General features: G+C 39.4%; 117 protein-coding genes and 1 pseudogene (1 of these 118 running past the window's edge). 37 read left to right on the top strand and 81 right to left on the bottom strand.

Annotated elements, in window-relative coordinates; translation table 11 throughout:
* A protein-coding gene (locus C7Y70_RS10555; protein ID WP_099294420.1) for a type II toxin-antitoxin system RatA family toxin crosses the window boundary here: on the bottom strand, window positions 1–78 show its start. Its footprint begins 363 nt before the window's first position; only the first 78 of its 441 coding nucleotides appear in the window; the start codon lies at window positions 76–78; its stop codon lies off the left edge, out of view.
* Between the two features lie 144 nt (window positions 79–222).
* Between C7Y70_RS10555 and smpB the strand changes: the two genes are divergently transcribed.
* The gene (gene smpB / locus C7Y70_RS10550) at window positions 223–702 is read left to right on the top strand and encodes an SsrA-binding protein SmpB (protein WP_099294418.1); all 480 of its coding nucleotides are present in this window, start codon (window positions 223–225) and stop codon (window positions 700–702) included.
* A 173-nt stretch (window positions 703–875) separates the two neighbouring features.
* A complete protein-coding gene (locus tag C7Y70_RS10545; RefSeq protein ID WP_135474901.1) occupies window positions 876–3,470 on the top strand; it encodes a TonB-dependent receptor in 2,595 nt (864 codons plus the stop codon).
* Window positions 3,471–3,534: 64 nt separating this feature from the next.
* Here the strand turns inward: C7Y70_RS10545 and C7Y70_RS10540 are convergent, their stop codons facing one another.
* Window positions 3,535–4,140: a peroxiredoxin C gene (locus C7Y70_RS10540; RefSeq protein WP_058559809.1), complete on the bottom strand. Its 606-nt coding sequence runs from the start codon at window positions 4,138–4,140 to the stop codon at window positions 3,535–3,537.
* A gap of 241 nt (window positions 4,141–4,381) precedes the next feature.
* On the bottom strand, window positions 4,382–5,095 hold the full coding sequence (gene fadR, locus C7Y70_RS10535; protein ID WP_099294414.1) for a fatty acid metabolism transcriptional regulator FadR: 714 nt from the start codon (window positions 5,093–5,095) through the stop codon (window positions 4,382–4,384).
* Window positions 5,096–5,287: 192 nt separating this feature from the next.
* On the opposite strand from fadR, the gene C7Y70_RS20510 reads away from it, so the two are divergent.
* The 3 genes from C7Y70_RS20510 (at window position 5,288) to C7Y70_RS10525 (ending at window position 6,554) form a co-directional block, all read left to right on the top strand.
* On the top strand, window positions 5,288–5,452 hold the full coding sequence (locus C7Y70_RS20510) for a hypothetical protein (RefSeq protein ID WP_167850809.1): 165 nt from the start codon (window positions 5,288–5,290) through the stop codon (window positions 5,450–5,452).
* Window positions 5,453–5,730: 278 nt separating this feature from the next.
* Window positions 5,731–6,243: a disulfide bond formation protein DsbB gene (gene dsbB, locus C7Y70_RS10530; protein ID WP_135474900.1), complete on the top strand. Its 513-nt coding sequence runs from the start codon at window positions 5,731–5,733 to the stop codon at window positions 6,241–6,243.
* Window positions 6,243–6,554 (top strand): DUF6170 family protein, encoded by a 312-nt coding sequence (locus C7Y70_RS10525; RefSeq protein ID WP_135474917.1) that lies wholly within the window; start codon window positions 6,243–6,245, stop codon window positions 6,552–6,554. Before dsbB ends, C7Y70_RS10525 begins: the two co-directional genes overlap by 1 nt.
* A 48-nt stretch (window positions 6,555–6,602) precedes the next feature.
* On the opposite strand, the gene C7Y70_RS10520 is transcribed toward C7Y70_RS10525, so the two are convergent.
* Window positions 6,603–6,899 (bottom strand): helix-hairpin-helix domain-containing protein, encoded by a 297-nt coding sequence (locus tag C7Y70_RS10520; RefSeq protein WP_135474899.1) that lies wholly within the window; start codon window positions 6,897–6,899, stop codon window positions 6,603–6,605.
* A gap of 263 nt (window positions 6,900–7,162) precedes the next feature.
* Here C7Y70_RS10520 and C7Y70_RS10515 point away from each other — a divergent pair, with 263 nt between their 5' ends.
* Window positions 7,163–7,483 (top strand): YebG family protein, encoded by a 321-nt coding sequence (locus tag C7Y70_RS10515; protein ID WP_135474898.1) that lies wholly within the window; start codon window positions 7,163–7,165, stop codon window positions 7,481–7,483.
* Between the two features lie 62 nt (window positions 7,484–7,545).
* Here the strand turns inward: C7Y70_RS10515 and putP are convergent, their stop codons facing one another.
* Window positions 7,546–9,024 carry a sodium/proline symporter PutP gene (gene putP, locus C7Y70_RS10510; protein ID WP_135474897.1) on the bottom strand — a complete coding sequence of 493 codons (1,479 nt, stop codon included), beginning with the start codon at window positions 9,022–9,024 and terminating at the stop codon, window positions 7,546–7,548.
* A gap of 365 nt (window positions 9,025–9,389) precedes the next feature.
* Between putP and C7Y70_RS10505 the strand changes: the two genes are divergently transcribed.
* Complete coding sequence (locus tag C7Y70_RS10505) at window positions 9,390–10,616, top strand: HDOD domain-containing protein (RefSeq protein WP_135474896.1); 1,227 nt, start codon at window positions 9,390–9,392, stop codon at window positions 10,614–10,616.
* Window positions 10,617–10,668: 52 nt separating this feature from the next.
* Here the strand turns inward: C7Y70_RS10505 and C7Y70_RS10500 are convergent, their stop codons facing one another.
* Genes C7Y70_RS10500 through ccmA form a run of 10 tightly spaced genes read right to left on the bottom strand, consistent with a single transcriptional unit; the run spans window position 10,669 to window position 18,418 of the window.
* Window positions 10,669–11,400 carry a VacJ family lipoprotein gene (locus C7Y70_RS10500; RefSeq protein WP_099294398.1) on the bottom strand — a complete coding sequence of 244 codons (732 nt, stop codon included), beginning with the start codon at window positions 11,398–11,400 and terminating at the stop codon, window positions 10,669–10,671.
* Window positions 11,401–11,410: 10 nt separating this feature from the next.
* Window positions 11,411–12,694 (bottom strand): c-type cytochrome biogenesis protein CcmI, encoded by a 1,284-nt coding sequence (ccmI, locus tag C7Y70_RS10495; protein WP_135474895.1) that lies wholly within the window; start codon window positions 12,692–12,694, stop codon window positions 11,411–11,413.
* Window positions 12,695–13,156, bottom strand: coding sequence for a cytochrome c-type biogenesis protein (locus tag C7Y70_RS10490; protein ID WP_135474894.1), 462 nt, complete (start codon window positions 13,154–13,156; stop codon window positions 12,695–12,697).
* Complete coding sequence (locus tag C7Y70_RS10485) at window positions 13,153–13,725, bottom strand: redoxin family protein (RefSeq protein WP_135474893.1); 573 nt, start codon at window positions 13,723–13,725, stop codon at window positions 13,153–13,155. The genes C7Y70_RS10490 and C7Y70_RS10485 overlap by 4 nt, the downstream gene beginning before the upstream one ends.
* Entirely contained in the window at window positions 13,722–15,689 is a 1,968-nt protein-coding gene (locus tag C7Y70_RS10480) for a heme lyase CcmF/NrfE family subunit (RefSeq protein ID WP_135474892.1), read from the bottom strand. The genes C7Y70_RS10485 and C7Y70_RS10480 overlap by 4 nt, the downstream gene beginning before the upstream one ends.
* Before the next feature lies 1 nt (window position 15,690).
* Window positions 15,691–16,170 carry a cytochrome c maturation protein CcmE gene (ccmE, locus tag C7Y70_RS10475; protein ID WP_099294390.1) on the bottom strand — a complete coding sequence of 160 codons (480 nt, stop codon included), beginning with the start codon at window positions 16,168–16,170 and terminating at the stop codon, window positions 15,691–15,693.
* Window positions 16,167–16,370: a heme exporter protein CcmD gene (gene ccmD, locus C7Y70_RS10470; protein ID WP_099294388.1), complete on the bottom strand. Its 204-nt coding sequence runs from the start codon at window positions 16,368–16,370 to the stop codon at window positions 16,167–16,169. The genes ccmE and ccmD overlap by 4 nt, the downstream gene beginning before the upstream one ends.
* Window positions 16,371–16,372: 2 nt before the next feature.
* Window positions 16,373–17,110 (bottom strand): heme ABC transporter permease, encoded by a 738-nt coding sequence (locus tag C7Y70_RS10465; RefSeq protein WP_099294386.1) that lies wholly within the window; start codon window positions 17,108–17,110, stop codon window positions 16,373–16,375.
* Window position 17,111: 1 nt separating this feature from the next.
* Complete coding sequence (gene ccmB / locus C7Y70_RS10460) at window positions 17,112–17,798, bottom strand: heme exporter protein CcmB (protein ID WP_099294384.1); 687 nt, start codon at window positions 17,796–17,798, stop codon at window positions 17,112–17,114.
* Window positions 17,798–18,418 (bottom strand): cytochrome c biogenesis heme-transporting ATPase CcmA, encoded by a 621-nt coding sequence (gene ccmA, locus C7Y70_RS10455; protein WP_135474891.1) that lies wholly within the window; start codon window positions 18,416–18,418, stop codon window positions 17,798–17,800. The genes ccmB and ccmA overlap by 1 nt, the downstream gene beginning before the upstream one ends.
* A gap of 103 nt (window positions 18,419–18,521) precedes the next feature.
* On the opposite strand from ccmA, the gene C7Y70_RS20650 reads away from it, so the two are divergent.
* Window positions 18,522–21,290 carry a flagellar hook-length control protein FliK gene (locus C7Y70_RS20650; RefSeq protein ID WP_245321475.1) on the top strand — a complete coding sequence of 923 codons (2,769 nt, stop codon included), beginning with the start codon at window positions 18,522–18,524 and terminating at the stop codon, window positions 21,288–21,290.
* 2 nt (window positions 21,291–21,292) lie between these two features.
* Window positions 21,293–21,598 (top strand): EscU/YscU/HrcU family type III secretion system export apparatus switch protein, encoded by a 306-nt coding sequence (locus C7Y70_RS10445; RefSeq protein ID WP_099294380.1) that lies wholly within the window; start codon window positions 21,293–21,295, stop codon window positions 21,596–21,598.
* A gap of 30 nt (window positions 21,599–21,628) precedes the next feature.
* On the opposite strand, the gene C7Y70_RS10440 is transcribed toward C7Y70_RS10445, so the two are convergent.
* The 31 genes from C7Y70_RS10440 to C7Y70_RS10290 form a co-directional block, all read right to left on the bottom strand.
* On the bottom strand, window positions 21,629–22,033 hold the full coding sequence (locus tag C7Y70_RS10440; RefSeq protein ID WP_099296709.1) for a DUF2802 domain-containing protein: 405 nt from the start codon (window positions 22,031–22,033) through the stop codon (window positions 21,629–21,631).
* 16 nt (window positions 22,034–22,049) lie between these two features.
* The gene (locus C7Y70_RS10435; protein WP_058559788.1) at window positions 22,050–22,547 is read right to left on the bottom strand and encodes a chemotaxis protein CheW; all 498 of its coding nucleotides are present in this window, start codon (window positions 22,545–22,547) and stop codon (window positions 22,050–22,052) included.
* Window positions 22,548–22,566: 19 nt separating this feature from the next.
* The gene (locus C7Y70_RS10430; protein WP_135474890.1) at window positions 22,567–23,343 is read right to left on the bottom strand and encodes a CheW domain-containing protein; all 777 of its coding nucleotides are present in this window, start codon (window positions 23,341–23,343) and stop codon (window positions 22,567–22,569) included.
* 3 nt (window positions 23,344–23,346) lie between these two features.
* Window positions 23,347–24,117, bottom strand: a complete 771-nt coding sequence (locus C7Y70_RS10425; protein ID WP_099296711.1) for a ParA family protein — start codon at window positions 24,115–24,117, stop codon at window positions 23,347–23,349.
* A gap of 8 nt (window positions 24,118–24,125) precedes the next feature.
* Window positions 24,126–25,091: a flagellar motor protein MotB gene (locus C7Y70_RS10420; protein WP_135474889.1), complete on the bottom strand. Its 966-nt coding sequence runs from the start codon at window positions 25,089–25,091 to the stop codon at window positions 24,126–24,128.
* Between the two features lie 8 nt (window positions 25,092–25,099).
* A complete protein-coding gene (locus C7Y70_RS10415) occupies window positions 25,100–25,864 on the bottom strand; it encodes a flagellar motor protein (RefSeq protein WP_099296713.1) in 765 nt (254 codons plus the stop codon).
* Window positions 25,857–26,990, bottom strand: a complete 1,134-nt coding sequence (locus C7Y70_RS10410) for a chemotaxis response regulator protein-glutamate methylesterase (RefSeq protein ID WP_099296714.1) — start codon at window positions 26,988–26,990, stop codon at window positions 25,857–25,859. The genes C7Y70_RS10415 and C7Y70_RS10410 overlap by 8 nt, the downstream gene beginning before the upstream one ends.
* A gap of 64 nt (window positions 26,991–27,054) precedes the next feature.
* A complete protein-coding gene (locus C7Y70_RS10405) occupies window positions 27,055–29,283 on the bottom strand; it encodes a chemotaxis protein CheA (RefSeq protein WP_135474887.1) in 2,229 nt (742 codons plus the stop codon).
* Between the two features lie 14 nt (window positions 29,284–29,297).
* Entirely contained in the window at window positions 29,298–30,065 is a 768-nt protein-coding gene (locus C7Y70_RS10400) for a protein phosphatase CheZ (protein WP_135474885.1), read from the bottom strand.
* 17 nt (window positions 30,066–30,082) lie between these two features.
* Window positions 30,083–30,466, bottom strand: coding sequence for a chemotaxis response regulator CheY (cheY, locus tag C7Y70_RS10395; RefSeq protein ID WP_099296717.1), 384 nt, complete (start codon window positions 30,464–30,466; stop codon window positions 30,083–30,085).
* A gap of 40 nt (window positions 30,467–30,506) precedes the next feature.
* Complete coding sequence (locus tag C7Y70_RS10390) at window positions 30,507–31,217, bottom strand: RNA polymerase sigma factor FliA (protein ID WP_099296797.1); 711 nt, start codon at window positions 31,215–31,217, stop codon at window positions 30,507–30,509.
* A gap of 26 nt (window positions 31,218–31,243) precedes the next feature.
* Entirely contained in the window at window positions 31,244–32,104 is an 861-nt protein-coding gene (locus tag C7Y70_RS10385) for a MinD/ParA family protein (protein WP_099296718.1), read from the bottom strand.
* Window positions 32,097–33,602, bottom strand: a complete 1,506-nt coding sequence (gene flhF, locus C7Y70_RS10380; protein WP_135474883.1) for a flagellar biosynthesis protein FlhF — start codon at window positions 33,600–33,602, stop codon at window positions 32,097–32,099. The genes C7Y70_RS10385 and flhF overlap by 8 nt, the downstream gene beginning before the upstream one ends.
* 23 nt (window positions 33,603–33,625) lie before the next feature.
* A complete protein-coding gene (gene flhA, locus C7Y70_RS10375) occupies window positions 33,626–35,734 on the bottom strand; it encodes a flagellar biosynthesis protein FlhA (protein ID WP_099296720.1) in 2,109 nt (702 codons plus the stop codon).
* 83 nt (window positions 35,735–35,817) lie between these two features.
* Window positions 35,818–36,948, bottom strand: coding sequence for a flagellar biosynthesis protein FlhB (gene flhB / locus C7Y70_RS10370; protein ID WP_135474881.1), 1,131 nt, complete (start codon window positions 36,946–36,948; stop codon window positions 35,818–35,820).
* Window positions 36,949–36,957: 9 nt separating this feature from the next.
* Window positions 36,958–37,737, bottom strand: a complete 780-nt coding sequence (gene fliR, locus C7Y70_RS10365; protein WP_135474879.1) for a flagellar biosynthetic protein FliR — start codon at window positions 37,735–37,737, stop codon at window positions 36,958–36,960.
* A gap of 1 nt (window position 37,738) precedes the next feature.
* Window positions 37,739–38,008: a flagellar biosynthesis protein FliQ gene (gene fliQ, locus C7Y70_RS10360; protein WP_135474877.1), complete on the bottom strand. Its 270-nt coding sequence runs from the start codon at window positions 38,006–38,008 to the stop codon at window positions 37,739–37,741.
* A 44-nt stretch (window positions 38,009–38,052) separates the two neighbouring features.
* Window positions 38,053–38,793, bottom strand: coding sequence for a flagellar type III secretion system pore protein FliP (gene fliP / locus C7Y70_RS10355; protein WP_099296723.1), 741 nt, complete (start codon window positions 38,791–38,793; stop codon window positions 38,053–38,055).
* A 1-nt stretch (window position 38,794) separates the two neighbouring features.
* Complete coding sequence (gene fliO / locus C7Y70_RS10350) at window positions 38,795–39,175, bottom strand: flagellar biosynthetic protein FliO (RefSeq protein ID WP_099296724.1); 381 nt, start codon at window positions 39,173–39,175, stop codon at window positions 38,795–38,797.
* The gene (fliN, locus tag C7Y70_RS10345) at window positions 39,172–39,570 is read right to left on the bottom strand and encodes a flagellar motor switch protein FliN (RefSeq protein ID WP_135474875.1); all 399 of its coding nucleotides are present in this window, start codon (window positions 39,568–39,570) and stop codon (window positions 39,172–39,174) included. The genes fliO and fliN overlap by 4 nt, the downstream gene beginning before the upstream one ends.
* Window positions 39,571–39,587: 17 nt before the next feature.
* On the bottom strand, window positions 39,588–40,682 hold the full coding sequence (fliM, locus tag C7Y70_RS10340) for a flagellar motor switch protein FliM (protein ID WP_099296726.1): 1,095 nt from the start codon (window positions 40,680–40,682) through the stop codon (window positions 39,588–39,590).
* Between the two features lie 9 nt (window positions 40,683–40,691).
* Window positions 40,692–41,213: a flagellar basal body-associated protein FliL gene (gene fliL / locus C7Y70_RS10335; protein ID WP_099296727.1), complete on the bottom strand. Its 522-nt coding sequence runs from the start codon at window positions 41,211–41,213 to the stop codon at window positions 40,692–40,694.
* A 276-nt stretch (window positions 41,214–41,489) separates the two neighbouring features.
* Window positions 41,490–43,946 carry a flagellar hook-length control protein FliK gene (locus C7Y70_RS10330; protein ID WP_135474873.1) on the bottom strand — a complete coding sequence of 819 codons (2,457 nt, stop codon included), beginning with the start codon at window positions 43,944–43,946 and terminating at the stop codon, window positions 41,490–41,492.
* A gap of 104 nt (window positions 43,947–44,050) precedes the next feature.
* Entirely contained in the window at window positions 44,051–44,497 is a 447-nt protein-coding gene (gene fliJ, locus C7Y70_RS10325) for a flagellar export protein FliJ (RefSeq protein ID WP_099296729.1), read from the bottom strand.
* Entirely contained in the window at window positions 44,497–45,831 is a 1,335-nt protein-coding gene (fliI, locus tag C7Y70_RS10320) for a flagellar protein export ATPase FliI (protein ID WP_099296730.1), read from the bottom strand. The genes fliJ and fliI overlap by 1 nt, the downstream gene beginning before the upstream one ends.
* An 18-nt stretch (window positions 45,832–45,849) precedes the next feature.
* Window positions 45,850–46,662 carry a flagellar assembly protein FliH gene (gene fliH / locus C7Y70_RS10315; protein WP_135474871.1) on the bottom strand — a complete coding sequence of 271 codons (813 nt, stop codon included), beginning with the start codon at window positions 46,660–46,662 and terminating at the stop codon, window positions 45,850–45,852.
* A gap of 3 nt (window positions 46,663–46,665) precedes the next feature.
* Window positions 46,666–47,712: a flagellar motor switch protein FliG gene (gene fliG, locus C7Y70_RS10310; protein ID WP_099296732.1), complete on the bottom strand. Its 1,047-nt coding sequence runs from the start codon at window positions 47,710–47,712 to the stop codon at window positions 46,666–46,668.
* Window positions 47,705–49,423, bottom strand: coding sequence for a flagellar basal-body MS-ring/collar protein FliF (gene fliF, locus C7Y70_RS10305; protein ID WP_099296733.1), 1,719 nt, complete (start codon window positions 49,421–49,423; stop codon window positions 47,705–47,707). Before fliF ends, fliG begins: the two co-directional genes overlap by 8 nt.
* Before the next feature lie 21 nt (window positions 49,424–49,444).
* Window positions 49,445–49,777: a flagellar hook-basal body complex protein FliE gene (gene fliE / locus C7Y70_RS10300; RefSeq protein ID WP_099296734.1), complete on the bottom strand. Its 333-nt coding sequence runs from the start codon at window positions 49,775–49,777 to the stop codon at window positions 49,445–49,447.
* Window positions 49,778–49,945: 168 nt separating this feature from the next.
* Complete coding sequence (locus tag C7Y70_RS10295) at window positions 49,946–51,367, bottom strand: sigma-54 dependent transcriptional regulator (protein ID WP_099296735.1); 1,422 nt, start codon at window positions 51,365–51,367, stop codon at window positions 49,946–49,948.
* Window positions 51,364–52,476: an ATP-binding protein gene (locus C7Y70_RS10290; protein WP_099296736.1), complete on the bottom strand. Its 1,113-nt coding sequence runs from the start codon at window positions 52,474–52,476 to the stop codon at window positions 51,364–51,366. Before C7Y70_RS10290 ends, C7Y70_RS10295 begins: the two co-directional genes overlap by 4 nt.
* A gap of 126 nt (window positions 52,477–52,602) precedes the next feature.
* On the opposite strand from C7Y70_RS10290, the gene C7Y70_RS10285 reads away from it, so the two are divergent.
* Complete coding sequence (locus C7Y70_RS10285) at window positions 52,603–53,193, top strand: DNA-3-methyladenine glycosylase I (protein ID WP_135474869.1); 591 nt, start codon at window positions 52,603–52,605, stop codon at window positions 53,191–53,193.
* A 42-nt stretch (window positions 53,194–53,235) separates the two neighbouring features.
* On the opposite strand, the gene C7Y70_RS10280 is transcribed toward C7Y70_RS10285, so the two are convergent.
* Both C7Y70_RS10280 and C7Y70_RS10275 read right to left on the bottom strand, forming a co-directional pair.
* On the bottom strand, window positions 53,236–54,672 hold the full coding sequence (locus C7Y70_RS10280) for a sigma-54-dependent Fis family transcriptional regulator (protein WP_135474867.1): 1,437 nt from the start codon (window positions 54,670–54,672) through the stop codon (window positions 53,236–53,238).
* Between the two features lie 163 nt (window positions 54,673–54,835).
* Complete coding sequence (locus tag C7Y70_RS10275; RefSeq protein WP_135474865.1) at window positions 54,836–55,621, bottom strand: flagellin; 786 nt, start codon at window positions 55,619–55,621, stop codon at window positions 54,836–54,838.
* Between the two features lie 196 nt (window positions 55,622–55,817).
* Between C7Y70_RS10275 and pseB the strand changes: the two genes are divergently transcribed.
* The 3 genes from pseB to C7Y70_RS10260 are packed head-to-tail and all read left to right on the top strand — an operon-like array spanning window position 55,818 to window position 59,163.
* Window positions 55,818–56,819 (top strand): UDP-N-acetylglucosamine 4,6-dehydratase (inverting), encoded by a 1,002-nt coding sequence (gene pseB, locus C7Y70_RS10270; RefSeq protein WP_135474863.1) that lies wholly within the window; start codon window positions 55,818–55,820, stop codon window positions 56,817–56,819.
* Window positions 56,816–57,970: a UDP-4-amino-4,6-dideoxy-N-acetyl-beta-L-altrosamine transaminase gene (gene pseC, locus C7Y70_RS10265; RefSeq protein WP_135474861.1), complete on the top strand. Its 1,155-nt coding sequence runs from the start codon at window positions 56,816–56,818 to the stop codon at window positions 57,968–57,970. The genes pseB and pseC overlap by 4 nt, the downstream gene beginning before the upstream one ends.
* A 38-nt stretch (window positions 57,971–58,008) precedes the next feature.
* Entirely contained in the window at window positions 58,009–59,163 is a 1,155-nt protein-coding gene (locus tag C7Y70_RS10260) for a Gfo/Idh/MocA family oxidoreductase (protein WP_245321474.1), read from the top strand.
* A gap of 1 nt (window position 59,164) precedes the next feature.
* On the opposite strand, the gene C7Y70_RS10255 is transcribed toward C7Y70_RS10260, so the two are convergent.
* The 5 genes from C7Y70_RS10255 to pseI are packed head-to-tail and all read right to left on the bottom strand — an operon-like array spanning window position 59,165 to window position 64,640.
* Window positions 59,165–60,688, bottom strand: a complete 1,524-nt coding sequence (locus C7Y70_RS10255; protein ID WP_135474859.1) for a class I adenylate-forming enzyme family protein — start codon at window positions 60,686–60,688, stop codon at window positions 59,165–59,167.
* Window positions 60,678–62,261, bottom strand: coding sequence for a hypothetical protein (locus tag C7Y70_RS10250; RefSeq protein ID WP_135474857.1), 1,584 nt, complete (start codon window positions 62,259–62,261; stop codon window positions 60,678–60,680). Before C7Y70_RS10250 ends, C7Y70_RS10255 begins: the two co-directional genes overlap by 11 nt.
* A 2-nt stretch (window positions 62,262–62,263) precedes the next feature.
* Window positions 62,264–62,506 (bottom strand): acyl carrier protein, encoded by a 243-nt coding sequence (locus tag C7Y70_RS10245; RefSeq protein WP_058559755.1) that lies wholly within the window; start codon window positions 62,504–62,506, stop codon window positions 62,264–62,266.
* Window positions 62,506–63,594: an FkbM family methyltransferase gene (locus tag C7Y70_RS10240; protein WP_135474855.1), complete on the bottom strand. Its 1,089-nt coding sequence runs from the start codon at window positions 63,592–63,594 to the stop codon at window positions 62,506–62,508. Before C7Y70_RS10240 ends, C7Y70_RS10245 begins: the two co-directional genes overlap by 1 nt.
* A complete protein-coding gene (gene pseI / locus C7Y70_RS10235; RefSeq protein ID WP_099296744.1) occupies window positions 63,591–64,640 on the bottom strand; it encodes a pseudaminic acid synthase in 1,050 nt (349 codons plus the stop codon). The genes C7Y70_RS10240 and pseI overlap by 4 nt, the downstream gene beginning before the upstream one ends.
* 185 nt (window positions 64,641–64,825) lie before the next feature.
* On the opposite strand from pseI, the gene C7Y70_RS10230 reads away from it, so the two are divergent.
* The 15 genes from C7Y70_RS10230 (at window position 64,826) to C7Y70_RS10160 (ending at window position 78,246) form a co-directional block, all read left to right on the top strand.
* The gene (locus tag C7Y70_RS10230; protein WP_135474853.1) at window positions 64,826–65,548 is read left to right on the top strand and encodes a glycosyltransferase family protein; all 723 of its coding nucleotides are present in this window, start codon (window positions 64,826–64,828) and stop codon (window positions 65,546–65,548) included.
* A 96-nt stretch (window positions 65,549–65,644) separates the two neighbouring features.
* Window positions 65,645–66,253 (top strand): SIS domain-containing protein, encoded by a 609-nt coding sequence (locus C7Y70_RS10225; RefSeq protein WP_135474851.1) that lies wholly within the window; start codon window positions 65,645–65,647, stop codon window positions 66,251–66,253.
* Window positions 66,246–67,679, top strand: a complete 1,434-nt coding sequence (locus C7Y70_RS10220) for a hypothetical protein (protein ID WP_135474849.1) — start codon at window positions 66,246–66,248, stop codon at window positions 67,677–67,679. Before C7Y70_RS10225 ends, C7Y70_RS10220 begins: the two co-directional genes overlap by 8 nt.
* A complete protein-coding gene (locus C7Y70_RS10215; RefSeq protein WP_135474847.1) occupies window positions 67,672–68,772 on the top strand; it encodes a radical SAM protein in 1,101 nt (366 codons plus the stop codon). The genes C7Y70_RS10220 and C7Y70_RS10215 overlap by 8 nt, the downstream gene beginning before the upstream one ends.
* An 8-nt stretch (window positions 68,773–68,780) precedes the next feature.
* Complete coding sequence (locus C7Y70_RS10210; RefSeq protein ID WP_135474845.1) at window positions 68,781–69,767, top strand: SDR family oxidoreductase; 987 nt, start codon at window positions 68,781–68,783, stop codon at window positions 69,765–69,767.
* Window positions 69,764–70,564: a transketolase gene (locus C7Y70_RS10205; RefSeq protein ID WP_245321472.1), complete on the top strand. Its 801-nt coding sequence runs from the start codon at window positions 69,764–69,766 to the stop codon at window positions 70,562–70,564. Before C7Y70_RS10210 ends, C7Y70_RS10205 begins: the two co-directional genes overlap by 4 nt.
* Window positions 70,561–71,049: a transketolase gene (locus C7Y70_RS10200; protein ID WP_135474843.1), complete on the top strand. Its 489-nt coding sequence runs from the start codon at window positions 70,561–70,563 to the stop codon at window positions 71,047–71,049. The genes C7Y70_RS10205 and C7Y70_RS10200 overlap by 4 nt, the downstream gene beginning before the upstream one ends.
* Before the next feature lie 25 nt (window positions 71,050–71,074).
* The gene (locus C7Y70_RS10195) at window positions 71,075–71,665 is read left to right on the top strand and encodes a hypothetical protein (protein ID WP_135474841.1); all 591 of its coding nucleotides are present in this window, start codon (window positions 71,075–71,077) and stop codon (window positions 71,663–71,665) included.
* Entirely contained in the window at window positions 71,643–72,761 is a 1,119-nt protein-coding gene (locus C7Y70_RS10190) for a radical SAM protein (protein WP_135474839.1), read from the top strand. The genes C7Y70_RS10195 and C7Y70_RS10190 overlap by 23 nt, the downstream gene beginning before the upstream one ends.
* A 27-nt stretch (window positions 72,762–72,788) precedes the next feature.
* Window positions 72,789–74,231 (top strand): PfkB family carbohydrate kinase, encoded by a 1,443-nt coding sequence (locus C7Y70_RS10185; RefSeq protein WP_135474837.1) that lies wholly within the window; start codon window positions 72,789–72,791, stop codon window positions 74,229–74,231.
* A complete protein-coding gene (locus tag C7Y70_RS10180; RefSeq protein WP_135474835.1) occupies window positions 74,228–74,947 on the top strand; it encodes a nucleotidyltransferase family protein in 720 nt (239 codons plus the stop codon). Before C7Y70_RS10185 ends, C7Y70_RS10180 begins: the two co-directional genes overlap by 4 nt.
* 30 nt (window positions 74,948–74,977) lie before the next feature.
* Window positions 74,978–76,435: an AMP-binding protein gene (locus C7Y70_RS10175; RefSeq protein WP_135474833.1), complete on the top strand. Its 1,458-nt coding sequence runs from the start codon at window positions 74,978–74,980 to the stop codon at window positions 76,433–76,435.
* Entirely contained in the window at window positions 76,435–76,692 is a 258-nt protein-coding gene (locus C7Y70_RS10170) for a hypothetical protein (RefSeq protein WP_058559739.1), read from the top strand. The genes C7Y70_RS10175 and C7Y70_RS10170 overlap by 1 nt, the downstream gene beginning before the upstream one ends.
* Window positions 76,685–77,419, top strand: a complete 735-nt coding sequence (locus C7Y70_RS10165; protein ID WP_058559738.1) for a hypothetical protein — start codon at window positions 76,685–76,687, stop codon at window positions 77,417–77,419. Before C7Y70_RS10170 ends, C7Y70_RS10165 begins: the two co-directional genes overlap by 8 nt.
* Window positions 77,416–78,246 carry an AAC(3) family N-acetyltransferase gene (locus C7Y70_RS10160; RefSeq protein ID WP_135474831.1) on the top strand — a complete coding sequence of 277 codons (831 nt, stop codon included), beginning with the start codon at window positions 77,416–77,418 and terminating at the stop codon, window positions 78,244–78,246. The genes C7Y70_RS10165 and C7Y70_RS10160 overlap by 4 nt, the downstream gene beginning before the upstream one ends.
* On the opposite strand, the gene C7Y70_RS10155 is transcribed toward C7Y70_RS10160, so the two are convergent.
* From C7Y70_RS10155 to C7Y70_RS10040, 24 genes are all read right to left on the bottom strand, one after another.
* On the bottom strand, window positions 78,228–79,607 hold the full coding sequence (locus tag C7Y70_RS10155) for an NAD(P)-binding protein (RefSeq protein WP_099296765.1): 1,380 nt from the start codon (window positions 79,605–79,607) through the stop codon (window positions 78,228–78,230). The two genes, C7Y70_RS10160 and C7Y70_RS10155, sit on opposite strands and share 19 nt — an antisense overlap.
* 61 nt (window positions 79,608–79,668) lie before the next feature.
* Window positions 79,669–80,325: a class I SAM-dependent methyltransferase gene (locus C7Y70_RS10150; RefSeq protein WP_135474829.1), complete on the bottom strand. Its 657-nt coding sequence runs from the start codon at window positions 80,323–80,325 to the stop codon at window positions 79,669–79,671.
* A gap of 1 nt (window position 80,326) precedes the next feature.
* Window positions 80,327–81,634: a DUF4910 domain-containing protein gene (locus C7Y70_RS10145; protein WP_135474827.1), complete on the bottom strand. Its 1,308-nt coding sequence runs from the start codon at window positions 81,632–81,634 to the stop codon at window positions 80,327–80,329.
* A complete protein-coding gene (locus C7Y70_RS10140; RefSeq protein WP_135474825.1) occupies window positions 81,634–83,721 on the bottom strand; it encodes a 6-hydroxymethylpterin diphosphokinase MptE-like protein in 2,088 nt (695 codons plus the stop codon). Before C7Y70_RS10140 ends, C7Y70_RS10145 begins: the two co-directional genes overlap by 1 nt.
* 9 nt (window positions 83,722–83,730) lie before the next feature.
* Window positions 83,731–84,030 (bottom strand): hypothetical protein, encoded by a 300-nt coding sequence (locus C7Y70_RS10135; RefSeq protein WP_135474823.1) that lies wholly within the window; start codon window positions 84,028–84,030, stop codon window positions 83,731–83,733.
* Complete coding sequence (gene fliS / locus C7Y70_RS10130; protein WP_135474821.1) at window positions 84,020–84,448, bottom strand: flagellar export chaperone FliS; 429 nt, start codon at window positions 84,446–84,448, stop codon at window positions 84,020–84,022. Before fliS ends, C7Y70_RS10135 begins: the two co-directional genes overlap by 11 nt.
* 27 nt (window positions 84,449–84,475) lie before the next feature.
* Window positions 84,476–85,891: a flagellar filament capping protein FliD gene (gene fliD, locus C7Y70_RS10125; protein WP_135474819.1), complete on the bottom strand. Its 1,416-nt coding sequence runs from the start codon at window positions 85,889–85,891 to the stop codon at window positions 84,476–84,478.
* Between the two features lie 31 nt (window positions 85,892–85,922).
* Window positions 85,923–86,357 (bottom strand): flagellar protein FlaG, encoded by a 435-nt coding sequence (locus tag C7Y70_RS10120; RefSeq protein WP_135474818.1) that lies wholly within the window; start codon window positions 86,355–86,357, stop codon window positions 85,923–85,925.
* A gap of 77 nt (window positions 86,358–86,434) precedes the next feature.
* Window positions 86,435–87,397 carry a flagellin gene (locus C7Y70_RS10115; protein ID WP_135474816.1) on the bottom strand — a complete coding sequence of 321 codons (963 nt, stop codon included), beginning with the start codon at window positions 87,395–87,397 and terminating at the stop codon, window positions 86,435–86,437.
* A gap of 164 nt (window positions 87,398–87,561) precedes the next feature.
* Window positions 87,562–88,530, bottom strand: coding sequence for a flagellin (locus C7Y70_RS10110; protein ID WP_135474814.1), 969 nt, complete (start codon window positions 88,528–88,530; stop codon window positions 87,562–87,564).
* A 421-nt stretch (window positions 88,531–88,951) separates the two neighbouring features.
* Window positions 88,952–89,914 carry a flagellin gene (locus C7Y70_RS10105; RefSeq protein ID WP_135474812.1) on the bottom strand — a complete coding sequence of 321 codons (963 nt, stop codon included), beginning with the start codon at window positions 89,912–89,914 and terminating at the stop codon, window positions 88,952–88,954.
* A 346-nt stretch (window positions 89,915–90,260) separates the two neighbouring features.
* Window positions 90,261–91,493, bottom strand: a complete 1,233-nt coding sequence (flgL, locus tag C7Y70_RS10100) for a flagellar hook-associated protein FlgL (protein WP_135474810.1) — start codon at window positions 91,491–91,493, stop codon at window positions 90,261–90,263.
* 2 nt (window positions 91,494–91,495) lie between these two features.
* The gene (gene flgK / locus C7Y70_RS10095; protein WP_135474808.1) at window positions 91,496–93,502 is read right to left on the bottom strand and encodes a flagellar hook-associated protein FlgK; all 2,007 of its coding nucleotides are present in this window, start codon (window positions 93,500–93,502) and stop codon (window positions 91,496–91,498) included.
* 1 nt (window position 93,503) lies between these two features.
* Window positions 93,504–94,472: a flagellar assembly peptidoglycan hydrolase FlgJ gene (gene flgJ, locus C7Y70_RS10090; RefSeq protein ID WP_135474806.1), complete on the bottom strand. Its 969-nt coding sequence runs from the start codon at window positions 94,470–94,472 to the stop codon at window positions 93,504–93,506.
* A gap of 149 nt (window positions 94,473–94,621) precedes the next feature.
* Complete coding sequence (locus C7Y70_RS10085; protein WP_135474804.1) at window positions 94,622–95,716, bottom strand: flagellar basal body P-ring protein FlgI; 1,095 nt, start codon at window positions 95,714–95,716, stop codon at window positions 94,622–94,624.
* Window positions 95,717–95,728: 12 nt separating this feature from the next.
* Complete coding sequence (flgH, locus tag C7Y70_RS10080) at window positions 95,729–96,412, bottom strand: flagellar basal body L-ring protein FlgH (RefSeq protein WP_099296781.1); 684 nt, start codon at window positions 96,410–96,412, stop codon at window positions 95,729–95,731.
* Between the two features lie 18 nt (window positions 96,413–96,430).
* Window positions 96,431–97,219 carry a flagellar basal-body rod protein FlgG gene (gene flgG / locus C7Y70_RS10075; protein ID WP_099296782.1) on the bottom strand — a complete coding sequence of 263 codons (789 nt, stop codon included), beginning with the start codon at window positions 97,217–97,219 and terminating at the stop codon, window positions 96,431–96,433.
* Window positions 97,220–97,240: 21 nt separating this feature from the next.
* Window positions 97,241–98,005, bottom strand: coding sequence for a flagellar basal body rod protein FlgF (locus C7Y70_RS10070; RefSeq protein WP_099296783.1), 765 nt, complete (start codon window positions 98,003–98,005; stop codon window positions 97,241–97,243).
* A gap of 157 nt (window positions 98,006–98,162) precedes the next feature.
* On the bottom strand, window positions 98,163–99,530 hold the full coding sequence (gene flgE / locus C7Y70_RS10065; RefSeq protein ID WP_099296784.1) for a flagellar hook protein FlgE: 1,368 nt from the start codon (window positions 99,528–99,530) through the stop codon (window positions 98,163–98,165).
* Window positions 99,531–99,587: 57 nt separating this feature from the next.
* A complete protein-coding gene (locus C7Y70_RS10060; protein ID WP_099296785.1) occupies window positions 99,588–100,268 on the bottom strand; it encodes a flagellar hook assembly protein FlgD in 681 nt (226 codons plus the stop codon).
* Window positions 100,269–100,281: 13 nt separating this feature from the next.
* Window positions 100,282–100,713, bottom strand: a complete 432-nt coding sequence (flgC, locus tag C7Y70_RS10055) for a flagellar basal body rod protein FlgC (protein ID WP_058559716.1) — start codon at window positions 100,711–100,713, stop codon at window positions 100,282–100,284.
* 2 nt (window positions 100,714–100,715) lie between these two features.
* A complete protein-coding gene (gene flgB, locus C7Y70_RS10050; protein ID WP_058559715.1) occupies window positions 100,716–101,126 on the bottom strand; it encodes a flagellar basal body rod protein FlgB in 411 nt (136 codons plus the stop codon).
* 155 nt (window positions 101,127–101,281) lie between these two features.
* Complete coding sequence (locus tag C7Y70_RS10045) at window positions 101,282–102,112, bottom strand: protein-glutamate O-methyltransferase CheR (RefSeq protein ID WP_099296786.1); 831 nt, start codon at window positions 102,110–102,112, stop codon at window positions 101,282–101,284.
* A 20-nt stretch (window positions 102,113–102,132) separates the two neighbouring features.
* On the bottom strand, window positions 102,133–103,065 hold the full coding sequence (locus C7Y70_RS10040; protein ID WP_099296787.1) for a chemotaxis protein: 933 nt from the start codon (window positions 103,063–103,065) through the stop codon (window positions 102,133–102,135).
* Between the two features lie 142 nt (window positions 103,066–103,207).
* Between C7Y70_RS10040 and flgA the strand changes: the two genes are divergently transcribed.
* The 3 genes from flgA (at window position 103,208) to C7Y70_RS10025 (ending at window position 104,732) form a co-directional block, all read left to right on the top strand.
* On the top strand, window positions 103,208–103,915 hold the full coding sequence (gene flgA / locus C7Y70_RS10035; RefSeq protein ID WP_135474802.1) for a flagellar basal body P-ring formation chaperone FlgA: 708 nt from the start codon (window positions 103,208–103,210) through the stop codon (window positions 103,913–103,915).
* A gap of 78 nt (window positions 103,916–103,993) precedes the next feature.
* Entirely contained in the window at window positions 103,994–104,308 is a 315-nt protein-coding gene (flgM, locus tag C7Y70_RS10030; RefSeq protein WP_135474800.1) for a flagellar biosynthesis anti-sigma factor FlgM, read from the top strand.
* Complete coding sequence (locus C7Y70_RS10025; RefSeq protein ID WP_135474798.1) at window positions 104,301–104,732, top strand: flagellar protein FlgN; 432 nt, start codon at window positions 104,301–104,303, stop codon at window positions 104,730–104,732. The genes flgM and C7Y70_RS10025 overlap by 8 nt, the downstream gene beginning before the upstream one ends.
* A 73-nt stretch (window positions 104,733–104,805) precedes the next feature.
* Here C7Y70_RS10025 and C7Y70_RS10020 read toward each other — a convergent pair whose 3' ends face one another.
* Complete coding sequence (locus C7Y70_RS10020; RefSeq protein WP_135474797.1) at window positions 104,806–105,258, bottom strand: LPP20 family lipoprotein; 453 nt, start codon at window positions 105,256–105,258, stop codon at window positions 104,806–104,808.
* Between the two features lie 139 nt (window positions 105,259–105,397).
* On the opposite strand from C7Y70_RS10020, the gene C7Y70_RS10015 reads away from it, so the two are divergent.
* Window positions 105,398–106,588, top strand: coding sequence for a flagellar assembly protein T N-terminal domain-containing protein (locus tag C7Y70_RS10015; protein ID WP_135474795.1), 1,191 nt, complete (start codon window positions 105,398–105,400; stop codon window positions 106,586–106,588).
* On the opposite strand, the gene C7Y70_RS10010 is transcribed toward C7Y70_RS10015, so the two are convergent.
* On the bottom strand, window positions 106,572–107,474 hold the full coding sequence (locus C7Y70_RS10010; protein WP_135474793.1) for a LysR substrate-binding domain-containing protein: 903 nt from the start codon (window positions 107,472–107,474) through the stop codon (window positions 106,572–106,574). The genes C7Y70_RS10015 and C7Y70_RS10010 overlap by 17 nt on opposite strands.
* A 111-nt stretch (window positions 107,475–107,585) precedes the next feature.
* Here C7Y70_RS10010 and C7Y70_RS10005 point away from each other — a divergent pair, with 111 nt between their 5' ends.
* Both C7Y70_RS10005 and C7Y70_RS10000 read left to right on the top strand, forming a co-directional pair.
* The gene (locus C7Y70_RS10005; protein WP_099296794.1) at window positions 107,586–108,314 is read left to right on the top strand and encodes a glutathione peroxidase; all 729 of its coding nucleotides are present in this window, start codon (window positions 107,586–107,588) and stop codon (window positions 108,312–108,314) included.
* A 130-nt stretch (window positions 108,315–108,444) separates the two neighbouring features.
* Window positions 108,445–109,893 (top strand): dihydrolipoyl dehydrogenase, encoded by a 1,449-nt coding sequence (locus C7Y70_RS10000; protein WP_099296795.1) that lies wholly within the window; start codon window positions 108,445–108,447, stop codon window positions 109,891–109,893.
* Window positions 109,894–109,982: 89 nt separating this feature from the next.
* On the opposite strand, the gene C7Y70_RS09995 is transcribed toward C7Y70_RS10000, so the two are convergent.
* Entirely contained in the window at window positions 109,983–110,327 is a 345-nt protein-coding gene (locus tag C7Y70_RS09995; RefSeq protein WP_135474791.1) for a cupin domain-containing protein, read from the bottom strand.
* A gap of 239 nt (window positions 110,328–110,566) precedes the next feature.
* Window positions 110,567–110,911, bottom strand: a complete 345-nt coding sequence (locus C7Y70_RS09990; protein WP_135474789.1) for a cupin domain-containing protein — start codon at window positions 110,909–110,911, stop codon at window positions 110,567–110,569.
* Between the two features lie 292 nt (window positions 110,912–111,203).
* Between C7Y70_RS09990 and C7Y70_RS09985 the strand changes: the two genes are divergently transcribed.
* The 3 genes and pseudogenes from C7Y70_RS09985 to C7Y70_RS09975 form a co-directional block, all read left to right on the top strand.
* On the top strand, window positions 111,204–111,386 hold the full coding sequence (locus C7Y70_RS09985) for a hypothetical protein (protein WP_135474787.1): 183 nt from the start codon (window positions 111,204–111,206) through the stop codon (window positions 111,384–111,386).
* Window positions 111,387–111,778: 392 nt separating this feature from the next.
* Complete coding sequence (locus C7Y70_RS09980; RefSeq protein WP_135474785.1) at window positions 111,779–114,706, top strand: AAA family ATPase; 2,928 nt, start codon at window positions 111,779–111,781, stop codon at window positions 114,704–114,706.
* Window positions 114,707–115,343 (top strand): annotated as a pseudogene (locus tag C7Y70_RS09975) (hypothetical protein); the annotation flags it as partial. It lies immediately after the preceding gene.

Here is a 115,343-nt window from a genome sequence, read left to right as displayed (position 1 = left end):
TGCATCTACATCATTCACTAAATTAAACATCTCTTTACTGCTATACATAACTAGCGCACTTTTTTCTATTTGTGGCATACTCACTCCCAACTGTGTGGGCGAATTTTAGCAAGCTTTGCGTTTTTCCCCAAACATTACTGGCGCTTTATTTAAATCGACTTTTACATGTAAATTTAAAAAATCGATGTAAAAAGCAGAGCTTTACGTATAATATGGGCCACTATGGCTAAGAAAAAATCATCTAAATCGACAAACAATACCATCGCGTTAAATAAAAAAGCGCGCCATGAGTATTTTTTACACGACAAGTTTGAAGCAGGTATTGAACTACAAGGCTGGGAAGTTAAAAGTATCCGAGCAGGTAAAGTAAATATTTCTGAAACTTATATTCATCTTAAAAATGGCGAAGCTTTTTTGCTGGGCAGTCAAATACAGCCCCTTAACAGTGCTTCTACCCATGTTATTTGTGACCCTCTGCGTTATCGAAAACTGCTTTTGAGCAGGCGTGAGTTAGACCGTTTAGTAGGTGCAACCGAGCGCGATGGATATTCATTGATTGCCACAGCTATGTATTGGAAAAAATGCTGGGTAAAACTTGAATTTCAGTTAGGTAAAGGTAAAAAAATGCATGACAAACGCGAGGACGGCAAAAATAAAGACTGGTCCCGTGAAAAAGAACGGCTAATGAAGCACAAAGTCTAACCAATAAACGCCTAACTCTGTTAGGCGTTTTTATTTACTTATATCATTTTACCCATCAAGTAAAGTTCACATCGTATTAAACTTTAGTCTTATTTTATAACACCCTTGTTACATGATATTCCTATTACGGGCTCAAAGCCTAAAATATTTATTATGACAACAAGGACTTAAGGATGAAGCAATCACTTCCATTTACACCCTCAATTTTAGCAAGTATGACACTTGCAATCGCCGCAAGTGGCTATACAGCTAACACTTCAGCCGCTGAAGAAGTAAAAAAAGTAGAACGTATAGAAGTAACGGGTTCTCGAATAAAGCGCACCGACATTGAAGGCCCTTCCCCTGTGCAATCAATTAGTCGCGCTGATATAGATAATATGGGTTACGATAACCTGCAACAACTACTTGAAAGAATGCCTGTTGCAGGCAACGGCACCTTCTCAACCCGCGGGAACAATCAAGACTCTACTGCAAATGGCGCAGCAGCAGTTAGCCTAAGAGGATTGGGGGCGGATGCAACACTTGTTTTGATCAATGGTCGACGAGTCGCGATCAGTGCATTCGCTGAGAGTATTACAAACTCATTCGTTGATATAAATAGCATTCCTGTTTCTGCTATTGAACGAATCGACATATTAAAAGATGGCGCCTCTGCTATTTATGGCTCTGATGCAGTGGCAGGTGTTGTAAATGTTATTCTCAAAAAAGACATTGATGGCCTAGAAGTTAATTTAGGCTACGGTGGTACAGATGGCCCTAATTATGAAGAAACCTCTGCCAGCTTAGTGTGGGGTACCTCTAATGACAACAGTAGCGCCTCAGTCATTGTTGACTATTTTAAAAATACATCATTGTCATCAAATGAGATGGGCCGTTTAGGTACTGCAAATCAAAGTGCCTATGGCGGTCAAGATTTCCGCTCATCACGCGGGTTTCCAGGGTACTTTTATGTCGATGATGTAAAAACCATTGACCCCGACTGCCCTGCTGAAAATGCAACTTCAAGTGGCAGTTGCTTATTCGACTATGGTCCATTTGGTTACATCGCGCCTGCCTCTGAGCGTGTTGGTGCTATTTCACAATTTGAGTACAACTTTGACAGCGGCATTACCGCATTTATGGAAATGGCTGTTCAACATAATAGCTCAATTGCAGCTGGCGCCCCAACCCCCTTAGATGAAGATGCAGGGCTAACTGTTCCTGGTAGTCACCCTAACAATCCATTTGGACAAGATATTAAAATAGGACGTTACAGAACAGTAGATGCTGGACCTCGCCAATGGGATATTGAGTCTGATACTCTTCGCTTTGTAGCAGGTCTTAAAGGCGACATAAATGACTGGGGCTGGGAAGCTGCCGTACAAAAAGGTCGCAGTAAATCACTTCAAACAGGCAATCGTTCACAAGGTTGGGTGAGAACAGATTTCCTACAGCAAGAAATTGATGCTGGTAATTATAATCCATTTGGTGGCACCTATAATGACCCTGCTGTAGTTGATCGTATTACTACAAGCTTAGTCCGTCGTGGTGAGTCACACATGACCTCATTCGATGCAAATATTACCGGTGAAGCATTTGCATTTGGCGACAGCGTTGTAATGATGGCTGCTGGTATTGAATACCGAGAGGAGGATGTTAGCGATATTCCAGATGACCAATTTCAACGTGGTTTAATTTTTGGTACTGAATCGGTCTCAGCAGCGGCTGATCGTGAGCAATATGCAGCCTATGTTGAATTTTCTATCCCGCTTGCTGATAGCCTAGAGCTTCAACTTGCTGGTCGTTTTGATGATTACAGCGACTTTGGCACCACCACGAATCCTAAAGTGGCATTACGCTGGGCACCTACTGACGAAATCACAGTACGTGGTTCATGGGCACAAGGGTTTAGAGCTCCATCACTAGCCCAAATTGGCTTGGGACCATCAGAAGAAAGTCAGTTCTTTGTTGATTCGTACCGATGCGCGGACTCTGGAGAAGATTGTGGCGTACTGGATTATAATATTCAATTTGCTGGTAACCCTGATTTACAAGCTGAAGAGTCTGAGTCATGGAATGTCGGGTTTATTTGGGCACCGACAGCCGAAATTGGATTAAGTATTGATGTATGGAGCATAACGCAAGACAACAAAATTGATGAGCAAGCATTTGGTCCTATCTACGATGCCGAATGTGATAATCAAAACAGTTCTGTTTGTGTCCGCTTATCACCTCAAGCTGGACAACGACTAGGCGTTATTCAAAAGATCCACAGTACGTTTGAGAATGTATCATCACAAGAAGTATCTGGTATCGACTTCTCTGCAAACTATAACCACTCATTGGATGATTTAGGATTGCTTAAATTCAATTTAGAGTGGGCTTATCAAGATAAATTCGAAAAAGACGGTCGAGATTACACTGGCGAATACGGTTACCCGGAGCATCGTTGGATTTTCTCTACTAATTGGGAAATGGGTGAATTTAATACCAATGTAAACATCAGTTATGTTGGTGAGTTTGAGGATACGCCTGATATTGATTTTGATGGTACATTAGATTTTGATAGCAACACATCAAGAATGGTTGACTCTCAAGTCTTAGTCGATTTACAAACAGCTTATCGTATTACAGAATCAACAAAAGTCTCTATTGGTATCAATAATTTATTTGATGAAGAGCCTCCTTTTGCAATTGGTGATGGCGACAGTGATTTATATGGCTACGCATCTGGGGTTCATAACCCACGTGGACGTTATATTTACACTAAAGTGTCATTCGCTTTCTAACATTAACACAACAAAAAACCCGCTAGTAAGCGGGTTTTTTTAATTCTTATAACAAGGGCCTAAATTATAGGTCGCCTTCGTTTTCAGAAAGGAACTTTGCAACGCCTGCAGGGCTTGCATCCATCCCTTTTTTACCTTCAGTCCAACCAGCAGGGCATACTTCACCGTGCTCGCTGTGGAATGCTAATGCATCAACCATACGTAACATTTCATCGATGTTACGGCCAAGTGGTAAATCGTTAACTACTTGGTGACGTACGTTACCTTCTTCGTCGATTAAGAATGAACCACGAAATGCAACGCCAGCTTCTGGATGCTCAACGTCATATGCTTTACAGATTTCGTGCTTAACGTCTGCAACTAGTGCATATTTAACTTCACCGATACCGCCATCTGCAACAGCAGTTTTACGCCATGCGTTGTGCGAGAATTGTGAATCAATTGAAACACCAATTACTTCTACGCCACGCTTTTGGAACTCTTCATAACGCTTGTCAAAAGCAATTAGTTCAGAAGGACATACGAAAGTGAAATCTAGTGGGTAAAAGAAGATAACTGCTTTTTTACCTTTGATTGTTTCGTGAAGATTGTAGCTATCTACGATCTCGCCGTTACCTAGTACTGCTGCAGCGGTAAAGTCTGGTGCCTGGCGGCCTACTAATACACCCATTTTATTCTCCAAATATTTGAGTTTATTTCTAATTGCTTACGCAACGCTTGCTTTAATATGGGATCTAAAAAATAAATACCAAGGGCTAGCATGCATAATTGTCAAAATAGTTTAGAGATAATCAGTTTAAATAGATAATCGGATTTTTCGATTTATTCAATCGGATTTATAGAAGACAGTATTTATGTATTCATTGACATAAAAAAACCTGCAAAGCAGGTTTTTAATAAGTAGAAAATCTCTAATCCATTATATCTTCAGGCATATCGCCACGGATCTTTTGCCAAATTTCACCCGTTTGATGACCATATTTACGCATCATAAAGATAGCGCCATCATGCTCACCTTCTTGTGCTAACTTAGTAAGATCTTTATAGAATTGGCGAGCTAGTTGGCGGGTACCAGGATCTGAAAAATAATGACAGCCTATTTTAGAGTAAAAACCTCTAAACCCATTAAGAATAAGTACATATATGCGATTATTACCCGCAACAGCTAATTCGTGATGGACTTTATAATCGTAATCTGCAAACGCTTGTGCGCTGTCTTCAAGTTCATCGCTTTGTGAAAGAATCTCTATAACACGCTCTGGGGCTAACTTAATCGCAGCACGCGTATAAATTGCGCTAATATTGGTGCGCGCAGAAAGCAGTTGATCAGTAAGCTCTGGCATCTTGTCTTCATCAAGACGCGCGAGTGTTTCAAGAATATTTAAACCAGAGGTTTCCCAAAAATTATTTACACGAGTAGGTTTGCCGTGCTGTATTGTCAGCCAACCGTCACGGGCTAGACGTTGAAGAACTTCACGTAAGGTCGTGCGCGTTACACCGATTAATTCTGATAATTCGCGTTCAGCAGGAAGAATAGAACCAGGCGGAAAATCGCCATTCCAAATTGATTCAACAATGTACTCTTCTGCAAAGCCAGCTGGGCTTTTTGCTTTAAAAATTCTCATTCAATTCCCACTCGAGTTATCACATTACTTCACTTTCAAGATTAACTGACTGATTGTACCAGATGATTAAAAACTAACAAGCAAAGTAATTCCCCTGCGCTATTTTTTTAGATTTTGAATATAATAATGCTAAGAGGAATGTAGACTCAACGCCCCCTAATTGGGGAAAATAAAATAATAAACGGAGTTTATATGTTTAAACATACATCGATCGCACTTGCAATTTCCGCTAGTTTCCTAGTCACTGCCTGCCTTGAAGTAGAAGACAATAATGAACATTATGTTAGTTCTACATTTAATGAGCAAACAGGCACCTATTCAGTTGCGCGTGCGGTAGGCTTAAACAGACTACTTTAGTAGACTTAGATATTGATAACGATGCTATTGATGACTATGTACTGACTTGTCAGCCTAATCAAAATAATGCAATTTTTACCCTGAATTTAGATAATAAAAGCAGTGTTTAAATGTCTACAACCGCTCAGATGGAGACAGATTTATTATCCAGAGTTCTGGTTATTTAGCACATCCCTTTACCAAAATTCGGTTATTTAATTACTCCCTTCAGGTTTACACTTGCACCTTGATTGAATACTGGGTCATAATCTGAGACAAAGATTTAAATTGGAAACACGATGAATTGGTTAGCAAACTTAGCGCAAAAACGCACTCCTTGGGTTTTATTGGCATTAATAGCATTCACATTTGAAGTGACCGCTTTATTTTTTCAATATCAGATGGGCTTAGAGCCATGCATTATGTGTATATATCAACGAACAGCTATGCTCGGGTTATTAATCGCTGGGGTCATTGGGGCTATTAACCCTAATAATATGATTATACGTGTTACTGCTCTTTCAACTTGGGCTGTTGCAAGTATATGGGGATTTTTATTAGCCCGTGAACATATTGATATGCAAACAACCACTGACCCGTTTGCGTTTAGCTGTGAGTTTGAACCTAACTTCCCGCTTCCATTGCATGAGTGGATACCACACTTTTTTGCAGCAACTGGTGACTGTGGCAATATTGATTGGCAATTTTTAGGACTAAGTATGCCGGCATGGATGGAAGTGATCTTCGCTGCATTTACTGTGGTGTTTTTCGCTGTTATATTTAGCCGATTGTTGATCAAAAAGAGTTTATGATGATTGCATTTTTTTCTAGTCAAATTAAGCAGCTTAATCATCTTAAAGTACGTGAGCGGCAAGAGGTAATAGCAATCGCGTTATCAATGCTCTCACCGATACAAAAAATCAATTTACGCATTGTAAAACTGCTACTTTTAACACCTGTTTTTGCATCTCTTGTGTATATTGAAGGCTGGCTAATGCTCGTAGGATTACTTTTAGCAGGGCTTAGCTATCCCTTACTAACGACTCCTGTTGAGATTGCATTTGCAAAAACTTACTTATCTGAAGCTCTAAAACAACATAACAGTTTAAAAGGCGAGAATTAACTCGCCTTCAGCAAGAGTTTCATTCAAAGTGATTTATGAAACTCGTTGCTATAACACAATCTTTCCTTCTAATTTTGCCAATAATTTATTTCCAATCCCTTTAACCTGAGTCAATTCGGTTACTGATTTGAACGCTCCTTGATTCTCTCTATAATCAACTATTGCCTGCGCCTTAGATTTACCAATACCGGGTAAGGTAATCAATTGATCAATATTTGCTTTATTTATATTGATCATTGCAGCTTTGCTTAATTCACTTGCTGTTGCTGATTTAGTATCAACTGCGTAACTAGGGTTGGCTATCGCTAAGCCAAGTAAAATAACTATTAAACTTAAAAACTTCATGTTTATCCTCCATGCTGTCCATACTTGGACTAAATTAATAGTAAACAATATTGACCTCCCTTTTAACTAATCTCAGCTCTTTAAGTAAGATAAAGGTAGGACCTATTAAATAAAGTAAACTGTCATGAATTTGTCAAATGTACCGATAATAAAAAAATTAAAATGTTAACTTGCAAAAATGCACACAAACAATTACTGTACATAAAAACAGTAACCTAATTCAGTGTGTAATATTACACAAAAGTACGTTAGCAGGAGAGATCATGGCTGTTGTTGTTAAATATGTTGTAGAAAGAAGCGGAGTTGAGCGTATGACGTTTACTACTAAAAAAGAAGCTGATGCGTATGACAAAATGCTCGATATAGCAGAGTCATTAGAGGTTATGCTAGAAAAGGTAGACGTTCCTTTAAGCGAACAGCAAATTGAATCTCTTGCTTTAGAAATGGCTAAAAGCAAAGATGGCTTCATTAATGTGCTTAAAGGCGCAAAAGATGTAGTAAGTAAGCCTGCTCAAGCTAAAACAAAGAAAGACACTGATAAAGTTACTGACTTAAAGAGTCCATCTGAAAAAGCAGCCAGTTAAACCAAATATACAATAAAAAAGGAGCTTTTAAGCTCCTTTTTTATTGATTGAATTTCATCTCGTTACAATGACTTTTCAACCTCATCAAACAAATCAGTAATTTCATTGCTTGGTGCTGGTGTTGTTAAACTAACAGCAATAATGGCAATACTTGATAAGATAAAGCCCGGGATGATTTCGTAAACAATACTACTTAACTTTTCACCACCAACCGTGATTGGGGCATAAATCCAAATAAGCACTGTTACAGCACCAACAACCATACCCGCTAAAGCACCAGCAAAGTTCATTCGCTTCCAATAAAGGCTAAATAAAACCAAAGGACCAAAAGCTGCACCAAAACCAGCCCATGCGTTACTCACCAGATCTAAAATTGAGCTATCACGGTCATAGGCTAAGTATATAGCGCACATTGCAACTGCAGCAACGCTGATACGCCCAACGGTAACTAACTCAGTATCACTCGCTTCTTTTCTTAAAAATGTTTTGTAGAAGTCTTCTGTTAACGAACTGGAACTAACGAGCAGTTGCGACGAGATAGTACTCATTATGGCCGCCAAAATAGCTGCTAATAAAAAGCCTGCAATTAATGGGTGAAATAAAAGCTCTGAGAGTATTAAGAATATAGTTTCAGGGTCTTCAACAACAATGTTATTTTCATAGGTATAAGCAGCCCCGAATAAACCAGTACCTACCGCACCAATTGCTGCTGTAATCATCCAAGTCATGCCTATGCGACGTGCAGTGGGCATATCTTTAACACTGCGAACAGACATAAAGCGAACAATAATATGTGGTTGACCAAAATAACCTAAACCCCAAGCCATAGCAGATATAATGCCCAGCGCCGAACCTGCACCAATCCAGTTAAGCATCTGTGGGTTTACACTATTAAGCGTTGACTCTAGCGGCTGTTCTAGCAAAGAATATGCAACTGTTGGTACGAGTATTAACGCAACAAACATAATACAACCTTGCACGAAATCAGTAAGACTCACCGCTAAGAAACCGCCAAACAAAGTATAAAGTACTACTACACCTGTGGTGATATATAAACCCATTTCATAGGATAGGCCAAACGAGCTTTCAAATAACTTGCCACCTGCAACAACACCTGACGATGTATAAAGTGTAAAAAACACAATAATTACCACAGCGGACACGACGCGTAATAAGTTAGATTTATCAGTAAAGCGGTTAGAAAAGTAATCAGGAATAGTAATAGAGTCGTTTGCTTTTTCTGTATAGACTCGTAACCGTGGAGCAACTAATAAATAGTTTAACCATGCCCCTAACACCAAACCAATTGCAATCCAGGTGCTGCTAAAGCCAGTTACAAACATAGCACCAGGCAGTCCCATTAAAATCCAGCCACTCATATCGGATGCACCCGCTGATAATGCAGCTACAGAAGGTGACAAACTGCGCCCTCCTAGCATATACCCCGAAACATCACTAGTAGAGTGTTTATATGCATATAGGCCAATCCCGAGCATAACAATAAAGTATGCAGCTAAAGAAATAATCATTCCTGTTTCCAAATTTGCCTCCATTTGTGAAGTTTTTATCTGGCTTTTAATCCTAATAATGACTCTAGCTTAGATGTATAGAAAAGACATTATTGGTCTAAAAGCCAATTTAGATGATGACTATACCATGGCTAGGGTAAATAACTCTACCTCCAGCTTTTGTCGAATAAGTGACTGAGGTAAAACCTATTTTCATACTCCAAACAGTTTTTGTTCAGATAGATGGCAATAAACTATTATATGCCTTAGGATTAAATAAATATATTTTCAAAAATTCAATGCTTTAGTACTATCATTTAAAATATTGTTAATGCTATTTTTCATTATTTATCTTATATTGCCAATGCTATTGTTTAACTTAATCGGATTTGTTGTTTATGTACTTTTACGCTGCGCGCCAACCAATTTTAGATCGCGATAAAGAACTCATAGGTTATGAGCTGCTTTTCCGTGATGGCGTTGATAATGTTTTTCCAAACATCGATGGTGATGAAGCCACCTCAAGACTCATTGAGGGCAGTCAATTTAACTTTGGTTTAGAAGATTTAACAGACGACAAACCTGCTTACATTAACTTCACACTAGATACCTTACAAAAAGGATACCCAACATTACTAGCTAAAGATCAAATAGTTGTAGAAATACTGGAAACTATACAACCTGGTAAACGCTTGCTAGCAATAGTTAAAGATTTAAAAGAGAAAGGCTACACACTGGCTTTAGATGACTATATTCACCAGCCAGTATGGCGCCACTTTTACCCATACATTGATATTATTAAAATTGACTTTTTAAGCTGCGAACTTGATCAAATAAAGCAAATAATAGAAGAAATTAAACCTTTCCCACAAATTAAACTGCTTGCAGAAAAAGTAGAGACTCATGAAAAATATCAACTCGCTTTAGACCTTGGATTTAGCTATTTTCAAGGCTTCTTTTTTTCAAAGCCAGAAATGGTACAAAGCAAATCACTCCCGCCTTCACAAATCGCGCTAGCTGAACTGCTTTATGAAACGTCGTCAATAGACATAAACCTAAAGAAAATAACTGATGTATTTGAGCGGGATGTCACACTTTCTTACAAGCTATTACGTTACAGTAATTCTGCAGCATTTAAGCGACGCGCTGAAATAAGCACTATTAAGCAAGCGCTTATTGTGCTTGGTGTGCAGGAAATTAAAAAGTTTCTGTCGTTATTATTTGCAGCTCAAGTAGCCGCAAATAAGCCTGCCGAACTCATTCGATTATCACTCACTCGCGCTCGCTTCACTGAGTTATTGGCAATTGAGCACAATAAAGTTAAAGATACTGGCATGGCTTTTCTAACGGGGATGATGTCACTTATGGATGCTATTTTAGACGAAAGTATGCAAAGCGTTATGAAAAAGCTCCCCTTGTCGAATGATATCAAAGACGCACTTGTTGAAAATAAAGGTTTGCTTGCACAATATTTGGAGTTGGTAAAGTTATACGAACAAGCCGATTGGCAAAGCGCAAATACTATTATAGATGAATTGGCTTTAGCAGCTGATAAGGTACCTGATTTTTATCATGAGGCACTTTCATGGGCAAACACGCAAATGAAAGTATTGGGTGATGAATAAAACCTAGCTTTAAAAGTAATAAAAGTGCTGGTTTGAACCAGCACTTTTATAATTAAAGGCTTTCTAAGAAATCCTCATCAAAGTCTTCTGGTTCTTTTTCAATTGGCGGATTACCGTCATGTAGTTCATACAATTGACGTTGAAAGTAAATATCTTTCATAAATATATAAGGGTCGAGTGACTCATTAAGTAGACTCTCTTGAGCAATAAGCGAAGCCCTTGCCTCAACCGCTTTAAGTGCAAAAACCAACACCGTTTGTGGCGTCGTTAAAGTGATCTCAGGTAGAACAAAATTATCAACAACATCACCAGCTAGGTTACGCGTTGTTGATGGCCCCATACCTGGCAACATTAAGTATGCACCATCACCTATCCCCCAAACACCGAGCGTCTGACCAAAATCTTCATCAATGATATTGAGCCCTAATGAACTCGCTACATCAAATAGGCCAAAGATACCCACGGTAGAATTAACTAAAAAGCGTGCAATACTGACCCCGGCATTACCCGGCTTTCCCTGTAGTGTCGCATTGATAACATCCGTTGGTGCAGTTATGTTGTCAGTAAAATTAACGACACTGCGCCTTACCGGAGTCGGTGTGATAGCGACATACCCAACGGCTGTTGGGCGCAAAATATAGGCATCTAACACATCCATGTTAAAATCATAAACAGGGCGGTTAAAAGATTGAAGTGGATCTCGTTCATCAACTTTTTCGTCAGGTACTTGCGCACATCCTGCAACAACTAGTAACCCAATCAATAGTAAACTCTGTCTTAACATCTTTTATCCTTTAAGGAATTAACTCATTTATTAGTAATGTATGTTGCGTTACCTTGGCTCGCTCTAATACGGGGGAACTTCCTTCAAGCTCACCACTTGAAGGCATCACTGAAGCATCTTTTGAGATACGCGCTGTGATAACAATTTCTTGAGAACTTGAAAGAGTCAAACCCTCTACCATCGAATTCAAATCACTAAGTTGCACTTTAAGTGGAAAACTATAGTCGGTGAGCTTAACTACAGCCAACGGCATCGGTGACCCCTTGGCCGCTTTAGCAAATACAAATAAAGTGCCGTTTTCAGGAAGATTATCAACTAATGCAGAATCTAAGTTTACATCAACCGTAATCCCTTCATCACTTGTGGTTGAATTAGTAATATTCTCTAAAGAAGTCGCTGGGTAAATTTGGTTATTTTGCTCAGCCATTTTTTGCTCTATATCACTAATGCGCTGAGCTATCATGGCATAACGGCTGTCTTGAGTATCCATTGTACTGAGGAGCACCTCAAACGCAGATTTAGCTTGTGCCCAATCTTGACGTTCGTACGCAATCAAGGCAAGCAGTGATATAGCATCTACATTAGTCGGTTCGTCTTTTAAAACACGTGATAGCATGCTTGCTGCACGAGTCATATTAGTGTCGCTACCTTGCATTAAAAGCAACTGGCTATAGCTGACCATCACACCTAAATTATCAGGATTAAGACGTAACACTTTATCAAACGACTGCTGTGCCATATCATATTCATTCAGTGACATTGCAACGCGTCCAAGTAGCATCCATGCAACTTGATCATCACCATTTTGAGCAAGCTTAGTTCGTAAACCCAATGCAAAAGCTTGGAGTTCATTTTGTGTCAACGGCTCGCCTTTTTGCATTACTGCGCGCTCACCATATTCAGGCAATTTATCCATCGCGGTATACCAGTCTTGTAACTGTTTTTGCGAGCCTGTTGCCGTATAAAAAATCACCGTCAGTACAATTAAAAATGCACTGCCTGTTAATGCCAATATCGCATTGTTCCCTCGGCTAAATAACGACTTCTCGGGAGAGATCTCATTAAGTAAGCGACGTTTCAACTCAACCACTGACTCATCATAGCCTTGCTGCTCAATACGTTGTTCTTTTAAATCAAGTGCTAACTCTTCTAAACGTTGGTGGTAAATGCCTATCAACTCAGAATTTGCATTATGAGTCACACTTTTTATACGTTCTTTTGTCAAAAAAGGCAAAGCTACAAATACAACAGCTACTAAAGTTAGTAGTACAAAAGAAGCCCACATTAAAATCATTTACTTTTGCTCCTGACGTTGGTTTTGCGCAATTAGTTTTGCCAATAGCTCTTCATCTTGATCGTTCCAGTTTTGTTTTATTGCTGCTTTGCGCTGTCGAATAACAATGAACCCAAATCCAATGATGACGATTAAAATGGGTAATACCCACAATATTAATGTCGCTGGAGTAACAGGTGGCTCGTAGTGAACAAAATAGCCATATCGATCAATCATGTACTCAATGACTTCATCTTTGCTCTTGCCTTCTTTTACCAACACAATGACCTTGTCACGTAAGTCTTTCGCAACCACAGCATCAGAGTCTGCTATGTTTTGGTTCTGGCACTTCGGACAACGTAACTCTTTAGTGAGTTCGCCAAACCGCTTGGCTTGTTCGTCATTTGCAAATACATACCTATCTTGCTCAGCTGTCACTGCAAAGCTAAAAAGTAATACTAAACCAATAAATAAATACTTCATGGCGTTAACTCCTGCATAATAGGTGCAAACTTCGCACGCCAAACTCGTGGATTAATATCGCCAGTATGGTGTAACAAGATTGTCCCACTACTATCGACTAAAAACGTTTCAGGTGCACCTGACACTCCTAAATCAAGTGCTAATGTTCTTTCTAAATCAAGTATATTAAACTGATAAGGGTCCCCTGCCCTGCTAAGCATCGTACTCACTTCATCACGCAATGAGTCCATGTCAAATGGACCATCAAAATCGGAATCGTAGCTTTGCACATAATAAAGACCAATGATCTTTACTCCTTGCTCACGTAGCTGAGTTAAATAGCCCAATTCAGCTAAACATGTTGGGCACCAGGTACCCCACACATTGAGTAGATAGACTTCACCTTCAAGATCTGTTTGCTGCCAACGCTTATCGTCTTGCATTAGATCAGGTAAGTTAAAGCTAGGCATTGCCTGACCAATTCGTCCTGTTTGTAATTCTCGAGGGTTTGCAAAGAGCCCTTGGTACAAAAAAACACAGATTAGTACAAACGCCAATAACGGTAACAATGCTAAAAATTTACGGTTCATAAGGCCTCCGGCTGGCTTTTTGAATCACGTTTTTTGCTGCTACGGTAGCGTTTGTCACCTAAAATCATAAAGCCTGCTAATGAAATAAGTATGCCACCTAGCCACATCCAGCGAACATAAGGCTTATGATAAATGCGTAACGACCAACCACCGTTACTTAGCTGCTCGCCTAAAGCAAGATATAAATCACGAGTAAAGCCAGCATCTATCGCCGCCTCTGTCATAAATTGCATACCAATGTCATATTGACGCTTTTCAGCATATAGCCTTGCCACTTTATCACCGTCTTTAAGTACAGTTACAACACCTGCATGGCCGCTGTAGTTTGGTCCGCGGATGTCTTTAACACCTTCAAATCGATAGTCATATTGATTAAGCGAAACAACCTCTAACGGCTTCATTGACACATCACGCTCTACCGAATACGCCGAGGTTAAAGTCACGCCAGCAATTACAAAAGCAATACCGATATGGCCTAGTACCATTGCCCAGTAACTTACACTTAAACGTTTTAAACCATTTTTTAGGCTGCCATGAACTCGCGTTTTATCAACAATATCAAGCACAGTTGTAAAAACAATCCACACAGCTAAGGTGGTTGCTAACAAGGTTAGGGGGGCTACAACATCGTACCCTAAAAACAGCCAAGTAGAAGTGACCGCGATACTTGCAAGCGCGCACAGTAAAAGTTTATTCTGTAAAAATGCCCATTTGTTTTGTTTCCAACGAAGTAAAGGCCCTATCCCCATTAAAATCGCAAACGGGACAAGTAAAATCGCAAACATTTTGTTAAAAAACGGTTCGCCAATTGAGATACTGCCTAACCCCATCTCTTTGTGAACCATAGGTAATAATGTACCCAGTAAAACAATGAGCGTTGCAACAACTAAGAATATATTGTTTAACCAAAGTGCGACTTCTCGAGAGACAAGTTTATAACGCCCTTCACTTTTCACTTCTGAGACTCGTAATGCATAAAGAGTCAGACCTCCGCCAACTACAATCGCTAAGAATGCAAGAATAAATAAACCACGATCAGGGTCTGTAGCAAATGCATGTACAGAAACAATAATGCCAGAACGTACAATAAAAGTGCCAAGCAAACTAAATGAGAAAGCAGCTATTGCCAATAATACGGTCCATGATTTAAATACACCGCGTTTTTCTGTCACTGACAATGAATGCAATAAGGCTGTCGCAACTAACCATGGCATAAGAGATGCGTTTTCAACTGGATCCCAAAACCACCATCCGCCCCAGCCGAGTTCAGCGTAAGCCCACCAACTACCAATAGTGATACCAAGGGTTAAAAACCCCCATGCAGTCATTGTCCACGGACGTGACCATTTGGCCCACGTGTTATCAAGTTTACCGGTAAGTAGAGCTGCAATAGCAAATGAAAAAGAAACAGATAAACCAACATACCCCATATACAGTAATGGTGGATGAATAATCATGCCAGGGTCTTGCAATAATGGGTTTAAATCTCGCCCTTCAACGGGGTAGTAAGGTAATAAGAGTTCAAACGGGCTCGACATCAACAGTGTGTAGAGCATAAAGCCAACACCTAAAAAACCGAGCACACCCAATACGCGAGCTCTTAATATCCAAGGTAAAGACTGCGAGCGCATTGCTACAACAGCAGTCCAACCTGCTTGCATAACAAGCCATAATAAAATAGCGCCTTCGTGCCCACCCCATGTTGAGGTAATTTTATAATACCAAGGTAACGTACTGCTTGAATGATAGGCCACGTACGCTACGGTAAAGTCATCTGTTAAACTGGCATAAATTAGTGCAGCAAACGAAATTAAAACAAAAGCAAATTGCCCAACGGCCAAAGAAGGTGCAGCGCGCATTAAACGCAAGTTACCTGTATGCGCGCCCCACAAAGGAAAAATACACAATAAAACACTTAGCACCATGGCCAGTGTTAATGAAAAATAACCAATCTCAGGAATCATATTAATTGCCACTATCTAAGTTATATTTAGGTTTTTCGTGCTTAATTCCTTTTACAGCCTCTGCAACTTCAGCTGGCATATACTCTTCATCATGCTTAGCTAAAACCTCAAACGCCTCAATTACATCAGGCTCTATCAGCACGCCTTGTGCAACAATCCCCTGCCCTTCACGAAATAAATCAGGCAAAATACCTTGGTAACGAATAGTCACAATAGGCCCTGTGTCTATTAGCTTAAAGCTTACTTCTAAACTGCTTTCGTCACGCACAACAGACCCAGGTACAACCATCCCACCAATACGCAGTTTCTGGCCGATGAAAGGCTTCTCAAGGTTTGGCCCTTTACCTTCAATAAGCTCGCTTGGCGTGTAGAATAAATTGATATTTTCTTGCAGAGCATACAAAACTAAGCCCACTACTGCACCTAGTCCAAATATGACGGAGGTAACAGCAAGCAGGCGTTTTTTACGTCTTGGGTTCATGATTTTTGCTCCTGTTTGGCTTGCTTAATTCGCTGTTCGCGGTCAGCTTGTTGCTTAACAGATGCCAAAATACGTTTGGTATCATTTAATGAACTCAATAAAATACCGAGTAGAATAAGTGCGCATGTTCCAAAAGATAACCAAACGTAAAAGCCATACCCACCCATGGCTATAAAATCAGAAAAAGAATCAAACTGCATAACTAACCCCTTTTAATCAACTGACGAACCCAAGGACGATGCTTTTCACGTTGTAAAATTTCATTTTTAAGGCGAATTAATGTCACTGTGCCAACAAATGCTGCGAAAGCAACGATATTGACCATTAATGGCCAAAACATACTTGGGTCAATCGCTTCGGTATTAAACTTTGTGATAGATGCGCCTTGATGCAAGGTGTTCCACCACTCAACAGAGAAATGAATGATTGGTAGATTAATCACTCCAACAATAGCAAGAATAGAGGCCGCTCGACCCGCGGCTTTCTTATCTTCAAAGGCATGATATAAAGACAACACACCTAGGTATAAAAATAGTAAAATCAATTCAGAAGTTAAACGAGCGTCCCATACCCACCAAGCACCCCACATAGGTTTACCCCATGCTGCACCTGTGATCAACGCAATTGCAGTGGCACATGCACCCACAGGTGCAATCGCAATAACAGCAAGTTCAGCATTTCTTAACTGCCAAACCAAAGCAACAATTGCCGCTATGGCCATTGATGAATAGGCGCCCATAGATAAAATAGCTGAGGGAACATGAATAAAAATAATGCGATAGCTGTCTTTTTGCTGGTAGTCTGCTGGCGCATATGCCAACCCCCAAACCCAACCAACAACCATGCACACAACCGTAATAACGGCAAAATAGGGCAGTAACGTATTGCATAATTGATATGCACGATCTGCTTTAGCGTAGGGATGTAACCACTTCCACATATTAACTTACACTCACTTTTAATGCTGACGATATGGCGATTGGTGCGCTCATAACAGCGACGACGAGCATCGCACCAAGGATGGCAAGCTGCCCGCTATAATCCAGTGACATTGAACTGGTATCTATAGCGGACGTTGCAAAAATTAAAACTGGGATATACAAAGGCAAAACAAGTAAGCTCATTAAGATGCCGCCTTTTTGTAAGCCCACAGTAAGACCGGCGCCAATAGCACCAATAAAACTTAATAAGGGCGTACCCAATAAAAGAGTAAATACGGTTGCAACCAATGATTGGCTGTCTAAATTTAACAACAACGCAAATAAAGGGGTCATTAATACTAAGGGTAAGCCAGTGATAACCCAGTGCGCGCATACCTTAGCCAAAACCGTTAAAGGCAAAGGATATGACGACGCTATTAACTGCTCTAAGCTGCCATCATGAAAGTCATCACGAAAAATTTTATCTAACCCAAGCATGGTTGATAATAATGCGGCAACCCAAATTATACCCGGCGCCATTCGAGCTAGTAGTCCTGGTTCTGGACCTATTGCTAATGGAAATAATGTGATCACAATTAAAAAGAATAATAACGGATTCACTATTTCTGCACGCTGACGGAATGCCAGTTGTAGATCTTTTTTACAAACAGCTGTAAATAATTGTAAGTAAGAATGTTTACGTAGCATCAGTGACGGTACTCCAAAGTAACCGTTTGTAAATCATTAAAGTGAGTAGTTAAATCTTGGTGGGTGGTTAATAAAATAGCCCCGCCATTTTCCAAATGACTGGTAAACCTATCTTGTAAGAACGCAACTCCAGATTTATCGAGCGCAGTAAAGGGTTCATCAAGAATCCACAATTTTGCATCGTTTAGCCAAAGTCTAAGCAGTGCTACACGACGCTGCTGGCCAGCAGACAATGTTCGCACAGGCACATCTTCTAGCCCCACTAAGCCAATATTTGCCAGTAACGGATACAAGTCTTGATCATTGTTATAGCCTTGTATCTGTAACCAAAAGCGTACATTTTCTAAAGCCGTGAGCTGAGCGTTTACACCTGTTTTGTGGCCTATAAATAATAACTCACGGGCAAACTCATCATAGCTTTTTGTTATAGAGTTTTCTCGCCAAAAAATATCACCTTCATCTGGGGAAGCAAAACCCGCAATAATGCGCAATAATGATGTTTTACCAGCCCCATTTGGGCCAGCTAGCTGCATAATTTGTCCCGATTTCAAACTGAAATTAAGATCCTCAAACAAGCAGCGGTCTTGTTTGATGCAAGTAACGGACTTAATGTGTAGCAAGATGACGATTCTCTATACCCAAAATTAGGCGTTAGTCTACCATAATGATAGGGTAATACGAATAACGCAATGAAACCGATTAGTGAAAAATTGATTTAAAATAATGAATGAACCAACGCAAATATCTTTAGCTAACTCATTGACTGTAAAACAGTCAACAACCGATGCTGCTCAGCAAAACATTGACTTAAATGGGCAAACATTAAACGCTAAAAACATCGTGTTCGCTAAAGGTTCGTTGCAAATGGATATAATGGTAAATGATCACTGGCAAACCTTGCGTTTAGTAACAACCCAATCGCCAGCAAATGCACAAAAAATTCCTTCTGCTGAGGTTCAATTAAGTGCTGATGGTAAGCAACTCACTATTTTACCAACACAAATATCCTTGGCGCTTAATCAAGTTAAGCAACTACAGAATTTACTGAATTTTATTAGTTCCGGCAGTCAATTAGTCAATAAACCATTAACCACTACCGTTGTTACACATCCAACTGCAAAATTACAGCTCCCACAATTAAACGCAAGTTTGCCAATAAATAAGGAAGTAGCAAGCGTTTTACAAGGTGAACAACCGATTCAAGCAATCATCAATAGCGACCATAAAGGTACTAAGCTCACAGTTTTAAATAGATTTGCTGACAACTTACATCAACAACCTATTAGCCAAAACAAATTAGCGACTTGGCTTGCAAAGTTAACGCCTAACGGACAAATAAAGGCCATTAATAATGCTGTGGAATTGATTATACCGCAGCAAAAAAGCGCATTTAACGTGCCCGTTAAAACTGAACAAATACAACAATTGAATTCAACTTTACAGGCTGTAAAAATAACAGCGGTAAATGATAAGCTGCAGCTAAAAACTAATAACCCACAGGTTATAGTAACGTTGAAAAACTCATTAACTAATACATTTAATAGCTTACTTAAGGCACAGTCGGCAAAACTAAGCGCGCAACCACACACATCCCAACAGCCAATTGTTAGTCCTCTACTTAATGCTAGTAGCCCAATAAAATCTTGGATCCAAAGCAGTTTTTCGGACTTTAAAACACGTATATATGATGCTGTACGTTATTTTGAACAAAAACCTTTTAGCAAATCAGACCCCCTTATAAATAGCGCAGTTCAAAACACAAAATCAATAAATAAAACGGTAAATACTGTTCAAGCTACGCAACCAATACAGAGTCTAATTCCACAATCACTTACGCGTATAAACTTAGCGGCACTTGCAAACTCACATCCTTCGCCCTTTAAAGCTGATATCAGTAGTGGTACTGCACTACCAAAGCATTTTCATACCTCGCCACCTTTAGTACAGTTTTTTCAACAAATAAAAGCAGGTTTAAGCGCGCTGACTACATTGCCATTGAACCGCCACGCAGCAGAGCATGGCCTTTTAGTCAATCAACAACAAAATCAAACGAATACACAGAATAAAACAACATCAACACAAGCCACTTCAGCGAAAATTGTTAAGCAGACTGAAATAACGGTAGATACTGGGTTAACAAAAGAAGCAAAAATAATAAGCAAAAATACCGACACAGTCGCTTCTTCCCAATCTTTTGTAAATAAAAGTCCCACTGTGAAAGTTGAAAAGAATAAAAATCTAACACCTCCTGTATTGCCAGCCAAAGCTAAAAACTTAGCATCTGATTTAAGTAAAAGTGCAAAAGAAATAAAACTTGATGTCATTCAACTGGCTACAAAAATGCAGCAACAATCTACCCCGAACACCGCTTCACCTAAAGCTGCGTCATTTACAGTGCCTGCAAACGTTGATACTGCCAAAGCGATATTAGAAGCTAGCCATAACAAAGCTCAACAGCTTAATAATACCAATCCACCAGGGTTAGATACTAAACCAATTAATTTTGCTAGTATAAAAGCCCCCTTGAGTGCACCGATTGTTAGCAGTCAAGTAAGCCAACCTATTGAGGCAAAACTACTTGCGCCCTTACTGAACATTCCAAAAGATGTTTACAAACCGGAAAATGCTTTAATAAATGAGAGTAAACTACCTTTAGACAGGACATCTTTAACCCAAAAAATAGAACAACTTGCACAATCTAAAATTTCTGAAAATGCAGACCTTAATCGGTTAGTTAATCAAGCTTTTAACCGAATGATTAGCAGTCAAACTATTCAACCTCAAACCGTTCAGCGTGAGGTATTAAGCATTATATCGCCTAACAGCCTTTCTGCGCCTGCATATCAAAATAGTTTCAGTCAAGCTGTTGAAAATTTGAGTGTTGCTATCTTGGCCGGCCCTATTCTTAACACATCAAGTATTGGCAATTTCAATGGCCAAACTTCACTTGATGCTCTTTTGCAAGTATTAGTACCTAGTTTTAAAGCCGTTAATAGTGAAAAGCTTCAGGAGCAACTGCTCCAAGCAAGCAGCCAAGCATTGGCCAGTGAATTGAGTCAAATAAAAACAACAGTGAGTCAAGTAACCAGCACGCCCGTTAATCAACAAACAGATAGTAATGCTTTTGTACAATTTTTCTTACCAATGAGGTTGCCACCTGAGGCTTCACAGACTGAAATATCACTCGGAAAATATAAAAAACCGAGCAATGAAAAGCCTGAAGGTAAAGATGTATGGTTTGTACGATTAAATTTTGATTATGCAGAGCTTGGTCAGTTGCAAATAACTGCCGAGTTAATGGATAAAGCACTGGATTGTAAATTGCTTGCATCCAGTCAAGAGGTAACAGCGATAGCGCACCCTCACCTTGAAAGCTTACGCCACAAACTATCTGCACATGGGTTACAGGTAGGAGAACTTAATTTAAGTCAGGGTGCTGCAAAACACCAAGCATTTTACCAATCTCATGCCATTATTAATATTAAGGTTTGAATATGAGTGATATCGAGCAAAAATCAGCAATTGGATTATTATATGAAGCCGGCAAAGCGCCGACCGTTAGTAGTAAAGGGTTTGGCGAACTAGCTGAAGAAATAATTGCCGCCGCTGAAAAAAAGGGAATTTTGATACATCAGGACAAATCGCTCGCTAAAACCCTTTCTCATTTAGAGCTGGGTGAGGAGATCCCGAAAGAGCTTTATTATGTTATTGCAGAACTGATTGCTTTTTCATACGTTCTAAGAGGCAAGTTTCCACCTGGCTGGCAAGATTTTCAAGGAAAGTTAGATATAAAAGCGTAAACTTATTAGACCTTTTCAATACAAAAGGCGCTAACTAGCGCCTTTTTGTTGATGCAGTGATATAAGTAACTCGGCTTCCGCACGCGGTAATTCACACTCACGGATGATCTCTTCTATATCAGCTCCAAGCTCTACCATTTTTACTGCTCGTGAGTAGATTTTAGCATCTGGGTCGTCATATTTTTGCGCATCTTGTTGCTGTGCTAGTTCTTGACTCTTTTGCTCGGCATCAACCAAACGCTTGCCAATACTAAGCATTCCAGCGCGCATTTCAGCGACTTCACTACGTAAAATACTATTTTGTTGTAATGCATTAGCCAATTGCTTCTGGTTTGCTTGCTCAGAAGCCATTAACCGTTTATTTAAAATATATAAGAATACAAAGCACACTAATATTAAAAAAAGTGCGCTACACACTAAAGAGAGTAACAGCATAGTTTATCCGTAAGCATTAGATATTGCTTAACTCATCCCACTCTTCATCATTTAGTAATTTATTCAAATCAACCAAAATTAATAACTCGCCATCGCGGTTACTGACACCTTGAATAAACTTAGCACTTTCTTCTGTGCCAATGTTTGGTGCACTGTCAATTTCAGAACTACGTAAATATACAACTTCAGCCACACTATCGGCTAAAATACCGATTACTTGCTCTTCTGCTTCAATTATAAGAACACGAGAATTATCAGTTGCTTCAGCAGACATTAAACCAAAACGTGCACGCGTATCGATAACTGTTACAACATTACCACGTAAGTTAATTATACCAAGTACATAACTAGGGGCACCTGGAACTGGGGCTATTTCGGTATAACGCAATATCTCTTGTACTTGCATCACGTTCACACCGTAGGTCTCTGATTCAAGTTTAAACGTTACCCATTGCAATACCTCGTCATTGCTATCGGCATTCTTACTACTTGACACTAATCTTTCTTCGCTCATGCTATTACTCCGATTATCGTTACTGCTCACGGCTATCTAAGCCATGCTCCAGCAATTGATTTAAATACTCTACATCAATTAGGGCACACATTTTTTCTTTAATCACGCCTGCTAACCATGGACGTTTACCGCTATTAGTCCGCCATTTTACGTCTTCAGAGCGCAGGGTAATATTATTTACTAATTTTTCAGCTAATAATCCCCATTGACTATCACCTAAGGTAATTAAGTATTGATAGTCTAGTTTCTCTTCAAGCTCTTGGGTATATTTTTCTGGCATTACCCATCGTGCTGTATCAACCACATTTAAGTTTTCATCACGATTAAGCATTACACCTTTAAACCACTTAGGTTTTCCAAAAAGCTGAGTAACCTCACCTAACTGATGAATACCACCAAGTGCTTTTAATGGCACCGCTAACGTAAGCCCTGCCACTTCAAAAAATAGTGCCTGAAACTCGCCATCAAAATAATCTTCTTGGCGTTGAACAGGCGTTTTTCCAACCGCTTCATTTATCGCTAGCTCTGTTTCAGCTATATCTTTGATATTAGCTTGAATTTGTGGTTTCTCAAGCTTTGATGTTTGCTCAGCCTGTAAAATAGGCTCTTCTAAAGCATCAGGCTGCATTATTGCTTGAGTAGTGGTTTTGGGTGTTAACTCTTTTTCAGTTGCTGATGGTTTAACTTGCTCAAGTAATTTTGCCACTGGCTCAAGTGCTGAAGAGTCTTCATCGCACAGTAAAGCGTCCAAATATTGGGTCATTACTTTTTCATTAGCAAACAACTGCTTACTCATCAATTAACCTTGTTCAATCAAATAATCTAATAACGCACGATAAGCAAAAACGCCCCGCGAACGAGGACAAAATTGAATAGGCACTTGTTGCGCAAGGCTAGCATCTCGAAACTTTGTATCGACGGGAATTACCCCCGGCCAAACTTTATCTTTGTATGTCTGTTGAAGGGTTTTATATGCCTCCAAAGATGCATTCGTGCGCTTATCATACATAGTAGGGATAATGGTATATTGATACTGCTTTGATTGCGAGCTTTGCATTAATTCCATCGTGCGCATCATTCGATCTAACCCCTTTAGAGCGAGAAACTCAGTTTGTACTGGCACTAATATCCGCTCACTGGCAGCCAGTGCATTAACCATTAGCACGCCTAACACAGGTGGACAATCTAAAATAGCGTAATCGTAATGATCGCTAATTTTAAGTAATGCTTTTTTTAGAATAAGCCCCATGCCCGTTTTATTACCCATGCTACGGTCGAGTGTTGCGATAGCCATAGTTGCAGGTAATATATCAAGGTTAGCGATATTTGAAGGACATAAAGCTTGTAAGATCTCTTCGCTTTGCATTGTATTACCACGCGCAAAGATATCATAAACGCTAACTTCTAGATCTTCAGAATCGATGCCAAAATAATAGGTCAAAGAAGCATGAGGGTCAGTATCAATCAGCAATACCCGCTTCCCTTGCAACGCCAAAATGCCTGCAAGGCTAACTGCTGTTGTTGTCTTGCCAACACCGCCCTTTTGATTTGCTACTGTCCAAACTTTCACATTACACCTTATTGTTCTTCATTTCGCGTTGTAATACGAATCCCACCATGGGGTAATTGGATTACTTTAATGGAATTATCATTTGAGGGCAGTTCAACCTCTTCTGGCATCGAAGCTTCAATTTCTTCTGATGCATCATCACTGTCAACAGCCTTTTGTTCAGGCAACCCGTATTTCGATAAAGCTACAACTACTTTACGGTTTTGTGCTCGCCCTTGTGCAGTCGTATTATCGGCAAAAGGAGAATACTCCCCATATCCCTCTATAGCCATTCTAGCAGGGTTTATGCCCATTCTTTCCAACTCTATCAAAATAGAAGTAGCTCGGGCGACTGATAACTCCCAATTCGAACGAAAAATTTCATTACGAATAGTTTCATTATCAGTATAACCGCGCACTCGAATGTAATTATCCACCGGTGAAATGATATCTTTAACCATACCAATAACAGACTTCGCTCTACTGTGCGCTACAGCACTGCCACTTGAAAATAACATTCCCGAACTTAACTCAATGATTAGCCAGTCCTGATGTAACTCTAAACTTGCTTCACCATCACGTATTTCATCAATTAAAGCAGATTGTAATTTTGTGAGTAAGCTATCAAGAGGTTTACCTAAGTGCTTTTGTTTTACATTGCTTGTATCACTTTGCCCATCAAGTAACTCCGGCCCTACTTCTTGTTTTTGAATACTTTCGCCAAATAAAAGCTCTTTCTCTGGACTAACTCTATCTGTGAGTAGACCCGTGCCAGTAACACCCGTCCCCTCTTGGCTGTGTTGACGAGCAGATTTAACAAAAACTTGCTCTAATGAGTCAGATAATACTTGGAACTTTTCTTCTTTATTAATGGCCATCGCGTACATCACAACAAAAAACGCAAACATAATCGTCATGTAATCAGCATAAGAGACTAACCATCTCTCAGTGTGCTGATTATTGGCATTATTATTACGTAATTTACGACGCATCATCAGAAGTTTTACTCAGGTAGTAAGGTTGGTCTTTCAATACGATATGCTTCTAGTCTTAGCTCTATATTGACTGGGCTATCACCTTGGCTAATTGCCATAATCCCCTCTGCTAATAACTCATGATAAAGCATTTTTTGTTCCACTTGTTGTTTTAACTTATTAGCCATTGGCAAAAACAACAAATTAGCTAAACCAACACCATAAATGGTTGCAATAAATGCCGTTGCGACACCCGCACCTAATTTCTCTGGCTCGGTAATAAACGACATTGCTTGAATCAATCCTAAAACAGCCCCTAAGATACCAATCGTAGGACTGTAACCTCCAAATGCTTCATACACTCGGCTTGCTTCAAGCAAACGTTCACGTTCAAGTAACAGGTCTATTTCTAGCGTGTCACGTAGCGCCTTATCACTGACTCCATCAACTAATAAACTAAGCCCTTTTGCAGCATAGGGATCTGGATGACTCAGTGCCGTCTCTTCAAGCGCAAGGTAGCCTTCTTGGCGAGCTTTTATTGACCACTGCTTTACTTGCTCAATTGCTCCGTCAATATCATGACGCGGCGGAAAAAACACCCAATAGCTTATTTTCAAAGCTTTTAAAAATGTACTCGAAGGAGACTGCAACATCACAGCCCCTATTGTTCCACCTAAAACAATAAGGAGTGCTGGTCCACTGAATAAGGCGGATACAATACCGCCTTCTAGAGAATACCCAAATGTAATCGCACCTAGTGCAACAATTACACCTAAAAATGAGAGTTTATCCACACCCAATCTCACGGATAATTCGGTTCGCAACATCCTCTAATGCGATGTCTGCACTGGCTAAGCCTGCATTTGCAACGGCTTGAGGCATACCATATACCACGCAACTTTTTTCATCTTGTGCCCAAATAGTTGCACCAACTTGTTTGAGCATTCGAGAACCATCACGACCATCAGCCCCCATACCAGTCAACACAACCGCTAATACATCACCTTGGTAGGCTTTTGCTGTACTGGCAAATGTTACATCAACACTGGGTTTATAAGTTATTCTCGCACTGTCGTCTTCGAATACGCGTAATGTCCTATTTCCACCACGCCCTTCTACAAGCATTTGTTGACCGCCAGGTGCTAAATAAGCTGTGCCTGGCATTAATTTATCGCCTTGCTGAGCCTCTTTTACTTTTATTTTACACAACCCATTTAACCTTGCTGCAAATGCAGGAGTAAATGCGGCTGGCATGTGCTGAATTAACAAAATAGGATGCGGAAAATTAGCGGGTAATTTTGTTAAAATAGTTTGTAGGGCAACAGGCCCTCCTGTAGATGTCCCTATTGCGACTATTTGATATTTTTTACCCGATGCACGCACGTCCGATTTTGGGCTAGGCGAAGGCGTTGCCCGGCTAAAAGAACGATCCGGCTGAATAACTGCACTGCGAGTAGACGACTCTTTGCTTGATACTGAACGTGAAGAAATAGAAGGAGTTGGGCGGTTAAATCTGGATATTCGTCTACGCCCAATTTCTTTAACTTTATTTTGTAATAGCTTTATCGCATCTTCGTTATTTCGTGCTATGTCTTCAAATTTCTTTGGTAAGAAATCCAACGCACCCGCATCCAGAGCATCTAAGGTTGCCGTTGCACCATCGCGCGTCAATGACGAAAACATTAAGATAGGTGTTGGATTAGCAGCCATTATTTCTTTTACAGCGCTAATTCCATCAAGAACGGGCATCTCTACGTCCATGGTAATAACATCTGGACGTAATTGACTGGTTTTATCAACGGCTTCACGGCCGTTAACAGCAAAACCAATTACTTCGATATCCTTATCTTGTTCAAGAATTTCACTGACTCTACGGCGAAAAAAGCTTGAATCATCAACAACTAATACTTTAACTGCCATTGGTACACTCTTGTTAAATTTTACCTATGAGAGCCAAAGGCTCTCATAAAAGGATAAGTATGGGCTAGCCAGCATAAAACTTTAATAGACTTGGCACATCTAATATCAATGCAATTCCACCATCAGAGGTGATTGTAGCCCCCGCCATACCTGGCGTGCCTTGTAATAGAGCATCTAATGGTTTTATTACTACTTCTTCTTGGCCGATTAATGAATCAACAACAAAACCCACTTTCTGAGTACCTATTTGAACAATAACAACATGCCCTTGCGCTTTTCGTTGTGATCTATCTGCACCTTTAATCAACCAGTGTTCCAAGTAAAACAATGGAATTGCCTTCTTACGGACTATGATTGTTAACTGCCCATCAACGACATTAGTTTGTGTTAAGTCTAAATGAAATATTTCGCTTACACCTGCAAGCGGTAGGGCAAATGTTTGCTCACCAACAACAACCATTAAGGTCGGTAAGATTGCTAATGTAAGCGGTACTTTTATCTCAAGTATGGTACCTACACCCAGTTCAGACTGAATACTTACAGAGCCATTAAGCTGATTAATTTTAGTCTTAACAACATCCATACCGACACCGCGGCCTGAAATATCAGAAATCTCTTCTTTAGTTGAGAACCCTGGTGCAAAAATTAAGTTATATGCTTCGGTATCTGACAAGCGACTTGCTTGCTCATGGTCAAGTACGCCTTTACTGATTGCTATTTTCTTCAGTTTTTCAGCATCCATACCTGCACCATCATCACGAATAGTAAGCAGTATATGATCACCTTCTTGAGATGCTGATAATGTCACGCTACCTGTTCTTGATTTACCTGCTGCTTCACGAACATCAGGCATTTCGATACCGTGGTCAACCGAGTTTCTCACCAAGTGAACTAAAGGATCAGCCAATGCTTCCACTAAATTTTTATCTAAATCTGTGTCTTCACCAACTAGCAATAGATTGATGTCTTTTTTCAAGCTTCTTGCTAAGTCACGAACAACTCGAGGAAACCGACCGAAAACCTTTTTGATTGGCTGCATACGGGTTTTCATTACCGCGCCTTGCAGGTCAGCTGTGACAACATCTAAATTGGAAATTGCCTTTCCCATCACTTCGTTATTAGTATTTGTTGCTAAGCTAACCAAGCGATTTCTGACCAATACAAGTTCACCAACCATATTCATGATTTCGTCTAGGCGTTTTGTATCCACCCTAACGGTTGTTTCAGCTTGAGGTGGTGGTGGCTTTTTAGCAGCACTAGCTGTCGAAGCTGCTGGTGCAGCTGGCTTTTCAGCAGCTTTCGGAGCGGCTGGTGTGGCCGGCTTACTAACTGGTGCAGGCTTTTGAACAGCTTCTTTAGGGGGTTCTGGTTTTTTTGCTACAGGCTGTTCAACTGCATTTGCATTCTCTGCAACTGCTTTAGGTGCTGAACCTTTACCATGAAGTTCATCAAGTAAAGCCTCAAATTCATCATCGCTTATGTCGTCACCAGATTCATCACTAACTGAACTTTTTGATTCAGCTGGTTTAACTTGTTGCCCAGTTGCCGGGGCATTATCTACAGCAACTTCACCAAAGCTCCCTACACCATGTAATTCATCTAATAAATTATCAAATTCGTCATCTGTTATGTCATTACCAGATGAGCTCGGTTGAGTTGGAGCACTTTCAGTAATTGGGCTTTGACCTTTACCATGCAATTCGTCGAGTAAGCTTTCGAATTCATCTTCGGTAATTTCATCAATGTTGTCTTCTGTTGAGCTATTATCTACTTCACCATTAAATAGCTCATCAAAAGCAAACGGATCTTCATCATTAACACTGGGTTCTTCCGTAGCAGGTTCTTCTGCTGGTGCGGCTGCAACTGTATCTGGCACTGAGACAGGGTCGTTCTCATCATCACTTGGGGGCTGACTTAATTTATGTAATACAGCTAACAGTTCAGGGTCTGCTGGTGCAGGCTGTTCACGATTTTGAATAGTCGCAAACATTTCATTAATAGTATCAAGCGCCTGAAGTATAACATCCATGAGCTCTGAGTTGACTGTCCGTACACCTTGGCGCAGCAAATCAAATACGTTTTCAGCACCATGGCAAGCATCAACAAGTTCGGTCATGCTTAAAAAACCAGCACCGCCTTTAACTGTGTGAAAGCCGCGGAATATCGCATTCAGTAAATCGGTATCATCCGGATTATTTTCAAGCTCTACTAGCTGTTCTGATAAAAGCTCAAGGATTTCTCCAGCCTCAACTAGAAAATCCTGTAAAATGTCTTCATCGACTTCAAAGCTCATGCAGTGCTCTCCTCTTAGAAGCCCAAACTTGACAATAAATCGTCAACATCATCTTGCCCATTGACTACATCATCTCGCGATTCTTTGTCAATAATTGGTCCTTCAGGACCGGCAAGTGTATCTTGTGCAGGCGGTGTTACGGCTTCGGCAGGTGTTTTTATTTTTTCACCACTAAGCTCGTGGCTACCAAAAGCGGTAAGTAAATGAATTAGGCTATCTTCAACTTCTCTAACTAATTCAATAACCCTTCGTATAACTTGACCTGTTAAATCTTGAAAATCTTGTGCCATTAACACGTTTGTCATCAAGCCCTGTAACTCATCTGTTTTTGTATGAGAATGGCTCATAAATTTATCTAAACTATGACAAAGTGTTTTAAACTCACCAAGCTCAATTTCACGACTCATTAGACGATCCCAAGTTGGCTTGATGTGAGCAATCTCATCTGCTAATTCTTGCGCTATTGGTAAACTTGCTTCAACCGCGTCCATCGTTTTGTTGGCAGCATTTTCAGTCATTTCCATGACATAGTTTAAACGCTGTTTTGCATCTGGAAGTGCATCTGTCGTCAAATCCGATAAGCGCGTATCAAGTTCAAAGTTTTTTAACGCATCATGCAGTTGACGCGTTAACTTACCCACTTCAGCAAACAACTCAGATTGCTCTTGAGAAGCCGCATCAATAATTAGCTGGTCAGCTTTTTCTTGTTCGCCATTTTCAAGGTAAACAACAAGCTGACGGGCTTGTTCTAAACTGATCTGAGGCGCAGCAAGTGCTGACATAAGCCTCTCCTATTTATTTAGCCTAGGCGCTCGAACACTTTTTCCAATTTGGTTTTCAGTGTTGCGGCAGTAAATGGTTTTACAATGTAGCCGTTAACGCCGGCTTGAGCAGCAGCAACAATTTGTTCTTTTTTAGCTTCTGCTGTCACCATTAACACAGGGATATGTTTAAGCGTTCCATCAGCTCTGATAGCACGTAATAAATCAATACCTTGCATACCCGGCATATTCCAATCGGTTACAACAAAATCAAATTCTTGATTTTGTAACATGGGTAAAGCTGTTGAACCATCGTCAGCTTCTTGTACATTTGTAAAGCCTAAATCTCTTAAAAGATTTTTGATGATACGTCTCATCGTCGAAAAATCATCAACAACAAGAATTTTCATGTTTTTATCCAAAACATCCTCCGGTGAGGTCTGAACCTATATTTACTTACTTCTAGTTTATCCAGTCATTGATTTTTGCTTTTAGCTTAATCATCGCCTGACCATGTATCTGGCTCACACGCGATTCACTAACATCGAGTATGTGCCCAATTTCTTTTAAATTCATTTCATCATTGTAGTATAGCGAGAGCACAAGCCCATCCCGCTCTGGCAAAGACTTTATTGCAGCTAACAAGGATTCATTAAAACGTTCATTCTTAACGTTATTAAAGGGCTTGTCCAGTGCAAAATCTTGACCAACAGGAGTTATAACATCTTCATCAACTCCTAAATCCTCAATGCCTAGTACTTTACTCGAATTTACATCACTAAGGATATGATGGTACTCATCAAGCGTAATATCAAGTTTTTCAGCAACTTCAAAGTCTTTAGGTTCACGGTTTAGCTCGCTTTCTAACCCTGAAATTGCTTCTGCCACCATTCGACTGTTCCGATGAACCGAGCGTGGAGCCCAGTCACCACGGCGCATTTCATCAAGCATCGCACCACGAATTCTTATGCCAGCAAAGGTTTCAAAGCTGGCACCTTTTGAGGTATCGAAATTTTTTGACGCTTCAATCAATCCAATCATACCCGCTTGTATTAAATCATCTAGTTGCACGCTTGGAGGTAAACGCGCAATGAGATGACATGCCACTTTCTTAACTAATGAAGCATGTTTCTCAATAATTGCATTTAAGTTTACTGTTGATTGATATCCCATCGCTTTATTCACCGATGCAGTCATAGTTAGCCGTTTACTAATTTTTCTATGAAGAACTCTAAATGGCCTGATGGTTGATTAGGTATAGGCCATTTTACTGCTTTTGTCGCTAATGTTTTAAATGCAACCGCTGCTGGGGAGTTAGGAAATAACTCTACAATGACCTTTTGTCGACGAGTAGATTTACGCATATTCTCATCATATGGCACGGTTGCAACCAGCTCCATTGAAACATCTAAAAAGCGATCTGTTACTTTGGAAAGTTTGGCAAATAGTTCATGGCCTTCGCGCATGCTGCGCACCATATTGGCAACTATTTTAAATTTGTACACACCATGCTCACGACTGAGCACTTTGATTAGTGCGTAAGCATCTGTTATTGAAGTCGGTTCATCGCAAACAACAACCATGACGTCTTGCGCTGCGCGAGAAAAGCTCAGCACCATGTCAGAAATACCTGCGGCAGTATCAACAATTAAAATATCAAACTCAGTGCTCAACTCACTAAATGCACGAATTAATCCAGCATGCTCTGAAGGTGACAACTCGACCATGCTTTGGGAACCAGAAGTCGCAGGGACTATTTTAATACCTGCTGGCCCTTCAACTAAAATTTCGTCAAGCTCACACTCTCCAGAGAGAACATGAGACAAGTTCCGCTCTACGCGTAAACCAAGCATCACATCGCAATTAGCTAAGCCTAAATCGGCATCCAGTACTAAAACCCTATTACCTAATTGGCCTAAAGCTATTGCAGTATTAAGTGATACATTAGTTTTACCTACACCACCCTTACCACCAGTAACAGCGATAACCTTTACACTGTTATTATTGTTTTGACTCATCTTTCGCAGGCCACTTGCTTGATCTAATACTGTGTTAATCATACATCCCTACTGTGCTTGACGCTACTGCTTGACGTCTTGAATGTTGTACTTTTGTTCTTTTTAAATATAACTGTTCTGCTTTTTTAACCAATTTTTCAGCATTTGCGACACGAATATCTTCAGGAACTCGCTGACCATTAGTAAGATACCCTATTGGGAGGCGATTTTGAATCGCTATGCTAATAATCTCGCCTAAACTAAGCGATTCATCCAACTTTGTGAAAATACAGCCACTTAGCTGAACTTTTTTAAAGTGCCTTACGGTTTCTTGCAGTACGTTAATTTGTGCTGTAGCGCTTAATACTAAATAACTACGAATATCAACGCGCTGATTACGCATTAGCGTGTTTAGTTGCTCAGTTAACCGTAAGTCTCGTTGGCTCATTCCTGCTGTGTCTATTAATACTAGTCGCTTATTTCGTAAATGGTATAAAACTTCTGCTAATTCATTAGCATCTTTTACTTGTTTTACGCCACAACCAATAATTCGGCCATAAGTTGCAAGTTGCTCATATGCACCAATACGGTATGTATCTGTAGTAATTAACGCTACTTTATCTGCGCCATACTTTTGCGCGCCCAATGCAGCCAATTTGGCTACTGTCGTAGTTTTACCCACACCTGTAGGCCCAACTAAAGCATAAACACCGCCTTGACGTAAAATTTCATTATTTGTTGTGTGCATTTGGTTTTCAACCATTTGCAATAACGCTTTCCATGCCTCTTGACGAGACACATCATCAGGAATAAAACACGCCATTTGCTCTGCAACATCATGCTCGATACCCATGCCTACCAAGCGGTCAATCATACAAGCTCGTGTAGGGTCACGACGCGCCATATCTTGTTGCATTAAACCTGAAACTTGGTGTTCAAGTAGTTGTCGGATTGCATTCATTTCATCACGCATGGAAGTCATTTCATCACTTTGCGGATTTGCTACGCTTTTATGCGATTGCATAGGAGCGCCTAAATCATCAAAGTCACTTTCTAACTCATCATCAAAACCTAAGCTATGAGCCTGAGTACGAACCTTAGGGGTTGGCTCTCTACGGGCAAAATCTGGATGAGCCTGTGGTTCATTAACAGATCTAGTTGGCTCAGAGTATCTAGTCTGCTGATGCGTTTCTTGAGATTGAAACTGCGTCGAGGTATCAATACCCGATTGATTGAACATCGACGCAAGCTCAGGAGAACGAGGGCGAGGTGATTGACGCTCAAGCAATGCTTGTAAACTGTCAGCAACCGCAGCCTGTGGTTCTTGTGGAGCACGTTTAGGCGCTGGCTTTATAAAATTATTAGGGTTGCTTTGCGCTTGAGCCGCTGGCTGAGGAGTTGGCTCTTGTGGTGCAGCTTTGTCGTAATCAACAGCAGCAACAATCTCAACGCCATTAGCCAGCTTTTTATTTGACATAATAACCGCATCAACACCTAGTTCATCTTTAACTTCTTTTAGTGCGGTACGCATATCTTTAGCAAAAAAACGTTTTATTTTCATGGTTCACAACCCTTCTAAATCAATTATTGGCCTACTGAGCTGACAATCTTGATCTGTCTTTCGTCTGGTACCTCTTGATAAGACATTACCCGTAAACCTGGGATGGTGTACTTAACAAATCGAGATAACACAGTGCGTAACATTCCTGACGTTAGCAATATCGAAGGTTCACCGGCCATTTCTTGATTCTGATGCGCTTCAGTCAATGACTGTTGAAGTCGCTCTGCAAGTCCTGGTTCGATACCGGCACCCTCGTCGCCTGCATTTTGAAGTGACTGATGCAACATCTGTTCCAACTCAGGCGCCAAAGTTATGACTGGGATTTCTGAAGACATACCAACCGCGTCTTGCACGATTAATCGACGCAATGAAATACGTACTGCAGCCGTTAGTACATCTGGGTCTTGGCTTCGCGGGCCATACTCAACAAGAGTCTGAACAATTGAACGCATATCACGTATTGCAACTCCTTCGTTAAGTAAGTTTTGTAATACTTTAACCACTGTAGTTAGTGGTAGCACGTCTGGCACAAGGCCTTCAACTAAACGCGGATGGCTTTTAGCAAGCATATCTAATAAATTTTGAACTTCTTCATGACCAAGTAAAAGCGCAGCGCTGTTAGTTAATAACTGACTAATATGTGTTGCAACAACAGTGGCTGCATCAACAACCGTGTAGCCTAATGACTGTGCTTCATCTTTTTGATTCGCTTTGATCCATACTGCATCCAAACCGAAAGCGGGATCTTTTGTTTCTATGCCCTTGATCGGACCAAATACTTGACCTGGGTTGATTGCAAGCTCATCACCATGCTTAAGTTCACCTTCTCCACTTGATACGCCCATCATTGTTATTCTGTATGCATTAGGGTCTAACTCAAGATTATCGCGAATATGCACCGGCGGTACTAAAAAGCCAAGTTCTTGTGAAAGCTTTTTACGAACGCCTTTAATGCGATTCAACAGTTCACCGCCTTGCGATTGATCGACTAGCGGAATAAGGCGATAGCCTACTTCTAAACCAATAACATCGACTTGTTGAACATCATCCCAACCAAGCTCTTTTTGTTCTTGTTTATTCGCAACACCTGTTCCAGCAGGGCCACCGTTTGCAGCTTCTTCCTCTTTCGCCGCCGCTTCTTTAAGCTTATTTTGCTGCGTGTAATAAGCAAGGTAGCCTAGTAGTGCACCTAAACTTAAAAAGGCAAAATGTGGCATGCCAGGTACTAAGCCCATTACGATTAAAATGCCAGATGCAATAAACAACGATTTCTCGTTGCCAAGCTGGCTTTTGAACTGATCGCCCATATTTAGCGATTCATTTTGACGCGTTACAACTATTGCGGTACCGATTGATAAAAGTAAGGAAGGTAACTGAGCAACTAAACCATCACCAATGGTTAATAATGTGTACACTTCCATTGCTCGACCAAATGAAAGGTCGTGTTGGATCATGCCAACAAATAAGCCACCAATAATATTAATAATTAAAATAACAATACCGGCTATCGCATCACCTTTCACGAATTTACTCGCACCATCCATTGAGCCGTAAAAATCCGCTTCTCGCGTTACTTCCTCACGGCGGTCTCGTGCTTGCTCTGCACTGATAAAACCAGCATTCAAGTCAGCATCAATAGCCATTTGTTTACCTGGCATCGCATCGAGGGTAAAACGTGCTGATACTTCTGAAATACGTCCAGCGCCTTTGGTGATTACAACAAAGTTTATAATGATAAGAATTAAGAATACAACGAGACCAACAGCATAGTTACCACCGATAACCACAGAGCCAAAGGCTTCTATTACCTTACCAGCAGCATCGCCGCCATTATGCCCCTCAAGTAATACCACTCGAGTACTGGCAACATTAAGCGCCAAACGCATAATTGTTGCGATAAGTAATACCGCAGGGAACATACCAAAGTCGACCGGCTTCATGGTGTAAACAGTAACCAATAAAACCACTAAAGCGAGGGCTATATTAAACGAAAAAAGTATATCAAGTAAGAACGGGGGCAGTGGTAAAATAACCATACCTAGCGCAGCGAGCACTAATAAAGGCGTACCAACACCTTTTGCATACTCTTTCTTATCTTTATTAAGTTGTTGTAATACAGCTTTAAATTCCATAACCCTACAATTTCAAAAAATTGACACTGTACGGATTTTGCAATAACTATTCCAAGTTACTGTCTTATAGAAATAAAGCATACTTAGTATTTATAAGCATCTGGGATAGGTAGTGTTTTATTAAGCTCTGTAGGTCGCTTCCCACGCCCTTTTCGAAAGCGTTTTAACTGAAATACGTAAGCTAATACTTGTGCGACAGCGGTGAATAATTGATCGGGGATTTGCTCGCCAACCTCAGCAGTATGATAAAGAGCGCGGGTTAGCATAGGCGACTCCACAACGGGTACTTCATTGCCTTTAGCAATTTTACGTATTTGCATCGCAAGCTCATCTACTCCCTTGGCAACGACGATAGGTGCCCCTGCACGCTCTGTATCGTATTTTAATGCAACAGAGTAATGAGTTGGGTTGGTTACTACAACATCGGCATCTGGCACGTCTTGCATCATCCTACGCTGTGACATTTGCCTTTGCGTTTGCCTTATACGAGCTTTGATTTGAGGATCACCCTCTGAATTTTTATACTCATCTTTCACTTCTTGAAGGGTCATTTTAAGCTGTTTATGGTGGGTGTGGCTTTGGTAGGGTGCATCAATTGCTGCGATAATAGTTAAAGTACACGTTAAACCCAAAAACATCCACGCCAAAATCTCAAGTGCATGGATAATGTTACCTGGTGCACTTTCGATACTTAAATGCAAAATCTCATCAAAAAAGGTGTTGATCAGAAATATTGCAAAACCAGCTACAACAGCAAACTTTAAAATTGATTTAACCAATTCAACACCCGCTTGAGGGCCGAACATCCGTTTGATCCCCTTAGCTGGTGACATTTTACTTGCCTTGGGTGCCGCTGCTTGCCAACTAAAATTAAAGCCGCCTAATAGAGTGTTTCCGATAATACCCGCAAGAACAATAATAAATACAAACATGGCCATAGGAAAAATAAGCGCATCAGCAACTGCTCCCCATACGGAGAACATTTTTGTTGTATCGTAGGTTTCATTGCGGTTTAAGCTGAGCATACGGCCCATAATATTATAAAGCCCCTTGCCAATTTCAGGGCCATACATCAATAAAGAAATTGCAGAAAAAATCAATACAAACATAGTCCCGAGCTCTTTCGAGCGCGCTATTTGGCCCTTTTTCTTGGACTCTGAAATTTTCTTACCTGTGGGTTCTTCTGTTTTTTCTTGACCTGAATCTTCAGCCATAATGCGCTCCTAGGGTGAACAACCAACTAAAGTACACATTAACTCAACCATTTTTAACCACTGGAATTCATATTGAGTAATAAAGTTTCCTAATGTTGCCCATATAATCACAAGACCAGCAACAAGGGTGAATGGAAAACCGATAGAAAAAATATTTAATTGAGGTGCAGCACGTGTCATTACGCCAAAAGACATGTTGATAACTAACATAGCGGTCAATGGTGCTAACGAAAGTACCAAAGCAGTCGTGAACATCCATCCACCCCATGTGACAATATCCCAATAATGGTCAACCGCCCACCAACTGCCATCAATCGGGAGAACATTAAAGCTATGAACGACCATTTGAATCATCATTAAATGACCGTTAAAGACAAAGAATAACAAAGTAGCTAGAATTAAATAGAATTGGCCGACTGCCGGTACACTCATACCGTTAGAAGGGTCAACAACAGAGGCGAAACCTAAACCAGTTTGCATTGCTAATATTTGACCTGCAAGCACAAAGGTATTTAACATCAATAATGAAGCAAACCCAATTGCGATACCGATTAACATTTGTTGGATAACAACAAGCAGCATTTGAAATGAAAACAAATCATTAAAACTAGCGGGAGGTAGAACAGGCACAACTAAAAAAGTAATAACAACAGCAAGCCCCATTTTTATACGGGTTGGTACATTTTTAGCGCCGATACCTGCCATTACCATAATCATCGAACTAATTCGCACCAATGGTAATAAGAAATCACTTAGCCACTGAATTATAACTGAAAATGGGAAATCCATATCAGCCTGCGATTTCTGGAATAATCATTATTAAACGGGTAAAAAAGTCCATGAGCTCTTGAGTTAACCAGTGACCACCTACAATGAGGGCACTTATGGTAATTAACAAGCGTGGTAAAAAGCTCAATGTTTGCTCATTGATTGATGTTGCCGCCTGGAATACCGCAACAACTAAACCCACTAACAACCCAGGTACAACGATGGCTGAAACCAGTTTAATAACTAAAAATAGTGCGTCACTGAGAATATCAACAAAAACTTCCGGTTCCATGGGTTACTCCTTGCGCTGTGTTATTGCAAATGTAAAAACCATCGTTAGACCCCAAGGCCAAAACTTTTTGCTAACGTCCCCATTACAAGGCTCCAGCCATCAACTAAAACAAACAGCATAATTTTAAAGGGTAGTGATACGATCATTGGTGAAAGCATCATCATACCCATGGCCATCAAAACTGATGCAACAACTAAATCTACAATTAAAAAAGGAATAAAAAACATAAAGCCAATAATAAAAGCAGTTTGCAACTCACTGGTCACAAAAGCAGGGATTAGCACAATCATTGGCGTTGCTTCTGGCGAGTCCAGTTTGTCATACCCCGCTATTTTAGCAAACGTTTCGATGTCCTTTATACGAACTTGCGATAGCATAAATGCCTTCATTGGCTCTTTAGCAAGCTCTAATGCTTGTATTGAGGTAACTTGCTCATTCATATAAGGCTCAATGGCTTGCTCATTCACCTTTTGGTATACAGGCGCCATTATGAATATACTTAAAAATAAAGACATACCAAGTAGGATTTGATTCGAAGGTGTTTGCTGTAAACCGATTGCTTGACGTAAAATTGCTAATACCACGATGATACGTGTAAATGACGTCATCATTATTACTGCTGCTGGGATAAAGCTCAGCGCAGTCATGATAGCAAGCACTTGCAGTGTCACAGAGTAGTCTTGCGAGCCGTCTGGGTTTGTGGTGATATTTAGGGCTTCAATACCCTCAGCGTTAACAGTTGGTATAAATACGAGACTAATGAGTATTAGCAGCCACTTCATCATATTATGCGTTCTTTTTATTCTGATTAGAGTTTAGTAAATTACCAAATCGTTTGACCAAAGCAGGTAATTCTTTTTCTGTTAAGGGTGTTTCCAGCTTCAGTAGATAATTAATACTGTGCGGTGTGACGCCTAATAAGTGCTGGGCGTTATCAATCTCAACCACCATCAAACGTTCTCGTGTACTGAGTGGCAAACTGCGAACAACTTTAAATTCATCGCTATTGGTTAAATTAGGGTTTACCTTTTTTACCATGATTGCGAGTACGATAATCAACACTAACACCGTAATCAGTGACATAGCCATTGATACAATGTCCCCCATCGGGGTTGCCGATGGAGTAACGGTACTAACTGTGGAAGAGAGTATAATCCAACCACTCATCGTAATTTTTTGATCCGTTCTACTTGGCTGATAACGTCAGTAAGGCGAATACCAAACTTGTCATTTACCACAACAACTTCACCGTGCGCTATTAATGTGCCATTTACCAACACATCAAGCGGTTCACCCGCAACCCGATCAAGCTCAACCACTGACCCCTGATTTAATTGTAATAAGTTACGGATATTAATTTTAGAACGACCCACTTCCATAGAAATAGTCACTGGAATATCTAAAATAGTATCAAGCTTACGTTTTTCTTCCGTACTCATTTCGTGTTTAGCGTCACTAAGCTCATCAAGCTCTGCAACTTGTGCATCCGCACCGTCATCAGTGCCTTCTGCTTCTGCTAGGGCTGCCGCCCATTCATCCATAGTATCTTGGTCATCACTCATACTTTTAAACCTTTTCTTTACCAGTCTAAATCCACACCTTCAGAAAGGTGTAAATCGTCTTCTAGTTCTGCTAACTCTGCATCTGAATCAAGTTTTTTACCACCTTTTGTAAAGACGTGTAATTCTGATTTAACTGACTCAGGTCGTTTAATCTTTTCACTAATTTGTAATGCCACATTGTCACGAGAGCGACCCATTTTCGCTCTAAATGTTGGTAAATCCTCAACAAACACAGTGATATGTTCTGGCATTTCTACAGGGATAATATCACCCGCTTTAAATTCCATTATTTGTTCTAAATTTAGATCCACTTCAAGCAGTTGCGTAGAAAGCTCAACTTCAACATCCATAATTTCATCACGTAATGCTTTACTCCAACGAAGATCAGTATCCTCAGTGTCAGACTGTACACCAGCGTCAAGTAATTCACGAATAGGTTCAAGCATTGAATATGGCAGTGCGATATGGAAATCCCCACCACCGCCATCGAGCTCTATGTGAAAAGAACTAATTACGACAACTTCCGTTGGACTAACAATGTTTGCCATTGCTGGGTTTACTTCAGAATCGAGGTATTCAAAGGAAACATCCATAACCGGTGCCCATGCTTCTTTATAATCTTCAAAAATTATTTTTAGTAGCATTTGCACAATACGACGTTCTGTAGGCGTAAATTCACGCCCTTCTATTTTGGCATGATAACGGCCATCGCCACCGAAAAAGTTGTCTACCAAGATAAATACTAACCGCGCTTCCATAGTTATTAAGCCCGTCCCTTTTAGAGGTCGAAAGCGAACCATATTAAGGCTAGTAGGTACAAATAAAGTGTGAATATATTCACCGAATTTTATCATTTGTACGCCGTTGATTGACACTTCAGCGGTGCGGCGCATCATATTGAATAAGCTTATTCGCATATGTCGGGCAAAACGCTCGTTAACGATTTCGAGCGTTGGCATACGTCCACGAACGATACGGTCTTGGGAAGAAAAGTCGTATTGCAGTGTGTTACCACCGCCCCCTTCTTCACCATCTTCTATATCTTCCTCTTCGACTTCATCAACGCCGTGTAATAGCGCATCAATTTCGTCTTGGGATAATAAATCGCTCACGCAGGCCCCTTATTGCATTACAAAGCCGGTAAATAAAACCCGCTCAATTACTTTACTGCCTTCAACATCATTTAATGCCGTTTGTACTTTTTCAAGTGCAGCAACTCGCAACGTCTCTTTACCTTCACTGGTGCCAAGCTCGTCAGCCGTTGTGGTAGAAAAAACACTTAACAATGTACCTTCAATTAATGGGATATGTCTTTTGGCTACTTCTTCATTCACATCACCACGAACTAAAAGTTGGACTTTAATTTGTACAACGCGGTCTCTACTTGCACCTGGCACATTAAAAACGAAAGGTCTGGGCATTGCCACATAAAGGGCGCTGCCAATTTTGGCGTTATTAGACGATTCAACTTCTTCTGTAGCAACTGTTTCATCAGCTAATGTTTCAGCAGGTTCATCTGAACCTGACATTAAGAAAAACCCAACACCACCTGCAATTAATAAAACAACAACGGCAATGATTATAATCAGCTTCTTCTTACTTTTACCGCCTTCTTCTATTTCTAAATTTGCTTCTTCAGCCATTATAATTCCTTACTGCCTTAAAAGTGGGTAATAAAACAACTGCGTTAACCCATCAAGCTTTCTCATCAGAGCTTAGAATAAAGAAGATATCTCAAGCAACTCTTTTTAAACATTTCGATATAAATAACATACATATCAAGTCCAATAAAAACCTCAACCTAAAGCAGTTTTGTTAATAAATCAGACTTTATTTTGTTACTCATATAGTTTAGTGCTTTAGAAACATCTTAAACTAAAAACTAATTAGTTATTTTTATAACTTTATAATAGCAGGTGTTAGGCATAGTAATCTATTGAAGATGAAGATTGTTGGCCTGAACTTTGCGCACTTGGTTCAGAATCCGCAGATCCATCATCACTTTGACCATTAGATGCAAGCTGCCCGCGTCCCTGTTGCTGCTCTTGTTCGTCAGCATTACCTTGGCTATCACCTTGTTGGATACTGCTCTCTCCAAGCTCAATACCCTGCTCCGCAAGCATTTCGCGTAATTTAGGCATCGACTGCTCTAGCGCTTCTTTGGCTTGTTGGTTTTGTACAACAAAGTTTATTTGTGCTTGCTCTGCATCGCTGCGAATACGAATTTGCATGCTGCCCATTTCTGGCGGATCTAATCGTATTTCAGCTTCTTTATTATTAATGCTAAGTAGCGCACTTACCCGTTCTTGCAATAATTTTGCAGCATCACTTTTAACAATGTTCAATGCTTGCATTAAAGTAGGGTCTACATTTACTTGTTTTGTTTGTGACGTCGCACTGGTTTGTTGCGCATTTAGCACCTGCATATTGCTAAGCTCTTCAGAGTAACGCTGATCAATCGCTTCATTTATAGATTGGGTCATTGAGGTGCTTGCTATATTGGTCACTTGTGTAAATAGTTGATTTACACGCACCGCATTACTCTCTTTAGATGCTATCTGCTCAATTTTTTCATCATCTGCTACCAATGCTTCTTTTGCTACGTCTTGTTGAATATCAGATTTAATAGCTTGCTCTTGCGCAGTCATCTTAACAAATATGGCTTGTCCCGATTGTGACTTCGCTGTTTCAACTTGATTAGTCGCTATAGGCTGTGCAACCTGTAATGGCTCTTTTGAGGTAGTTGTTGACTCTTTAGTCATGGTCATTTGATCTTCATCAAGCACAGCTAGTGCCGCTTTCACTTGATTTAATACCGCCCCCTGAGGTTTCTCAGTTGCGATAAACTGCTGAAGCTGTTCAGATAAAGCTTGCTTCTGCCCTGTTGTTAAATTAGCGATCTCGTCACTGAATTCTACCGCGTTAAAACTCGAAGTAGCATCGACATTTTGGGCTGAGTTAGCAGAGTTATTATTTGCAATAAATTGTGCAACAGTGTGTTTTAAATTCGCAAGGCCTTGTTTATCAACTCCTTGACTTAGCACTGCATTTACTTGCGTTTGCAATGTGGCACGTTGCTCTGTTGTCAAACGGGAAAGAACTTGATCACTTCCTGTTAAAACGTCTGTTTCTGCATTAAGGAGCTTCATAACTGTTTGATTTACTTCAGAGCTTTTCGCAATTTCCGAAGCAGACTGAGTGGTTTTAACAGCAGCTGACGTTGTAGGTGATTGAGCTGCAATAAATGCATCTTTTAATGCTTGAGCATCCTTAGGCAAGGTAGGCTCAGCACCTACTGTTTTTGCTATTTTAGCTGTGTCTTGCATTTGTGCTGTACCGGCTTCAACACTATTTTTTGCATCCCCCACCGGAGCTGAAACCACTGACTTAAAACCGGTTTTATCATTTCCAGCTGAGCTATTCACTAACGCCTCATCTATTACAGCTGCGCCTTGTTTAGTAGCAGTATTTGATGAAGGTGTCAGCACTTGCGAAGCTACTTCTCCCTTTTCACTCATTAGTTTTGTTGGCTCTTTTATTGCTGCACCTGAATTCGTTGAAACGGCCTTATTAGCTTCATCAACTTTACTCTTGTTCGTCTGGGTAGCTAATACCGCGGCTTCACCCTTTGAAGTGTCACCTACAGACTCTTGCGCCAAAAGTGAAGCAAGTGGCTGGGCATTTTTAGTGTTTTCTGTAGAGGCGTTAATACTAGGCATATCCACGCTACTTGCTGATTTGTTAGTCCCATTCTGTGTTTCAGGTGCTTTTATAGCTTTAACATCATCAACAATTGGAGTAACGGCATCTTCGGGAAACCCTGTTTGTTTAAGGTTTTTATCAATTGCTTCAGCAACGGCCGATTTATCGCTAGGTATGACTGAGTTGTTAGGTAAGCCTTCACTGCTATCATCTTCTAAAGGCTTTTTTATAATTGGAGTAACGTCGTCAATTGGACGCAGGGCTTTAGGTTTTATATCTTTTGGATCGAGGCTTTCTTGAGCATATTTATCAATTAACTCACTTACTGAAGTCAAAGATTTATTTGGCTCTGATGTGCTCACACGAGTATCAAGGTTGTTTGCGGCGTTAATTTGAGCGAGCATATCATCACCAGAAATAACCGCTGCGGACTCTTTTTTTTGCTTTGATTGCACGGCATCTTGTGTATCACTTTCACTCAACTGTGGTGAGGCAGAGCCTTTACTTTTTTTATTAGGCTCTTCAGTGGCGCTATTAGCGCTTTGTAACTGAGAGAAAAAGTCACTCTCTGAGCCTGACTTTTCATCAATAGCAGCTTGTTGTGATTGCTCTTTTTTAGCAAATTTAATATCTTGCTCTGTTGAAATGAGTGCTGATAGATCATTAATCGCCATAATTCACCTACATTAAAATGTGGCAATTTGCCGCCGCAGCTTGCCAAAATAAAGACGTCACATGTAACCAAGCAATATATATGCCTACTATTAATATTTAACAACTAAAGCGCATTGCGCCTTTGAAAGAATTGGTTCAATGAAAACTCATCAAGCATTCGTTGCTCATTTTTTAATTCAATCGCAGTTGCTTTTTGCTGTTGTTTTTCAATCAGTTTTTCAATCGCTTTCGCTTTTACCTGTTGCTTTAACCACAAACTTTGTCGCTGGCTAACAACCTGCCTCGCTGTATTCACCGTACTGGCTTGCTGGCGAATAGCTTCTTCAATCTTCGCAATAAAAGCATGATATTGACTAAACCCGGCACTGCTTAATCCGGATTGGCCTTTAATATGAAGCTGCTGGGTATACTCCATTCTAAAATTGTTGAGTCCTTGCAGCTTTTGTTGATTAGATTGAAAGTGCTGCTGTGCTTGTAGGTAATGCATGCGTAAAGATTCTTCTTTTTCTTTTTCCATCTTTAGCAGTAAGTTGAGTTTATTATTTGCCATTATGATTGCCCCAGTAACTGTGCAAGTCCTTGCAAGCCTTCATCATAACTGATCACGTCTTTCATCCCTTGCTGTAAGAATGCATTGACACGTGGCATCATATTAATTGCTTGATCAAGCATTTGATCAGTGCCTTTTTGGTAAGCGCCCAAAGTGATCATATCTTTGTTTTGCTGGTACATGGAATAAACTTGTTTTAGCACTCTTGCTTGTTGCATATGCGGCTCAGAAACAACTTGCGGCATAACACGAGAGATCGATTTTTCAATGTCTATTGCAGGATAATGCCCACTATCAGCTAAATCACGTGATAATACGATATGACCATCCAGGATTGCACGCGCTGCATCAGCAATAGGGTCTTGCATATCATCCCCTTCACTGAGCACTGTAAAAAATGCGGTAATTGAACCTTGCCCTTCGCCGCCATTACCAGCTCGTTCCACCAGCGCAGGAAGCTTAGCAAAAACTGAAGGTGGATAACCTTTCGTCGCTGGAGGCTCACCCACAGCCAAGGCTATTTCACGTTGCGCCATGGCGTATCGCGTTACCGAGTCTAGGAGCAATAAAACATTTAGGCCTTGATCGCGAAAATACTCAGCAATCGTCACCGCACTTTCACACCCTTTTAAACGCATCAGAGGTGATGCATCAGCGGGGGCTGCAACAACAACTGAGCGCTTACGTCCTTCAACGCCAAGAATTTCTTCAATAAACTCCTTTACTTCTCGCCCACGCTCCCCTACTAAACCGACCACAATAACATCGGCCTCGGAACCTCGTGTCATCATACCCAATAACACTGATTTACCCACACCGGAACCTGCAAACAACCCCATCCGTTGCCCTTGTCCAACTGTAATTACTGAATTAATGGCACGAACTCCCACATCCATTGGTTGACTAATGGGTCTGCGAGAAAGTGGATTGATGGTGTTTTGTGCGAATTTTAAATAGTGCTCTGCATTAATAGGCCCTAAGCCATCAAGCGGACGGCCTAGACCATCGACAACACGACCCAATAAGGACATACCAACAGGTAAACCCGTTTCATTGATTTGGGGTATCACTCGCGCACCAGGTAGCACGCCTGATATATGATCGTTAGGCATCAGATAAAGTGTTTGATCGTTAAAGCCAACTATTTCAGCGTCTACAAAACCACGCATGGTTTCAATTTTACATTGACTGCCAACAGGCGCACGAAGCCCTTTTGCTTCTAACGTTAAACCAACTACTCGGGTAAGAATACCGGCAACGGCTGGCGTTGGGCTATGAATATGCTTTTGATACCCCTGTAAGCGCTCGCTCAATGGGAGAGGTTGTGTGTTCATTACAAACCAATTATTAGCTTAGATACCACTACTATGCAAAAAGCTATCCAACGTTTCTTTGACACGGATTTTAAGCGTCATATCTACCGAGGATTGCGGTGTTTTGACTTGGCAGCCTCCGCGTTCAAGCGTTGGCTCAGGGATAAGCTGCCACTGACTCTCAACGATGGCTTGCTCACCATAACTATTTTTAACTAATTCAATATCATCTGGATTGAGGTGTATACGCACAGCTTGTTGCTGTTCACCTAGTGCATCAATGCAATGCTTTAAGCTATGTAATAATACTTCAGGTGACGTTTTTACTTCTTGATATATCAATGCTTCGGCTAGCATAACAGCAAGTTGTATTAATTGTTTTTCAGCCTCTTCGTCTACTTTATTAAGCGGTGCGGTTAAGCTATCAATAAGTGATTTTAACGCTGTTAATTGTTCTTCAATAAGGGGTTTTACTTCCTCTTGTCCCTGAGTTTTACCAAGTTCGACTCCTTCTTTGTAGCCTGCCTCTTTGCCTTCAGAAACCCCTTTTTCAAAACCATCAATATAACCTTGTTCATGACCTTGCTTTAAGCCTTCTTCGTAAGCATCTTGGCGAATACGCTCAAGCTCAGCCATTGTAAGGTTAGGCAATGCTTCTTCAGGTTCAGGCTCTTCAATTGGTTCTTTAACTTCTTTTTTGTACAACTCAGCCAATGGTGTGCCAAACGCTGTAGAGCGACCGTCGAATTTACGAGTGTCTTGCGTTACATCGGGGATAGGCCAGTTTTGTAATAACTCATCAGCTTCATTTTCAGTTAATGGCTGACCTTGAGAAGAGCGAGGCTTATTCATGGTTTACAAGAACTCCTCGCCACCACCACCACCGAGCATGATCTCGCCAGAATCAGCTAAGCGACGTGCCGTAGATAAAATTTCTTTTTGCGCAGCTTCAACTTCACTAATACGTACCGGTGCCATAGCTTCTAAATCATCTGCTAACATGTCGGCTGCACGTTTAGACATATTGCCAAGAATTTTATCCTTAAGGCCTTCATCAGTCCCTTTAATAGCTTTCATTAATACATCTTGTTGAACTTCGCGTAAAATGGCCTGGATGCCTCTGTCTTCTACATCCATCAAGTTTTCAAATACAAACATTAAATCTTGAATCTGTTGTGACATCTCTTCATCATGCTCACGAATTGAATCCATTAACTGTCCTTCAACATTCGTATCTAAATAATTCAATATGTCTGCAGCCGCTTTTAAGCCACCCATTTTGGCTGCTTGTGCTCCGGCTTGACCAGCAAACTGTTTCTCCATGATTTCATTCAACTCTTGTAATGCCGCAGGTTGAACTTCCTCAAGATTAGCTATACGCATGGTCAAATCTAGCCTAACTTTCTCTGGGAACTGGGCAAGTATTTCCGCTGATTGCTCAGGCTCTAAATAAGACAATACAATCGTTTGTATCTGAGGGTGCTCATTTCGAATAATGTTAGCAACCTGTTTGGAGTCCATCCATTTCAATGAATCTAGGCCTTTTGCACCTGACCCCATAACAATTTGGTCTATCAAACTAGCCGCTTTATCTTCACCAAGCGCAGCTGTTAGTGCTTTTTTAATAAAGTCTTCAGACTGGAAGCCTATCGTACTGAAGCTTTGAATTTGTTCGATAAATAGATTATGAACTGCACTTATCTTCGCTTGTGATAGATCATCAATGGCAGCCATAGCCATACCCACTTTTTGCACTTGCTTGGGTTCTAAGTGCTTAAGTATTTGAGCAGCATCCTCTTCTGATAAACTAAGTAGTAATATGGCGGCCTTATCTACTCCATCTAGTTTATCAACGTCAAAGGCTGCTGGTAATTGTTTTTGTTCTGGCTCTTGATCAGTCATCTTCTGTTAACCACGCTTTCACTACTTGTGATGATAATTCTGGTTCATTGGCAACTAAAGCTCGTACCGCTTTGAGTAAATCTTCATCGCCATGAAGGTCTGGTAACTGTAGTGTACCATCACTTGCAAAGCCAACCGAAGCAGAATCAAAGTCTTTATTTAGCATATCGAGTGTATTGTCGCCAATGTCTACGCCTGAACTTAACGCGTCATCATCATACTCTTCCAACGTATCATCTGGGTAAATAAGGCGTTTAAGCATAGGTTTAACAACCGCCATTATTAGTACAATAATAACCAATGCACCTAACGCTAGACGTACCACTTTCATAAACCAGCTTTGCTCCCAAAGTGGTATTTCTTCTGCAACAGCTAACTCTTCACGCACGAATGGCACGGTAACAACTTCAAGTGCATCACCTCGTTGCAAATCAAAACCCACACCACCTTGCAATAGGCGACGAATATTTGACAACGCTTCAACAGAACGTGGCACCATCGTTGTTTCGCCATTTTCACCTACTGTTGGTAAGTAATCGACTGCAACTGATACGCTAATTCTACGAATAACCCCAGTTTGCTGACGTTTATGAGAAATGGTGGTGTCTAACTCATAGTTACGAGTTGCTTCTTTATGGCTACTGCTTGGTGTAGTACCAGAGCCTGCACCGCCCTGCCCTGCAACTTCAGGGATGTTTGAATTAGTTGGCGGTTGATTTGTTAGCGCCCCTGGTATACCAACAGCTAGACCACCAATGTTGTTTTCTTCAAATGTGGTTTCGCTTCTAACAGCTGGTAAGTCTGGATTGAAACGTTTTTGCGTCTCCTCAACAGCACTAAAGTCCATGCTTAAATCTACTTGGGCAGTGTAATTACCCATACCAATCACAGGCATTAAAATACTGTCAATTTTTTGTAGGTATTCTTGTTCACGCTTACGTTCAATATCGTACTCTTTTCTTGAACGAGCAGCTAAAGAGCTTTGAGAGCCAGAATTCAACAAACGACCATTTTGATCAGTAACCGTAACACGAGATGGTGATAGCCCTTGAACAGCTGAAGCAATAATATCAACGATAGAATCAACTTCCTCACTATCAAGCATACGCCCACGTTTTAGGGTTAACACAACTGTTGCCGAAGGCTCTTTTTCACGACGAGCAAATACATTTTCTTTTGGAATGGCTAATAACACTTTAGCCCGAGTGACATTCTTTAACTCTTCAATAGTACGCGCTAATTGCTGCTCACGGCCATGCTTTAAACGTTCACGCTCTAAACGCTGGCTTACACCAAAACCCATATCTTGCATGATAATATCAGTACCTGATGCAGGTGCTTGGTCTAACCCTTCACGTGTCATGAGTAACTTTATATTTTGATACTCATCCTCTGCAACCGAAATTAGGTTGCCATCAAGTTCATATTCAATTTTTTGCGCGTCTAAAAAGTCAAGAGTTTGAATAAGCTCTTCAGTCGGCATTTTACCCAATGGGCGCATGTCAGGCTGACGCGCCCAGATAATGACAAAAATGGCGATGGCCAAGCAAATAGCTAATGCGATAATTAAGGTAACCTGGCGCAATACGTCAACACCATTTAATGCACTTAAATAGCCCGACTTTTGCTCTTGCTGATCGTCGTTATCAGTTTGGTTGATAGCACCACCGCCTGCTAATGCAAGGTCGGTTGATTGATTAGATTGCGCCACAATAATTCTCCACTACCCAGCTTAGACAGGCATGTTCATGATTTCTTTATAAGACTCAACAAGTTTATTACGAACTTGAACAGTAGCCTCAAACGCGACGGATGATTTTTGAGAAGCAATCATCACTTCAGCAAGCGATACACTTCTGTCGCCCATCTCTAAAGCTGTGACTTTTTCTTTCGCTTCTCGTTGATGATTGCTCACTGTGTCTAAGGCATTTGTTAACAAATCACCAAATTGTGCAGACGAAGTAGGTTGTGTTTGCGTTGGAATAGCATTATTTGAATTACTACGGCCAGCTTCAAGAGCCATAGACTGCATTTCTTGGAATAACGCACTATTTTGAATTTTCATAATTATCTCTGACGATGCACTTTACTAATAACTAGATAAAGCACAAACCATGCCAATAAAATAACAACTATATTTCAGTAAGTTAAGAGAGATTATTAAATGTCAGAGTTTTGACATGAAGACACTCAGCATGGCTGAGTGTCTTTTGAAATTGGTCAGAATAGACTTTTAAGCTGGTAGAGCAATACCTAAATCTCGCATTTGCGCCAACTTATAACGCAATGTTCTTGGGCTGATACCTAACGTTTCAGCCACATCTTTTCGCTTGCCTCGACACCGCGTTAACGTTTCTAAAATAATGCGATGCTCTTTATCCTTTAGTTCATCTTTGTAAGTACCTGAATCTAAACTAGGAAGCTCATCCATCATCTCATTATGCTGTACTTTAGCTGCAATTGTTGGGTTCGCTATATCATTAGGTGCTTGCGGTGCAACCGAGCTCGCACTTACACACGCACTAGGCGCTAAATTCTCGATGAATATAGCACTCTCATCAATAACGTCACCGTTTCTCAAGATTAATGCGCGTTGAATAACATTATCAAGCTCACGAACATTCCCTGGCCATTGATGCGACAGCAGCTTTTGCTGTGCGCTATCGCTAAGCTGAGCAATGGATTCTTTACTTTTCGCCAAATGGCGCTCAATTAAGTGCTTAGCTAATACCACTATATCACCCGGGCGTTCACACAACGGGCGCCACATCAGTGGAAACACATTGAGCCTGTAATATAAATCTTCTCTAAACTTATGCTCACTAACGGCATCTTTTAAGTCTCGGTTGCTGGTTGCCAGCACGCGAACGTTAAGCTTAATTGTTTTACGGCCACCTAATCGCTCTACTTCACGTTCTTGCAATACACGTAGTAATTTGGCTTGTAAACTTAAATCCATCTCGGTGATTTCATCGAGCAAGATTGTACCGCCCTGTGCTTGCTCGAACTTACCTGGGCACGCTTGAATCGCTCCCGTAAAGGCACCCTTTTCATAGCCAAAGAGAGTGGCTTCGAGCATGTTTTCAGGTATAGCAGCACAATTAATTGCAACAAATGGCTCGTTTGAACGTGCTGATTTATCATGAATAAATCGCGCAAGCACTTCTTTACCGGAACCACTTGGGCCCAACACCATTACGCTGGCATCAGATTTGGCGACCTTTGCCGCAAGCTCAAGCAATTGAATACTTGATGGATCAGCAACAATGGGACCATCTGTTTCTTTTTCGGGCTCTGGTAAGTAACGACTCACCATATTTAATAATACTTCTGGCGCAAATGGTTTCGCCATGTAGTCGATTGCCCCTAGGCGCATTGCCTCAACGGCATCATCAATAGTGGCGTATGCTGTCATCATCAGCACTGGTAAATCAGGGTGATTTAAATTAATGCTACGTAATAAATCAAGCCCACTCATCGCGCCCATTTGTACATCACTCACCACCAAAGAAAAGCTGTCTTTTTTTAACAGCAGCATGGCTTGCTCTGCACTATTGGCCGCAACACAGGCAATACCTGACATCTCTAAAGTATCGATTAATGCTTCACGAAGACCTGCGTCATCTTCAACAACTAAAATAGTGTTATTACTCATAATGCCTCCACCGCTTTAGATTCAGTACAAATAGGCAGTAATATGCTAAAACATGCCCCACCTTGTGTATTATTGGTAACCTCAACCCTGCCCTGATGAGCGCTAGCAACAGAGCTAACCACAGCCAAACCAAGGCCCGTGCCTTGACTTTTTGTGGTAAAAAATGGTTCAAACAGTTTCTCAGCCTGCGACATATCTATTCCAGGGCCGTTATCGCACACGCTAATACGCACAAGATCATCTGAATGAGCATCTCTTATCGCATTTACACGAACTAAAGCGCCAGAGCCAATAACTTGAATACTATTATGAATTAAGTTTTGTATCGCACTGGCTAACGCTGTTTTATTGCCCATAATAGCAATATCGGGCTCTGGTAAATTGACATCAAGCTCACTGCTATTAAGAGCAACCATTGCATCTGAGCCAGCTTTAACTTCGGTAAGTAATTGCTGCATAGAAACCTGCTCTACAACTTGCTGATCGCCACTTTTTGCAAACAGCAGCATGTCGTTCACTTGAGTTTCAAGATCTTTCAGACGCGACATTAATTTTGTGTGAAAATTACCACGCGAAGCCTCAGGTAAACGTTTTGAGCCTAAATTAGCTGCGTATAACATAGCAGCAGACAACGGAGTACGAACTTGATGAGCTAATGATGCCACCATTTTACCCAGCGCACTCAAGCGCTGCATGTGGGCCACACGCGTTTGTAAGCGACGCGTTTCGGTTAAATCTGTCATGAGAATTAACTGGCCTGGCTCTGGTGCTAATGCCGTAATATCTAACTTTATCAATCGACCATCTTTTAATGAAACTTCATGGCCATCGTCTTGTTGTGGACGAAAAGAACGTTGGATAATACTGAACCATTTCTCGCCTTCGAGTGGTTCACCTAGCATATCAATTGCAATTTGATTCGCCTTAGCAATCATGCCACGACCATCAAGCACAATAACGCCAGCTGGCATAGTATCAACCAAATGGCTCAACCAACTCGCTTGTTGACGAAGCTCACTAAGCTCCCCCACATACTCTTCTTGTTGAAGGCATGGGTTATATTGATTAGCTGTGATAAATTGTGGTTTCAACACGTTTGCAAGTGCCATGGTAAACTCTCATAAAGGTTCTCTACGGTGACAAATGCACAATTCGTACCAAAAATATATTAATTATAATTCATAAACTTAGAGTATATTTTACGTGACAATAAACTGACACAAGGAAAACACACAATGAATAAAAATGCTCAGTGTCGTTGCCCATGGCTTGATACTTCAAAGCAAGATTATGTTGCCTACCACGATGAAGAGTGGGGAGTGCCACTTTACGACGACCAAAAATTATTTGAGTTTATAACACTTGAATCAGCTCAAGCTGGACTAAGCTGGTATACCATATTAAAAAAACGAAGCGGCTACAGACATGCCTTTGAAAATTTTGACGTTAAAAAAGTAGCGTTATTTACCGACGACGATGTTGAGCGCTTAATGCTTTTTGATGGGATTGTGAGAAACCGCTTGAAGATTGCAGCAACAATCAACAACGCAAAACGCTTTATTGAAATACAGCAAGAATTTGGCAGCTTTAGTAATTATCAATGGCAATTTGTAGACAACAAACCACTAATTAGTAACTTAAATGAATTAAGCGATTACCCCGCCATCACTGAAATATCAACAGCTTTCGCTAAAGATTTAAAAAAGCGTGGCTTTAAGTTTTTAGGCCCAACGACTGTGTACGCACACATGCAAGCATGCGGTATGGTAAACGACCACAGTAATGAGTGTTTTAGAAAAACAGAGATTATAAAAGAGTATTTATAACGATATATTTGGTAAAGCTGGAATGGTTTAACCTAACGCGAGTTAGTCTCGCGAAAGGTTATATTTTTTCATTTTTTCAACAAGGGTTGTGCGTCTTACTCCTAGAATTTCAGCGGCCCGAGCAACGACATAATCGTAGCGTTCAAGCGCTTGAGTTATAAGGCTTATCTCAAGCTCTGCTAAATACTCTTTTAACTCAATGCCCTCATCGGGTAGTAACCCGGAATCAGACGAAGCCACTTCAACCTCAGGCTCATCATCGTAATCGCTAAACCCAGTACTGAAAATATCATTAAACGCATCGCGTTCCATTAGTTCCTCAGGATATTGAGGCTCATAGGCATCAACTTCAATATAACGATATTTTGCTGGCAAATCAGGAACATCTACGACCTTCTCAGGAAACATTATCACCATGCGCTCTACGAGGTTAGCTAGTTCACGGATATTACCAGGCCAAGCATGCTCTTTAAGGCTTTCAATAGCACGTTCTGTAAACTTAGCTGTCGTGCCGCTTTGCTCATTTACACGGCGCATTAACTCTTTTAGCAAAAGTGGTATGTCGTCAGCGCGCTGCGCTAAAGAAGGATTCTCGATCGGAAATACGTTTAAACGGTAATAAAGATCTTCACGAAAAGATCCTTGCTCTATCATATCTTCTAAATTTCGGTGCGTTGCAGCAATCACCCGCACATCGGCCTGAATAGCTTTTGTTCCACCGACTCGTTCATAGCTTCTTTCTTGCAACACGCGTAATAATTTAACTTGCATTTGCAGTGGCATATCGCCGATTTCATCAAGAAATAGCGTACCACCTTGAGCCAATTCAAAGCGCCCTTTTCGTGCAGAAATAGCGCCCGTAAATGCGCCTTTTTCGTGACCGAATAATTCACTTTCTAGCAGCTCGCCAGGAATCGCTCCACAGTTTACTGGTACAAATGGACCTGAATTGCGCTTAGACAATAAGTGAACATTTCGCGCAACGACTTCTTTACCTGTGCCCGACTCTCCAAGGATTAAAACATTCGCATCTGTTTTAGCCACCTGCTCAATTAAAAATCGTACATCTTTTACGGCATCCGTTTCCCCAACTAAACCATCAAACGATTTGTGTGGTTTGTGATATTTATGGTCATTCGGGAGCATTCGCTGGTATTGCTGACAGTCATGCAATAGCTGCGTTGTAATATCATGATTAAATGGCTCAGAAATTAAGCCCACTACGTTTGCAATACTGAGCAAAGGCTTTAAGGTTTCACCTATAAGTAGGAATGGGACAGTAGGATAACGCTTTATCAAACTTTCATGGTTGAAGCTACTTAAAGCTCCTAAAATAACCATACATTCTTGTTTTTGGTAGCTGCTACACTCTTGTTCAAATTTATCTTCAGCAAGGTTTAATACTGTTTCACCGATAAAAGTCAGCGAAGCATGTAAACCAATCGCACGATTATTATTATTATCTAAGATTAAGATCATTAGTTAGCGAACCACAGTCACAACAAGCTATTAATAAACTAAATTGTAAGCGAGTTTGACAGGGATGCAAGCATTGAGTGGCAGTTTTTTGACATCATTGCCAAAAAACTGCCGTTGATATAGCGATAAGTAATACTTAATAATTACTGTTTTAAAATCAACTCTATAGTAAGCCTAAAATAGACTCAGCGGATTGATTTGCTTGACCACGTAATGCCATAGACGCTTGAGATAAAACATCATTAGATATTTGCTGCGACACAGCTTGAGCATAGTTAGTATCTTGAATACGACTTTGGCTGGCGGCAATATTTTCCTGTTGGGTACCTAACCCTTTAATTGTACTGGCCAGGGTATTCTGAAAAGCCCCAAGCTCTGCGCGTTGGGCATTTATTTCCTCACTTGCTTGCTCACTAATATCGAGCGCAGCTTGAGCACCTGCTTGAGTTGAAATATCAATAGTTGATAGTGCAGAGGCAAAACTACCGTCTGTAGAATTAACCGTCTGGTTTGTATTCGCATCAGCACCAACTTGAAACGAGACAGCTTGACCATCAAATAAAGGCTTTCCTGCAAAACTCGCATTTTCGAACGTTTCAGATATTTGACTTTGAAGTTGAACAACCTCTTCTTGTAAGGCACTGCGGTCACTGTCATTCAGCGCCCCATTGCCTGCTTGAATAGACAACTCCTTGATACGAGATACAGCGTCATTTACGTTAGATAAATTTGATTCTGTCGCTTGTGAATAAGAAATACCATCGTATGCATTGTTCACAGCTTGACTGTAACCGTTTTGTTGAGACGTTAAACGGTCAATAATTTGTAAAGCAGCTGCATCGTCTGCTGCTGAATTTACTTTTTTACCTGTAGCAAGTTGTTCTAAAAGCTTATTACCCGTTTGCTGAGTTTGGTTTAAAATATTTGATGAAGGTGATTGAATTTTCATAACAGGGCTCCGACACACTGAATTGGTTAAATTATAGCTTAATTTGCCAATTTTTGCACTATGTACCATGGTTTAATTAAATTAACTTGGCATCGTGCTTGCTATCAAACTAAGTTAATATGTAAAGTACTGAGAAAAGTGCCAAAATTTCACAATGCGTATAAAAACGCCAATGATAAATAACTTGGATAACATTATGTTCGATAACAAAACAATTCTAATTACCGGTGGTACCGGGTCATTCGGTAAAAAATACGTAAAAACTCTACTTGAGCGATACAACCCGAAAAAGATCATTATCTTCTCGCGTGATGAACTTAAACAGTTCGAAATGCAACAAGAGTTTGATCAACCATGCATGCGTTATTTCATAGGTGATGTACGAGATAAAGACCGCTTAAAAAGAGCTATGCGGGGTGTTAATTACGTTATACATGCCGCAGCCCTTAAGCAAGTGCCAGCCGCCGAATACAACCCTATGGAATGCATCAAAACTAATATTAATGGTGCCGAAAACGTGATTGATGCCGCCCTTGATAATGATGTGGAAAAAGTAATAGCGCTCTCAACTGATAAAGCCGCCAATCCAATCAACTTATACGGTGCAACAAAGCTTGCCTCTGACAAACTATTTGTTGCTGCAAATAATATTGCAGGTGGAAATCAAACTACCTTCTCAGTTGTGCGTTATGGCAATGTTGTTTGTTCACGCGGATCTGTTGTACCTATCTTTCAAAAGTTTATTGACCAGGGCCGTGATCATATTCCTATAACACACAATGAAATGACTCGCTTTTGGATAAATCTTCAGCAAGGCGTGGACTTTGTTCTTAAAAATTTCGAAAGAATGTTAGGTGGCGAAATTTTTGTGCCAAAAATACCCTCTATTAAAATAACTGACTTAGCTAAAGCAATGGCACCAAACTTACCCATCAAAGTCATTGGTATTCGCCCAGGTGAAAAACTACATGAAGTAATGTGCCCCGCCGATTTATGTTTTGACACTTTTGAGTTTGATGACCACTTTGTTATTGCTCCAGGAATAAAATTTAGCAGTCGATGCAACGACTTCGATACTAATGCGCTCAAAGAGAAAGGGAATAAAGTAGAGGTCGGATTTGAGTACAACTCACTGAGTAACTCACACTTCTTAACGATCGAAGAAATACGTGCATTTAATATTCAGGCACTTTTATGATTCCCTATGGCAAACAATCTATTGATCAAACTGACATTGATGCGGTTGTTGATGTCTTAAAATCTGATTGGCTCACACAAGGCCCCAAAGTACCAGCATTTGAAGATTCTGTTGCTAGTTATTGTGAAGCAAAACACGGTGTAGCTGTTAATAGTGCAACATCAGCATTACATATTGCTTGTTTAGCGCTTGACGTTGGCAAGGGGGATATTGTTTGGACCTCCCCGATTTCATTTGTTGCTTCAGCAAACTGCGCTTTGTACTGTGGGGCTAAAATTGATTTTGTCGATATTGACTTAAATACAGGCAATATGTCAGTTTTGGAACTAGAAAAAAAATTGCTTCTAGCCAAAAAAAATAATTGCTTACCAAAGGTTGTGATCCCCGTTCATTTAGCGGGTCAGTCATGTGATATGCAAGCTATTCACAAGCTAGCTCATAAATATGATTTTAAAATTATTGAAGACGCCTCTCATGCTATTGGTGCGAAATATTTAGACAAACCTGTTGGTAATTGTGAATTTTCAGACATTTGCATATTCAGCTTCCACCCTGTAAAAATAATCACCTCTGCCGAAGGTGGAATGGCTGTAACAAATAGTGATAATTTAGCAAAACGTTTAAAAAGGTTAAGAAGTCACGGTCTAACCACAGATCCAACCGAAATGACCGAGCCAAGTCATGGCCCTTGGTACTACCAACAAATTGAGCTTGGTTTTAACTATCGAATGACTGATTTGCATGCGGCATTAGGTATGAGTCAGTTAAGTAAAGTTGATGAGTTTGTTAACCAGCGTCACTTTTTAGCTAAAACATATGATGCACACTTAGATCTTAATCTGATTCGCCCATTGCAACAGAGCAACACATGCTATTCAGCTTATCATTTATACATAGTTCAACTTAAAAATAGCGATATTGAACAGCACAAAAATGTGATAACCCAACTTCGAGCTGCTGGAATTATTGGCCACTTGCATTATATCCCAATACATTTACAACCTTATTATAAAGCTATGGGCTTTAGTGCTGGTGACTTCCCTAATGCTGAAAAATATTACCAGAGGGCTATCACCCTCCCCTTGCATCCAGCGTTGCAAGACCATGAAGTGCATTTAGTAATTAACACCTTACATCAAATCTTAAATTAAAGTTTTCAACCTTTTTGACGATATAAATATGTCATTTTATGAAACATGAGGCTGCTATGCTACAAACTCACCCAACGTTCAAACTCGCATTTATTGGCGGGGGTAACACATCTGCAGTTGGCTATGTTCACTTTTGTGCAGCTCACATGGATCATAAGTTTCAAGTTGTTGCTGGTGCTTTTTGTCGTAACCAAGAAAACAACAAAGCGACAGGTGTTCATTGGGGTGTTTCCTCAGAGCGCGTTTACGATGATTGGAAGCAGATGGTCGAAATAGAACGAGAGAATATAGATGCATTTGTAGTGCTCACTCCCACACCACATCATTTAGAAGTTCTACAATATTTATTTGAAAAAAAGCTACCCGTGATTTGTGAAAAAGCCATGGTATGCGGCCCAAAAGAAATCGCTGCACTTAAGCCATATTACGATCCTGAAAAACAATTTTTAGCGGTAACCTTTAATTACAGTGGATATGCTATGGTGCGAGAATTAAAGCACTTAATTAGCTCAGGAAAGTTAGGGGAAATTCAAAAAATTCATTTAGAAATGCCACAAGAAGGCTTTCGCCGACCTCCTGATATTGCGGGTAAAACGTCGCAACCGCAAGCATGGCGACTGCAAGACGCTGAAGTACCTACAATCTGCCTAGATTTAGGTGTACACCTTCACCATTTAAGTAGTTTTTTATTAAATGAAGAGCCAAGTCACACCCTTGCTGAATTTAGTAACCACTCTCAATACATTGACTTAGTCGATGACGTACAAATGTTATTAAAGTACGCCAGTGGCATCAAAGGTAGCATGTGGATGTCGAAAACAGCGATTGGGCACAGAAATGGACTACAAGTTAGAGTTTATGGTGATATTGGGAGTGCCAAGTGGTTGCAACTAAATCCCGATGAGTTAGAACTTAATTTTAATGATGGTCGAAGGGAAATATTAGACCGTGCAGGTCAATGCGATTACGCACACCAATTTAGATATAACCGAATGAAGCCAGGCCATCCCACTGGCTTTGTCGAAGCATTTGCAAACTTATACAGCGACATAGCCGAGGAGCTAACATCTTTTCAGCAAGGTCAAAAAAGCAAGAAACCATATGTGTTTGGTTTAGAGCATGCAGCAGATGGTTTAAATCTGTTTGCTGCCGCAAAACGCTCAACACAAACGCTTACTTGGGAAGGCATTTAGGTCACCCTTTACCCTGTAAGTATGCCTGTTTAATGCTTGGTTTATGAATCTTACCCATTTCTGTTTTTGGTAGAGCCACCATATCAAATAAAATTCGGGGTTGTTGATAATCAGTTAGCTCTTTTAGTAAATGCATTTGTAATTGAGCTTTTGCATTACTAGGTGCTTTATCGCTGCATACATATGCTAGCAAAATAACTTCTCCGAACTTTTCATCCTCTATACCAAATGCTGCACACTCAACCACCCAAGGTAAGTAATTGCTCACCAACTCTATATCGCTTGGATAAACATTTATTCCCCCAGATTTGACTACTTCTTTAGTTCGGCCTACATAATAAAGGTAGCCATCATCATCCAGATAGCCTAAATCTCCGGTAAAAAAGTACCCTTCATTATCATAACTTAGCGCTGTTTGCTCTGGTAAATTATAATATCCCAAAAATGCAGTAGACGAGCAACAAGCTATTTCACCAACACTGCCTTTAGGTAAAATGTGACGCTCAGAATCACATATTTTTATTCTCAAGTTTGGTAAAGGTTTACCTACACTATTAATCGGAACATTAGGTTGAGTTATATCAAAATCACTGATAACCCCCATTTCTGATGCTCCGTAGCATTCATGAAAGCGGCAGTTAAGGGCTGATAAGAGCAGCTTCTTATCTTCACTCTCAAGGGTAGCTGAAGATGATACTACACATTTTAAACTTGTTAATTGCGCTTTTTTTAACTTTGGAAGTAGAGCTTTTAATTGACTTGAAACAGCAAATAAAAAGCTTATTTTATGAACTTCAATCGCATCAAGCCAAGCATCTACAGAAAACTTGGGTAATATAACCACACTCGCACCTAACATTAACGGCATCAGCAGTGAACGCTGTGCAAGTGAATGATATAAAGGAGTTGAAACCATCACAACATCGCTTTTATCTAATTGGTAATATTGAACAGTCGCATCAAATGCGCGAACAATTTTAGTCGATTGAGTGAATACTATTGGTTTAGGCTGACCGGTTGAGCCCGAAGTCATAGTAAGAATAAAAGGAGCGTTAATATCCGCTGAAAAAGAATTACTTTGCTCAATAGATAATGACATTAACGAAGCCATGTCCGTTACTCCGTCAATATCACCACCTACTGAAATGACTTTATCGCTAGGCAATAAATCGTTTCTTATTAGTTGATTTGCAACACTCACCCATGCAATCGCGTAACTGCAATCAGCTACCTGTAACGCTTTTGATAAAGCTTGCCCTTTAAGAGTTAGTGGTAGTGGCGCAAGCGCAATGCCCAGCTTAGCCGCAGCTAATAAACAATATACAAACTCTAGGTTATTTGGACAAAATAAAGCGACTTTATGTCCTTGCTTAATCCCGTATCGAGTTAAGCCTGCAGCTAAGGAATCTACCTTATTTATTAGCTGTTGATAATTAACTTGGGTCTGTTGATATATACACGCAACTTTATCAGGTTGAGTAACCGTATGTGACTGGACAAGCTGATATATATTTTTATTGTGCATTTGGATCCCACATTACAAAATTAAATTGCTCATCGGCTAAAGGGAATAGCTTTTGCGTAGTTTTATATTCAATAGAGTCTGTAGGCGTAGCAACAAACCCCATATATTTATTTAATAAATTGACGAATTTATTATCCTTATGGATCACCGCAAGCCAAATGGCCTCAGGGTGGCTAGCCCTACAAAAATCAAGCTGCCATTGAAGAGCGAGCATAGCTATTGGTAACGGAACATCATGATTACAAGAAAACCAACCGCCATATAAATACTTATCTTTATATAAATTATGCCAGATATACAAACTTTGAGATTGCTTGCTTCCTTTTCTCTCTGTAATTACAAAGTTAGAACGTGATTGATTAAACCACCATAAATAATGGTCTAATGGCTTGATATTGCTTTGCACGGTCATTCTCACACTATTGATAGGTAAATTTCTAGCCGATAAATAGCTGTTTATGTGGGTATCGTCAACTTGGCAAACAACTAAACTATCTGTTAATTCAGTATGTACTTCGCAGTCCTGCTCAGCAGTAAAAAAGCAATTTGTTGATATCTCCTCACAGACAAGAGCATTAGCTATTCGCCTTGCCCCATCGCCATCAACCGATACTTTTCTTTTCGCCACCAGCAACTGTAATCTTGGTAATTCGCGAAGGGCAATACTGATTAACTCACCTAATCGCGCAAAATCATCAATAGAAGTGTCATTAATATGAAGGTAGTGGCCTAACCACTCCAAAATACCAATATCGTTAGTCTGGTTATCCTCTAGAGAAAAAGTAATAGCGGGTGTTTGGGTCGCGGCACATTCATAAAAAGAGGTGCCTAATGCACCAACAAAAAGCGAGGCTCTTTCGTAGTAATCTTTTAGGCAAGTTACATTATCTAATACATTAATATTTGGGTACGATTGCCCAAGAGCGTATATCGTGTCTTTATTTGTTGCGTAAGGGCCTATAACTATATCAAAAAAAACATTTTCCTTGATGCTTTTTGATAAGCCTTCAAAAGTTTTTCTTATAATAAAAAGGTCACCACCGCCACCTAATGAAAATAAAACACGAACGGGAGACTGAGGCTCCAAAGTGCGCTTTTCGACAGTTCGATATGTGGGATCTAAAATACAATAACTCGGGCCTAAAAGACGATTACATTCAGCCGGCACTAGTGATTCATAACGGCTATTTGTATTTGGTCCTACCCACTTGTAATCAATCAAAAAATCACAAATATGTTGTCGCTCGTTATCATCAATAATAGTTAAGGTAAAACCTGAATCTTTTATCAACTGCTCGTATTCTAGCGGTAACGTATAACTATCAACAATTAAATGCGATAGACTATTTTGATGCATATATTTAATCGTTAAAAGTGCATCTTTTTCATAATTTTGCCAACGAACATCAGCCACTTTAAAGTCTTGATACAGCGTTTTGCTAAACTGACATAAATCATCAAGTATAAAGTGGACACCTAATTGATGTTGTTTTAATGCAGAAGCCAAATGTTTCATTCGCATTAAATGACCGATGCCATTGTCTTGCTTGTTAGTGATACGAATTGCAAACATAATTATTGCTTTGCCAGAACCATATCAACAAATCCACTCACGTAATTTGTCTTTGGATCAAGTAATTCTTGAGGCTCAATTTTTATACCGAAGGTCAATTCTATTTGCATTACTAGTGTCAGTATCTCAAATGAATCCAAGGCTATATCATCTTTAAATGAAAGCCCTAGTAAATTATCAATATCTACAGCGCAACCCCGCTCTGTAAAGAATTGATATAAAAAATTAATAAGTTGATTTTTCATTAATGAGAACCTTTTGGAATACAATACAAGACGGTGCTTAACCCTAAATGTTCATGAACTCGTAAATACATATTATAATTAGGTTGTAATTTATCAATAAACTGGGGAAGCTCCCATAAATCTTTAGGCTTGTGATAAACACAAATAGCAAGTGCTGGCTGTTGGGTTTGAATTAAATTTCTGGCACCTTCAAGTGCAGCTAATTCAGCCCCTTCTATATCCATTTTTATATAGTTAATATCCATAGCTTGGCAAGTTGAATCTAAATCTATAACAGATACTGAAGAGTCATTTATAACTTCACCTTGTATAATATTACTGGAACTTGTTTGTCCTTGATTAAAATTAAGTAAATCAACACACTTCCAAACCCCTGAAGGAAATGCTTGGAAAGAAATTTCAGGGTTTTGTTTCTTTAATTCTCTTTGTGTATTTGTAAGTACTTTAAAGTTAACTGTGTCGGGTTCAAACGAAGCGATATGCTCAAGATTTATAATGTTTTTTTTATGCAGTTCTACGAACGCCTCAACGGTATCCCCAGTGTAAGCACCACAATCAATAAAACGAATGGGTGATTGAAAATTGAAAGGTATATCATCAGGATAATACTCAACTTTTCTATCTGGTTCAGGGTAGTCATCAATTGAGAGAGATCCCCTAAATGCACACAGTTTATCTAATATATTTTTGCTTTTATTATCCTCTAAACGTGCACGTAACCATTGAATACTTGTATTATCCAGCATCTCATCATGATTTTTTCGCATCCACAGATGCTCTAGCTGTGCATACTGGCTGAACACACCTGGAAATTTCTGTACAGCTTCGAAAAAACCAAGGACATTTTTATAACCGAGCTCTATGAGGCGCTCTTTAATTTGTTCTCTATTAGAGTTTACTAAAGGAGTAACAGCGATAATAACATTCATATTACGGTCAGCTGTTTGCTCGTCAAAAATAGGTAAATCAAACTTCATCTGGTTAGCTAAACGTTGATCGATCCAACCACTTACGGGTGTATTTTGTTGTACTAATATCCTGTGAAAACACTCTCCAAAATGGCCAGCACCGTAAATTAGATAGTTCATTTAATCGCTCCCACGTGTTGCCAAGTCAGCGGCATGCCTTTTTTTATTGAGTTTGTTGCTATTCTGCCTGTGATAAACCCTAAATCCTTTGGCATTAACTCACCCACACCCGGCCTTAGGTTGACCACATTATCTTTGCTTAACACTTCACCGACAGCAATATCCCTCGCGGCAAATAGGCAACGTCTTGCTTTACTGGGCTCACTAGGGAAGTGTACATTCCCAAGAGCCAACTCAACTTGCCTGACTCCTTGAACTAAATCTTCAAGTTCATCCGGTGTCATGGAAAAAAAGCTATCTGCCGTTTCATCATCTTTACTCATCACAAAGTGCTTTTCTATTATGGTTGCCTTCATAGCGACAGATGCAACAGGCACATGGTTACCTAATGTGTGATCCGATAAGCCAATTGGCACTTTAAAAAGGTCTGCTAAGTGAGGGATTGTTTTCAAATTAATGCTTTCAGGAGGAGCTGGGTAGCTACTTGTGCATTTTAATATAGCTAAATCCTTTATGCCTGCTTGGCGAGCAACTTTCACTGCTTCGTCAATTTCAGCAAGCGTTGCTCCACCTGTTGACATAATCACCGGCTTGCCTGTTGTAGCTACTTTTCGAATGAGATCATGATCGATCAACTCTGGTGAAGCTATTTTATAGGCAGGTGAATCAAAGGATTCCAATAAGTCGACGGCAGAATCATCAAATGGTGAAGAAAAAATAGTGATACCTATTTCATTCGCTAGCTGAATTAAAGGGCCGTGGAAATCCCACGGCATAAATGCCCCTTCGTATAAATCATATAAATATTGTCCTTGCCATGGACCTGCTGCTTCAAAATGCGGTAATTTGCAGTCCATTGTTAATGTATCCGCGCGATAAGTTTGCAGCTTAATTGCATCCGCTCCGGCTTCTTTAGCAGCTCTGACTAGCGCTTTAGCCTGCTCTAAATCTTGCCCATGGTTAGCTGACATTTCTGCAATAATATACACAGGGTGGCCTGGCCCAATTTTTCTACCATCGATGGTAATTTCAGAATTAAACGCCATTTGCGCTCCTTATATTGCACTGTCAAAAATTTTTATATCAAAGCAAAATCCATACCTAATAACCTACAATAGCTTACGATTTGATAAACCATATTGATCCAAAAGGATTTTAACTTTTAAATTATGTGCAAGAGTGTAATGATTTGCTATATTTATCTCAATAATAATTACAATAACCTATGACCATGTCTGATGTATTAATAATAATTCAAGCACGCATGACATCAACACGATTACCTGCCAAAGTAATGTTACCGCTTTGTGGTAAGCCGGTGTTACAAATTATGCTTGAACGTTTACCAAACTGGCACGATAAAATCATCGTCGCAACCACGAATGATGGTACAGAACAGCCAATCTTAGATTTGTGTACACAGCTAAATATTAAAACCTACCAAGGAGATACACAAGACGTACTAAGTCGCTATTATCTAGCAGCTAAACACTATGATGCTCAATCAACTACAACCATAGTTAGGTTAACGAGTGATTGCCCACTAATTGATGAAGAGTTATGTAGTAAAGTAATTAATAAAAGAATAAGTCAAAACTATGACATGGTAAATTTAGGTCCTCACAGTGGCTACCCTAGAGGGCTCGATTGCTGTGCATTTTCATTCCATTTACTAGAGAATACTCATCTAAAAGCAACATCACCGAATGATCGTGAGCATGTAACTTTAGGCATGGCAAAATTTAATACAATAACGACCCACACGTTCAGTGCACACGAAGATTATAGCCACTTTCGCCTCACACTTGATGAACCAGATGATTACAAAGCAATCACCGCTGTTTATGAACGTTTTTTGAATAAAGTGGATTTTTCCTATAATGATTTAATAAAAACATTAAAGGAAAACCCCCACCTCACCGATATAAATAAACACGTAGAGCAAAAATCTTAATTTAAAACTATTAGCAACGAATTTTACCTAGGTTTTAAGCTCTCTTAGAAAATGCTTAAATAGCATTTACTGATTAGTTCATAAGGACACTGATTAATGCCCAACACCACCTTTGATAGTGAGCAACTAGTCTCAGAATACTTACATCAGCTATCAGCAACTTTAGAGACTGTAGATATTGCTGCTCTAAACAAATTTGCCAGTGCGTTAATGAAATTAATTGAAAATAAAAATGTTTTATATATATGTGGTAATGGCGGTAGTGCTGCTAACGCAATACATATAGCTAATGATTTTACTTTTGGGATTAACCCTCTAGGTAACGCTTTAAATGTAGAGGCATTATCGGCAAACAGCGCCGTTATAACCTGTCTTGGCAATGACATCGGTTATGAAAATATTTTCTCTCACCAACTGAAAGTAAAAGCCAAAGAAAACGACATACTTCTAGTTTTAAGTGGCAGTGGAAACTCTCAAAATATTGTTAATGCTGTAAAACAAGCGAACGAATTACAAATGAAAACAGTCGGCTTCTTGGGCTTTGATGGCGGTAAAGTAAAACCGATGCTAAACATGGCTTTTCATTTTGACATTAACGATATGCAAATATCAGAAGACACTCAAATAGTGCTAGGTCACCTTCTTATGAAGTTGTTAAATCAAAAGTTAAGATCAATCACTGAAGGTAATAAAGACAATGGTTAATCAAATTGAAGATACTTTCTTTGATAGCTACGAGGATGCCCTTAAGCTGGCTAAAGAAGCTAACTTCTTAGACAGATTTGAAAGTAAACTACAGATTTGTTACTACGGCTCAAAAACCAATGTTGAAACATCGCAACAATACCCTAACCTGATTTACCTACCAGAAAATAATTTCGTTGAAATTTTAATAAAAAATCATTTAAGGCCACCAACGAAATTTGTTAGTAACAATAAACAAAAGTACGAAGCTTTACTTTGTAAGTATGAATGGCAAAAAAAAGCCCAATATGAACTAGTTATTGAAGACATAAATAAAAAAACTCTTTCTTTTGATGAACCTTTACGTATTTATATTAGTGCAGATTACAAAGGTAAAGTTGTTCTAAATATTTATCAATTACTTAACCAAGCCTTTAAAGATAATGGTTACGAAACTAAATTTGATATCAATTGCTGCGTTTCTCTAATGGACGACTTTAAACGGGTTAATAGTATTAAAGAGTTTAACCCACACATAGTCATTAACATAAATAGAATTCGAAACAACATCATTAACCCAAACACCTTCAATTTTATATGGTTCATGGATCCCACTATGTGCTTGTACGATAGTACAGAACTTACTTATAGGGAACGCGATGTTTTCTTTTACTTAATTGATAATTTCAAAAAAGCATTAATAGAAAAAAAGATTCCCAATAAAAAACTTATAAAGCAAAGCTTTAAAACCGATAAAAAGTCTTTTTATCTACTGGATAAAGTTCACAAAAAAAATCTAATTACATTTATTGGCAATGATTACTTTAAAGCATGTGACCCTACATACAAGTACGCTAACTCAACAGCTATTCTTAAAGAGTTGTCTGATCTCTTTAATTCGAATGAGTTAACCAAAGACATGCTTGCATTACTTGCAGATAAATATTTCAAAGAAAACAAAATAACAAGTGTTGAGCATTTAGAGATGTTCATATTCCCTGCTATCGTTAGACTTGAAATTTTAAAGTGGGCGGCTCAACTCGAAGACATTAAATTAGAAATTTACGGCGAAGGTTGGGGAAGCTACCCTGAACTTGAGCCTTATTACAAAGGTAGTTTGAGTTCGAAAAGCGAACTTCTTACTACCTATAACAGGTCAAAGTACACGCTACTAGCTCACCCAGAATATTACTATCAACAAAGATTATTAGAGGCAAGCGCTTGTGGCAGTATTCCTGTTATTTATGAAGGTATAAATAACACGGAAGTATTTAACCACAGAAAACATTCTCTTACTTTTACAACGAAAGAGCAGTTAGCAAAACTAACAACATCGAAACCTGAGCTTGATCCAAAAGTCATAGCACAAGACTACTCCTATGATGCCTTAGTCAAAGAAATCATCGCTCACACCTTCGAACAGCAAAGGGATAAACACAGTGTCTGATAAATATTCAATAGATTCTCACAAGCTAATATTACACCCCACAAGAGTGGCTGATTGGTATAAAGCTAAGCAAGACGACGACTGGGAAAAGCTGAAATCCATATATCCCATTTATGTTGAAGTATCACCGTTTGGTGGTTGCAATCATCGTTGTACGTTTTGTGCACTTGATTATATGGGTTATAAAAATATAAGCCTAGAGTATGAAACGTTAAAAAACACCATGACGAATATGGGCGAAAATGGCGTTAAAAGCGTCATGTTTGCAGGAGAAGGCGAACCACTACTTTTCAAAAACCTAGACAAAATTTGCGAGCACGCGACAAGCGTAGGAGTCGATACAGCAATTACGACAAACTTTGTGCCTTTAAAAAAACAAAATATAGAAACTTTAATGACGCATTGTTCATGGATTAAGGTGAGTCTAAATGCTGGAAGTGCTGAGAACTATGCAAAAATTCATAGAGCAAAAGAAAGAGACTTCGATACCGTACTTTCGAACTTGAGAACAGCTATTGATTACAAAAGAAAGCACAACCTAAAGTGTACGCTGGGTGCACAAATGGTTCTACTTCCTGACAATATGCATGAAGCCATTGCTCTTGCGAAAATATGTCGAGAAATTGGGTTAGACTACTTGGTCATAAAACCGTATTCACAGCATTTATCTAGTATTACAACTAAGTATGAAACTATCGACTATACGAAAATGTTTGATCTGGAGAAAGAACTTAAAAAGGTAACAACACAAGATTTTCAGGTAGTTTTTAGAGCGAACACTATGCAAAAGTTTGTTACTAAAAAACAACCCTACACCAAATGTAACTCAACACCATTTTTTTGGGGTTACATCGCCGCTGACGGTAAAGTTTTTGGCTGTAGTGCCTACTTGGGAAAAGAAGAGTTTTGCTATGGAAGTATCTATGACAATACTTTTCAAGAAATTTGGGAAAGTGACAAAAGAAAAGAATCTTACGAATTTGTAAGAGATAAGCTAGATATTAAAGATTGTCGCATCAATTGTAGAATGGACGAAGTCAATCGATATTTATTCCGATTAACAGATCCTCAAGATCACGACAACTTTATTTAGGAAAAAACATGAAAGCAATAGTTACAGGCGGTGCAGGGTTTATCGGCTCTCACATGGTCGATTTATTAGTCGAGAATAACTTTGAGGTTGTCATTATTGATAACTTAGTAAATGGGCGCGTAGATAATTTCTCTCACCACAAAGAAAGTGTCACTTTTCATAATCTAGATTTATGTAAAACGGTCAACCTTATCGATTATATACAAGGTGCTGATTATGTTTTTCATTTTGCTGCATTAGCTGATATTGTTCCATCAATCAACAATCCTATCCAATACCATAAGGCAAATGTAGAAGGAACCCTCAACTTATTGGAGGCGTGTAAAGATCTAAAAGGACTTAAGAAATTTATTTATGCGGCCTCAAGCTCTTGTTATGGGATACCGGAAACATACCCAACACCTGAAACATCAGCTATTAGACCCGAATACCCTTATGCTCATACTAAACGAGTAGGTGAAGAGTACGCTCTACATTGGGCCACAGTCTATAACATCCCTGTTATCTCAATGAGATTTTTTAATGTTTATGGTCCAAGACACAGAACTTCTGGCGCATATGGCGCAGTATTTGGCGTTTTCTTAGCTCAACGTATCAATAATAAGCCACTTACAATAGTAGGTGACGGCGAACAAACGAGAGACTTCACATTTGTAACAGATGTAGTAAATGCTTGTTACGTTGCTAGCCAAAGTAAGTACAGCAATCAAATATTTAACGTTGGTAGTGGAAATACTTACAGTATAAATTATCTAGCAGAGCTACTCGGTGGAGAAAAAATCTACATTCCAAAGCGCCCTGGAGAGCCACAATGTACATTTGCAGATATTAGTAAAATAAATAAATTACTAGACTGGTCTCCCTCAGTAAAGTTTGAGGATGGTGTAAAAATTATGTTTGATAACATAGATTTTTGGAAAGACGCGCCAATATGGAATGAAAATAGCATCAAAGAAGCAACACAAGTTTGGTTTGACTGTCTAGGTGAGAAATGATGTTAGCTTCAGATGAAATTAGAGATAAAACAATTGCATTTTCGTGCAATACTGGCGCGGGACATCTAGCTCCTTCTCTGTCGACTGTCGAACTTTTGACAGTCCTATTTAACAAACATTTAAAATTCAATAAAAATGACCCTTTTGATACTGAACGAGATAGATTTATCCTCAGTAAGGGGCATGGCGCATACGCATATTATATTATATTAAATGAATTAGGATTTATTCCCGACTTTGAAATTACAGGCTTTAATACTGAAGAGTCATCCTTAAAAGGGTGTTTAACAGAAAACTCGAATTATATGATTGAAGCCTCAACGGGTTCATTAGGGCATGGCCTTCCCTTAGCTGTAGGTATGGCACTTTCATTCAAAATCCAAAATAAAAACAATAAAGTGATATGTATGGTAGGTGATGGTGAAATGCAAGAGGGCAGTAATTTTGAAGCTATGATGTTGGCTCATAGGTTTAAACTAGACAATCTACTTATTATTGTTGATGCCAATGAGTTACAGGCAATGGGTAAAGTTGAAGATATTGCGCTGAGTAACCAAAGACTTGCTAAAGTAATGAAGGCATTTATTGATGATGGATTTTACGAAATTGACGGACATTGTGAATCATCCATAAACGACGTATATACACAGTTTTACGAAAATAAAAATACTAATTTCTCCATAATGTTTGCAAATACAGTTAAAGGTAAAGGGGTGTCCATACTTGAAAACTCTGCTAAGCATCATTATCGCTGCCCTACAGAGGATGGCTACCAACATAAGGAGCGTGAAAAATGAGTAGCCTAGTATCTAAAAAAGACGTAATGCAGGCTATTTATAATCATTTCACTGCTGACCCGAATTACGTATTGCTTGCAGGCGATATGGGCTTTGCTGTTTTAGATGATTATTTTAATAACCACATCGAAAGAGCGTTTAATACTGGAATAAATGAGCAGGCTACAATAAGTATTGCTGCTGGCCTAGCTATCACTGGTTTAAAACCGATTATATATTCTCAGATTCCATTTATCACGATGCGTGCTTTTGAGCAGCTTAGATATGATATCAATGAGCATAAGCTAAATGTAAAAATCATTGGTGTTGGTGCTGATAACTATTTTTCTGCCCTAGGAAGGAGTCATTGCATGGACAACGACGATATAGCACTAATTTCGATCCTTAAAAATATAAAAATATACTCTCCAACTAAAAGCACGCTAGAAAAAGACTTAAAAGAAATGCTCGACTTAGATGGTCCAGCATATATGAGAACACTCTGATAGGCTTTACAGGACACGTTGAATTATGACCATCAATCACACATCGACCATAAAAAATACAGAATTATCATTAGCAACTAAAGATTTTATAATAACGAATGCTACAACAAACCAATCAGGTGACTTCTCTGATGAGTTTTGCAATATACTTATAGGTATGGACTTAGCAAATGCTGCATATTATGGCGCTAAAATAACCTTAGAGAAATCTAAAGATCATAGTAAACAAATTGCATTCGTTTCACATTATCCAGATTTGCAACTACTTGACGAATTGATTAAAAATATATTTAACCATTCTGATGCTCCCGACTCTGGGCGCTTTGAAAGCGAACAGCTAAAAACTTGGCTTGAAAAAACAAATGATCAAAAGTTAAGTTTGGTTGGCGAAGCACTTAATGACTTTTTTACCGGTAATAGTCTTTACAAGAAACACTTAACTTTGGTTTCAGTTAAAAACATGGTCATAAATTTAGATTTATCATCATGTGTGACCAAGGCACAATTTCAACCAACATTAGTTAAAATCGAGCAGCGTCTTAGGCAGTTTCTACCTGGCGTGCCTTTAATTGTTCTAATCCAGGAGTTTGAAGATGCAAACACCAAACGAAAATAAATATATTCTTGATGCAACTAAGATTGCTTGGCACCACGAAAGAATACAAGATTGGAAAAGAGGTAAAAGAATAGCTCCTATTACAATCGATTTAGCACTCACACGAGCTTGTAATTATGGCTGCCATTTTTGCTATGCGCGCTTACAAGAAAATGATCGATTTGATATTACACGCGAGCACATAGATAACTTCCTTGATGATTGTAAAGAACTTGGAGTCAAAGCTATCTCATTAGTAAGCGACGGTGAAAGTACGTTATCGCCTCATTTTGAGCATACTGTTATTAGGGGGTCTGAGCTGGGTATTTCAATGGCTGTCGCTACACATGCCTATAATTTCAAATATGATATGTTAGAACGTATTCTACCCCACCTAACCTACCTGCGAGTCAACTTTTCAGCTGGAGAACCAAAACGCTACGCTGAAATAATGGGAGTAAAAGAAAAACACTTCCATCGAGTAGTCCAAAATGTCCGTGATATGGTAGAAATTAAGAAAAATAATAATCTAGATGTCACAATAGGCCTGCAAATGGTATTAATGCCTGAAGACGCTGATCAAGTAGTGCCATTAGCAAAATTAGGTAAAGAAGTTCGCCCTGATTATTTAGTGGTAAAACACACCAGCGATAGTGAAGATGGTAAACTTGGTGTTGATTACTCAAAATACGCAGAGCTTAACCATATCCTTGAAGAAGCTGAATCATATAGCGATAGTACATACCAAGTTACTGTAAAATGGTCAAAAATAAATGCTGAAGGAAAAAGAAGCTACCAGCGCTGTTACGCAGCTCCTTTTCAAATCCAAATTTCAGGTTCTGGCCTGATAGCGCCTTGCGGTATGTTATTCAATGAAAAATATAAACGATTTCATATAGGTAACATTACTCAGCAGCGATTCAAAGATATTGTTTTGGGTGATAAATACTGGGAAGTGATGAGTCATTTAGCCTCAATGAATTTTGATGCGCAAAAAATGTGTGGTTCACTTTGCTTGCAACATAAGCCAAATGAATTTTTAGATGATGTTGAAAAGGGCAAAGTACAATTAGAAAAACCAACAGGTACTCCACCTCAACATATTAATTTCATTTAATATTTAATAGCATTGATAAGGCAATTAATGAATAGCGTTTTAGTCACTGGAAAATTTGATATTTTGCACCCAGGCCACATTCGATTGTTAAAATTTGCAAAAGAATGTGGCGACTATTTGATTGTTGCGGTCCAGGGCGATTCAATATCAAACGAAACATGCCGTATTAATGAAAATCATCGGCTTGAGCTAATCCAATCTTTAGATTGTGTTAACTCAGCTTTTATATATAACAATGACATTACTGAAGTTTTAACAGAATATAAGCCTGATATAGTCGTAAAAGGTAAAGAGTTTGAAGACAAGCATAACCCAGAAGTAGATGCTCTCAATACTTTTGGTGGAAAGTTACTCTTTGGCTCAGGTGAATTTGAAACTACCATAGAGAGTTTTTTTCAAAAAAATAATGTGGGGCAAAACTTTGACTTTACAGGCATCAATCAATATGCAAAAAGATACAACATAACTTCAGAAACAATCAGTGCAACATTTGATCTGGTTGAAAAATTAAATGTGGCGGTGATTGGTGAGGTTATTATTGATGAATATATCCAAGGTACTGCGGTAGGTTTATCTCAAGAAGATCCCACTATTGTAATGACACCTGATAGAACAGACACTTTTCTTGGTGGAGCAGCGATAACTGCAGGCCATATAAAAGGGCTAGGTGCTAATCAGGTGAAACTGTTTTCTGTTCTAGGAAAAGATAATAAATCAGAGTACGTGAAACAGAACATCAGCGCGTACGGTATTGACACCTTTCTTTTAACTGATAATAGCCGCCCTACACCATTAAAATCACGATACAGAGCTGGGAACAAAACACTTTTGAGAGTAAACCAAGTTCGCCAGCACAAAATTTCAAAAAGCATTCAAGCTGAACTATTTTTGCAACTTGAAAAAGATATTGAAAAACTAGATCTGTTAGTTTTCTCCGATTTTAACTACGGATTACTCCCACAAGCTCTTGTCGAGAAGATAATCAGTTTGTGCAAAGCAAATGACGTACGAATTGTCGCCGACAGTCAAACATCATCACAAGTTGGAGATATATCTCGATATAAAGACGTAATGCTCCTAACACCGACAGAAAAAGAAGTACGCGTAGCATTGAATAATGTAGATGATGGTTTACCTATATTGGCGCAAAAACTATGTGAAAGAGCAAACCCGACTTGCTTAGTAATCACTTTGGCAGGAGAAGGTATTTTTATTCATCTACCGACTAAAAATGGCCAATGGGAAAATGATATGCTTCCTGCGATTAACCGTAATGCGGTTGATCCTGCGGGAGCTGGTGATTGCTTCTTAGCTGCCAGTAGCCTGGCATTGTGCTCAGGTGCGACACCTTGGCAAGCTTTTTATATTGCAAGTATTGCAGCCGCTTGCCAAGTAGATACTCTCGGAAATCAGCCACTGTCCTTCAACACGCTACAGCAACGAGTACTGGAGTCATTCAAAAATATATGAAAGCAATATTGCTTGCAGCAGGGTTAGGCACTCGGTTAAAACCTTTGACTAATACAATTCCAAAATGTTTAGTGCCTATTAATGGCAAGCCTTTATTGGCTTATTGGTTAGAAAAGCTCGATAAACTTGGTGTCAGCGACATACTCATTAATGTGCACTATTTCGCTGAACAAGTAGAAGAGTTTGTGTCAAAGTCCGAATATCGTAATAAAATAACAATTGTTAGAGAGAAAAAGTTACTCGGTACAGGCGGTACTTTGATTAGTAATAAAGAGTTTTGGCATTGTAGTCCCACCATGGTCATTCATGCTGATAACTATTGCGAAGATACCCTTACTAATTTTGTAGAAGCCCATTCAAAAAGACCCAAAAAGTGTGATGCTACGCTTTTACTTTTTGAATCTGCTACTCCCTCTGCATGTGGTATTGTTGAACTTGATTCAGACGGTTCAATTCAAAGGTTTCATGAAAAAGTATCCAATCCACCAAGTAACCTAGCAAGCGGAGCATTGTTTTTATTCTCCGAAGGAGTGTATGAAAAATACTTTTCACACTTTAAACAGGAAAGCTTCTATGAGATTAGCCTCGACATGGTGCCTTTATTATTGGGCAGTCTTTATAGCTATAAAACCCATCTGAGATATATAGATATAGGCACTCCACAAGCTTATAATAAACTTCAAACTGAGTTGCTGGCTATCAACAAACCTGCTTAATATTAAGATAAATAAAAACTAGGATATAAAGTGAAGTTATCTGAAAAACTTAAAAACAGCATTGCAAGCCATTCAAAACTTCCTGCAATTTTGGTTGATAATCAACACATTACTTATGAACAGCTTGCACGTTACGCTAATAATATTAACACGAGTGAAATAAGTGATGCTGAGCAAGTTGGAATTTTAAGTTACCGAGATGTTCACTATTATAGTACCGTACTTGCCTGCGCTTTGGATTCACGAACATTTATACCGCTTGGGGTAAAACTGCCAATAGCTAGATTGGCTTCAATCATAAAGCAAGGCAACTTAAAGTATGTTTTATACAGTAAAAAATATTTGTCGATTAGCCAGGCATTAATAAAAGCACTCCCAGATAGAGTATTTGTATGTTTGGACGATATAGTCAATAAAAGCATTGTATCAACCAAATCACTACAAGCTCGCAGCCTATCCAATATCGCTTATGTTTTATTTACTTCAGGTTCTACAGGCTCACCAAAAGGTGTGCCTATTAGCATCGCGAATCTTAAGTCTTACCTTGATACTATGTGTGAGTCTTTACCACTTAGCAATACTGATAAGGTTAGCCAAGTATTTGACCCAACGTTTGATCTAAGCATGCATGATATATTTGTTACTTGGCTGCAAGGTGCTTGTCTTTACGTAGTGCCTGAAACCGCTATATTTGCGCCAGGTAAATTCATTAAACAACACGGGCTTACAGTGTGGTTTAGTGTCCCTTCTACTGCATCAATTATGGCTAAACTAGGAATGCTTAAAAATGATGCCTATCCTAGCCTTCGTGTGAGTCAGTTTTGTGGTGAGCCCTTACCTAGAACACTCGCTCTGCAATGGCAAAAAGCAGCACCAAACAGCAAGGTTATTAATTTATACGGACCAACTGAGGCTACAATAGCATGCAGTAGATATGTATTTGATTGTAATGATGATAGTGATAGTAGCTATATTCCTCTGGGTAAAGCACTTAAAAACATGAGCTTTGATTTAGATGCACAAGGTGAGCTTTTGATTTCGGGGCCTCAAGTATTTTCTGGGTATTTAAATGACAATATTAAAACTCAGCAATGTTTAATTAAAACAAATAACATAACCCATTATCGAAGTGGTGATCTCGTAAAGCGTGATGCTCAAGGAGTATTTCACTATATTAGCCGTGTAGATGACCAAGTTAAAATCCAGGGATACCGCGTTGAGCTATCAGAAGTAAATACACTAGCACAAAATTTTTTATCAAACCCTTTGGTACAGGCTATCGCAACGCCAATACAACAACCTCAAAGTTTGACTTTATTTATTTGTAATCCAGCCGATAAAGAAAGTGAGCAAACACTGATTGATTACTTAAAGCAACAGCTGCCACTTTATATGGTGCCCAAAAAGATTATATGGATCGATTCCATGCCACTAAATAGTAATGGTAAAATTGATAAGAGCGCCCTACATACCATGACGGAGAAATAATGAGCTTAACAAATTCGATTGAACAAGCTATCAATAATAAATTAATAGAAAAGCATGGTGAGCAAATACTCGTATCATTGAATAAACAGGATAGTTTAATAAGTTCAGGTCTTTTAGATTCACTTGATTTTATTAGTATGTTGATGGAAATAGAAAACAGCTTAAATCTTGATATTGATTTTGAAGAAGCAGACCCTGTGCAATTTACTTCTTATAGTGGCCTAATACAGCTGCTTAGTGAGTCAGCTAATGCCTAACAAAGTGAACTGGCAAGAAATATATAATACGGAATATGTAAATGCTCCTGAGTGTTGGAAAACATGCGGTGGTTACTGCTGTAAAAATTTTTACGGAGAGCATTTTAATATCCTAGACAAAAGCGGTGTATCTTTACCTCTTCTTGAAAATGAGTATGAGTACTATAAATCAATTGGTGGTATTAAAAACATTACTACACCAGCAAAAAAGCGCACATTTACGCTTTCAAACGGTAAAAGCTTCAGTATCTACTTGCTCTCTTGTCAGTGTGGTGGTTTATGTGAACCTCATGGACACAGACCCTTAGTTTGCAGAATATATCCCTATTTCCCTATAGTAGATGCGTTTGGTACTGTTATTGACTTTGAGTATTCCGCTTTAATGGATCTTTTTTACCGTGATCCTGATAATAACCATAAATGTACGCTGGTTAGAGAGCAAGCCATAAAGTTGAAACGTGAACTTACAGTTTCTATGAAACCACTATTACGTGATCCTGAAGTAGTTTTTATCTTTAGGTGTTTGAAGGAGCTTGTAGACCGCCTCAAAGAAAAAATGGGGGGCTTTATTGATACCTTAGATGAATCACAGAAAAAAAAGTTTATTGCTAAATATGAATGGATGATTCTGTCAGGCAAGCCGTGGAAAGATCCCGCTTTTTCAAAAAGAATTGACACTATCTACGACGAAGTGAAAGCAGCTTTCGGCAATGAGGACTTTTTGTGAGAAGTATCAGCCAAGAACAAATTATCGCAACATTACATTCAGTTGGTATCAACATGAATGATAGTGTGTTTATACACTCTTCATTATTTACACTTGGCGCTATAGAAAATCACTCTGTAAAAGAAGTGCCTGAGGCGTTTCTAAACAGCTTTAAAACTGCAATTGGTGATAACGGTAATATATTTATGCCAGCCTTTAATTATCAATTCCCACGCAGTCGCAAAGAAGATTTGCGCTCACAAGAATGTGTCTTAGGGTATTGGCCTGAGTGGTTTCGAAAACAACCAAATGTAGTACGCTCAGGGCACCCTATGTTCTCAATCTGCGGTTTAGGGCCTGATGTGGCAAAAATCTGTTTACCCAAAAAACCTGAATATTATGCCTTTGCAGAAAACTCAACGTTTAGTAGGTTAATAGAACAAGATACAGTGCTTGTACTGCAAGGCATTGGCCTTAGAGTCGCCACGGTGATTGTTCAAATAGAAGCAATGTTAGGATTAAAATACCGGTTTAATAAACCTTTTACCGGTGTGACAACGCTCACAAATGGAGAAGAGGCTAACGGTACTTTTTACCACTTTTGCTTTCCTATAAATAATGCCTACAGGGAAGACTATTCCAAGTTAGAAGCTGCATTATTAAACTCAGGGATTATGAAACAAGCCCAACTTGGAAGATCATTTATCTATACAATAAAAATGAAAGCACTTTATCATTTTGTAAAAGACTTTGTTGCTGATAACCAATTTGCATTGCTCAACTCTACACCATCTGAACTATACCGTTTTGAAAATGGACAAGAAATCTCCTATTCTGTCGATAAATAATTTTTTATATCGTTATATGCGGCAACGAGTACATCAGCTTGTCGCCATTGTTTACCACCTGATCTGCCTGAAATAATTATATTATCGACACTGTTTTTTAATGTATCAAAATTAGCTTGATTAGTTTTTTCAAATTCTAAATTTGGCACCGGAAAAGTGCCATGTATGACCTGTTTAACATGGCTGATACATGTAGCACCTTCGCCAACAACGTGCATTTTCTTTAATGTAGTCACAATTTCATCCACGCCATACTGCTCCACCTCTTCTGGCCTGCATAAAATTTCTGCCGACAAATTCGCATGCTGACTTTTAGTGCTGAGATTAGGGTATAACGTCAACCTAAATATATCCGTTTGATGATCCCACACCCATAGATAATGCGATTTTTGATCAAGTAAAGGCAAGTCAAAATTCAAATGAAATACAATAGCAGTTCTCAGTTCTGGCTTGTTATAAACTAAAGGTAAGCCTAATGCTTTTAAGGCAATAAACGGAGGAGCACTCCAAAATAACAACTGACACTCAAGGATTTCTGCTTTATTAGTAAGCTTTACTCCCGTGATCTGCCGTCCATTAGTCTCTATTTTCTCTATTGATGAAGAAAGTACAACCTCAACTCCAGCGCTTTTAACTTTAGTTACTAAATACTCAACCCAAGACTCAATGCCTTTATTTTCTAATGGATAAAAGTAATTTGGAGTTTTTGAGTTGTCTTTGGTTTGTCTTTCATGAAAATGCGCTTGCGTTTGATATCCAATTTTAGCATCAAAAGTAGGAATATTTTTCAGTGCATTTGCAACATCGGGCTCAAAAGCAAGAATGCGAGTAAAGCCAAATAGTCCTGCTGCGACCGTTAATGTATTTAAATCTGTATGTTTACCATAGAGCTTATACAGAATTGGTTTAATAATATGCTGGGTAAACGTCTTGCCTAATGTTTCTTCGCAATAGGAGAGTATAAGCGGGCTACCACTAGCAGAGGTTGCTTGAATAAGCTCAGCGCAACCTTGATAATACACTTCACTCGCAAGTTTGTGGCTATCTGGAAACGGAGAGTTTAAATCCCACTCACCGGCAAAGTAATTACCTGATTGCAGTTTTTCTATTACATGCCAATAGCGCTCTCTACTTTCTAACTCACCAAATAATAAAGTATCAAGTTCGTTTATCCCAGTTTCGTTTGGTATGTGCGATCCCATATCATAATGCGCACCAGAATCATCTTTTACCGAACAAAATAGACCACCAACACGCTCACTTTGCTCAATAATCGTGACTTTCTTAAAAGACTGTTTGAGCAGTAATGCCGCCATTAAGCCACATATACCACCACCAACAACGATTGTTGAATCTTGCATAATATTTCTCCAAGAAACTACTAAGTAGTAGTTATAAGATAACTATCCATAATTACGTAATTTATGAAGCAGAAGGCTTATGTGCAAAAATCGTTCTTTGTGCAGAAGTGATCTGTTCATTATGATCATAAGAAACATCGTATGATTGCTGTGATATTACAAATTTACTGAATAACTCACTAACATCATTCTTAGAAGCAAAAAAGAGACCATCAATATCAGGAAAGTAATTAGGTAAAAACTCTCTCGCAAACCCATTTTGCTGATATTTTGCTGTTATAAATGCAGGGTGCGTATCCGCATACATAGTAGAAAAGATACAACCGCCAGGTTTTAACACTCGGTAAGATTCACGCAAAGCAACTAAAATATCAGGGCGAGGGGCACAGTTTAACGCGCTTCTATCTATAACTAAATCGAACGAATTATCTTGCCAAGGTAACTGAGTAAAATGACCATTAACAAGCTCAGCCTCAAGCTTTAACTTTGTTAGGCGCCCTTGGGCAAAGGACAAAGCAGCCGATGATATATCAATCCCTGCTACATCAATGCCCTCCTCTGCCATAAAAACAACATTATTCCCTGCGCCACACCCTAACTCTAATACGCTTAGGTTTGGTTTAGTGCGTTTTAATCGCATAACCAATGAAACTATCGCATCATAAGGGTATTTATTTAATTGCCTACCTTGCTGGTAAATGTTCTCCCAAGTTGCCACTTTACTTCATAACCAAAAGTGCTTGATGTTCTAATTTTTCGATGGCTGACGCCATGTCTGAAACATTGCATCCGTATTTATCAGCAACCTCAATTGAGTCATGCTCTCCATCACTATAATTTAGCAACATCTTAATATGATTAAGCTCATCAAGTTGACTAACGCGCTCTTTACTAAAGAAACTTAATGTTGGATATAAGCCTTTACTTCCTAAATTAGGCTCTCCGAATGGGAGTGTATTCTCAAAAGTTGCTGATTGCTCAAAAGCCAAAAATATCTTTTCTAATTTATCAATACTATCAAGCAATGGTTTTATTCCCATAAACGCTTTTGTATCAAGGGATGTATGGTATTGATGGTAGCCTGAGTGAAAGCTACGGCTGACACAACATACTGGCAACTGGAAGCCTGGTGAATTGTATTGCCTCTCATCAGAGCCACTTAAAGGGCTGAACTCTATATTATTATGGTTAAAATCATGTTTATTCAAATGATAAAGTAATTTGTCCAACAATCCATCGTCATTGCGGCTATGTTTGAACACTAAGTTTTCAGGTGCTCCTCCCATACAGTTAATCACTAACCCTGAAACCAAGTTCTCCTTAAAGTGCTCTCCCATTAAATGTAACAGCCCTAAACTGCCTATTGTTTCTGGGTGTAATGCAAAACGATAAGAATAGCGGCGTTTAGGCCATTTCTTAATGCGGTGGTATAAGCCTAAAAGCACTAAAGGGCCACTTAATTCGTTGTTGGCCATTGATGGGTGGCATAAGTAGGAGCTTAACAATACTTCTTTTTTTGACTCACCACGTAATACTGATTGGGCTATATCTAACGTTCCGTCAACAAACCGACTGTTTATGACAGCCCTATAGGTGCCCTCTGTAAGCTGCTCACGTTTTTCATGAGCAATACAAAAACCCCAACGTTTTTTATAATAGCTTGTTACATATGGAATTGCGCTTGGCTGCTCGGGCAAACTATAAAGATGCTCTTGTAGTTCAGTTAAGCTCAACTCAACATCAACAGGCTCTGAGTAGTTAACTACTTCAATATTTAGCCTATGCATATCTGCAACTTTCTCGCCATTAGGCCCAATTAAATATGCATCTTCACAATGCCACTCCTGAGGCACAGTCCAATCAAATACTTTCTCGTTAGAATTAATAGACGAAATATTTAGAGGCATATACCGAGAAATAATATCATAGCTTTGTCGTAAACCAGGGCCTGTTATTGAACGAAGAATAGGAAAAAGTTCATCGAACAAATCACTAAAAAACACCTCAGACTCTTGATATTCTGACATTAACTTACCTTCCCTAAGTCACACTTTTCATCATAGTGGATTTTATAATCATCCATAATCTCTGTGATATAGCTTTTCCATAATTCGTTTAATTGATGGTATTGCTCTATACAAAATCCTTCGCTTTCATATTGGTATAACAACGTAATCATTGGGCAATGGTAATATAAGAGCGCCCCTTTGATGATATGAAACAGATGTTCTAGGCTACTTCCTTTTAAAGAGTAAATATATCGGGCCTGCCTTTGAAGCTGTTTAGCACAGTCAATTCTAGTTGAGCTTGTTTCGTTTGCTATTAATAGGATGTGTTCACATATTTCGTCAAGTCTATCAATTGCAATAAATTTATCTTCTACGTCATCAATTGGTAATACATTGAAGAAATCTTGCTTGATACTATTAATTGTAGAGTCCTTATCTAACGGTATTTCTAGATCCATTAAATTTTCAGCACTGGTTGGAATAGCACCTTGAAGTTTGGCTCCGTTTCCAACATTAATACAATTACTAACTTTAAAAAGGTTTAAAAGCTTTTCTAGCTGCACGTGAGCAACAAGAAACAAATCATTTGATATAACATGGCCACCCAAGTTTCCATCAATCATTCGTCCATCAAACTCTAAACATCCATATCCTTTACTGTCGTCGTCATCATTATTAGCTTTGTAAATGCTATCTTTACTGTGGTGATAACCAGAAGGCTGTTTTCCGTTATCAACCCCAAATAAATAAACATTACGAAACCCCATATGGAGAAAAAATGAGAGTGCAGCGTTTGCAACTACTGGATTACAGTAAGGAATGAGCGGCAATATTTGTGCAGTGTGAATTTGAGAAAGCACATCAAGTAAACATGTACCTGCTTCATTTCCTTTACCGGCAATTCCCGCCCATTTGTAACGTTTATTAGTATCTGGGTACAAAGTATTAAGGCCCAGTAGGTTTACTTTTTTATATTCATCTGCAGGAAAGATGTTACCGAAGATTTCATAATTAGAATATGGACGTTCTACTAAAACGTGAAAGTCTGTTGTAATTCCTTTTTTATACAGTGAAGCGATAGCTGTTCCAGCAGCAACAACAATACCTTTGTTCTGGTTCTTTTTTAAGAATTCTTCAGCTTCATCTAGCGACGGGCCATTACCAACAATAAAAATCGGGGTGTCATGATCAAGTTTCTTTGATTTATTAGTCAGTAATGCGGCTTTGTTGCGAACGTGGTGAATACTATGAGCAAGCCCCGTTACTGCGTCGTTGTAGAAACCATGTCCGTATTGAAAACGGAAAAAGTCTTCAGTCCACTTTTTTATTAAAACATTTAGTTCATAACCTGGGGTATGCTGATAACAAAAGCTTCTAACTAACGAAAAAGCACCAATATCTTCGGCTATTTTTTCTAAATCATTAATAAAAGACTTGTGGTCGACACCTAAATGGAAAAACAAACAGCCGCCTTGAGAGTCAACTGTTTTAATTACTTCAAACCAGTCGGTGCAAAACAGGCTGGCAAAAAACTGCTCGAAGTCTGGTTCAATAAGAAAGGTATAATCAAACTGTGTGTGTTCTAGGAGTAATGGTACATGGTATCCAAGACCTATCCCAAAAATCACAGCTGAAGGGAAAGATTCAGGTAATGCATTAACTTTGGGTTCGCCACACTCTCGAACTTTTTTCATGAATCGAGTGAGCTTCACCATATAACGAGAATGAATACGTACATCTTCATCATTTTCAGGGTAACCAGTGTAATCTGTAAGGCTATACACAGGCCTAGCTATTTGTTCACTTAGCTGTTTTTTTGTTTGTGAGATTGGGTTTTGAGAATAAAGCAAAGCCTCTTTGCCTCGTGGAATAAAGTTTCCATGGCCTGACTCAGTAACGTGTAAGCAGAAGTCATCTTTAGTTTGATAGTTTTCTATCGCTGAGGCTATATTAGGGTAATACTCACGAAAACATGCTAGATTTTTTTCGAAGCGCTCATTCGCTTCATGTGCAAAGACAGCTTCTCTTTCTTGGTGCTTTAGAGTGCTTTCAAGCTTTTCTGACATTTGATCCAGTTCATTGGTAATGTCTATTCTATCTGTCATATAGTCTGCCTACTTGATGCTTTTATAAATATTTATTTTTTTTTGTGTACGCATGTGAACACCAAGTTCTTTTGCCGTATCTGCTTTTTTTATATTGATCTCTAACATGGCTTTATCAAGCTGTTGTAAAAAATCTGCTAAGAAAACCTTATCTTCTTCAGATAACTCAGAAGGTTTAGCAAACACTTCTCGTATAGTGCTATCAATAGACATGATAGTTGATTGAGCTGAATCAAAATCTTCGTTAGCAGCACACTCTTTAACCTTCGATAGATTGTGAGATATTTGGGACAATAACTTAGCCGACATTAGCGTCTATACCGTTCTCGCTAAGCGTTTTTTCACGGATATCATGAGGTATAGCATCCCACGCAGATTTTATCTCTTTAAGTAGGTTAGAAACTTCATCAACTATTGCCGGATCATTTTTTATCGTTGCGTCAACTAAGCGGTCAATCATGTAAGAATACAATGCATATAAGTTTTCAGTGACTTCACCACCTACTTCAAAATCTAAACACCCTCTCAAAGCTTCAATAATCGAAGTAGCCTTTGATAAGTGCTCAGCCTTTGCTTCCATGTGTTTTTTTTCAATCGCAACTTTTGACATTACCATTTTTTCAATCGCACCAGCCATTAGCATCTGAATTATTTCATAACGATCAGCACCAGCGACGCGAGTTTTGAGTGCTTCTTTTTGATAATTTTTAACTTTGGCGTTATACATATTAAACCCTTTTAAATACAAAATGTATTATGACTTGTTTCGTGTAAATCCTGGCAAGCTTGACAACTGGGCGCTCAAATAAGTTTGAGTAGATTGCATTTGTGCTAAAAGAACATCCAATCCAGAATATTGCTTTCTTAGACGCCCCTCTAGTTCACCCATTCTAAACTCATGATTTATTACGTCATCCTCTAAATCTTTTATTTGAGTATTTAGATTACTCTCGCGCTGCTTCATTATACCGTCAGAGTCAACATAGTTGCCTAGAAGTGTCTCAAACTGTTTTGCTAGACCACCATCACCAGCAAAAGCCTTGCCAATATCGTCAAAGTTCTCATCCATTGCAGTATTAAGACTTCGCACTAAAGATGACTTTTCAAGATAACCATCTTTTTTAACACCAATACCGATATCGAATATACTTTCAAACGGTCCCGCATCAGTTAAATTTGTAGACAATGTGTTTACAAGTTGTGCGCTCAGCGAGCGAATTGTAGCGTCACTATTAAGAGGCTTACCAACTCGAGACTGAAATCCTAATTGCCCGATCACATTGTTATAATTAGCAATAAATTCATCAATAAGCTTAGTTGCACTTTCTCGGTCATATTCTACCGCTAATTTAGCAGTTTCACCGTCAACGCTTTGACGTTTAGCAGTTATAGTCATATCTTGAACTGCATCTTTAAATGTATTTGTATCATTAGTTATTTCGATGCCATCAACTTTTATAACAGCACTTTTTGCTTCACTTCCTGCAGCTATACCGATTCCTCCAGCACCACCTGCATTCGCTTCTGTTGAAACGTTATCAAGCTCTGCATTATCATTGGTAATAACTAGGTCATTACCTGTTCCACTTACAGAAGATGTAAGAACCAACTTTGACTCTGTACCAGTATTAACGATATTTGCAGTTATGCCAAAGTTGTCATCGGAATCATTAATCGCATCACGTAAATCAGCCAGAGTTGCACCGGCGTCAACTGTTAAATCAAAGCTTTTATCGGGGCCGGCTGAAAAGGAAAGAGTGCCGCCTGATGCACTCACAACATCATCTGTAGATGTAAATATGGGAGGTACAGCATCATTAGAAACAGCCCGACTTCCCTGAGCCAACTCGACAACTTCTATGTTAAAGTCACCTGGAGTGATATCTGATGTCGGAGACACAGAAATTAAATCACCATCATCGCTTGTTGGTTGGGTTATGTTAGCGATTCTTTTATTAAAGTTATCAGGATCCGCAAGATCTTCAATCGTGTCTTGTAATTTAGAAAGCGCGCCTTTAATTTCTCCAACAGCTGAAAGTTCAACTTTTAAAGACTCTTCTTTTTTTACAAAAGCATTCATTTTTGGTACGTTTTCAGCATCTACTGAAGCCTGGATGATGCTCTCGAGGTCTAATCCGGATCCAATACCTGCGGATGTTATTAGTGGCATAATTGTCTCCTACTTCGAATTACCAAAAATGTTATGCAGTTTGATTTAATATCAAACCCTTGTTAGTTAGTTTATCGGCAAACTCTTCTAAAGCTTTAGCCACTTCACGAAACTCTTCTGTTGGTATCTCGCGTATGACCTCTTCACTTTTTTTATCAAAAACTTTGATAATTGGTGGATCACCATCTTCATCGAATTCAAACTTTAAATTTGTAGAAGCAACAGGAATATATTTATTTAACTTCTCTAAATTTTCTTTTACTTCATCAATGAGTGCTTTTCTTTCACCTTCAGAATCAAGCTTTTGACTATCATCAATAAATACAGGCTCTCTACTAGCAAGTTTAGGGCCAGCTTCACTAGCATTTGCTTTACTTGTAGCTTCGTTCTCCGCATTTTGATTTAACAAAGTTGAGTTTGACGGTTTACTCTCACTAGATTTAATAATTGCACTTACATCAGCCATAGCCGCTCTCCTTCAAATTACAAACAAAGTATAAGCCATTATCGAACTAAAAGCCCAATAATGACTTATTAAACCAACTAACCCAATAGCGACAAAGCTACCTGTGGACGCTGGTTTGCTTGACTTAAAATTGATTGGCTTGCTTGTTGTAATATTTGAGACTTAGTCAAATTAGCTGTTTCAGAAGCGAAATCTGTATCTTTAATACGTGATTTTGCAGCGCTTAGATTCTCAGCAATATTTGATTGGTTACGTATAGTTGATTGGAAACGGTTTTGAACAGCACCTAATTCAGCACGCTTTTTATCAACCACAGCAATCATAGCGTCCATACCAGCCATAACCGCTTGCGCATTTGCTTGTGAAGATACACTAATACCACTGGCTGTAAATACGGTAGCAAAATCATCATTATCTGCTGATGCACCTACCTGCGAGCTAATAGTTCCTGCAGTTGTACTTAAGGCTTCACCTGTTACAGCACTTGCAACACCTGCAATACCTGACATAGTAAAACCATTGTTAGCAACTATCGAATTAGCTGTACCACCAATGTCTTTCATACTAAAGCTAATATTCTGAACCGCATCAGCCCCTACTTGGAAGTTAGCAGAGTAACTGCCATCAAGTAAATTCTGACCACCAAACGTGGTGTCTTCAGCTACACGATTAACTTCTTCAGATAAAGAACGAATCTCTTCTTGAATAGCTAAACGGTCTTCATCAGTGTTTGAACCATTTGATGCTTGTTGTGCAAGTGTACGAACACGTTGGAACATTGAAGTAACTTCGTCAAGCGCACCTTCAGCTGTTTGCGCTAATGAAATACCATCATTTGCGTTACGGTTACCTTGGTTCAAGCCACTAATTTGCGATGTTAATCGATTAGAAATTTGCATTCCGGCCGCATCATCTTTCGCACTATTGATACGAAAGCCTGATGATAGACGTTGGAATGACGTATCAAGCTGGTTACCAGATTTCATTAACTGGCGCTGTGCGTTCAATGAACTCACATTTGTGTTTACATATAAAGCCATAATAGCCTCCGCTTTATCATTTTAAATAGAACATCAGCGGGATACCCCTACCCTGCTGAAATTCCAGACTTAGAGTCCTAGATTTTTAGTTCTCTAAATCTGTTATCGTCAGATAAAGTGAAAGCTTTAGCTTTATTTGATATTTTTTTATACTAAACTCTTTTCTAGCCTTGTAACAAACTCAAAGCTGCTTGAGGTCTTTGATTCGCCTGGCCTAAAATAGTTTGGCTTGCTTGTTGTAAAATTTGGTTTTTAGTCAAGTTTGCAGTTTCCATAGCAAAGTCAGCATCTTTAATTCGTGATTTTGCAGAAGCTAAATTTTCAGAAATGTTCGCCTGATTTCGTATTGTTGACTGAAAACGGTTTTGGACCGCACCTAGCTCTGCACGTTTTTTGTCTACCACTGCAATTAACGAGTCCATGCCAGCAAACACTGCCTGTGCATTTACCTGCGAAGATACGCTAATTCCCGCCGCAGTGAAAACAGAAGAGAAATCAAGAGTCGTCGCAGCTGTAGTACCGTCTATTGCACTTACACCAGCAGCAAGAGTAGACATTGGGCTGCCACCTACAGCAGATGCAACCCCTGCAACGCCAGAAATTGTAAATCCACCATTCGCAATCAGTGAATTAGCAGTTCCACCTACATCCTGCATGCTAAAGCCAATCGTTTGAACTGCATCAGCACCAACCTGAAAACTGGCTGAGTAACTACCATCGAGTAGGTTCTGACCACCAAATGTTGTGTCTGTTGCTATACGATTTACTTCATCAGATAACTGACGAATTTCTTCTTGAATAGCTAATCTATCTTCATCAGTGTTGGAACCATTAGATGCCTGTTGAGCGAGAGTTCTAATACGTTGGAATGTAGAGGTTATTTCATCCATAGCCCCTTCAGCCGTTTGCGCTAATGAAATACCATCATTTGCATTACGGTTTCCTTGGTTCAAACCTAAGATTTGTGATTGTAAGCGATCGGAGATTTGTAAACCTGCAGCATCATCAGCAGCACTATTAATACGAAGACCTGATGACAATCTCTTAAATGAAGTGTCAAGATCATTACCCGTTCTTTCTAGCTGTCTCTGTGCATTTAAAGCACTTACATTCGTATTTACAAATAAAGCCATAATAAACTCTCTTCTTATCTGTCAAAGTTAAGTCACCTTTATTTAGGTGATTTTTGACAAAGTGACTCGTCACAGAGGCAAACCTTAATGTTGCCGAGGCAAAAAACTGCCACTTTGCAGGTTAGTTAATAAACTTACTAAGGTAACAGCAAGGTTCAGGCCAATATTTTCTGAAAAGAGAAAAGGCCCCTGAAAGGGGCCTTTGGAAGATAAGTTTGAGAGTGGGTTAACAAAGCAAGAAATATGGCATAATTCATGCTTTGTATTTCATGTTCTACAAATGTTAGAACGATTCGAATGGATTTTTGGCGCCTCCGCTTTACAATCCTTCTATAGCGCCTTTGTTAATACCCCATTAGACAAAGGCGCTTTTTATTTTAAGTCAATAAATTGACTCATCTTTACTCATTAAAACAAATTATTAACCTAGAAGACTTAATGCAGCCTGTGGACGCTGATTAGCCTGACTAAGGATTGTTTGGCTTGCCTGTTGTAGAATCTGCATTTTAGTTAAATTAGCCGTTTCTTGAGCAAAGTCAGTATCTTTAATACGTGATTTCGCAGCACTTAAGTTTTCAGAGATATTCGATTGGTTACGAATTGTTGACTGGAAACGGTTTTGTACAGCACCCAGTTCAGCACGTTTCTTATCAACAACTGCAATTAATGAGTCCATACCAGCCATAACGGCTTGTGCGTTTGCTTGCGAAGATACACTGATACCGCTTGCAGTGAACACTGCCGCAAAATCATCATTATCTGCTGATGCACCAACCTGTGTACTGATTGTTCCAGCAGTTGTACTAAGCGCTTCGCCAGTAACAGCACTTGCAACACCTGCGATACCTGACATGGTAAAGCCGCCATTTGCCGCGATGGAGTTAGCAGTGCCACCCACATCTTGCATACTAAAGCTAATATTCTGAACTGCATCAGCACCGACTTGGAAATTAGCAGAGTAAGTACCATCTAATAAATTTTGACCACCGAAAGTGGTATCTTCTGCAACACGGTTAACTTCTGACGATAAAGAACGAATCTCTTCTTGAATTGCTAAGCGGTCTTCATCGGTATTTGAACCATTTGATGCTTGTTGTGACAAAGTACGAATACGTTGAAACATTGATGTTACTTCATCAAGCGCGCCTTCAGCTGTTTGTGCTAATGAAATACCATCATTTGCGTTACGGTTACCTTGGTTTAAACCGTTAATTTGTGATGTTAAACGGTCTGAGATTTGTAGACCAGCGGCATCATCAGCAGCACTGTTAATACGAAAACCTGACGATAAACGTTGGAATGAAGTATCTAGTGCATTACCAGAGTTATTTAATTGTCTTTGTGCGTTTAACGCGCTAACATTTGTGTTTACATATAAAGCCATGATGTCTCTCCCGAAGTAAACTTATCATTTACTCTCAAACTTACTTAAATTAAGCAGTGGTTGTTGTTTACAACGCTTTGCTTGGTTAATTAAGTTATCGGTCTACTCGAAAAATCCTTTAGCTTTTTTTTAATTTTTTTTAATAAAATACATAAACAACTGAATATATTGCATTTTATTTTTGTTAATTTAGTCATTTATCCTAAGCCATAAATCCAAACCTAGTAAAATTGCTAGATAGAAAATTAATCTGCCTTAGCATTAAAATATTAGTAATCAATAGGGTATGAATTTAAATGGTAGGAAAAAACAGAGTAAGGCAAGCTTTTGCCTTACTCTAGGGAAATTATAGATAATCAAATAAAGAAAGGTTAGCAAGTCGGCCAAAGGTTGCCTGTGATGCTTGCAAAGATGTTTCCTGCTTTGTCAGTTCCGTTATCGCTTCAGCCATATCTAGCTCAACTAAATCAGCACGAGATGCTTTATTATTAACATCAAGGTCGCTATTCGATTGTGTTATTTTCTCAGCTGTATTTAATCGCCCACCTAAACCGGCTTGTGTCAAAGAGACCTTATTCTTACCATTATCTAATTGCGTCATGGCATCAGCTAATACTTGTTCATAGTCTTGCTGACTGAGTGTAGGATCTGTTAAACCTGCAATGAGGTCTGTTAGGGTATTTAATATGTTCTCTTTTTGCGGTGCTTCAAGGGTAAAATCGACTTGCCCTGTAGCAGTGGGACTTATGTCAATTTCCATCCCTGCAAACTTAATTTGAGAACCTTCAAAATTACCGGTTTCAATTACAGTGCCTCCTTGCTCGACTTGATAGGTATTTGGTGTACCAGCAGTCGTTATAACATTAAAAGTATTAGCACCTGCTACCGCACTTGGGTCTGCGTTGTAATTAGCTTTGTGAAATGAATCAAATACTCCTTGTTCACTCACATATATTTTCGCACTTGTTATACCACCTGAAACTACACCATCATTTGATGCAACATTTAATCGTGCGTCAACATTTTCAAACACATCAAAACCGTTATCGCTGGATTTAATATCAACCCCTGCGGCAACCTTAATTTTATGCTGACCTTGGTCACCACCATATTCATACTTTCCGTTTGATGTATTAAATGAATATGTCTGTGTATTGTCTTGATAACCGGAAAAAATATATTTCCCATCTTCCGTTTTTGCATTCATCAAATCCAACACGCCACTTTGTATTGCTTTTATCTCCTCTGCAATACCTTCGCGGTCTATATCCGAATACGCACCATTACCCGCTTGAATTGTTAGCGTGTGAGCCTTTTCCAAAGAGCCTTTTATATTATCAAGCACACTTTCTTGCGTAGTAAGTCGGCTGGTTAACATAGTAATATTTTTACCGTATTGCTCATTCGCTTGAATACGGTCAGTGTAGAGTAATGCTCTTGCAGTAGCAGCCGGGTCATCAGAAGCTGACAGCACACGTTTTTGTGTATTTACTTGCTGCTGTGCTTTGTTTACATTTTGTTGGTTATCCAAAATATTGTTTATACTATTTTGGAACATTAGATTATTAGATAAACGCATACTTACCTCGCAGCACTAAGTAGTGTGTCAAAAATTGTTCGGGCCGTTGATAATACTTGCGCTGATGCGGCGTAAGATTGTTGAAAACGTAATAGGTTCGCGGCCTCTTCATCTAGGTTTACACCCGATAACGATTCGTACCACGCTTCAGATTGCTGGGCTAACGCATCAAACGCAGCGCCATTTGTTATTGCTTGATTAGTCACAACGCCGATATCTGTTACTAAACCCGCATACGCTTCATTAAACGTTTTTAAGTTATCAGCGGTTGCTGAAGTGACAACATTTTGACGAACTAATTCGTCCCCCTGTAATCCAGCGAGCTTTAGTCCGTTACGGTTATCATCAAAGCCACCTTCGTTAAATTCTAATGTAAAGGTATCCCCTACCGCAGGTACACCTTCAATATTAAAATCGAAACCATACGAATCATAGGGCGCACCGGCTTGCGCCAGCATATTTTCTGCCGGCGGCGTAATTGTAAACGTAGTAGAACCATTGCCATCAGTTACTGTATATTCATTCGCATTTGCAGTTTTAACCAAGCTAATATCACCATTTGCAAGTGCCGGCGGTGTCGCCGTAAAGCCACCTGATGTAACACTGGTGACTGTACCTGGTGATATGTTGGCACTGCCTGTGTTGTTGATATCATCTGCAGTTCTGACTGGTGAGGCAAGTGCCAGTGCATTTGGTCTATCTGTGGCAAGCTCTAATGTTGATGCCGCTTGTGAGTTAAGCTTCAGTTGAAATTGATCCCCCACATTCGCCGCGCCACCTGCTACCTCTATTTGTAAACCATAAAGTTCAATACCGGGATTGGTTGTGGAATCAATAACACCACCAACAATATTCGCTGTAGATGGGCTACCTAGAGCCTCACCTTTATTATCTATCGCTTGTATTTCAACCGTGTTCGCAGCAGTGTAAGTAATAATAAAGTCACTTGCTGGTAATTCACTCCCTTTGCCAGGTTCAACAGTACCTGTCATGGTTGATGTAGATGTATTAGCTTGGTATGCAAAGGCATCAACTTTAGGTACGGTAAAAATGTCTCCGCCAAGTTCACCATCGCCATCCATTCCTAATTTATTTTGTTCATTAAATGCATCTGCAATCGCCAGCCCCATTTGACCCAGTTGGTTTTGTGCAGGTACGAGTATGTCATCACGAAAGGCCAACAAACCACCAATTTGTCCTTTAATCGCGTCCGCATCAATTTCAAGCGGCACAGCTTTGCCACCATTCACATCAAGCCGCAGCTCTTTAAAGTCAGGATCAGGGTCTCCCGTCATAGAAAACAGGTTAAATGTACCCTCTTGCATAACAAGTGATTCGCCTGTGCCCATAAATAAAAGCTTTTCACCATTTTGGCCATCAAGCGTTTCAATATCTACCAGCTCCGACAACTCACGAATAGCTAAGTCGCGTTGATTGTAAAGTGTGCTAGAACTACTTTCACTGCGTGTACCGTGTACTGCTGCAATTTGCTTATTCAATGCGCTTACATTTTGGATCAATGTATTCGCTTCATCTGAGAATATTTCAAGCTGTTCATTAACAACATTTTTTTGGTCAAAAACAATACCTGACAAGCGGTCCATCTGCTCGATAAGGTTTTCAGCATCCGTCATCACCAATGATCGGGCAACGCTGGAGGAAGGCTGATTAAGGCTTTCTTGTACATTATTAAAAAGCGAGTTAATACTTGTAGAGAGGCTGTTAGACTCTTCAGAAAATAATGTATCTACACGACTTGCCTCAGTGACAAATTGGTCGAAGAACGCTTTGTTTGATGTATCACGGTTAAGTTGTTTTTGGGCAAACTCATTTAAAAGTCTAAATGTTTCACCACGGCCAACTTGATTGTCGACCATGGTCATATGCTCTGTACTTTCTCTTACATAGCCTTTGGTATTTACATTAGCAATGTTTTTACTGGTCGTTTGTAGCAATTCAGAATTTGCTCGAACACCTGAATTAGCAATGTTTAATAAATTAAACGACATGTTAGTTTACTCCTTGGCGAACCAATGTAGCTGCCAGTGATTTAAGATCAGATCTGTTGAGAACCTGCTTAATTTTATCAGCGTAATTGGGGTCAGTTGCATAGCCTGCTTTTTGTAAGGAATCTAAAAAGGCAGCAGGTTTTGCTGTATTGTCGAGTGCTTCTTGATAGCGTGGATTTTCATTTAAAAAATCGACAAAATCATTCACACTGTCTTTAATTGAGTCGTAAGCCCTAAAGCTTGCTTGTTTTTTTACTGGCATACCTTGTTCAAATTCAAGCGTGACTTTGCTAGCTTTGGCACCATCCCAGCTGCGATCTGACTTAATATTGAACAGGTTGTTACTGCTACTGCCATCCGCTTTGTTAATAATATGCTTACCCCAACCAGTCTCAAGTGCAGCCTGCGCAACCATTACGGCAGGATTTAATCCTATTTTTTCAGCTGCTGATTTTGCATGCTCCCACACGGTGCTAATAAATGACTCTGCATCATCAAACGCCCCTTCGTTTTTATCATATGCTTTCGTTGCGATATCATTTTTGTTTGTCAGTGAATCATTCGACACACCTGATGCACGTTTATCGCTGGTAAAATTATCAACCGAGCGAAGTACCGAGCCTGGGGTGAACTTTTTCCCATCAGGAGAAAGCTGCTGAACTATTAAATCAGCAAGACCTAAAGAACCATTTGAAGACAACTCCACTGAGAGTTGTTGATCATGCATCTCTTCAAAAAACTTTACGCCGCTTGAATTAAATGGGCTGTTTTTATCCTCAAACGCATCATTAGCTTTACGCATACTTTTAAGCAGCATCTGCGTAAAAATAGATTCAAACTGTGCAGCGGCTTGTTTTAGCGCATCTTTGGAAGTGTCACTAGAGGCATCACTTTTTAAGGCACTTTGACGTAATGAGTCTAAGTTCCCTAAATCAAAAAAGTTTTGCTTATCGAGGTGATTAGTATCCATCAGCTTTTTGACACAATAATTAATAATGATATTAATAATGCAATATTTGCGCCAAAGCTAAGAAAGAGTGGGAAGTTGAGGAGTCTAAAAACTTAGATTGATAGAGCACGTCACTCCCTTAGTTTTCAAAACTAAGGGAGTGCCTAAAACTAAATAACAACGAGTTGGCCATTAATAGCACCTGCTTCTTTGAGTGCTTCAAGAATTGCCATCAAATCACCAGGAGCGGCGCCAACCTCATTAATTGCTCTCACTAAATCATCAAGGCTTACACCTGGGTTAAATACAAATGCACGTGAGTCATCTTCATTAACATCAATAATTGTTTGATTGGTTACAACCGTTTCACCCTCGCTTAATGGATTAGGTTGCGATACATTTTGTTGCTCCGCTATCGTAACCGTAAGCCCACCATGGGTAATAGCCGCAGGTTGTAACTTCACATTTTTACCAATAACAATGGTGCCCGTTCGTGAGTTAACAATAATTTTAGCCGACGTATCAGCAGGCTTGAATTCTAAATTTTCAAGTGTTGATAAATACGCCACGCGTTGAGATGCGTCACGAGGCGCTAAAACACGGATAGAAGCAGCGTCAATTGCTTGAGCACTGTCAGGGCCAACTAAATCATTAATTGTCTGTTCTAAACGTTTTGCGGTAGTAAAATCAGGGCGATTTAAATTAAACGTAATGTAATCACCTTGCATGAAAGGACTTTTAATTGCCCGCTCAATAATTGCGCCATTTGGAATACGGCCAACTGTTGGTGTATTGATTACAACTCGGCTGCCATCGGCTCCTTCTGCTCCCAAACCGCCTACAATCAAGCTGCCTTGTGCTATTGCATACGTATTACCGTCAACCCCCTTAAGGAATGTTTGCAGTAATGTACCTCCGCGTAAACTACCAGCACTACCAATTGACGACACAGTTATATCAATCATTTGGCCTGGCTTTCTAAAAGGAGGAAGCTCTGCATGTACAGCCACCGCAGCAACATTTTTTATCTTTGGTTTTAAATTACTAGCCATAGTAATACCAAAGCTATTTAACATGGCTTTAAAGCTTTGTTCAGTAAAGCGGCTTTGCTCGCCTGTGCCCGGTAAACCAACAACCAAGCCATAGCCTATTAACTGATTTGCTCTTACACCTTCAACCATTGAAACGTCTTTAATGCGCTCTGCAGCGGCACCAAAATGCCAACAGAGTAGGCAAATACTTAAAAAAACTTTAAAACCGTTCATAACCACTTTCCTTTAAAAAGGGAATAACGCACTACTGAAGAACTGAGTTAGCCAGCCGGCGCTTTGTGTCTCTTGCATTTGTCCTTTACCAGAGTATTGGATACGTGCGTTGGCAATTCGATTTGAGGTCACCGTGTTATCGGCAGTTACATCTTGAGGCCTTACAAGCCCTTCTAAACGGATAAATTCTTCACCCGTGTTTAATGTAAGCCACTTTTCACCACGGATAACTAGATTACCGTTAGGTAAGACACGCATCACATTGACAGAAATATCACCAAATAAGCTATTAGATTGATTCGACTTTGAATCCCCTGTAAATGAGGAGTCCGAACCAACACCAAATTGAATACTTTCATTGCCAATATTGACTGGTAAGCCACCAAGACCAATAACAGGGTCTAAGCTGGCATTACTTTCTTTATCGGTTTCTGTTTTCGCCGCTTTCGATGCTTGCGTCGATTCTTGAAGCTTAACAGTGATTATATCGCCTGTTCTTAAAGCTTTTTTATCTGAGTAGAGATCATTGGCTGAATAGGTGTCAAATAATGACCCTGTAGGCACAATTTGTTCTGTAACTGGCTCTGGGTACATTGGCGCATAGTAAGGATCGTCTTGAACCACATGGGTATTTTGTGTCGTTACACAACCACTCAATAAACATGCACCACTTAAGGCAATAATAAAAGTACGCATCACATAACCCCTTACACTTTAAAGCTGTTGGTTAACATAGCTAAGCATTTCATCAACCGCTGAAATCACTTTTGAATTCATTTCATAAATACGCTGTGTTTCAATTAAGTTCACCAGCTCTTCTGTCACGTTAACATTCGATGTTTCAAGTGAACCTTGTACAATTGCGCCTAATCCATCAATGCCAGGGTTACCTTGAACTGGTGCGCCACTAACAGCCGTTTCGGTGTAAAGGTTTTGCCCAACTGGCTCAAGGCCTGATGGATTAATAAAGTCACTGATTGTCAACTGACCTATAACCACATTATCTGGTTGGCCTGCGATACTAACTGAGACTTCACCATCTTGTGACACCGTAATTGATTGTGCATCGTCAGGTACGTTCATTTCTGGTTGCACAGGGAAACCAGCACCTGCTGTAACAATTCGACCATCTTCATCGGTGGTAAATTGGCCATTACGAGAATAAGCAATATTTCCGTCAGGCTGAAGCACTTCGAAAAACCCAGGGCCTGAGATCATCCAATCCAATGAGTTTTCAGTAGTAAGCATGTTACCTTGAGAAAAGTTCTTTTGGTTTGCGACAACTTTTGCACCGGCACCAAGCATTAAGCCAGATGGCATTTCGGTATCTTGCGATGAACGCCCACCAGGTTGGTTTATATTTTGATAAAGTAAATCTTCAAATACTGCACGGCTTTTTTTGTACCCTATGGTACTGGCATTGGCTAAGTTATTTGAGATCACCGATATATCGGTTTGTTGGGCATCTAAGCCCGTTTTACTGATCCACAATGCAGGATTCATACTAATGTCCTCTCAATTAGGTTAAACAATGCGCAGCAACTGGGTATGACGTTCGTCAATTTCTTCTGCTGTTTTCATTAACTTAAGTTGTAATTCAAATTGGCGTTGATGGCTTATCATATCGACCATTTCATGCACTGGATTCACATTAGACATTTCTAACGTGCCACTCATAACTTTGACGTTTTGCGATATTTCACAAAATCCACATAGGTCATCAACTAATTTATCTTGCTTTGGTCTAAATAGACCGTCATTGCCTTTTTCTAGCTGGCTGTTATTAGCTTCAATAACTTTTAGACGATCAACCACCTCTAAAAAGTTTGCCGGCGCCCCTTGGGGCCTTACTTGAATTGAGCCATCATCACTAAACTCCACCTTTTCCACTGGCAATGGCAAAATAATGGGACCACCGGCGCCAACTACTTGGCGTCCGTGACTCGTTACTAACGCACCATCTGGAGTGATATTTAACGTCCCCACTTTAGTGTAAGCTTCATTGCCTGAAGCATCTTGAACGGTTAACCAACCTTTATCACTAAATGCAATATCAAGGTCTCGGCCAGTTTCAACAACGCCGCCCGAAGTCATGTTAGAACCTGGTCGTTCTTGCATAGAAAACACACGTGTAGGGAGGCCTTCACCAAATGCTTGCATTGACCTTGCTTGTGCAAAGTCGGCCTTAAAGCCTGTGGTGTTAGCATTTGCTAAGTTATTTGCTTTGAGCGCAAGGCCCCGCATACTCTGCTTAGCCCCTGACGCTGCAATGTAAACCATCTTATCCATAACATCGACTCGCGATAAAAATCTATATTAAGTATAAATGCAAAATAAGTGCCACAATAATTTGACACCACCTTTATTAAATCTAAGATACAAAAAAGGCTGCCATAAAGGGCAGCCTCGGTGTCGGATTATTGCAATGCAGTAAAGCGCTAAGCTATTAACGAATCTGCAAGATATTTTGTTGTAGTGTAGAGTTAACCTCTAGTGCACGTGAATTTGCCTGGAAGTTACGCTGAGCACTAATTAGATCTACCAGTTCATTAGTCAAATTCACATTTGATTGCTCTAGCGCTGATGAATTAATTGAACCTAACGTACCTGAACCTGGCTCACCAGCAATTGGCTCACCTGACGTTAAACTTTTCTTCCATGCCGTGTCACCCACTTGTGCTAAACCTTGTGAGTTAGAAAAACGAACCATAGCCACTTGGCCTAAGAAAGAAGTGTCACCATTACTGTATGACGCAACAACCTTACCATCTGTACCAATATCAATACCTGCCAAGCGCCCAACTGTCGCACCATCTTGGTCAAGCGCTTTCACTTCAAAGTTACTCGCATACTGGGTAGGGATTTTATTCGCAGTACCCGCTTCATCACGCCAATTTACTTCAACGTCATCAGGGAAACTAGCACCGTTCGTCAATAAATCTGATAAACCCGCTACACCGCCACCGCCGCCAGGGATCGCTATCGGATTGAAAGTAGTATCTGTATTAGGTGTACCGTCTGTGTTTAATGGTAAACCGCTGGCATCAAATTGAAAGGTAGAAATTGGTGTATATGGAGGGGCTGTTTCTTCAGCACCTGCTGGATTAAACACTTTCTCATCGAGTGTTGCATGAACTTGCCACTCATTTTCGTTACCTGTCACAGCGGCATCGGTTTTCACAAAGAAAAACTGCAATACATGCGGCTCACCAAGTGAATCAAATACTGTTGTTGATGTTGAGCTGTTGTATGATGCACTCACCGTAGGGTCAAAAGTCGTAATTGATGGCGCAGTTGAACGCGAGTCTAGATTAAATGAGCTGTAAACGTTTGTTGTTGCACGAGGTGAACCTGACGAATCTGGGATCTGTAGTGCAGAAGACGTACTTAAACTTACCGACGTCGTGTCACCCGTTGATTCATTAACAGGGAACCCCTGCAAAAAGTTACCTTTAGCATCAACGATAAAGTTATCTTGGTTTAACTTAAATGCACCCGCACGAGTGTAAGTAAAATCCTGTGCGCCTAAGTCTTCACTCATGGCAAAGTAACCTTCACCTGTAATCGCTAAATCAAGCGAGTTTTGAGTAAACTTAAGTGACCCTTGGTGAAATTGTTGCGCAACCATAGTGGTTTGAACACCATCACCATTTTTTGTTTTACCCGAACTAAATACAGATGATGCATACACATCTGCAAATTCAGCGCGCGACTCTTTAAAACCAGTTGTGTTAACGTTAGCAATGTTATTTGCTGTTACGTCCAAATCTTTTTGAGCGGCTGCAATGCCTGTAAGTGCAATATTGAAGCTCATAATTCACCTCTAATTTATGAATGTGTAGCCGAAAGAAGGCTAACTAATAATTAATTTTTACGCGATTTCTGCTACATCAGTTAGCCTAACCGCACCTTCTTTAGTATTAATAATGATCCCATTGGCACCATTAACATTTACGCTTTCAATATTTTTGAAAGTTGCAATGGGTAAACTCGTGAAATCCCCTCCCATTTGACCCTCTGCTTTTACGGTATATTCACCATCGGGTAATTCTTCACCCTCAGAGTTTTTACCATCCCATTCAAAGCGCACGGCACCAGGAGGTTGTGAACCAAATTCAATTGTACGAACTAATTGGCCTGAGGAATCTTCAATCCGCAACGTTAAATTTTCTACGGGCTCTTGGGCAACGATAGTACCCTTAGCATCTCTACCAGCTGCTAAATCTAGCGAATCAGATTCAAGTAATGCTTGCTTGCCTACTAAAGTTGAAGCCTGTAACGCCGAATTAGATGTCATCGATGCTGCAAGTGATTGGAAGTTACTATTAAGGTTTGAAATACCTTCTGCCATAGTAAAATTGGTCATTTGCGCAATCATTTGATCGTTGTCAGCTGGCTTGCTTGGATCTTGAAATGACAGCTGCTGTGTTAACAAGGAAAAGAAATCTTCTTGTGTTAACTCATCACTTTTTTCTTCAGTCGAAACTTGTTTATCTTGCCACTTTAACGAATCTAGATAAGTCGACGACGTTGCACTGATATCGTTACTCATAACTTTTCCTCAATTACCGCTGCCCAAGCAACAGTGTTTTACTTAACATTTGCTTTGCTGCATCTGCAACTTGCACATTTGTTTGATAAGAGCGTGAGGCAGAAATCATATTAGCCATTTCTTCTACTACGTTAACGTTAGGTTTATAGATATAACCATTTTCATCCGCACTAGGATGATTAGGGTTATATTCAATCTGTAATGGTTTATCGCTCTCTACGATACCCAACACTTTAACGCCAACAGACGAACCCTGCATATTGCTTTGTGATGCTGAAGCTTTTGTAAGCTCTGCAGCAAACACTGGGTGGCGTGCCCGGTAGGTTTTGTCTTGGCTTGAGCTAATAGTATTAGCATTCGAGATGTTACTGGCTGTTGTATTTAAGCGCACATTCTGTGCACTCATACCGGTACCTGAAATATCAAAAACGTTATATAAACTCATGCTTAAGCTCCTTGACTACCGAGGGCTTTTTTAAGGCCTTTAATTTTACCACTCATAAATTGCAGGCTTGCCTGATACTCTAATGAGTTCTGTGTATACAAGTTTCGTTCCACCTGTATATCCACTGAGTTACCATCACCCGTATCTGCTTGATTTGGCGAGCGAAACATTTCTGCGTTACCTACATAGCGGCTTCCACCAGCGATGTGTTTTGCATTGGTCGTTACCATGTTATTGCCGCCCTGTTGGTTGCTTTTTGCCGCTTTTAAGGCAGAGGCAAAATCGACATCTTTTGCTTTGTAGCCAGGCGTATCAGCATTGGCAATATTGGTTGCTAATAATTCGGCACGTTGAGAACGGATCAACATTGCATGGGGATGCACCCCAAATGCTTTATCAAAACTGATAGCCATAACCATCTCCAAAAATTTGACTTGGGTTGATTAATGCAAAAGATGAGCCAGTTTAATTGACAACTTAAAGGTAGGAGTAAACTACTAATTTATAAAAGAAAACGGCGCATAAAAGCGCCGTTATTTAGAAACCAACATTGTTCAGTAAGGTCAGTTTACTTTTTCTGATAAATAATACCGGGGTTACAACGCACCATATCAAACTCAGTACTTAAGCCAGACATAGACTCTGAGGCACCTAAGAAAAGGTACCCCTTTGGGTTCAGAGCTTGAGCAAATTGCGCAATAATTTTCGCTTTGACTTCAGGCGAAAAATAAATCAACACATTGCGGCAAAATATAATATCGAACTTGCCCATTAAAGCATAAGAATCAAGCAAGTTAAGGTGCCTAAAACTCGTTAGCTTTTTGATTGGATCAGTAACTTGAGCCATGCCGTTGCCAGTATCTTTAAAAAACTTTTTACGTCTTTCAGCAGAAAGCCCACGTGCCAACGCAAGCGAGTCGTACTCGCCATGCTTGCACATATCTAGCATAGTGTTAGATATATCTGTACCAATGATTTGCGCGCCCATTTTCAATACACCAGGCTGCTTTGCTTGAAACTCAGCAACAGACATTGCTATTGAATAGGGTTCTTGACCAGAAGAACTCGCAGCAGACCATATTTTTAGCGGACGTCTAAGCTCTTTGTGCTCTGGAAATAATTTGCTTTGTAATAAATCAAATGGATACTGATCTCTAAACCACAAGGTTTCATTTGTGGTCATCGCATCAACCACGGCAGCTCTAAGCTGACGCTCATGAGGACTGAGTGTTTTACTTACAAGCTCAGAAAGAGACTCAACCTTAAAACGCACCATCAAAGGTGCCAGCCTGCTTTTTACTAAATAAAGCTTATTATCACCTAAAACAATACCGCACTGCTGTTCTAAAAACGTGCGAAACTGATCATATTCGCCCTGCTGTAAATGCTTATTTTCCAAAGTAACACCACCTGTTCGAATTAGTCACAATGAACCCACTTTTTCACCGCAGTTGCTAATTCATCTGGATTGAACTTAGCAATAAAGTCATCGGCACCTACTTTTTCAATCATCGCCTGATTAAAAACACCACTCAAAGATGTATGAAGAATAACATGTAAAGGTGCAAGCTTTGGATCAGCCTTAATCTCTGCGGTTAAGGTGTAACCATCCATTTCAGGCATCTCAACATCAGAAATCAACAAACCAACACGTTCAGTAATGTCGTGTTTGCAATCAAGCTTAGCTATTTCTTTTAATCGAATAAGCGCTTCTTTACCATTTTTAGCAAGTTCTGTTTGGACACCTAACGGCTCAAGCGCACGCTTAACTTGATTACGCGCCACAGCAGAATCATCTGCGATAAACACTATTCGCTCACCTAAGTCTTTTTGAATTTCGCCATCATTAGCAATATCAGCACTAACTTCTGTGTTAACCGGGCAAATTTCATTTAATATTTTTTCTACATCAAGAATTTCAACCAGTTCGTTTTCGATTTCAGTAACCGCTGTTAAATATGAATACCGACCAGCACCAGATGGTGGTGGCATAATTTTTTCCCAATTCATATTCACAATACGCTCAACACCACCGACTAAAAAACCCTGCACGGAACGGTTATATTCAGCGATGATAATAAAACTGTCTTTGATATTTTCAATTGCTGGGCCGCCCACTGCCATTGATAAATCAATCACCGAAATAGTTTGCCCACGAATATGCGCAACGCCTCGAATATACGAATTTGATTTAGGCATATTTGTTAAAGGAGGGCATTGCAGTACTTCTCTCACTTTAAACACGTTAATACCAAAGCGCTGCCGCCCTTTAAGTTTGAATAATAATAATTCAAGACGGTTTTGCCCAACCAGCTGAGTTCGCTGGTTTACTGAGTCTAAAATGCCTGCCATTTCAATCTCCTAAAGAAAGCTTTTAATAAGCGGAACAATAATTGCTTTCTTCTAATAAAGCTACATAACATTGCGGGAGCGTCTAAAATTTGACGCTAAATATTTATACCCTGTTTTCAACAATAAGCATAGTCGAAACATTATGAGTTTGTTAAATAAAAGCCGAAGATACAATGTTTTTTATTTTCTTGCCAGCTTATGCGTGGTTTCACCTGCGTATGGGCAAATGTATAGCAAAGAAAAACTTCAAACCTTAGCAGCTTCATACATTAAGCAACAGCTTCCTCCTAAAAGTGATGAGTTTACTCAAGTAACTACACTTGATTTAGACAGCCGCATTGCTGATCGGTACTGCGAAAACGCATTGCAATTAAATACACCATCAGAGCCCCCATTTAATAGACAAGTTACTGTGCAGCTTAGCTGTGAAGATTTACAAGGTTGGAGCCAATACGTACATGTTAGAATAGTTGAGCTAGCCCCCATGGTTGTTGCATCAGAGCACTTATCACGTGGAGAGGTCATTCAGGCGCACCACCTCAGTGTAGAGATGAAACCAAAACATTTTGTTAGAGTGCAGCATTTACAAGACACACAGCACCTAATTGGCAGCCGCAGCAAACGAAATATTCGCAGTGGTTTACCGATTGTTTTAAGCCAAATATGCATGGTGTGTAAAGGCGATAGCGTCAGTATTGTTGCGACAATACGCGGTTTAAAAATAAAAACTTCCGGTTTAGCGCTCGAAGATGGTACATTAGGTGAGCAGGTAAGAGTTAAAAATGCGAAATCAGGGAAAGTTTTAAATGCCCGTGTCGACGGTGTTGAGTCTGTGCAGGTTAATATTTAAATTTTCAAATTTATGCTAAAGTATTAAACATAGATGCCGATAAATAGGCATGTGTTGGATTCTGTATAGGTTATAATCATGGTAAGCCAAGTAAATAAAGGTCAGCAACAGGCTAATGTGCTGGCTAACACCAAACAGCAAAAGGTTGATTTGAAAAACAATAATGCAAATACAGCTCAAACAACTGCGCCTAAGGCAACCGCAGACTCGGTTAGCTTAACGCCACAAGCTCAACAATTGAAATCACTACAAGACAAAGCACAGCAATCTTCTGGTTTTGATAGCAACAAAGTTGCAGAGCTTAAAAAAGCGATCAGTGAAGGTAAATACCAAATTGATGCTGAAAAGCTAGCTAAGAATATTGCAGCGTTCGAGTTTGATGTATATGGCTGATCATAACGGTCTAATTGCATCAAAACTCACCATGCAGTTAAATTGCTTGGCATCACTGGTTGAAGTGCTTGACGATGAACTTATGGCAATTGCATCACGTCGTGGTGATGGCCTTAAAGACATTGCAAAGCAAAAGCTATCTTTTTTAAATACAATCCAGACACTCGATAAAGAGCTCAGTACGCTACTTAATTCAAATGATGCAAAGTCAGATGAGGTAGAAGAGTTAATCAGTTCTGTTCGCTCGCAACTAGAAACCTGTAAAAAGAAGAATGACATTAATGCGCATGCTGCTCATCAAGCGCAACTAAGCGTTAAGCAACTTAAGGATATATTGATTGGTGCTCCGACATCGATGACTTATGACCAAGGTGGTAGTGTTGTTCATGGCAGTAGTACGTTAGTTCACAACCTAAAAGCTTAAACCTCAGCGCTCACATTGAGCACGCTAACCCCCCCTGTTAGCACTATAGTTATTTACTGGATTTTTAATTTGCTTAATAGTAAGTCACTTTTTTTACTTCTCGTGGTTTGATCTCACCAATATATAAATCGTGTACACGTTTCATATCCAGTCTCAGCTCAGTAGCATAACTGTCGCCAACTGGGTAACTTTTAATAACTTGCGCACCTTTGATAATGCCTTGGACTTGGCTTTGTAATTGATCGTTTTGCGCGATGCTACCCTTTACAGTCGTTCCTGCGGTAATCTTTTGCCCATACACTTGCTCAGCAAGCTCACGGTATGCTTCGAGTTTAGATGCTTTTAATGCCATTAATGAGCGCTGTGTATCGTTGTCTCCAGGTTGAGCACTTATAGGCGCATAACCAATAGCCTTTAATACAGGGTAGCTATCAGGCTCAACGTATTTATACTGAACATGTTTATCAAAAACGCTACTACAACCAGCTAAGCTCACTGCTGCTATAAAAAAAAGTGTTGTACGCATAAGACCCACATTAAACTACAAAAATAATGACTTCTTTCAATGCATGATTAGTGCCATGATATATTCACACCTTGTAACTATTGGTATATTCCTTGCGTATGTAAGTTAATTAAAAAATACATTAGCGTGGAATCTAGCGATGAACAAACTTTTAAACTGTGCCCTTAGTGCGGCTACATGGCTTACCTTATGTGTAAGCTCAGCGTCCTATGCACAATGGTTTGAGTCCACAGGTCATGCAAACATTCAAAATGATGACATTTCACGAGCTAAGTCAGTTGCAATAAAAGATGCGATAACTCAAGCGCTGGTTTTTTCGGGAGCCCGTGTAACCTCTATGCAAACCTTGGTCGATGGCGTTCTCACCCAAGACCAACTAAAAATAAACAGCCATGGTGAAATTCAAAAAATTGAAATGATCAGTGAAGACCGCCGTGGTGATCAATTTGCTGTCACCCTACGGTTAGATATATTTCCGCAACAGGAACAGTGTCCAGCAAGCAGTTTTAATAAGTTTGTAGCTATCACCCAAACGCAACTCAAGCACCGTGAACAAGCCAAACTGGGTCAAATTTTTGACATTAGCAAAGCAAGCAGCGAAAACTTATATAAAACACTGAGTAATTCGCCTATCAGTACACGCCCTACTGCGTATTTTAACTTTCCAATTCGCGTTGGTGAGTTTTTTACACAACAATACGATTACAGCAACGCTTTACTTGAAGAGATTGCCACACGCAGCAACTCGCAATACGTATTATTAAGCCAGCTTGTGGATATATCGAATAGTGAAAAACTCAATAACGATTATGCTTTTTGGCAAGATGAAAGTTACCAACGCGCTTACAACATCGACTTTGTATTATTTGATGGCACCACATACGAACGCCTATGGCAAAAAAGCTATCGCGGAAAAGGTATTTGGCCATTTGAAAAAACAGACCGTATCGATGTATACAGCGAAAATTTTTGGGGATCTGACTACGGACAAACCATAACGGACATAAACCAAACACTCAGCTACGATTTACAAGCGGCCATGGCCTGCCTAGAAACCCAAGGTAAAATACTGCACATTGAAAACGGTAAACTTGTTATTAATTTAGGCAAAGCACACGGAATAGAAAAAGGCCAAATATTAAATATTGCTCACCACAATTACTTAACTGATGCCGCAGGTAATAAAATGCCAAACATGATCACCACTCTCAATCAGGTTCAAATTCAGCAGGTTTATCAGCAAAGCGCTATTGCACAAAGTATTGATAAACAACCACTGCCTAATATTCAAATAAATGATGTCGTTGAACTGGCTAACCTAGCGCTTTAGTCAGTTGCTGGCACAAACTAGGGTGTTCGCTTAGCCACTTAGCTAATATTTCAACACCTGCTAAATGTGGGTAGTGCTTACGAGATGCCATCACAACCGAACGTTGTTGAGTCGGAAATATAGGCAAGTAAGCAATACCTGTGCGTTCAACACTCGCAAGCTTTGGCACAAACGTCACACCGTCGTCCATTGCCACCAATGCTAATAATGTCTCTAAGCTATTACCTTGATACTCATTAGAAACATCAACCCCAGCAGCAAAACAAAATTGTTGCGCCTGATCTTTAAAGCAATGCCCATCACTAAGCATTAATAAGTTGCATGCTTTTAACTCATCCAAGGCTATTTTACCGCGATTAGCCAATTTGTTTTGCAATGACAAAGCCACTAAAAAATCTTCTTTATATAAATTAACCGTATGATAAAGCTTAAGTTCAGGCACATCTGCTAATATCGCAATATCAACGTCACCACTGTCAAGCGCGGCTAAAATAGTGTGGGTTTGCATTTCAACAAAAGTAAATTGGCTCTGGGCAAATGCCTCTTTCATTGAGGTAAGTAACGTGGGTAATAAATAGGGGGCAATAGTTGGGATTATCCCTATTTTTACCCTACCTTGTAATGGTGTACTCGATGTTGCCGCCTGCTCTTTTAAAATTTTAGCCTGCTCTAGCACTAACTCAACTTGCGGCAACAAACGTTCACCGTGTGTAGTTAGGGTAACTTGCTTGGTAGAACGGTCAAATAAGGTTACGCCAAGCTCTTGTTCTAGTTTTTTGATTTGCCCGCTTAACGTAGGCTGGCTAACAAAACATGCATCAGCCGCTTTACGAAAATGTTTGAAGTGAGCAACCGCTTTAACATATTCAAGATCTTTTAAATTCATAACACGCCTTAATGATAGTTAATACCTATCATATTAATACAAACAAACGATTGGAGCTATTATAACTTTCACGACATAATGGCTATCAACAAATCAAGAGGAACTAAAAACATGTTAAACAATATTGAAGGTCAAACAATTCCACAAGTTACATTCGCAACTCGCGTAAACGATGAATGGAAATCAGTGACATCGGATGACATTTTTAAAGGTAAAACTGTCGTTGTGTTTTCACTACCAGGTGCATTTACACCAACGTGTTCTTCAACTCACTTACCACGCTATAACGAGCTTGCGGGTGTACTAAAGCAAAACGGCGTTGATGACATAGTATGTGTATCAGTAAACGACACCTTTGTAATGAACGCATGGGCCCAAAACCAAGAAGCACAAAACATCACTTTATTGCCCGATGGTAACGGTGAATTTACTGACGGCATGGGCATGTTAGTAGACAAAAATGATCTAGGCTTTGGCAAACGCAGCTGGCGCTATTCAATGCTGGTTAAAGACGGCGTGATTGACAAAATGTTCATCGAACCAGACTTACCAGGCGACCCGTTTGAAGTGTCTGACGCTGATACCATGCTAGATTACATCAACCCTGAGCAAGTAAAGCCTGAAGCTGTAAGCATATTTACTAAACCAGGTTGCCCGTTCTGTTCAAAAGCAAAGGCATTACTTGAAGAAAAAGGCCTCGTGTTTGAAGAAATCACTATGGGTGCAGGTGCATCACTAACAAGCCTTAAAGCTATTTCAGGCCGCGAGACCGTACCACAAGTATTTATTGGCGGAAAACACATTGGTGGCTCTGACGATTTAGAAAAATACTTTGCTTAATTAAGTAATAATTTAAGCACATAATTAGGGGCATTCATGCCCCTACTTTCACCCTTTAACGTACCCATTTTATTAACTTATTTTGAAAGCCAGTTTTTTAATAAAATTGGTATCACACAAGGACACCACGATGAAAGAATTAACCACAGATGTTGTTGTAATTGGTGCCGGTACAGCAGGCTTAAGCGCATACCGTAACGCAAAGCAACACACGCCTAACGTACTAATGATTGAAGCAGGCCAATATGGCACAACGTGTGCCCGTGTAGGTTGTATGCCTAGTAAACTATTAATTGCTGCAGCTGAGGCTGCTCACTCAATCGAAACCGCACCCGCTTTTGGTGTACACAGCTCAAAACCTACAATCAACGGCGTTGAAGTTATGGCGCGCGTACGTAATGAACGTGACCGTTTTGTTGGCTTTGTTGTTGAGGCCGTCGATGACATCCCCAGCGAAGATAAAATTCGTGGCTATGCAACGTTTTTGGATACCAACCGAGTTCAAATTGACGACCACACAATAATCACTGCCACGCGTTTTGTTATTGCTACAGGTTCGCGACCAGCATACCCTGGCGCCTTTAATAACTTTGGCGATAGGCTCATCATCAACGACGACGTATTTGATTGGCAAGACCTACCAGAATCCGTTGCCGTGTTTGGCCCCGGCGTTATTGGCCTCGAAATAGGCCAAGCATTACACCGCTTAGGCGTTAAGGTAAAGCTATTTGGTGTAGGCGGCGCAATAGGCCCCATTACCGACCCTGTTATTAAAGATTATGCTAATACTGTATTCGCTGAAGAGTTTTTTGTTGATACCGACTCAAACGTTTCTGACATGAAAAAAGTGGGCGATAAAGCACAACTTACCTTTGAGGATAAAAACGGTCAAAAGCACACAGAACAATTTGATTATGTACTAGCTGCCACTGGTCGCATACCAAACACTGACAAGCTCGGCCTCGAAAACACAGGCATTAAACTTGATGAACGCGGCGTGCCTGTTGCTCACAAGTACACCATGCAATGTGGCGATTCAAATATATTTATTGCCGGGGATGCCAGTAATATGATCCCACTTTTACACGAGGCAAGCGACCAAGGTACTATCGCAGGGCAAAATGCGGGGCGTTTTCCTCATGTTCAAACTGGCCTGCGCCGTGCGCCTATCTCCGCTGTATTTAGCGACCCACAAATTGCCATGGTAGGTGAAAGCTATAAACAAATAACACAGCGATTAGGTGATTGTGGTTGCTTTGAAGTCGGTGAAGTAAGCTTTGAAAACCAAGGCCGAAGCCGTGTAATGTTAAAAAACAAAGGTCATATGCGTGTATATGCAGAGCAAGGCACTGGTTTATTTATCGGCGCAGAGTTCATAGGCCCACAAGCAGAGCACATCGCCCACCTATTAGCATGGGCAGTACAAAACAAAATGACCGTACCGCAAATGCTTGATATGCCATTTTATCACCCAGTGATTGAAGAAGGCCTGCGCACTGCCCTTCGTGATTTAAACGCCAAACTTAAATTTGGCCCAGAAATCATTAACCACTGTATGGAGTGTGGCCCAGGCGCTTAGGGTTTAAATCGTTAAAATAGAATACGCACACCAAAAAGGAAGCCTCAGCTTCCTTTTTTATTTAACAATACCGTACTTGCCATAGTATGTTAAACAAGCACCTTATCACCATGACTTGGCGGGGTTGAGGTAACAATAAACTCAAGATCAACATCGCCATAATTACATAGCTGATGAACAACTCCCGCGGGCACATGCAACCCCTGCTGAGCGTTTAATACATGAGTCACTGAGTCGACTATTAAAGTAGCCTGCCCACTGAGCACAAAAAAGAATTGCTCTGCTATATTGTGCTTATGTACTTGTTCACACGCCCCACTCGGCACCCGCTCCTGAATAACACTCAACTGCTCATTTTTAACCAAATGCCAGCCATCGCAATTATCGCCCCAGTTATAATGTTCAGCGTTATCTACTGAAATAGGCATTGCCATATCTTAGTCATCCCTTAAAAAATATTGTGCAACACGATAAAACATCGCAGTTGAAAATAGTAGTAAATTTAGTTCATACAACACAACCGCAGCTATTGCGCATAGAAATGTAAAACAGAGGATGTGAAGATAAAGAACACAGTTAAAATTAAACGAATTAGTTTCGTTTAATCAATGATTGTAGGTCAACTAAAGTTATGATGTCTGAAGTCAGGATTTGACCCCTTAGGTTTAGTATGTTAAACAAGCACCTTATCACCATGACTTGGCGGGGTTGAGGTAACAATAAACTCAAGATCAACATCGCCATAATTACATAGCTGATGAACAACTCCCGCGGGCACATGCAACCCCTGCTGAGCGTTTAATACATGAGTCACTGAGTCGACTATTAAAGTAGCCTGCCCACTGAGCACAAAAAAGAATTGCTCTGCTATATTGTGCTTATGTACTTGTTCACACGCCCCACTCGGCACCCGCTCCTGAATAACACTCAACTGCTCACTTTTAACCAAATGCCAGCCATCGCAATTATCGCCCCAGTTATAATGTTCAGCGTTATCTACTGAAATAGGCATTGCCATATCTTAGTCATCCCTTAAAAAATATTGTGCAACACGATAAAACATCGCAGTTGAAAATAGTAGTAAATTTAGCTCATACAACACAACCGCAGCTATTGCGCATAGAAATGTAAAACAGAGGATGTGAAGATAGAGAACACAGTTAAAATTAAACAAATTAGTTTCGTTTAATCAATGATTGTAGGTCAACTAAAGTTATGATGTCTGAAGTCAAGATTTGACCCCTTAGGTTCTTAGGTTTTTTGCTGCTGATAATAGCGACTGGCAAACTTACACTCTAGCTATGGGCGGTTTGAATACTAAAAGTAAGGATCGCCCTATAAAGCTTCATTACGATGTTAACGTGAATGAAGAGACAGGCGAATGCTTACAAAGCTATTACGATGGTGAGCTAATTCAAAAAGTAAAAGGTATTTGGTTTGCGGGTAAAACCTTTGTTACTCGCTTCTACCAATGGCGGTTAGAAAAAACATAACAATATTATTTTAACTAGCTAAAGCCCAATTATGAGCTTTAGTTATCAAGTCATACTCAAAGCATTGTTCTGAGGCTTTTCAGAAGACCTAAAGCTATAAAACGGGCTTTAGGTATATCAAATCCTCTACCTAACTTCAAAAACAACCTTTAGCTACCCACTTGCCTAAATGGCAAGAAAGCTCTTACTTGGAGTTCTGTAAATAACTATACTGAGCTAAACAAAAAGTACATATTTTCATTAACGAAGCTGAATTGTAAATATAAGAAATATTATCCAATGTTAGCCTTATGACAAAGAGCATATTTTTCAAACTAAGTGACATCTTAAAAAATTAATATTAAGATCAAATCAATAAAGTATTGAATCAGCACCACAGGAAGAGTGTAACTATGAGAAGCTTTAAACAACTACAAGATATTTTAGGCACACCACCAAATATAAAAAAAATCTACCTGATTGGTTGCACAGGAGCAGGAAAGACATCTTTAGTACAACATATAATTGACACAAAAAAATATGAATTCCCAGTTACATCTCATCGAAGAACTACTGTAGCACCAACTGAGTATGTTATTCAAAAAGACAGACCTTTCAAAGCAACTATAATTCTTAAGCAAAAGAAAGACGTTGAAATTGCAATTGAAGAGTTAATTCAAAGTGCAATTTTAAAAGCTAAGCAAGGTAACTGTGAAGTTGAAGATGTTATATATGAATTAGAGCAGTCTCCAGATGAGCGATTTAAGCTAAACCAGATGGTTAAAAATGAGACATTCTCGAAAATAGCTAATGAAGTTATCCATAAAATATTACCTTCTATAGAGGATAAAAACTTTAATGATGAGACTTTATTATCTGAAGCTGAGATTAAGAAATCTATAAATAAAATAACTGAAGAAATATTAAATGAAATAGAAGACAGCTTTAAATTAGCTTGTGGTAAAGAACACAAGTTATTCAGTGATAAGCCTATCAAAATAGAAAACATAGAAAGTAAAGATGAATTTATCATTAAATGTAAAAAACTCCTTAGCCATGATTTTGGCTCTATCTCTATCTTAGCAGAATACATTCGAATTGAAGGAGATTTATTAGCTAACTGGTTAAGCGCAGATTTTGAATTTGTCCTTATTGACGGTGAGGGAATTGGACATTCGTTAGGTGAAAAAAGAGATACACTTTCAGCCAGACATTATGATTACTTCAACTACTGCAATAATGTTGTATTAGTTGACGATGCAAATGATCCGTTTGCAGCTGGTGGTCATGGTGCAATTGAAGGCATATTTTTAAATGGATACGAGAAAAAGTTTCGATTAGTTTTTTCGAAGGTAGATAAACTCGAACAGTCTGACCAAAATGCATACTTTAGGAGAAGTTTAAATAACTTACGTAATGCATTAAAAAAAGATCAAATTGAATTCACGGTTGAAAACAAAGATACCTATAAATTAAATGCTCTAAATGATAGAAGCATTAATAATGATTCTAAGAAATCAATACAGAATCTATTAAGAAGCATTAATAAATCAAGTGAGACTAACACCATTCCATTAGAGTATGATTTTGATTTGCTACTTAAAGATTTTAGTAGTAAAGATTTAGTAAAAAACATTAAAAACCAGATAAACTGTGAGCATTGGACTGTAATAAAGGCACTATCGAGAAGACTGTTTAACTTCGAAGTCGAGTATAAACACTTAAAGCCAGTAAGCTGGATATTAATGTCTATAATGCGAGAGATAAGTCATTTCTTACAAAGAAATGACTTATCTTCTGAAGTATTAGATAGTCAAAATATAATTAAGCAAAAATTTTCTCAAGAGTTAATTCATTATATCTTTTTCAATCTTATAATTAACAAAGAACATTTGTGGCAGCAAGCTTTTGAAAAGAAAGGGATTGGTTCGAACAAAGAACGTCAAGACTTTATATCAGGGCAGATACTTGATGTTTTTTTACCACCTGAAGAAAATGAAAATGCATTTAATTCATTCAAAGATGATATCAAGAAGCTACTAATAAATGCAGGGGCACTAGAGCTTAAAACGGCAATAAAAACAGAAATTACGAACCTTTCTATTAGAAAAATATTTGGTCATAAAAACATAGAATGGACGTTGGGAGATGACACAAGTATATTAATTGGTAAAAATGGTTGTGGTAAGTCAACAGTATTAAAGCTAATCTATGCTTGCCTTCAAAATGATAAAGAGATGCTTGAAAGTTTTAACTCACCATACATTGAATTAACACTTCTAAAGACTTTTGATAACGGCGATACCCAAGAATCAGTAATAAGTCATAGCAAATCACCTGTAAATATAAATGTTAAAATGGTAAATACTTTTGATAACAAAGAGGAACAAAAGTCAGGAGAAGTACTAAGTTTAGACAAACAATTACACCAATTAATGGCAAAATTTGGAGAATTCCAAAGAAACTTAGTTCAAGCTGTTAATAAAAGAGTTGGAGAAAAAATGAAGGAAAGGGATTCAATGATAAAAAATCTTGATTCTTCTACAAATGCAGACTTTATATACTTACAAAGAATCACATCAGAAATTAATAAAGTGATCGAAGAAATAAATGCTCCATTACTCAAGTTCACCACAATAATTGATAGCTTTTTTGAAAAAACTGGCAAATCGATAGTATTTGACCATGAGTCTGCCCCTATAATGTTTGAAATTGAAAATGATGATGAAGCATATCATATTAAAATAACTGACTTATCTTCTGGTGAAAAGCAACTCCTGATAATATTTTTAACAGTTATATTACAAAAGAACGCACCATTCATATTGCTTATGGATGAACCTGAAACATCATTACATGTAGAATGGCAAGCGGTTTTCATCGATAAAATAAAAGAATTAAACCCAAACATACAAATTATAATTGCAACGCATAATCCGCTAATTTTATTAAATAGAGAGCAAGATGAAATTGGTATTATAGAATTGAACAATGAACAAGTTCAAAAACGTTCAAGAGGCACTAAATATCTAGACATTTCATCTATACTACTTGATCACTTCCAGCTTTCATCATTAATTGGCACTAAAATGCAAAAGGATATTAAAAGGTTTACTGAATTAAAATTAAATGAAGATAACCTTACAGATGATGAAAGCAATGAATTTAAAATGTTAAAATCAACACTTGAGGGTAGTTTAGCTGGTGACATTATATATAATAAGAAGTATTTTGAGTTTCTTAAATTTTTAAAATCAAAAAAGAATATTGAGTTAGATACTTATGAGAAAGCAACTGACGAAGAAATGGCTCAGTTTCTAAATGAATTTGGAGACATGTAAATGATAGATATGTCTAAATTATATACTCATAAAGATTATCCTGCTGCATTAAATAAATTTAACAGTAGCAAGAAAGCTAAAAAATGGGCTGAATTTAAAGACATTCATTTAACGTTAACAAATCATAAATGCCCTATTTGTGAATGCTCATTAAAGGATGATGAGTTATTAACTAGGTTTAGTGGCAGTAATAACACCAGCATAACAAAAATAAGTGCCACAATAGACCATTACAGACCCCAGAAATATTATAATTTTCTGAAGCTCACTCCTGAAAATTATATTTTAATGTGCTCAGAGTGTAATAATATATATAAAGGATGTGAATTTCCTCTTTTTGGGGCTTCTACAGAACGTGCAAAAAATTGTGCCGAAATTATTAACGAACGCCCTCTAATAGTAAACCCGATTATAGATAAACTATTAAATCTTTTTGTGCTAGTTTTAAGGCAAATGGAAAATGGAAGGAAAGTGCTAGAACTCGCTCCTAAACATGAAAATGGTTATTTCTATGAACAAGCCAAAACTTCAATTAAATTATTCAAAATTGGGGAATGTGATATTAATGATCATTCTAATGAAAATGTAAGAAACTTGCGAATTAATCTACTTCATAATCTGTCTCTTATACACATCT

Origin of the sequence: Pseudoalteromonas sp. KS88 (assembly GCF_004766475.1) — a bacterium.
GTDB lineage: Bacteria > Pseudomonadota > Gammaproteobacteria > Enterobacterales > Alteromonadaceae > Pseudoalteromonas.
This window is presented reverse-complemented; position numbering and strand designations above follow the sequence as displayed.

What these genes read in the sequence shown, in the direction of transcription:
- smpB (WP_099294418.1), top strand. Translation starts at nt 223, where the DNA reads ATGGCTAAGAAAAAATCATCTAAATCGACAAACAATACCATCGCGTTA.
- C7Y70_RS10545 (WP_135474901.1), top strand. Translation starts at nt 876, where the DNA reads ATGAAGCAATCACTTCCATTTACACCCTCAATTTTAGCAAGTATGACA.
- C7Y70_RS10540 (WP_058559809.1), bottom strand. Translation starts at nt 4,140, where the DNA reads ATGGGTGTATTAGTAGGCCGCCAGGCACCAGACTTTACCGCTGCAGCA.
- fadR (WP_099294414.1), bottom strand. Translation starts at nt 5,095, where the DNA reads ATGAGAATTTTTAAAGCAAAAAGCCCAGCTGGCTTTGCAGAAGAGTAC.
- C7Y70_RS20510 (WP_167850809.1), top strand. Translation starts at nt 5,288, where the DNA reads ATGTTTAAACATACATCGATCGCACTTGCAATTTCCGCTAGTTTCCTA.
- dsbB (WP_135474900.1), top strand. Translation starts at nt 5,731, where the DNA reads ATGAATTGGTTAGCAAACTTAGCGCAAAAACGCACTCCTTGGGTTTTA.
- C7Y70_RS10525 (WP_135474917.1), top strand. Translation starts at nt 6,243, where the DNA reads ATGATTGCATTTTTTTCTAGTCAAATTAAGCAGCTTAATCATCTTAAA.
- C7Y70_RS10520 (WP_135474899.1), bottom strand. Translation starts at nt 6,899, where the DNA reads ATGAAGTTTTTAAGTTTAATAGTTATTTTACTTGGCTTAGCGATAGCC.
- C7Y70_RS10515 (WP_135474898.1), top strand. Translation starts at nt 7,163, where the DNA reads ATGGCTGTTGTTGTTAAATATGTTGTAGAAAGAAGCGGAGTTGAGCGT.
- C7Y70_RS10505 (WP_135474896.1), top strand. Translation starts at nt 9,390, where the DNA reads ATGTACTTTTACGCTGCGCGCCAACCAATTTTAGATCGCGATAAAGAA.
- C7Y70_RS10500 (WP_099294398.1), bottom strand. Translation starts at nt 11,400, where the DNA reads ATGTTAAGACAGAGTTTACTATTGATTGGGTTACTAGTTGTTGCAGGA.
- ccmI (WP_135474895.1), bottom strand. Translation starts at nt 12,694, where the DNA reads ATGATTTTAATGTGGGCTTCTTTTGTACTACTAACTTTAGTAGCTGTT.
- C7Y70_RS10490 (WP_135474894.1), bottom strand. Translation starts at nt 13,156, where the DNA reads ATGAAGTATTTATTTATTGGTTTAGTATTACTTTTTAGCTTTGCAGTG.
- C7Y70_RS10485 (WP_135474893.1), bottom strand. Translation starts at nt 13,725, where the DNA reads ATGAACCGTAAATTTTTAGCATTGTTACCGTTATTGGCGTTTGTACTA.
- C7Y70_RS10480 (WP_135474892.1), bottom strand. Translation starts at nt 15,689, where the DNA reads ATGATTCCTGAGATTGGTTATTTTTCATTAACACTGGCCATGGTGCTA.
- ccmE (WP_099294390.1), bottom strand. Translation starts at nt 16,170, where the DNA reads ATGAACCCAAGACGTAAAAAACGCCTGCTTGCTGTTACCTCCGTCATA.
- ccmD (WP_099294388.1), bottom strand. Translation starts at nt 16,370, where the DNA reads ATGCAGTTTGATTCTTTTTCTGATTTTATAGCCATGGGTGGGTATGGC.
- C7Y70_RS10465 (WP_099294386.1), bottom strand. Translation starts at nt 17,110, where the DNA reads ATGTGGAAGTGGTTACATCCCTACGCTAAAGCAGATCGTGCATATCAA.
- ccmB (WP_099294384.1), bottom strand. Translation starts at nt 17,798, where the DNA reads ATGCTACGTAAACATTCTTACTTACAATTATTTACAGCTGTTTGTAAA.
- C7Y70_RS20650 (WP_245321475.1), top strand. Translation starts at nt 18,522, where the DNA reads ATGAATGAACCAACGCAAATATCTTTAGCTAACTCATTGACTGTAAAA.
- C7Y70_RS10445 (WP_099294380.1), top strand. Translation starts at nt 21,293, where the DNA reads ATGAGTGATATCGAGCAAAAATCAGCAATTGGATTATTATATGAAGCC.
- C7Y70_RS10440 (WP_099296709.1), bottom strand. Translation starts at nt 22,033, where the DNA reads ATGCTGTTACTCTCTTTAGTGTGTAGCGCACTTTTTTTAATATTAGTG.
- C7Y70_RS10435 (WP_058559788.1), bottom strand. Translation starts at nt 22,547, where the DNA reads ATGAGCGAAGAAAGATTAGTGTCAAGTAGTAAGAATGCCGATAGCAAT.
- C7Y70_RS10430 (WP_135474890.1), bottom strand. Translation starts at nt 23,343, where the DNA reads ATGAGTAAGCAGTTGTTTGCTAATGAAAAAGTAATGACCCAATATTTG.
- C7Y70_RS10420 (WP_135474889.1), bottom strand. Translation starts at nt 25,091, where the DNA reads ATGATGCGTCGTAAATTACGTAATAATAATGCCAATAATCAGCACACT.
- C7Y70_RS10410 (WP_099296714.1), bottom strand. Translation starts at nt 26,990, where the DNA reads ATGGCAGTTAAAGTATTAGTTGTTGATGATTCAAGCTTTTTTCGCCGT.
- C7Y70_RS10405 (WP_135474887.1), bottom strand. Translation starts at nt 29,283, where the DNA reads ATGAGCTTTGAAGTCGATGAAGACATTTTACAGGATTTTCTAGTTGAG.
- C7Y70_RS10400 (WP_135474885.1), bottom strand. Translation starts at nt 30,065, where the DNA reads ATGTCAGCACTTGCTGCGCCTCAGATCAGTTTAGAACAAGCCCGTCAG.
- C7Y70_RS10390 (WP_099296797.1), bottom strand. Translation starts at nt 31,217, where the DNA reads ATGGGATATCAATCAACAGTAAACTTAAATGCAATTATTGAGAAACAT.
- C7Y70_RS10385 (WP_099296718.1), bottom strand. Translation starts at nt 32,104, where the DNA reads ATGATTAACACAGTATTAGATCAAGCAAGTGGCCTGCGAAAGATGAGT.
- flhF (WP_135474883.1), bottom strand. Translation starts at nt 33,602, where the DNA reads ATGAAAATAAAACGTTTTTTTGCTAAAGATATGCGTACCGCACTAAAA.
- flhA (WP_099296720.1), bottom strand. Translation starts at nt 35,734, where the DNA reads ATGGAATTTAAAGCTGTATTACAACAACTTAATAAAGATAAGAAAGAG.
- flhB (WP_135474881.1), bottom strand. Translation starts at nt 36,948, where the DNA reads ATGGCTGAAGATTCAGGTCAAGAAAAAACAGAAGAACCCACAGGTAAG.
- fliR (WP_135474879.1), bottom strand. Translation starts at nt 37,737, where the DNA reads ATGGATTTCCCATTTTCAGTTATAATTCAGTGGCTAAGTGATTTCTTA.
- fliQ (WP_135474877.1), bottom strand. Translation starts at nt 38,008, where the DNA reads ATGGAACCGGAAGTTTTTGTTGATATTCTCAGTGACGCACTATTTTTA.
- fliP (WP_099296723.1), bottom strand. Translation starts at nt 38,793, where the DNA reads ATGATGAAGTGGCTGCTAATACTCATTAGTCTCGTATTTATACCAACT.
- fliO (WP_099296724.1), bottom strand. Translation starts at nt 39,175, where the DNA reads ATGAGTGGTTGGATTATACTCTCTTCCACAGTTAGTACCGTTACTCCA.
- fliN (WP_135474875.1), bottom strand. Translation starts at nt 39,570, where the DNA reads ATGAGTGATGACCAAGATACTATGGATGAATGGGCGGCAGCCCTAGCA.
- fliL (WP_099296727.1), bottom strand. Translation starts at nt 41,213, where the DNA reads ATGGCTGAAGAAGCAAATTTAGAAATAGAAGAAGGCGGTAAAAGTAAG.
- C7Y70_RS10330 (WP_135474873.1), bottom strand. Translation starts at nt 43,946, where the DNA reads ATGGCGATTAATGATCTATCAGCACTCATTTCAACAGAGCAAGATATT.
- fliJ (WP_099296729.1), bottom strand. Translation starts at nt 44,497, where the DNA reads ATGGCAAATAATAAACTCAACTTACTGCTAAAGATGGAAAAAGAAAAA.
- fliI (WP_099296730.1), bottom strand. Translation starts at nt 45,831, where the DNA reads ATGAACACACAACCTCTCCCATTGAGCGAGCGCTTACAGGGGTATCAA.
- fliH (WP_135474871.1), bottom strand. Translation starts at nt 46,662, where the DNA reads ATGAATAAGCCTCGCTCTTCTCAAGGTCAGCCATTAACTGAAAATGAA.
- fliG (WP_099296732.1), bottom strand. Translation starts at nt 47,712, where the DNA reads ATGACTGATCAAGAGCCAGAACAAAAACAATTACCAGCAGCCTTTGAC.
- fliE (WP_099296734.1), bottom strand. Translation starts at nt 49,777, where the DNA reads ATGAAAATTCAAAATAGTGCGTTATTCCAAGAAATGCAGTCTATGGCT.
- C7Y70_RS10295 (WP_099296735.1), bottom strand. Translation starts at nt 51,367, where the DNA reads ATGAGTAATAACACTATTTTAGTTGTTGAAGATGACGCAGGTCTTCGT.
- C7Y70_RS10290 (WP_099296736.1), bottom strand. Translation starts at nt 52,476, where the DNA reads ATGGCACTTGCAAACGTGTTGAAACCACAATTTATCACAGCTAATCAA.
- C7Y70_RS10285 (WP_135474869.1), top strand. Translation starts at nt 52,603, where the DNA reads ATGAATAAAAATGCTCAGTGTCGTTGCCCATGGCTTGATACTTCAAAG.
- C7Y70_RS10280 (WP_135474867.1), bottom strand. Translation starts at nt 54,672, where the DNA reads ATGATCTTAATCTTAGATAATAATAATAATCGTGCGATTGGTTTACAT.
- C7Y70_RS10275 (WP_135474865.1), bottom strand. Translation starts at nt 55,621, where the DNA reads ATGAAAATTCAATCACCTTCATCAAATATTTTAAACCAAACTCAGCAA.
- pseB (WP_135474863.1), top strand. Translation starts at nt 55,818, where the DNA reads ATGTTCGATAACAAAACAATTCTAATTACCGGTGGTACCGGGTCATTC.
- pseC (WP_135474861.1), top strand. Translation starts at nt 56,816, where the DNA reads ATGATTCCCTATGGCAAACAATCTATTGATCAAACTGACATTGATGCG.
- C7Y70_RS10260 (WP_245321474.1), top strand. Translation starts at nt 58,009, where the DNA reads ATGAAACATGAGGCTGCTATGCTACAAACTCACCCAACGTTCAAACTC.
- C7Y70_RS10255 (WP_135474859.1), bottom strand. Translation starts at nt 60,688, where the DNA reads ATGCACAATAAAAATATATATCAGCTTGTCCAGTCACATACGGTTACT.
- C7Y70_RS10250 (WP_135474857.1), bottom strand. Translation starts at nt 62,261, where the DNA reads ATGTTTGCAATTCGTATCACTAACAAGCAAGACAATGGCATCGGTCAT.
- C7Y70_RS10245 (WP_058559755.1), bottom strand. Translation starts at nt 62,506, where the DNA reads ATGAAAAATCAACTTATTAATTTTTTATATCAATTCTTTACAGAGCGG.
- C7Y70_RS10240 (WP_135474855.1), bottom strand. Translation starts at nt 63,594, where the DNA reads ATGAACTATCTAATTTACGGTGCTGGCCATTTTGGAGAGTGTTTTCAC.
- pseI (WP_099296744.1), bottom strand. Translation starts at nt 64,640, where the DNA reads ATGGCGTTTAATTCTGAAATTACCATCGATGGTAGAAAAATTGGGCCA.
- C7Y70_RS10230 (WP_135474853.1), top strand. Translation starts at nt 64,826, where the DNA reads ATGTCTGATGTATTAATAATAATTCAAGCACGCATGACATCAACACGA.
- C7Y70_RS10225 (WP_135474851.1), top strand. Translation starts at nt 65,645, where the DNA reads ATGCCCAACACCACCTTTGATAGTGAGCAACTAGTCTCAGAATACTTA.
- C7Y70_RS10220 (WP_135474849.1), top strand. Translation starts at nt 66,246, where the DNA reads ATGGTTAATCAAATTGAAGATACTTTCTTTGATAGCTACGAGGATGCC.
- C7Y70_RS10210 (WP_135474845.1), top strand. Translation starts at nt 68,781, where the DNA reads ATGAAAGCAATAGTTACAGGCGGTGCAGGGTTTATCGGCTCTCACATG.
- C7Y70_RS10205 (WP_245321472.1), top strand. Translation starts at nt 69,764, where the DNA reads ATGATGTTAGCTTCAGATGAAATTAGAGATAAAACAATTGCATTTTCG.
- C7Y70_RS10200 (WP_135474843.1), top strand. Translation starts at nt 70,561, where the DNA reads ATGAGTAGCCTAGTATCTAAAAAAGACGTAATGCAGGCTATTTATAAT.
- C7Y70_RS10195 (WP_135474841.1), top strand. Translation starts at nt 71,075, where the DNA reads ATGACCATCAATCACACATCGACCATAAAAAATACAGAATTATCATTA.
- C7Y70_RS10190 (WP_135474839.1), top strand. Translation starts at nt 71,643, where the DNA reads ATGCAAACACCAAACGAAAATAAATATATTCTTGATGCAACTAAGATT.
- C7Y70_RS10185 (WP_135474837.1), top strand. Translation starts at nt 72,789, where the DNA reads ATGAATAGCGTTTTAGTCACTGGAAAATTTGATATTTTGCACCCAGGC.
- C7Y70_RS10180 (WP_135474835.1), top strand. Translation starts at nt 74,228, where the DNA reads ATGAAAGCAATATTGCTTGCAGCAGGGTTAGGCACTCGGTTAAAACCT.
- C7Y70_RS10170 (WP_058559739.1), top strand. Translation starts at nt 76,435, where the DNA reads ATGAGCTTAACAAATTCGATTGAACAAGCTATCAATAATAAATTAATA.
- C7Y70_RS10165 (WP_058559738.1), top strand. Translation starts at nt 76,685, where the DNA reads ATGCCTAACAAAGTGAACTGGCAAGAAATATATAATACGGAATATGTA.
- C7Y70_RS10155 (WP_099296765.1), bottom strand. Translation starts at nt 79,607, where the DNA reads ATGCAAGATTCAACAATCGTTGTTGGTGGTGGTATATGTGGCTTAATG.
- C7Y70_RS10145 (WP_135474827.1), bottom strand. Translation starts at nt 81,634, where the DNA reads ATGTCAGAATATCAAGAGTCTGAGGTGTTTTTTAGTGATTTGTTCGAT.
- C7Y70_RS10140 (WP_135474825.1), bottom strand. Translation starts at nt 83,721, where the DNA reads ATGACAGATAGAATAGACATTACCAATGAACTGGATCAAATGTCAGAA.
- C7Y70_RS10135 (WP_135474823.1), bottom strand. Translation starts at nt 84,030, where the DNA reads ATGTCGGCTAAGTTATTGTCCCAAATATCTCACAATCTATCGAAGGTT.
- fliS (WP_135474821.1), bottom strand. Translation starts at nt 84,448, where the DNA reads ATGTATAACGCCAAAGTTAAAAATTATCAAAAAGAAGCACTCAAAACT.
- fliD (WP_135474819.1), bottom strand. Translation starts at nt 85,891, where the DNA reads ATGCCACTAATAACATCCGCAGGTATTGGATCCGGATTAGACCTCGAG.
- C7Y70_RS10120 (WP_135474818.1), bottom strand. Translation starts at nt 86,357, where the DNA reads ATGGCTGATGTAAGTGCAATTATTAAATCTAGTGAGAGTAAACCGTCA.
- C7Y70_RS10115 (WP_135474816.1), bottom strand. Translation starts at nt 87,397, where the DNA reads ATGGCTTTATATGTAAACACAAATGTGAGTTCATTGAACGCACAGCGC.
- C7Y70_RS10110 (WP_135474814.1), bottom strand. Translation starts at nt 88,530, where the DNA reads ATGGCTTTATTTGTAAATACGAATGTAAGTGCTTTAAATGCACAGAGA.
- C7Y70_RS10105 (WP_135474812.1), bottom strand. Translation starts at nt 89,914, where the DNA reads ATGGCTTTATATGTAAACACAAATGTTAGCGCGTTAAACGCACAAAGA.
- flgL (WP_135474810.1), bottom strand. Translation starts at nt 91,493, where the DNA reads ATGCGTTTATCTAATAATCTAATGTTCCAAAATAGTATAAACAATATT.
- flgK (WP_135474808.1), bottom strand. Translation starts at nt 93,502, where the DNA reads ATGTCGTTTAATTTATTAAACATTGCTAATTCAGGTGTTCGAGCAAAT.
- flgJ (WP_135474806.1), bottom strand. Translation starts at nt 94,472, where the DNA reads ATGGATACTAATCACCTCGATAAGCAAAACTTTTTTGATTTAGGGAAC.
- C7Y70_RS10085 (WP_135474804.1), bottom strand. Translation starts at nt 95,716, where the DNA reads ATGAACGGTTTTAAAGTTTTTTTAAGTATTTGCCTACTCTGTTGGCAT.
- flgH (WP_099296781.1), bottom strand. Translation starts at nt 96,412, where the DNA reads ATGCGTACTTTTATTATTGCCTTAAGTGGTGCATGTTTATTGAGTGGT.
- flgG (WP_099296782.1), bottom strand. Translation starts at nt 97,219, where the DNA reads ATGAATCCTGCATTGTGGATCAGTAAAACGGGCTTAGATGCCCAACAA.
- C7Y70_RS10070 (WP_099296783.1), bottom strand. Translation starts at nt 98,005, where the DNA reads ATGGATAAGATGGTTTACATTGCAGCGTCAGGGGCTAAGCAGAGTATG.
- flgE (WP_099296784.1), bottom strand. Translation starts at nt 99,530, where the DNA reads ATGAGCTTCAATATTGCACTTACAGGCATTGCAGCCGCTCAAAAAGAT.
- C7Y70_RS10060 (WP_099296785.1), bottom strand. Translation starts at nt 100,268, where the DNA reads ATGAGTAACGATATCAGTGCAACGTCGTCGACTTATCTAGATTCGTTA.
- flgC (WP_058559716.1), bottom strand. Translation starts at nt 100,713, where the DNA reads ATGAGTTTATATAACGTTTTTGATATTTCAGGTACCGGTATGAGTGCA.
- flgB (WP_058559715.1), bottom strand. Translation starts at nt 101,126, where the DNA reads ATGGCTATCAGTTTTGATAAAGCATTTGGGGTGCATCCCCATGCAATG.
- C7Y70_RS10040 (WP_099296787.1), bottom strand. Translation starts at nt 103,065, where the DNA reads ATGGCAGGCATTTTAGACTCAGTAAACCAGCGAACTCAGCTGGTTGGG.
- flgA (WP_135474802.1), top strand. Translation starts at nt 103,208, where the DNA reads ATGAGTTTGTTAAATAAAAGCCGAAGATACAATGTTTTTTATTTTCTT.
- flgM (WP_135474800.1), top strand. Translation starts at nt 103,994, where the DNA reads ATGGTAAGCCAAGTAAATAAAGGTCAGCAACAGGCTAATGTGCTGGCT.
- C7Y70_RS10025 (WP_135474798.1), top strand. Translation starts at nt 104,301, where the DNA reads ATGGCTGATCATAACGGTCTAATTGCATCAAAACTCACCATGCAGTTA.
- C7Y70_RS10020 (WP_135474797.1), bottom strand. Translation starts at nt 105,258, where the DNA reads ATGCGTACAACACTTTTTTTTATAGCAGCAGTGAGCTTAGCTGGTTGT.
- C7Y70_RS10015 (WP_135474795.1), top strand. Translation starts at nt 105,398, where the DNA reads ATGAACAAACTTTTAAACTGTGCCCTTAGTGCGGCTACATGGCTTACC.
- C7Y70_RS10010 (WP_135474793.1), bottom strand. Translation starts at nt 107,474, where the DNA reads ATGAATTTAAAAGATCTTGAATATGTTAAAGCGGTTGCTCACTTCAAA.
- C7Y70_RS10005 (WP_099296794.1), top strand. Translation starts at nt 107,586, where the DNA reads ATGTTAAACAATATTGAAGGTCAAACAATTCCACAAGTTACATTCGCA.
- C7Y70_RS10000 (WP_099296795.1), top strand. Translation starts at nt 108,445, where the DNA reads ATGAAAGAATTAACCACAGATGTTGTTGTAATTGGTGCCGGTACAGCA.
- C7Y70_RS09995 (WP_135474791.1), bottom strand. Translation starts at nt 110,327, where the DNA reads ATGGCAATGCCTATTTCAGTAGATAACGCTGAACATTATAACTGGGGC.
- C7Y70_RS09990 (WP_135474789.1), bottom strand. Translation starts at nt 110,911, where the DNA reads ATGGCAATGCCTATTTCAGTAGATAACGCTGAACATTATAACTGGGGC.
- C7Y70_RS09980 (WP_135474785.1), top strand. Translation starts at nt 111,779, where the DNA reads ATGAGAAGCTTTAAACAACTACAAGATATTTTAGGCACACCACCAAAT.